Consider the following 115,343-nt stretch of genomic DNA (forward strand, 5'->3'; position numbering starts at 1 on the left):
TTTCACAGCCCACGGTGTATCCCCTGAAGTAAGGGAACTTGCTCGTAAAAAAGGACTGACTACTGTCGATGCAACATGCCCTGACGTCACACGAACCCATGACCTGATTAGAGAAAAGAAAGAAGAAGGATACCAGGTTGTGTATGTCGGTAAAAAAGGACATCCTGAGCCTGAAGGTGCCATTGGTGTTGCTCCTGATATTGTCCACTTAGTCGAATCGGTGGAGGATGTAGAAAATCTGAACCTTGATTCTGAAAAAATTATCGTGACTAACCAAACCACAATGAGTCAATGGGACGTTTCTGATATTATGAATAAAACACTTGATAAGTATCCCCACGCTGAGATACACAATGAAATTTGCATGGCTACTCAGGTAAGGCAAGAAGCAGTAGCTGAGCAAGCGAAAGAAGCAGACTTGCTTCTTGTAATTGGGGATCCGAAGAGCAATAACTCCAACCGTCTGGCACAGGTTTCTAAGAAGATTGCGGGCACGGAAGCATACCGCATTGCAGATGTTTCTGAAATTAACCTGGATTGGTTTGAAGGTGTAGAAACTGTGGGTGTTACCTCAGGAGCTTCAACTCCTACACCAATTACAAAAGAAGTCATCAGGTTTCTCGAACAATACGACAAAAATGACCCATCAACATGGGTAACTGAAAAGAAAGTACAGGGAACCAAAATTCTTCCGAAAGTAAAGGCTAAAAAGTAAAGGAATAAGAGGGCTGCCCCATTCTGGGCAGCCTCCTTTTTTCCTATTACCCTTTTTATATAAAGGTAAATGGATCTGTATTTACCTCAGAAGCCAACACTTCAACTTCATAACCCTTCTTTTGCATTTGTTCTTTCAACCGCTTTTGAACCCCGACCTTCATCACTTTTTCAACATTATGGCCTGGATCAATCATTTTCAAACCGCTCATCATGGCATCATGGGCTACATGGTAATATAAATCTCCTGTTACGTAGACATCAGCTCCCATTCTTTTTGCATGACTCCAATATTTGTTCCCATCTCCTCCTAAAATAGCCACCTTTTTCACCTTGCTGTCTTTCTCCCCGACTGCTCTTACTGTATTTACATCAAAAGCATCCTTAACATGAGAAGCAAAATCTCCAAGGGTCATTTCATTCTCCAATGAACCTATGCGTCCAAGACCAAGAACTTCCCCCTCCATGTCTGAAGGATAAAGATCATATGCCGGTTCTTCATATGGGTGTGCTTTAATTAAAGCATTTACAACCTTTTTGACTTGTGATTCGGCTAGAATGGTTTCAATTCGTTTTTCTGAAACAAATTCCATTTTCCCCTGCTCTCCAATATATGGATCCGCCTCATCTCCTGGCATAAAAGCGCCTGTTCCCTCTGAGGTGAAGCTGCAATGGCTATACTCGCCAATATGGCCGGCGCCCGCGTCCCCTAAAGCGTGTCTCACTGTTTCAAGATGATCCTCCGGAACAAAGGCGACCAGTTTTTTCAGTTTGTCTTCCATAGTAGGCACAAGCACTTTCGTATCTATAAGGCCAAGAGCTTCGGCCATCATATCGTTTACTCCGCCTTTAGCAACATCAAGGTTAGTATGAGCAGCATAAACAGCAATATCATGCTTAATACATTTTTCAATGATCGGGCCTTGTCCTGTTTTTGTATTAATGTGCTTTAAGGGTTTAAAGATCAGCGGATGATGAGCTATGATAAGATCAACTTCCTTTTCCACAGCTTCATCTATAACTTCTTCTAAGACATCTAAAGCGATCATTACCTTTTTTACCGGCTTATCCAGTGTTCCTATCATAAGGCCTATTTTATCTCCCTCGACAGCTAAGGACTTAGGTGACCAGCTCTCAAAGCTTTGTATGACAGTTTGACCATTGATCGTTTTTTTCATGATAATACCTCCTCTGTAAGCTTAATTTTTCTTTCAACTTCTTCCTTTCTGGCTGTGATTCTGTTTTCATCCGAAGCTTTCTCCAGTTCCCGAAGAACTCTTCTCCAATTATTTAATTCCCTGCTCCATTTTTTAATAAAAGCATCATTTCTTTCTTTTAATAAAAAAGGTCCCAGGAGCAAAGCTGCCTCTTTGTTTATGTCTTGGTAAGGCTTTTCCCATTCACCACATTCTGCAACGATGATTTCATAAATTCTATTATCTTCTTCTAAAATATGTTCATTTTTAATTTCCCAGCCTTCTTTAAGAAGCCACTCTCTGACATATAGAGCGTGGATGTTCGGCTGAAGAATAAGCCTTTTTACTCCAGGTAACTTTTCTTTTCCTTCCTCAAGGATTGCAGAGATAAGAGAGCCGCCCATTCCGGCAATCACAATGGTATCTATGTTGTCTTCTTTTTTTATAACAGAAAGCCCGCTCCCAAGGCGTGGAATGACAAAACCCCCGCAATGCGAGGTTTCTATTTGATTTTTTGCTGCTTCTAAAGGTCCCTCGTTCACATCTCCGGCAATCGCTTTTTTAATTTTACCCTGACTGCACAAATAAACAGGTAAGTATCCGTGATCTGTGCCTATATCCGCCAGAACTGCTCCCTCCTGCACTTCATCGGCAATAAATTGCAGGCGCTTTGACAACACGTCCTTATTCATGTTCAGGTCGTCCTTTCTTTGCATAATAAAAAGGAGGGGCTCCCCCTCCTTTTTTATTGGTTACTCTGAAATAGAAAGCAAGTATTCGCCAATGGCTTCAGCATCTTCACCTTCAGCCCAGCCACCAGGCATGGATCCAATTCCATTTTCAGCAATATCAGCAATTTCTTCTACAGTAAAGTCTCCTTCGAGATTATCAATGGCAGGCCCCTGACCGCCTTCAAGATTGTCACCATGACAAGAAATACAGTTTGAATTTACGAGCTCTTCACCATGAGCAATTGGATCTTCAATCTCTGTTTCTTCTTCGCCATTTTCACCATTCTCCTCATCTTCGATGGAAGCTTGCTGGTCAAGTCCAACTAGAGATAGAGATAACATTAAAAGGATTCCAACTACAGCTGTTATAAAAAACGGAATAAGCGGACTTCTCTTCATCTTTATTTCCCCCTTTCCCTTCAACTTTGTACATGTCGTGGACTATGTAACCGTATCCCTTGTATATTTTACTGTAAAAACCCTTTTTAGAAAAGGCAAAATAGAATCTTTTGCTTATTTTGTCACCTGCTGTTCAATATTTCCTCTTGGCGGCAATCAATTCCCGCCTGTTCTTTTTTATTACATTTTCTACTATTGCTTTATTCCTTACGTAATATGCGTCTGTCCTACATCTTTAACGGAAAATGAAATTTGCAATAGTAGAAGAAACTGAGTAAAATAAATATCAATTACAGCTTCCAAAAATTTGAACTTAAACAAGAACATGAAAAACGGCTACCCCTTATATAAGGGTAACCGCAATAGAAAGGTCTTACTCAAGAAAATCCTTCAGACGCTTGCTTCGGCTTGGGTGTCGAAGCTTACGAAGTGCTTTGGCTTCGATCTGACGGATTCGTTCTCGCGTAACGCCAAATACTTTTCCTACTTCCTCCAGCGTTCTGGTTCTGCCATCATCAAGGCCAAACCGAAGCCGGAGAACATTTTCTTCCCGATCCGTTAAAGTGTCAAGGACATCTTCCAATTGCTCTTTAAGCAGCTCATATGCTGCAGCGTCGGAAGGAGCAAGTGCTTCCTGGTCTTCAATGAAGTCCCCTAAATGGGAGTCGTCTTCTTCACCAATCGGAGTTTCTAAAGAAACAGGTTCTTGAGCTATTTTCAAAATCTCTCGAACCTTATCAGGAGTCAGGTCCATTTCCTTTGAGACCTCCTCCGGTGTTGGCTCTCGGCCTAAATCCTGAAGAAGCTGACGTTGTACACGAATGAGCTTGTTAATCGTTTCAACCATATGGACAGGGATCCGAATGGTACGGGCCTGGTCGGCTATGGCACGAGTTATAGCCTGACGTATCCACCAGGTAGCATACGTACTGAATTTATAACCTTTATTGTAATCAAATTTTTCCACAGCTTTTATAAGACCCATATTTCCTTCTTGAATTAGATCAAGAAACAGCATTCCGCGTCCTACATAACGTTTCGCAATGGATACAACGAGCCTGAGGTTAGCCTCAGCCAAACGGCGTTTAGCTTCCTCATCCCCATCCTCAATTCGCTTGGCAAGCTCTATTTCCTCCTTTGCAGACAAAAGAGGAACGCGGCCAATTTCCTTTAGATACATCCGTACAGGGTCATTAATTTTAATTCCAGGAGGCACGCTTAAATCGTTTAGATCAAGCTCTTCTTCTTTTTCTACTTGATCCATGCTTGGCACTTCTTCTCCTTCGTTGAGAATATCAACACCCTGCTCTCCCAGATATTCAAAAAACTCATCCATTTGGTCAGAGTCTTGATCATAAGGGGCAAGCTTCTCAGTAATTTCAGCGTACGTAAGCACTCCCCTTTTTTTCCCGGCTTCTAATAATTGTTCTTTTACTTGATCGATGGACATTTCACCTTCCGCCAACGGGCGTATTGGTTTCTCAGCCATTCGATCCCCTCCTTCCATTCTGCACAACACTACTTGTCAGTTACCTTCCATTTATCTCTACAAAAATAATCAAAGAAGAATACTCTTCTTTATCGTGCATAAAAAAATAAATTGTTACTATAAGAAATAAGAACTGGCTTCTTTCTACAAACATCGACACTCTTACTTGCTTTTTAATGCTTTTTTCATTTCGACCAGTTCATTTGCCAATTGCAAGGCATGTTGCAGATCATGCCTGCGCTCCGCCTCTTTCATTTCTTTTTCTTTTTCTTCTATTTCTACCCACTTTGGATAGTTCTTAATCTGTTTTATATAATCAGCCAACTCATTTTCTGTCAAGTTTCGATTAATGTCAAGCATTGAGAGCTCTGCCGCCAGTTTCATTAAGCTTTCATCCGTAAGGCTGTGGATAAAATCGGAGCTGTCCCCATCCCTGCCTGCCCCGTAAAAGGCATATAAATGTGCCGCCAGAGCGATGTGATTCTCTACATTAAACTCTCCTCCTACTTCATCTGCTACCTGATCTGTAATTTCCTTACTGGAAAGCATATGAGCAAGAAGGATTCTTTCCGCATTGAAAAAGGCAGGACGGAGTCTTTGTTCCGTCATGTACTGACTGGCTCTCCGTTTTGAAGAGTCACTTGAATAACTTGTACCTGCATTTTTATTTTTTTGTTTATTCGCTCTGAATAGCCTGTGTTGTTCTTGCTTAAGAGCTTCTAAGGAAAGATCAAATTCATCGGCAACCTGCCTCAAATAATGATCTCTTTCAACTGCTTTAGATATTTTGCTTATTTCACCTACTATTTCTTCTATATACTGAAGTCTATCTCCTTCATGTTGCAGGTTTTTCTCTTTTTTAAGCTTTTGCATTTTAAAGCTCATCAATGTAAAGGGGGCTTTAATAATTTCATTAACAAATTTATCTTTGCCATGGATCTTAATGAAATCATCTGGATCGCTGCCCTCAGGAAGTAAAGCAACCTGTACCTGGCAGCCTTCCTGTTCAAGAAGCTCCGCGCTTCTCAAGGCAGCTTCCTGTCCTGCTTTGTCTCCGTCATAACATATAATTGCCTGTTCGGCGTTACGTCGGATAATCTTAGCCTGACGGGCAGACAGCGCAGTACCCAGTGTAGCCACACCATTATTTACACCTGCATTCCAGGCTGAGATAACATCTGCGTAGCCTTCAAAAAGTATCGCTTTGTTTTCTTTTCGAATCGCTGGGCGTGCCTTATGAAGAGCATACAAGGTTTCATTTTTATGGAAGATAGGAGTTTCCGGACTATTTAAATATTTCGGCTGTCCTTCTTGAAGAGCTCTGCCCCCAAATGCAATGACTCTACCCTGATTGTTCATGATGGGAAACATCACACGGTTTCTAAAGCGGTCCATGTATTCCCAGCTGCTTTCCTTGCGTAAAAGCAGACCAGCTTCTTCCATTTCACTTTCCTGAAATCCTCTCTTTTCCAGGAGAGCTTTCAGTGCCGCGGGATTATCAGGAGCGTAGCCTATCTGAAAAGCACTGATCATATCCTGGGTAAAGCCTCTATCAAGTAAGTAATCATAGGCAGCCTTGCCTTGCTCTGTCGTTGTTAATAAATGATGATAAAATTTGGCAGCAAGCTCGTGACCTAGTATTTTACTTTCATGCTTTTTTCCACTTTCATTCCCTGAAACACCTTTCACGTGTTTAGGAAGAGCCATATCAATACGTTCAGCCAGTTTCTCAACGGCCTGGATAAAATCTGCACCTTCCATTTCCATCACAAACGTAATGACATTTCCGCCTGCTCCACAACCAAAGCAGTGATACAGCTGCCTTTCGGGCGAGACAGAAAACGAAGGTGTGTTTTCACCGTGAAATGGGCATAAACCTAAATAATGGCGTCCTTGCTTTTTAAGCTGAACATGGTCGCTGATGACATCCACGATGTCATTTTTATTCCGGACTTCCTCGATCAATTCTTCAGGTATTCGTTGCTTCACTAATTTCCTCACCTGATCTTCTTAAGATTCACTCTTTAAGTATTCTGCTTAATGTCTCAGTAAAATTGTTCCGGTCCGATTGACTAAAAGGCGGAGGTCCTTTCAATCTCATCTTCTTTTGTTTTTTTGCCTGAATTCCCTGAAGCCTTCCAAGCAAAAGAGCATCTGTATCTTCATTCTTCCACTCTTTGCCTCGAAATGAAATCACCTTGGTTCCATTGTGTAATAGCATAGCAGCCAGACCATTATCATGAGTGATCACTACATCGTTTTTCTTTGCATGGTTAACGATATATAAATCAGCAGCCTCAGGTTCAGCGTCTACCGTGATAAGTTTTCCTTTATACTTATCAGACGAAAAATGGGAATAACTGGCCACAAAAACGGCTTCCGCTCCATGCTCCACCGCCAGCTTATCAATTTCTTTTTTTACAGGACAAGCATCAGCATCAACATAAATGGTTATCGATTTTTGTCGCATTTCAGAGTATTCTACAATTGTAATGGAAATCCTCCTTGTTATTGGAAAATTACTTTTTTGATTTACTTACTTTACTTACTTATTATCTCATTACACACAACATTTCATTATAATTTAAAAAGTGAAAAAATACCACTAGAAATTATACTATGTGTATAAATTTCTTAATTTTTTTGAAGTGAAAAGAGTGCAGAACGTATCTTCTGCACTCTTACTTTTCTTAGGATTTTTGAAACATGTTTGAAATTAAGTTAGCAGTTTCTTCTACTGCCTTATTGGATACATCGATAACCGTACAACCAATCTTATCCATGATTTTAGAAGAATATTCCAATTCATCTTTAATTCTCTCGATATTTGCATAATTAGCTTCGGCTTTTAAACCAAGTGATTTCAACCGTTCTGAACGAATCCCATTTAATTTTTCCGCACTGATTTTTAAACCTATACATTTTTTTGGAGAGACGTTAAAAAGCTCTTCTGGTGGTTCAACTTCAGGAACAAGCGGAACATTCGCCACTTTTAACCGCTTGTGGGCTAAATATTGGGACAAGGGAGTTTTGGAGGTTCGCGACACACCAATCAAAACAATATCTGCTCGTATAATCCCTTTTGGGTCACGGCCGTCATCATACTTCACAGCAAATTCTATCGCCTCTACTTTTCTAAAATAATCTTCATCAAGGCGATAGACCAGACCCGGTTCATATTTGGGCTCACTATTTGTAATTTTGCTCATTTTCTTAAGCACAGGGCCCATAATATCCACGGTTTCTACTCCCTCTTCATTAGCTCTTCTCTGGAGATATATGTTTTTCTCAGGGATGACCAATGTAAAGGCAATAAGAGCCTGGGCTTCTTTTGCCAGTAAAATAACCTCTTCAATGGTGCCTTCATCTTCCACATATGGAATTCGGCGAACCTCCATCCCTTTATCACCAAATTGGCTTGCAGCGGCTTTTACTACCAATTCAGCTGTTTCGCCCACTGAATCTGAAACCACATAGACAATGGGGCGTTGATTAATCTCCTCCATTGAAATCCTCCTCATTTTTCACTATCCATCATTCATTCCTTCTATATAAGCTCATCATATGCTAGATCAACGAGCACTTTCGTAATGTTTGTTTTTGTTAATCTCCCAATAACTTCAACCTTCGTTCCTCTGTCCACTTCCTTGACCACTGGCAAAGCATCTATTTGCTTATCTATCAGCTTTTGTGCCACATCAATAATAAGATCATCTTTTTGGCACACTGTAATATTTGGCATACGTGTCATGATAATACTCACAGGCACGGCTTCCAAATCCTGTTTCCCCAGGCTGGTGCGAAGCAAATCTTTTCTTGAAAGCACTCCTATTAGTGTGGAATATTCATCCACAACAAACAACGTGCCAACATCCTCTAAAAACATCGTACAGATCGCATCATATACCGACGAGGACTGATTAACCACGACTGGAATTGATTGATATTCCTGCACGGTAATCTGCTTTACCTTTTCTGTTAAAAGCTGCGAACCAGTTTTGCCTGTATAGAAATAACCGACGCGCGGCCTTGCGTCCAAAAATCCAGACATAGTTAAAATGGCTAAATCTGGACGCAGTGTGGCTCGCGTCAGAGACAGTTTCTCTGCAATCTGCTCCCCGGTAATAGGGCCGCTGTTTTTCACAATATCAATAATCTGTTCTTGTCTCCCTGTCAGTTCGATTTTCATCACCGCCTTCATAGCACAATGTGTTATGCTATTTCTTCATATATTATATCTTATTGAGCAGGGAGTGGAAAACTTTTCGCTTATTTTATTTTAGAAGGACATTTGTTTTTAGTTTATGGAAAGACAATATGTTGAAAGGAAGCAAACTTTTTGATTTCTTCAGACAGATGCTTCATCTGGGCCAGCCTGTTTTCTTTCACCGCTTCATTTTCAGTCATAACCATTACATTATCAAAATAGTTATTAATGGTCTCTTCCAACGAAGACAGCTGCTCATAAGCTTCCTCAATACGCCCTTCCTTCAAAAGGCCTGGCAGCGTAACCTTTAGCTTTTGATAAGCGGTGTATAAGGTTTTCTCTTCCTCACTTTCAAATAGGTCCTCTTCAATTGAGTTCTCAAGTTGTTGAGCTTTTTTAGCGATATTGGTGATTCGGCTTAAAGCTTCAACCGTTTGTTTGAACTCGTCTTCATCTGCTTTTTTATTTAGAAACTCTGCTTTGCTGAGAAGAACATCAAGCTTTCCGTATTGCCCGGGAAGTACGGCATCAACAATATCATAACGAACTCCACGTTCAGTAAGCAGATTTTTGATACGCAGGCCAAAGAATTCAAGTACTTCTTTTGCTGTGACTTTACGATCCATTTTCAAAAGTCCGGCCTGCTCTGTTGTAGTAAGAGAGAGCTGGATAATTTCCTCTAAATTAAGATCCAGGCGGTATTCTACAGCTGTCTGGACAACGCCTGCCGCCTGTCGTCTCAAACCATAAGGGTCCTGGGAACCGGTAGGAATTAACCCTATACCGAAACATCCAACGATTGTATCAATCTTATCAGCAATCCCTACCAGTGCTCCCTGAATACTTTCTGGTACGCTGTCACCGGCAAAGCGAGGACTATAATGCTCGTTTACAGCAGCTGCGACTTCCTTTTCTTCTCCTGCCAAGAGAGCATACTTCTCGCCCATAAATCCCTGAAGTTCAGGAAACTCATCTACCATATGAGTTACCAGGTCAAACTTGGCCAGGTGAGCCGCTCGTACCGCTTGGCTGACTACAGTGTCACTGAGATTAATGCCCTTTCCAAGGGCAGCTGTAAGCTTTTCGATCCGGCGGACTTTATCACCGATTGAGCCTAAGTCTTCATGGTAGACGATGTTGTCTAATTGCTCTACACATTGGTCAGGCTTCTTTTTCTGGTCTTCTTTATAGAAGAAAGCAGAATCTGAAAGTCTGGCCCGGAGTACTTTTTCATTTCCTTTTTGTACATTCTCGAGGTGTTCATCATTCCCATTTCTCACTGTAACAAAATGGGGAAGGAGCTTTCCTTCTTTGTTTTCCACTGAAAAATATCGCTGGTGCTCTCGCATTGAGGTAATCAGGACTTCATCCGGTATTGCCAGAAAATCTTCATCAAAACTTCCGTATAGTGCCGTAGGATATTCAATTAAATTGTTGACTTCTTCAAGCAACTCTTCTTTAACAGGAATTTTCCAGCCTTTTTCTTCTTGGATCATTTTTATTTGCTTTCTGACAGCTTCTTTTCTTTCTTGTGGATCAGCGATGACAAATTCGCTTAATAAGGCTTCTTTATATTGTCCGGGCTCTTCTATAACTTTTTCATTCCCCAAAAAACGATGTCCTCTAGTCATGTTTCCTGTTTGTACGTCTGTAATAGAGAAAGGAATCACTTCAGAGCCATATAAAGCAATAATCCAATGGATCGGCCTTACATAACGTAGGTTTTGTGTTCCCCACTTCATATTCTTTGGAAAACTCATACCTGTAATTAAGCTTTCCATTTGAGAAAGGAGCTCTTTTGTTTCTTTGCCTGCAATTTCTTTTTTCGCAAATAAGTACTCCGTGCCTTTTACTTCTTTTACAAATAATTGATCAGGGTCTATCCCTTGACCTCTGGCAAATCCTTGTGCTGCTTTCGTCCAGCTTCCGTCCTCAGCGACAGCTATTTTCTTTGCCGGCCCTCTTGCTTCTTCAACTACATCCCCCTGCCTGCCTGCAAGGCCGGTTACCACAACAGCAAGACGCCGAGGAGTAGAGAAAGCCTGGACCTCGGAAAATTCCAGCCGTTGTTCATTCAGCCAGTCAGAAACTTTTTCTTTTAATTGATACATTGCTCCGGTTACAAAACGGGCCGGCATTTCCTCTAGCCCGATTTCTAATAAAAAATCCTGATTACTCATAAGTTGTCCCCTCCTTATCGTTTAACAAAGGAAACCCTAAACGTTCTCTTGCCTCTAAGTGAGTTTTTGCGCATTTCCTGGCAAGATTTCTTACTCTCCCTATATAACCGGTTCTTTCCGTCACAGAAATGGCTCCACCTGCGTCTAGAAGGTTAAACACATGGGAGCATTTTAAAACGTAATCATAGGCCGGGTAAACCAGACCTTCCTGTAATGCTCTTTCGGCCTCTTTTTCGTATGTGGTAAATTCATTAAAAAGCATTTCATGATCGGCAATTTCAAAGGTATATTTAGAATGCTCATATTCAGGCTGCAAAAAGATATCCCCGTAGGTGAATCCGTCCACCCACACCAAATCAAAAACGTTTTCTTTATCCTGGATATACGACGCGAGCCGCTCAATACCATACGTTATTTCCACAGCGACAGGGTCAGCATCAATGCCGCCTACCTGTTGAAAATATGTAAATTGAGTGATTTCCATTCCATCCAGCCATACTTCCCATCCTAGCCCCCAGGCACTCAAAGCAGGGTGTTCCCAGTTATCCTCAACAAAGCGAATGTCATGTTCTCTTGGATTGATACCCAGCTGTTGAAGGCTTTGCAAGTACAATTCCTGGATATTGGATGGAGAAGGTTTCATAATTACTTGGAATTGATGATGCTGGTAAAGCCTGTTAGGATTTTCTCCATACCTTCCATCCGCAGGACGTCTAGATGGCTCTACATAAGCCACATTCCATGGTTCCGGCCCTATGCTCCGCAAAAAAGTCATTGGATTTAGCGTGCCAGCGCCTTTTTCTACATCATATGCCTGCATTACGAGGCAATTTTGTTTAGACCAAAAGTTCTGCAATGTTAAGATCATATCTTGTACATTCATCGCTATCCCTCCTTAAGGGGTATATTTGTACTCGTGCGATGGAGTGGCTGTTACTTGGCAATCTCCTGCAATAGAGTCCTGTCATCACAAAAAACCCGTCCCCATGCCATCATTTGGCATAGGGACGGGTTTCGTCTCGACCCGCGGTTCCACCCTACTTGCTGTTTCATCAGAAAACAGCCGCTTCTCATCGTCTGTGCTCAAGAACGCCTTCACTACCATTTACCGCGCGGCTTCCACCATCCCACGCTCGCTTTTAGGTAAAGAGGGTACTTACTACTCTCTGTCTTCGCACCATATGAATTTATTTGAATCATACTTGAAAGGTTCATAGGCTGTCAAGTTTTCTTATAAGTCCTTACAGCTTCCATTTTTCAAGTTGGCTAAGAAACCTTTTGCTCTTTAAGTGAAGCCCGGAGTATTCGTCATAATATGTCTCAAGTACAGTCTTTAGCTGATCCTTTGTTTCCTGCTTTAACGAAACCGTGCCAAGCCTTGCGATATCCATATAAAAGAAAAGACGCAGCAGCCTGACGGTCTGCTGGCTGATAGGGATTATCTTTTCATCAATATGAGCACACTGCCTGCAAAGAAATCCTGCTTCCTTAACGGAAAATGAAAACTCCCCTTCTTTGTTCTGGCAGCTTGCACAATGGTCTAATTCAGGTTTTATTCCCGCAACTGCTGTCATTTTTGTTTCAAAGATGCGCATCAGCACTTCTTCATCCATTTCTTCATTTAAGTATTGAAGCAGCTGCAGAAGCAACTCGAACAAATAAGGATTTCTTTCCTTCTCTTCGGTGAGTTTATCGACCATTTCTACAAAGTAAGAGGCATAGGCAGTTTTATTAATATCTGCCCTGAGCAGCTTAAAGGAATTCACAGGATCACCTTGGCTTAACGTACTCATTCCAGATCCTTTGTAATATAAAAACATTCCATACATAAAAGGCTGAGTAATGGAGGCAAGCCTGCTTTTTGGCTTCTTTGCTCCCTTAGCCATCACGGCTAATTTACCTGCTTCCCTCGTGAACAACGTGACTATGACATTTGATTCCCCATAGGAAATGGTGCGAAGCACTATTCCTTCCGCTTTATCAAGCATAAATTACTTCTCCTCATTCTTCGTAAGTGACGGCAAACGAGGGCTAATTCGGTGTACTATCAAGTGGTGTGTTTTCCTCACTAAGAGGCAGGGCCTCCTCAGTTCCCATGTCCTGTTCAATCTCCTTAATCAAGAGGTACGTATCTACATTCCCAGTTATGGAAAATACCTTCCAAGAGAAATCCAACATGTTCTTAACACTCCTTTTTTGAAGCAGTTAAAAGTAAGCCTGCACTCTTAGGATGACCTCGTTTACCTGTAACAATGTTATGGAAAAATTGACAACTTTACTTGCACATAAAATACAGAAAAAAGAATAACATATAATGTTTGATAAGTTGATGGTTTCTTATTACCCTATTTGTATAGTTTTACACCGAAAATACAAAAAATTTCGAAAACAAAAAAGTATTCCTAACAATGTTTATTTATCATTATCATAATAACTTTTTTATAAAAAGACAATGGCATCCAAATATTGCCATTGTCTTTTTTCTCTTAATATTCGTCTTCACGATAGCCATGCTCACTTAAATGGAACTTTTTATTACGCCAATCTTTTTGTACTTTTACCCATAAACCTAAAAATACTTTCGACCCAAGTAGAGCTTCAATATCCTCCCGTGCCCTCTGGCCTATTTCTTTAAGCATTTTCCCCTGCTTTCCTATAATGATTCCTTTTTGAGAGCTTCTTTCCACAATAATGGTGGCAGCAGCATAAATTGTGCCTTCCTCCCGCTCTTTCATTTCTTCGATTCCAACTGCTATGGAATGTGGGATTTCATCTCTTGTTAAATGAAGAACTTTTTCTCTGATTAACTCACTGACCACAAACCGCTCTGGATGGTCCGTGATTTGATCAGCCGGATAAAATTGAGGCCCCTCCTCAAGGTAGGCTTTTATTTGATCAATGAGAGTAGGAACATTGTTTCCTTGCAGAGCAGAGACAGGAATGACCTCTGCAAACGGGAAACGATCCTTATAGGCTGCTATTTTTTCAAATAGTTCATCAGGGTGGATTAAATCAATCTTATTAATAACTAAAAACACCGGGGTTGAACTACTTTCCAATCTGGACAAGATAAATTGCTCCCCCGATCCAAACGGTTCTGTAGCATCGACTAGAAACATAACCAGATCCACTTCTTTGATTGTCGTGGTAGCTGCTTTTACCATGAAATCGCCAAGTCGATGTTTAGGTTTATGAATTCCTGGAGTATCTATAAAAATAATTTGAGCATCGTCTGAAGTATACACTCCCTGGATTTTATTTCTGGTTGTTTGCGGTTTATCGCTCATAATGGCAATCTTTTGTCCAATGACATAATTGAGAAGCGTTGATTTACCAACATTAGGACGGCCAATCAATGCTACAAATCCAGATTTAAATGGCTGGTTACTCATAAAAATCCTCCGCTCCAAAAGCTCCTGGCAGCAGCTCATTGATCGTGGTCGTTTCTGTGTCTCCCTTTAAATTGGTTAATATAACCTTACCGTTTGGAGGGAGAAATTCAGATAGCACCTGGCGACATGCTCCGCAAGGCGAAACAGGACCATCAGTATCTGCGACAACGGCTACTGCTGTAATATTGCTGCTTCCCTCAGATACCGCTTTAAAGACTGCCGTACGTTCTGCACAATTTGTTAAACCAAACGAAGCATTTTCAATATTACAGCCAATATAGACTTCTTTATTTTCAGTCAGCACAGCAGCACCTACAGGGAAATGTGAATAAGGGACGTATGCATTATTTCTTGCTTCGATTGCTTTTTGGATAAGTTCTTTATCATTCATCGCGATTTCTCCTTTCTTTCTTGCCCTTCACGTTAATGACTAACCTTTTGTTTTTTAAATCTTCTTCAACGTAAGTATCTCTTTGTGGCGTCTCTGGGTCAGGAGGAACTACCACACCTCCTGAAATAATAAATTTTAACCCTTGTTCCACTGTCATTTCAAGAATTTTCACATCTTCTTTTGGAACAAGGACTAGCCAGCCCGATGTTGGATTTGGTGTAGTAGGGAGAAAAACATTAATGCACTCTTTATTTGTCAGCCTCTGAACCTCTCCCTTTGATTCCCCGGTTAAAAATCCAAGGGTATATAAGCCTTTTCTGGGGTACTCCAATAGAACAACCCGCTGAAACGAAGAGCGTTCCTGGGCAAACGCATGGACGACCTGCTCCACCGACGTGTAAATGGAGCTTGCAATCGGTATCTTTCTAAACGTACGGTCAATGGAAGTAAATACAGGAGCTCCCTGGCCTTTAATACGCATTGAACCGATCCACGTAATTAAAATGATTGTCAACACAAAGCCTATACCGAGAAGACGTTCTGTGAAGGGAGTGTAAATTCCCAGAAAATGAATGCTTCCATCTTCTACTGTTATGACGTTCAACGTCCGAAGGACATCAGTGATAAATGAACCGAGAAAAGCATCAATTAAAGAAAAAAGAAATTGCAGGACGTATATTGTAGCAATCGCAGGCAGTAGAAATATCAAGCCGGCAAGAATATTTTTTTGAAAGCTTTTCCACATGAATGTTTTCTCGACTCCTCTCCCTTTATCGTAACAGCAGCTGATCTTATACTTTTATAGCTCTGTAAACGCTTGTACGCTTCACATTTGCTGCATTCTGTCTCTTTTTACGGACAGGGAGGGATAACAGCAGGACTGCACAAGAACAAAACAAATACCTTTCACAGAGCTTACTTTATAAATAAATTTCTAAGCGGCTCCAGGAAGATCACAATACCAACAATGACAGCTATCAAGCTAAAAACAAATACTCCGGCTGCTGCGATGTCTTTGGCGGCTTTTGCCAAAGGATGATACTCATCAGTAACCAGATCTACCGTTCGTTCTATGGCCGTGTTTAATATCTCTAAAGACCAGACTCCTCCTATGGTGAGGAGTAACAGTAACCAGTGAACTTTTGGGATTCCTAACAAAAAACCTGCGAGCAAAACTAAGATACCAGCTGCCAGGTGAATCCTCATGTTTTGTTCGTGTATGATTACATGCTTTATCCCGTAGGAAGCAAATCTAAAAGAGTGAAATAGACGCCGCCACCTTATGTTGCCTTTACCTTTCAAGCCCATAAGCTTTCAGTATTTCTTCCTGACGGGAAATCATTTGCTTTTCCTGTTCTTCGGTCTCATGGATGTAGCCTAAGAGATGGAGCACACCATGAACGGCCAGGAAGCCAAGCTCTCTTTCGAAGGAGTGCCCATAGGCGGCAGCTTGTTCCTCTGCTTTTGGAACACTGATGATTATATCTCCTAAAAGGTTGGGAACGGATGGATCAACAGGACCTTCTTCTCCTTCGTCTAAAGCAAAAGAAATAACATCTGTTGCGTAATCCTTTCCTCTGTACTCACGATTAATGTCTTGGATCGCCTGATTATCTACAAATGTTACCGAAACCTCTGTTTCAGCTGGAACATTTTCCTGTAGACAGGCAGATTCAACTATTCTTCTCACCAGTTCCTGTTTCTCCTGAGTCAGGCTCTCCGTTTCATCTAATAGGTCTATGATGTAGGTCATTCTTTTCCTCCTTTGTTCTTGCCTTTATTCTTCCCTTCCTCTGGGTACTCAATGCGTGAATGAAAGGTTCCCTGAAGTGTTTCACAGATAGATTTGGCTATGAGGTCCAATTCTTTTAACGTCAGATCGCATTCATCAAACTGGCCATCTTCAAGCCGTTCTCTAATAATTTTTTTAACGAGCTGTTCGATTTTATCAGGCGTTGGTTTTGTCATCGACCGGACAGCTGCCTCTATGCAATCTGCGATCCCTACAATAGCAGACTCTTTAAATTGTGCTTTAGGTCCAGGGTATCTAAATTGAGACTCTGGGACTTTCTGCTGACTTTGTTCATTTGCTTTGAAATAGAAGTACTTAAGCAGACTTGTGCCGTGATGCTGTTCTGCAATGTCTATTATTTCTTTTGGCATTTTGTACTCCTTAAGCATTTTCGAACCATCATATGGATGAGAAATGATAATCGTTTTACTTAATTGCGGTGAAATTTTGTTATGAGGATTGTCAATCTTCATCTGATTTTCAATAAAAAAGTGCGGGCGTCTCGTTTTACCTATATCATGGTAATACGCACCTACCCTGGCCAGGAGTCCGTGTGCTCCAATAGCTTCACACGCAGAATCCGCAAGATTTGCAACCATCACACTGTGGTGGTAAGTTCCTGGTGCTTCAAGCAGGATCTTACGCAGCAGGGGATGGTTAGGGCTGGAAAGTTCAATGAGCTTTGTTCTGGAAAGAATGCCAAACCCGGTTTCAAAAAATGGCATGAGCCCCAGGGTAAGCACTGCAGCAAAAAAACCTGAAATAAAGGCAAAGGAAATGGCCGTTCCGTAATCAAACCAGCTGCCAAACCCTCCTTTCATCATGTGGAGGGCTGTAATAGTAATGATATTGATTAAGGATACAAACAATCCTGCTTGTAGGATTCTTACGATGCGATTATCTTTTCCAAGAAAAAAAGCCCCGGCAAAACAGCTGAATAAGATATAAACCCCTGTAGTAAAATTTAACGTCCCTACAGCACCATGATTAAAAATTACACTGGCAACCAAAGCAAACATCATGCTGGTCATGAGGCCTACCCTAAAGTGGATAAGACTGGTGATTAACATACTGCCTACTGCTGCCGGAACAATTAGTTCCAGGGAGGCAATATCAAGATTTTCAAGGAGGCTTATTGATTTCATTACCACTACAGTCACTAAAAAAATAAGAACATACATTAATAAATGGCTGTTGTTATTCTGTAAAGTGGTATTAGCTTCTTTAAAATAATAAGCAAGGGTTCCAACAATCAGGAGAACAAATAAAGCCAGGCCGATGTATGGGAAAGGATTAAAGGTATCATCAAGAAGACCTGCAAGCCTCAGCTGTTCATAAACAGCATGATTAATAATTTCCCCTTCTTTAACAATCAGCTGGCCCTCGCTTATCATTACCGGTTCAATAGATTGAACCATCTCCTGTCTCAGTTCCTCCGTTGCTTCATCATCGTATAAATAATTTGCTGTAATGGATATCCTGGCTGTTTCAAGCATAGCTTCATATAGCCGTTGATTTACGCTCGTGAGCGCTAGTTTTTCAGCAACTTCGTCTCTTGCAGAGGAGATATCATCTAAAGCGATAACTCTGCTCATGGACTCATAGACAGCGTTCTTGACTGTTTCTCTGGCAATCTGCAGCTGACTGTCTGTAGCGTCTAAATATGTTTCCACAGATTCTTCAGAAAGCCCCCGGTTAGACCCGGATGAAAGTATTTCTTGGATATAAGAGAGCTGGTCTTCTATTTGCGGATCTGTGACTGTTTCTCCATCAATAGTCAGCACTTCCTCAGTTCTAACTTGTTCAACGAGCTCAAACACATCATTTACCTTTTCTACTTGATTTTGAGCATAGTCACTCTTGTGGACGTACACAGGATCCACACTATTTAATGCTTCTTGATATTTAGACTCTGTCTCAGCTTTATTTTCCACAGTGACCGGAGAACGGATATCTTCTTCCGCAACACTCGACAGGCTCACTTCATAGGTGTCAGGGATCACGTTGCCGAGCATGGATACATACAAAACAACAGCCAATAAGACGTATAGCAAAATTCGTATATAGCGCTGATTTTTGACTTTTTTCCACCATCCAACATGTTCTATGGATGTTCTCTTTTTCAACCTTTTTCACCTCTTACCAAAAGCCTCTCCAAATAAACAGGCCAGTAGACAACAAACCATGCATCCCCGTCAATATGTAAGACGAGGCCGGCCCCAAAATGGAACCGGCCTTGTGAAAGATCATAGATGTTACTTTTCTTTTTTGGATTGGTCCGTAGTTTCATAAGCATCCAATATACGCTGGACTAACGTATGTCGCACGACATCAGCCTGCTTAAGATAAATAAACCCAATGTCTTCAATATTCTTTAAAATACCAATGGCTACCTTCAATCCTGATTGTTGACCTCTTGGAAGGTCAATTTGCGTTAAATCTCCGTTTACTATCATTTTTGAACCAAATCCAAGTCTCGTTAAAAACATCTTAATTTGTTCTTTTGTAGTGTTTTGAGCTTCGTCTAAAATAACAAAGGCATCTTCCAGCGTTCTTCCTCGCATATAGGCAAGAGGTGCAACTTCTATGGTTCCTCTTTCCATTAAACGAGCGGTATGCTCAACACCAAATATATCATGAAGAGCATCATAAAGCGGACGAAGATATGGGTCAACCTTTTCTTTTAAATCTCCTGGAAGAAAACCAAGGCTTTCCCCTGCTTCTACAGCAGGACGTGTCAGAACAATACGTTTAACATGTCCTTCTTTCAAAGCGTTCACTGCCATGACCACTGCAAGATAGGTTTTTCCGGTACCGGCAGGCCCAATACCAAAAACCATATCACGCTGTCGAATCGCTTGAATATACTCTTTCTGTCCAAGGGTCTTAACCACAATGGGTTTTCCCTTGGAGTTAACTGCTATCTTCTCCTGATAGAGATCAAGCAGCTGATCTAACTGCCCGGCCTGCTCAAGTTGAATAGCATAAACCACGTCTCTCTCAGAGACATTTACTCCCTTGCGTATCAATTCCACTAATGCTTCAAGTACATTTGAAACCAGACCGGCTTCCTCTTTCGTGCCGGCAACCATTAACGACTCTCCTCTGGTAATGAGCGTGACGTCTAGCTTTTCTTCTATACGCTTTAAATGTACATCACCAGGTCCAAATAACGCTTGAGCTTCATTACTATCTTTTACATCAAGCTGGATGACTTGTTTTTCCGTCAATATTCTCAATCCCCTTGAATGATCGGTGCTTCCGATGTAATATCTTCAATTACCTGATAGTGAATTACTAATTTCACTTTACCATTCTCTTCAATTTCGTGCAAAACTTTTTCCCCAATTATTTCCGCATCCTCTGGAAGCCTCGAATGTAATTCATGCCTGCCCATGATCTCGGCAACTTTTGATGCTTCTTCCTTGCTGTTTTCCTTTATAATCTGCTCTGTCTCCCTATATTTTATTTTTTGCCATGAGAAGGGAAGATTAAAACCTTTTATTGTTATTGTTGATTCATTTTTTTCTTCTTTCGCACTTTCAAATGCCTCTTTGCTTGTAAAGCCCCACAAAGGGATGTCCACATCGAATACCTTAATAAGGTACTTTCGTTTTTCCTCTCCTGTCAGCCCTTCCATGACAACTTTTTTTGGAACCTCCACCTCGGCCTTGTACCATATTTCTCCGAGAATCTGCCCTTTCGCTGCTACCAGGCTTGTGTATTCTCCCTTTCCAACAAATCCAGATACAAGCATATCCCCTTTGTTTACAAAGTCGTTTGGCTTTACCTGAGCCTGTCCGTGTTCAACGAATATATCGTGAACGACTGCTTTCTTTTTAGCAACCAAATGTCTTGGATTCACATATTGTGCTTCTTCAGGCAGAGTTTGCTCGACAACGTGAAAATGGTAGGTTGTGCCTTTGACTTCGACTCCTATCCATGTTGCTTCTTCAATGCCATTGGTGACTTGCAGCTGCAGTTCTTCAGGAGAGGGAAGTGTAAATTGAAACGCTCCCCTGGTGACTCCTATCTCTTCTGTCAACTTTCTTAGCTCATGCTCTACTTGAGGGGAAGCCCCGTCAATTTGAACGTCCCATACCATATTTGATAATAAATACAGCAAAACTACAAATAAGCATGCTCCTGCAGTAAATCCCAGCCTTCTTCTGAACCATTGAAGCAAAAAAGGCAGGCCTTCTCTTTTTTGAAACTGGAAGCGGCACTCTGTTTCTTTTGCTATTTGTCTTAAATGCTTAATGTCCTTTACATTAACTTGACACGTTATCATCTCATTGCCTGCTTTAGTAACAGACCAGACAGGAATACTGCGGTGCAGACAGCTGTTGATAAACCTCTCAGGGTGAAGACCCTCTACCTTAATCACAACCGTGCCGTTCCATTTCCTCTCTATCCATTGATTTTTCATTAGCGCTCCCCACCGTTTTGTTCAGTAATATATGTTACCTTATCTATTACTCCCTCTAACAACAGTTCTTCTGGAAGGATAGACTTAATCACAAATTCTTTCCCTTCTACCAAAAGCTCTCCCTGTGTTAAGCGGAGGCGGATTTGTGTCTTGGTAAAGTGGAGCACCCCGCGATGATTTTCTATATATAAATGCAGCTGGCCAATCATAGTTATACGCGGAACGTCCATTAACACATCGGCAGGAAGGTCCATCTCTCTTGTAAGCCACTGTTTGAATGTCTGCTTCCATCGTTTCATGGTCCCCTCGCCCTCCTCTTCCACCATACTTATGTAAAAAAAGCAGAACCTAGCACAATTATTAAGCTGAGAGGGGATTTTCCTGCCCGGTTGTTGTCATCCCGCTTTTTTTGTATATCGAAAGCAGAGAATAAAAAAGAAGCTAAGTCACTCGACTTAGCTTCTTCTCTGGCGTCTATAAAGAGATGCACTTCGATGGGGCTGATTTGCCCTTGGTTTCCCTAATACCTCAGACCAAATCACGCCTTGCATAGCTTCTTTTTTGGAAATACGGCTGAATTGAAGATCCACCTTCGATTTTTGAGAAGAAGGGGAAGAAAGTTCATTTCCGAAAATAGGAGAATCCGAAATCTCACCTATTTTTTCTTCTGCTTGTTTCTTTCTACGCTGTATTTCTTCCAATCGCTGTTCATACTCACTTTTAGCATTTCGGGTCTCTTCCTCAACGCCTGCAGGATCTGAAGCAGCCGTTCGGCTGCCCTGCTGAGGACCTGAAGAACCGCCCGGGGGGGTAGGACGGGGAGAAGGCTGTCCTCGGCCCGGGTCATTTTCTTCCTGCTTGAAAATTTCTTTCCAATCTATTTCCCCCTGCTTGCGCTGCTCTCCCTGCCCTTGTCCTCTTTGTTGGTTCCCTCCGCCCTGCCTGGAGATCATGCTGATGATTCCCCCGACAATTAAGAGAATAATAAAGAGGTTTGCAAAAATAAACTCTATGATCGCTTCCATATCCTCACCTCATTTCCCTTTCAGGGAAGGTGCTGCCCAACTTAGTAACGGCGGTTTCCGCTATTAGAATCGCCGGAAGATGAGTTATTATCATCTTCTCCAGTTGCTTTACCGATATTTTCTCTCATGTCAGTATCGGCCATGACATTTTGGATATTCATATAATCCATTACGCCAAGGTTACCGGATCGAAGCGCTTCCGCCATTGCAAGAGGTACCTCTGCTTCAGCTTCCACAACTTTTGCACGCATTTCTTCAACGCGGGCTTTCATTTCCTGCTCATGAGCTACCGCCATTGCACGACGCTCTTCGGCCTTCGCTTGAGCAATTTTCTTATCTGCTTCTGCTTGGTCAGTCTGCAATTCAGCTCCGATATTTTTGCCGATATCAATGTCTGCGATATCAATGGAGAGAATTTCAAAAGCTGTCCCAGAATCCAACCCTTTAGACAATACTGTTTGTGAGATCCGATCTGGGTTTTCTAATACATCTTTATGTGCCTCTGAGGAACCAATCGTGGAAACGATCCCTTCCCCGACCCTTGCAATAATTGTTTCTTCACCAGCACCACCGACAAGACGGTCTATGTTCGCACGCACAGTGATACGCGCCTTAGCTTTCACTTCAATTCCATCCATTGCCACACCGGCAATAAAAGGTGTTTCAATTACTTTAGGGTTAACACTCATTTGAACGGCTTCAAGAACATCTCTTCCAGCAAGATCGATGGCTGCACAACGCTCAAAAGTCAGTTCAATGTTTGCTCTTTGTGCAGCAATTAACGCATTGACCACCCGATCCACGTTACCCCCAGCCAGGTAATGACCTTCTAATTTGTTCAGGGTAATCTTCAGCCCTGCTTTTTCTGCCTTGATCAGCGGGTTAACCACTCGCGCAGGGATGACCCGGCGGAGCCTCATTCCTACTAATTGAAAAATACCGATTTTTACGCCGGCTGCAAGTGCCGAGATCCAAAGCATTACTGGCACGAACGTAAATAGAACGGCTAATGCAATGATGACAAGAGCCACTACGATTAATAATGATAACTCTACTGGCATTTTCTTTCCTCCCAACTAAAATACAATTTATTCCTCGTCTTTCAACTCTCTTACCACAACACGTGAACCCGAAGTGGCGACTACCTTAACTTTCCTGCCCTGTTCAATATATCCTCCTTCCGAGACAACGTCAAGGCGTTCATTGTTCATTACTACAGAACCTGACGGCCTTAATGGAGTTAACGTTCTTCCTGTCTGATTGATCAGCTCTTCTCTTGTAACACTTGAAATATAGCCTTCTTCCGTAGTCGTAGAATCATGTAAAACCATTTTTTTCATTGGCCCTCTTTGACCAAAAAACTTAAAGAGCACTATAGCTGCTATAGCTGCCACTGCTACTGCAATCAAGATAGAAACAAGTATGTTGAATGTGGAGAACGAAGCAAGGATCATTCCACCAATCATTGAAGCAATACCAAGGATTCCAAATATCCCAAATCCGGGCACAAATATTTCAATGAGCATCAAAATGATTCCCGCCCCAAAAAGAATAAAGGTTTCCATTCCGGCAAACCCTGCAAACATATGGCCGAAAAAGAACAAGAGAAGCGCGGATATACCCATAATTCCAGGTATTCCAAAGCCGGGGGAGTATAGCTCCAGTATGAGCCCTAAGCTTCCCATGGATAGTAAAATAGGGATAACAACTGGATGGGTTACAAACCGGGCCAGCTGTTCAGAAAAAGATACGTCCATTTCTTTTGCCACAACGTCTTCGATGCCCATCCATTCAACTACCTCTTCACGATTGGAAGCTACAGCTTCAGCATACCCTACCTCCAATGCTTCCGAAGCAGTGAGACTCAGTAAATCCCCTTCCGGTGCCCTGTAATCAGGAAGATCTACACGGGGATCGGCCATCGCTTGTGCATAAAGAGGATCTCTGTCGTTCAACTCAGCTGCACTAATCATGTTGGCTACCCAGGCAGACTGAGCCTTATCATCAGCAGCGTTGCCGGTTCCGTCTATAACCTGGGCAGCGCCCATTCTGGAACCTGGACTCATGACTATATGATCAGCATTCAACGAAATATAAGCTCCGGCTGACATTGCTTCGCCTGTAACAAAAGCAATGAGGGGAGTATCTGTCCCTTGAAGGAGATTAGCAATATTTCCTGCGGCATCAACGGCCCCGCCAGGAGTGTCGATTTCAAGTACGATGAATTCTGCCCCTTCTTCTTCTGCATCTGCAATGGACCGTTGTAAGAAAGCTTCTAATCCTCGTTCAACAGTCTGCTCTACTGGAATAAAATAAACAATTGGCCCTTCCTCATTTTGCTCCTCGTCTTCTGCCCATAAGCTTGCCGCCGGGTAAAAGAGTGCAGTCGCAATAAGAAGGAGATATATAAACAAACGAAGCATTTTAAACATATTTTCCCCTCGCTTTATCGCCATCACAAAGTTGTGTTATGACTCTTATTAACCTTACTATAATTTAATCATGAACGTAGCCTGTTCACAAGAAACTAGTAAGGCATTTTAGTGTCTCTACGGCTGACAGCAGATATCGTTTCACTTTATTATCGATTTGGGTATGAACAAAGGAAGTATGTGACTTTAGATGAAAATAAATTCATAAAACAGAAAACGAGGATGTGAAGGCATCGGAATCCTATCTTTTCAATTTAGCAAATGATACTTCATCTTTAAAAAAAGGCACCTCCATGGTGGAGATGCCTTTTTATTTTATTTTAAGATAACTGCTTCTGCACGAGTTGATTTACTTTGCCGCCATCTGCTTTGCCTTTTACTTTCGGCATGATGGCTCCCATGACCTTTCCCATATCGGCTTTGGTGCTGGCACCTACTTCATCAATTGTTTCCTTGATGACCGTTTCCAGCTCCTCATCAGAGAGCTGTTCAGGTAAATAGTCAGACAGAATTTCAATCTCGAGTTTCGCTTCATCTGCTAAATCATTTCTTCCTGCTTTTTCAAACTCATGGAGGGAATCTTTCCGTTGTTTCACTTCACGGTTCAAAACTGAAAGAGCATCCTCTTCACTAAGTTCTTTGCCTAACTTGATTTTTTCATTTTGCAAAGAAGATTTGACTCCGCGAATTACAGAAAGCCGTTTCTTTTCCTTAGCCTTCATGGCAGATTTCATATCTTCATTCAAGCGTTCCATGAGTTCCAATGATTAGCACCTCTCTTAAAACTTACGCTTTCTAGCCGCTTCAGATTTTTTCTTACGCTTAACACTAGGCTTTTCATAATGCTTGCGTTTACGAACTTCACCCATTGTGCCTTCTTTAGAAACCGTCTTTTTAAAGCGACGAAGAGCGGCGTCAATGGACTCATTCTTGCGAACACGGGTCTCAGCCATTTGATTCCCTCCCTCCGGACAACCAATACCACCAATAAACTCTAAAGAGTTTTTTTAGCAGAAATACCACTAAAATGTGATTGGATAGTTTATCAAAGTATAAAACAAAATGATATAAAATGCAATCATGTGTCTACTATTTATTTCAGAAGCAGACTGTATTATTTTATACTGATTCACCAAGCATGACAAGCCTTTTCCTATCATAAAAATGAAAAGGAAGGGAGGATCTCATGTTTGATTGGGTGACGACACTATTTGTTTATATAGGAATTTTCCTATTTGGTATTGCTCTTTTGCGTACAGGATTAAATAATGCAGCAAAAAACAAAATAGAAAAACTGCTGCAAAAAGGGGTCTCCTCTCCTTTATCAGGCCTTATTTTAGGAACTGCTGTCACTGGGATCCTGCAAAGCAGTTCCGCAGTGATTGTCATGACTGTTGGTCTTGTTTCAGCGAAAATTCTAACTTTTCGTCAGTCTATCGGCATTATTCTTGGTTCAAATATCGGTACATGCCTCACCCTGGAGATGCTCGCCTTTTCAGTTGAGGAGATGGGCTGGATGCTTTTGCTGGCTGCAGCTGTTTTGCTCATAATGCCTTCAGACAAAACCTTTCATCTTGGTACTGTATTGTTTGGTTTAGGCTGCGTTTTTGTTGCCATGCACAGCTTAAAAAATATAGGGCCTATTGTTTCCACTATGCCCTATTTTACGGATCTTCTCTCTCAGGCAAATGACCATTTGCTATGGGCTCTGGCAGCAGGAAGCAGTTTGTCTGCCATTATTCAATCAAGTACAGCTTCTACAGCGCTCATGATGACAGCCCTTGGTTCTGAATGGCTAACGCTGGACACGCGTATTACGGTTATGCTCGGCGCTAACATTGGCACATGCATGACCGCTCTTTTAGCAGCCATACTTTCGTCAAAGGAAGCGAAATTAACAGCTCTTGCACATCTTTGGATTAACATAGCTGGTGTATTGGTTTTTATTCCGATTCTTCAGCCCTTTACCACTATTGTAACCTATTTAAGCCCAGATCCTTCTGTACAGCTCGCTCATGCTGCTACACTGTTTAACGTACTGACTTCTATGCTGTTTCTCCCTTTTGCCTACAGAATTGCCCAGCTTATAGAATTCTTTCATAAAGGAGTGTTTAAACACCTTTAACTTACCGGGCTCACAGTTTGTTTGAGTACTCGCACCTGCGAGTACTCAAACATATAGGAGGTATCGTTAATAGTCTTTGCTGTCCCCATTCGTATTGGTCACGATAGCCACTCCAGAACTTGTCCCGATTCTGTCAGCACCTGCTTCTGCCATTTCAAGAGCTGACTCGTAATTTTTCACTCCTCCGCTTGCTTTTACTTTTGCTTTGTTTCCTACTGCTTCTTTCATTACCTTGACATCGGCTACGGTAGCACCGCCCCCGGCAAATCCTGTAGAGGTCTTAACAAAATCAGCTCCTGCTTCAACAGCAAGTCTGCAGGCTCTTGTCTTCTCCTCATTCGTTAACAGCACTGTTTCAATGATGACCTTGGTAAGAGCTTTTCCTTTGGCGGCCTCTACAACTGCAAGTATGTCTTTTTTTACCGTTTCATCTTCCTCTGCTTTTAAAGCTCCTATGTTGATTACCATATCTACTTCCTCAGCACCTCTTTTAATGGCATCCTCCGTTTCAAATGCTTTCGTTTCTGGGGTCGAAGCGCCTAAAGGAAACCCTATCACCGTACAAACTTTCACCTCTGTTCCTTTTAATATCTCATAAGCTGTTTCTACCATGGCAGGGTTCACACATACAGAAGCAAACTTGTGCTCCTTTGCCTCTATTGCAAGGTCAATCACTTGTTCTTTAGTGGTTTCTGGTTTTAATAATGTATGGTCTATCATGGCTGCTACGTTTATAGCCATATTTTTCACCCTTTCTGAATCTGAATTGTAACTTGTTATGTACTTCATTACCCTATCATATTTTCCATGAAAGAAAAAACGTCGTACCAAGGCTTACAGACTGTCTGATTGTTTTCAAAGATTTGTTTTGATGAGTACATACATATCCTTTGTGAAAGACAAACACCCCAAATGTTAGGTCAATTACATCTAACACTTGGGGTGCAGCACCGTCTTATATTATTATAATAGATCTTTCCTTCTATAAGTGATAGATGTTGTCTCTACCTGTTGGATGACGCTCTTTCATACAAAAGTGTGCTTTAGCCGGAAATCGTTTCAGGAGAAACTTCACTCAATACCCTGACAAATTCACCTTCATTATATGGGTAGCCTGCTTTGACAATTTTCACCTTGACGAGCTTCCCGATCATATCTTCAGTGCCTGCAAACTTCACCTTCATATAATTATCGCTGTACCCTGTCAAAAGGCCGCTTTCTGGATGTTCTTTGTCCCTTTCTTCCGGGATGACCTCCAGCACTTCCCCTTCAAAACCTGAAGCGTACTCTTTCGCGAGTTGATTAGACAGCTCAATCAAGCGATGGACACGGGTGTTTTTGATATCCTCATCAACTTGATCGTCCATTCTTGCTGCTGGTGTTCCTGTCCGCTTTGAATATGGAAACACATGGAGTTCTGAAAACTTATGGGTTGAAATAAAATCGTATGTCTCCTGAAATTCTTCTTCTGTTTCTCCTGGAAAGCCGACAATAACATCACTCGTTACTGCAAGGTCCGGAAGCACTTCTTTCAGTCGGTTTAACCTTTCCCCGAAAAATTCCATCGTGTACTTACGACGCATTCTTTTCAGTACAGTGTTAGACCCTGACTGAAGAGGTATATGAAGGTGGTTTACAATCTTATTGGACTGATCAATTACCTCGATTACTTCGTCAGTAATCTGGCTTGCTTCAATGGAAGAAATACGAATCCTTTTTAGCCCTTCCACTTTTTCAAGTTCCCGAAGTAAATCAGCAAAATTGTATTCTTTTAAATCTTCACCGTACCCGCCAGTATGGATACCTGTTAAGACGATTTCCTTATAGCCGGCCTCCACAAGCTGTTTTGCCTGTGTTAGCACATCTTCGGGGTTTCTTGAACGAAGCAGTCCTCTGGCCCATGGGATAATGCAGAATGTACAGAAGTTATTACAGCCTTCTTGAATCTTTAATGAAGCCCTGGTACGGTCTGTGAAAGAAGGAACTTCAAGTTCTTCGTAAACGCGGGCTTTCATTATGTTTCCTACTCCATTGATCGGCTCACGCTCTTTCTTGAATTCCTCTATATAAGAAAGCATTTTTTTCCGATCCTGAGTTCCAACTACAATGTCCACACCAGGAATATCCATTACTTCTGCCGGTGATGTCTGCGCATAGCAGCCTGTCACACAAATAATAGCTTCAGGATTTCTGCGTATGGCGCGTCGGATCACCTGACGGCTTTTTTTATCTCCTGTATTTGTAACCGTACAGGTGTTGATAACGTAGACATCGGACCGCTTTTCAAATTCAGATTTCTCATAACCTTCTTCTTTAAACAACTGCCAAATTGCCTCAGTTTCATAGTGATTTACTTTACATCCTAATGTATGAAAAGCCACAGTTGGCATCTTCTTCACCTCGATATTTCAAAATGATACGAAATGGCTGATAAAATATATAATGGAGCCGTTTCACTTCTTACGATTCTCGGTCCCAGGCTGACAGATAAAAACCCGTTTTTTTCAGCTTCCTCAGCTTCCCGGGGAGAAATTCCTCCTTCAGGACCGATAATAACAAATAAAGCCTCCCCTGGTTTAACTTCTTGAAGGGCGCGAAACAGCACAGGATGCTTTCCTTCTTTTGCAGTCTCTTCATAAACAAGAAGCTTGTGGGCAAACTGCTTCCCTGTTTCTATAATCTCCTTGAATGTATGGTGGCCTTTTACTACAGGCATATAGTCTCGATGAGATTGTTCTGCTGCCTCTTTTGCTATCTTTTCAAGGCGTTCCAGCTTTTTTGGTTCTTTTTTATCATCCCATTTTACCACAGAACGCTGAGCAGCAAAGGGGTAAAAACAGGAAGCACCCAGCTCCGTCCCTTTTTGGACGACCGCCTCTACCTTATCTCCCTTGGATAATCCATAAGCGATATGCACGTTGACTGGAAGTTCATGATTTTCATTCAGCTGCTCTAAGACCTTTGCTGTCACTTTTTCTTTGGACAGCTCATCAAGCTCACACCTTGCTGAAAAACCGTCATTATCATTGCAGATAATCTGATCGCCAGGCTCCATGCGCATAACCTTTGAAATATGCTTAACATCCTCACCGGTTATAGTGACAACACCATCTGAAACAGCTTCTTTATTCACGAAGTATCTTTGCATGCCATCCTCCACATATTGACGATTATTGCCGAATTTATTTTACGATGTTTTAGCTATAAAAGCTACCCAATCTTCAAGCTCAAGCGTTTCTTTAATTTCAAAACCGCTGCTCTCAAGTTTGTTTTTTACTTCATCCTTCTTTGCAGCTATGATGCCTGACGTAATAAAGGTCCCTCCCGGCTTAATAACCTTTCGGGCATCCTCAACCATGCGAATGATAATCTCTGCCAAGATATTTGCTACGACCACATCGTACTGTTCATCAATTGTTTTAAGAAGATTATTCTGTCTGGCAGATACAATGCTGTCTACTTTATTCACCTGAGCATTTTCCTGTGCAATGTTTACTGCCATATCGTCCACGTCAAGGGCTGTGACAGACGAAGCACCAAGCTTGGCTGCTGCTATGCTAAGGACTCCGGAGCCGGTTCCCACATCAACTACCGTATTGTTTTTCTTCACTTCTTTTTCCAATGCCTGCAAACAGAGAACTGTAGTGGCGTGCGTACCTGTGCCAAAGGCCATGCCAGGGTCCAGCTCAATAATATGTCCGTTTGCATCAGGCGTGTAATTCTCCCATGTAGGAACAATAGTGATCGTCTCTGTAACTTTGACTGGCTTATAGTATTTTTTCCATTCATTGGCCCAATCTTCCTCATCAACTTCGGACAATTCAATTTTGCTGCTTCCGGCATCTATCCCGTACTCCTGGAGCCCATTAATTTTCAATTTGATCTCTTCTATTGTCTCTTCCAGGTTGTCATGTAAAGGAAAATATGCTTTCAGAACTGCACCTTCTGCGGGGTAGTTGGAAGGAGAAAGAGCAAAAATTTCATCTTCTGCCCCCTCCCATTTTTTTGTTAAGTCGGCAGTATCCTCTATCACAACACCACTTGCTCCACTATCATTTAAAATACTTGATACTGGCTCGATTGCTTGTGGAGTCGTGTGCACACTGCATTCTATCCATTTCATTATTATCAACTCCATATTTTCCCAGGATCCAAAAGCAAAGTGTCCCGGGGATTTCAGCACAGCTTTATAATAAAGAAAAATGCGGGCTCTCCCTTAAAACGCATGACGTTAAAGAAAGAGTGTTCCGCTTTTTCTTTGCTTTCCATTTTCTTTTTTAAAGGCTTTGTTTACGTCTTGTTGTTGATTTTTGTTAAAATAAGCTCCCTTCCACTAAAGGTTATGCCTCCAGCATTCTAAGGGAAAAAGCACCTCGGGATCTTCGGCTAATGCTCTTCTCGAAGGAATAACTTATAAAAACTCAACCTTCCCCTATCACAAAGCCTTTACTCTCCCCGAAAAGCTCTTTTTACTTTTGCGAAGAAATTATCATTTTGCTCATCGGCATGTGCATCACCGCTTATCTCAGAAAACTCTCTAAGCAGTTCCTTCTGCTTTTCTGTAAGCTTCTTTGGAGTAACAACCTGTACCTTCACAAATTGATCCCCGTAACCGCGGCCGTGAACGTTTGGCACTCCTTTTCCCCGGAGCCTAAACTGCACGCCGGACTGCGTGCCAGCAGGGATTTTCTGCTTGACTCTTCCATGAAGTGTCGGCACTTCAATTTCATCCCCCAAAGCTACCTGGGTGAAGGTGAGAGGCATGTCACAGTATATATCGTCGCCGTCACGCTTAAAGAATTCATGGGGACGGACATTAAAAACTACATAAAGATCCCCGGAAGGACCGCCATTTTTCCCGCCTTCTCCTTGACCTGCTACCCGGATTTGCTGGCCGTGATCCACGCCTGCCGGAACCTGGATATTGATCTTCTTGCGTCTGCGGACCTTACCTGCTCCTCCGCATGTGTTACATTTGTCCTTGATTGTTTTGCCCGTGCCTTCACATTGGTCACATACTCTTCGGTTAACGACTCGGCCAAACGGTGTATTCTGTTCAATGTTAAGCTGGCCGGCACCGCCACATTTTGTACAGGTTTCTGGCTTGGTTCCCGGCTTTGCTCCAGAGCCGGAACATGTATTACATGCTTCTTCCCTTGGAATTTCTATCTCGGTCTCTTTTCCAAATACAGCTTCTTTAAATTCAATCGTCATCGTATACTGCAAATCGGCTCCTTGGCGTGGTGCATTAGGATCTCGTCTTCCTCCGCCACCGCCAAAGAACATATCGAAAATATCCCCAAAGCCGCCAAAGTCTCCAGCTCCGCCAGCTCCTCCAAACCCCTGGTTAGGATCTGCATGGCCGAAACGGTCATAATTGGATTTCTTTTGTGGATCGCTTAACGTATCATAAGCTTCCTTAACCTCTTTGAACTTTTCTTCCGCATCTGGTTCTTTGTTTACATCCGGGTGATATTTACGGGCGAGCTTTCGATATGCTTTTTTCACCTCATCAGTAGATGCCTCCTTACTGACACCTAGAACTTCGTAGTAATCTCGTTTACTCATTCCTCAACACTCCCGTATTCTATTCCATAACGCTAATCATATCATCCAAACAAAAAGCCAATCAACCTGCTTTATGGATTCAACCTTCCAGGCAGTCAGGTTCTCCTTTTGTGTTCGAGTCAGCTAAGCGTCATGATACCTGAAAAAAGTCAAAGTCAAGAGACCCTGACTTTGACTTTTTTACTTTTTCTATTTCCAGGATATTATTTATTGTTTTTATCGTCTTCGTTTACCTCTTCGTAATCTGCGTCTACTACGTTGTCGTCTTGCTGAGCTCCGTCTGCTCCCGGCTCTCCTTGAGCTTGCTGTGCTTGCTGAGCAGCTTGCTCATATAGCTTGGTAGACAGCTCCTGCACTACTTCTTGCAGTTCATCTTTAGCAGATTTAATTGCTTCAACGTCTTCTCCTTCAAGAGCAGTCTTAACTTTTTCCTTTGCGGCTTCCGCTTTATCAATTTCAGCCTGTTCTACATTGTCGCCAAGATCCTTCAATGTTTTTTCAGTAGTGAAGACAAGCTGGTCCGCTTCATTTCTTACTTCCACTGCTTCTTTACGCTTTTTATCTTCTTCAGCGTTTTCTTCGGCTTCCTTGACCATGTTTTCGATTTCTTCATCAGAAAGGCCAGAAGAAGAAGTGATCGTGATAGACTGTTCTTTATTTGTTCCTAAATCTTTGGCACGGACATTAACAATACCGTTGGCGTCAATATCAAATGTTACTTCAATTTGCGGCACACCCCTCGGAGCCGGAGGAATGTCCGTCAATTGAAAACGTCCTAACGTTTTGTTATCCGCTGCCATTTCACGCTCACCTTGAAGAACGTGGATATCTACGGAAGGCTGGTTATCAGCAGCTGTTGAGAATACTTGAGATTTACTTGTTGGAATCGTTGTGTTTCTTTCAATCAATTTTGTATTTACTCCACCCATTGTTTCAATTCCTAAAGATAAAGGAGTTACGTCCAGAAGAACCACGTCTTTTACATCGCCGGAAAGCACCCCTGCCTGCACAGCAGCACCAAGAGCAACGACTTCATCAGGGTTTACGCCTTTGTGTGCATCTTTTCCTGTCAGCTTTTTAATTTCTTCTTGTACAGCCGGAATACGAGTGGAACCACCGACTAAAATGACTTTGTCGATCTCAGATGCGCTTAAGCCTGCATCTTGCATCGCACGGCGGGTAGGTCCCATTGTTCTTTCAACAAGGTGGGAAGAAAGCTCTTCAAACTTCGCACGAGTCAATGAAAGCTCTAAATGTTTTGGACCGCTTGAATCAGCAGTAATAAACGGCAATGAAATTTGTGTCTGTGACACTCCGGAAAGGTCTTTTTTCGCTTTTTCTGCTGCGTCTTTTAAGCGCTGCATAGCCATTTTATCCTGTGAAAGATCAATGCCGTTTTCTTTTTTGAATTCAGCCACTAGATGATCAATGATGACTTGGTCAAAGTCATCTCCGCCCAGCTTGTTATCACCAGATGTAGATTTAACTTCGAAAAATCCATCGCCAAGCTCTAGAACTGATACGTCAAATGTTCCGCCGCCAAGATCATAAACTAAAATGGTCTGATCTTCTTCTTTATCAAGACCGTATGCCAAGGAAGCAGCTGTCGGTTCATTAACAATTCTTTCTACTTCAAGTCCGGCAATTTTCCCTGCATCCTTTGTTGCCTGGCGCTGAGAATCATTGAAATATGCCGGTACAGTAATAACTGCTTTTGTTACTTCTTCGCCAAGGTAGCTCTCCGCGTCGTTTTTAAGCTTCTGAAGGATAATTGCAGAAATCTCCTGAGGAGTATATTCCTTGCCTTCTGCTTCTACTTTGTAGCCTGTGCCCATGTGACGCTTTATGGATTGGATTGTATTTGGGTTTGTAATGGCCTGGCGTTTTGCTACTTCTCCTACTTGACGCTCCCCATCCTTGAAAGCCACTACAGAAGGAGTTGTTCGATTACCTTCCGGGTTCGGGATAACTGTCGCTTCTCCTCCCTCCATAACTGCTACACATGAGTTTGTTGTTCCTAAGTCAATTCCAATTACTTTACTCATTTTTATTCCTCCTGTCCATTTTCATCTATGTAATTATGCATTCACTTTAACCATTGAAGGCCGGATAATACGGTCCTTGAGCTTATAACCCTTTTGTAATTCTTCCACGATCTCATTTGTTTCAAACCCTGCTTCTTCTACTTGCATTACAGCTTGGTGAAGGTTAGGGTCAAACTGTTGGCCCTCTGTTTGGATAACTTCTACTCCTTCATTCTCAAGAGCTTCTTTGAGCTGGCTGTACACCATGTTCATCCCTTGAAGCAGAGATTTCGCTTCTTCTCCATCAGGTTCAATTTGAAGAGCTCTTTCAAAATTATCAAGAGCAGGGAGTAGAGATTCCACTAAACTTTGAGCCTTATATTTGGCTGCTGTTTCTCTTTCTTCCTTAGCTCTTCTGCGGAAGTTCTCAAGGTCTGCCTGGACACGCAATGTCTTGTTCTTCCATTCATTTACTTCATTTTCAAGCTGGATGAGGCGGTTGTCTTCCTGTTCTTCAGTTTCTTCACCAGCATCATCTACTTTAAAGCCATCTTCAGCAGTCTCCGCTTCTTCTAATGGCTGCTCTTCCTCTTTTTCTTCATTGACATTTTGTTGTTCTTCTTTGGCCACTAGGTTCACCTCCTGTTGTGCTTACCTCTATCATTTCTCTGAATAAACAAGCGTCTTTCATAAAGGAATGGGAGAGAGAACTCTCCCATAACCAATTGATAATATTACCATTAAGGACCTTTATGATACAAGTCAGTAAGAACTTTGGTTAAGTCTCTTGACAAATGGTCCAATAATCCAATAACACGCGGGTATTCCATTCTTGTAGGCCCGAGAATACCAACTGTTCCCACTGGCTTTCCCCCTATGGAATAAGTGGCCGTAATGATGCTGCAGTCTTCAAATGCAGCAATATCATTTTCCTGGCCTATCTTCACTGTAATTCCATTATGCGAGGCGCGAAGCAAGCGATTTACAGACTCGTCTTGTTCCAGGAACTCAAGGAGAAGACGTGCTTTTTCTACATCCTTAAATTCAGGCTGTCCCAATAAGTTGGTTTTACCGCCATAAAAAACTTTCTCAGGCTTTCCTGTCTGCAGGGAGCCTTCTAAAAAGGAAAGGACACTCTTATAGTTGTCTACATTATTCTTCAGAACATCTGCAACCTCGTGCATCAGCTTTTGTTTCATCTGAAACAACGGAACTCCTTGAAGCCGTTCGTTCAAAATGTTAACTACCTTTTCAAGGTCTGAATTATTCAGACTCTCTGGAAGTGTCACTGAATGCTTTTCCACATGCCCCGTATCTGTGACTAAAATGGCGATCGCAGTTTCATCACTTAATGGAATAATCTGCAAATGCTTTAACTTCGTATCAAATACTTCCGGGCCAAGGACGATTGAAATGTAGCTTGTTAATTCTGAAAGAATTTGTGCAGACTGCTGAATAACGTGCTCTGTTTCGAAAATCTTTTCAGCAAAAAGTGCTTTAATATCCGTTAATTCCTCAGTAGACAAATGATGCGGCATGAGGAGGTGGTCCACATAATACCTGTATCCCTGATGGGAAGGAATCCTTCCTGAAGAGCTATGTGGCTTTTCTAAAAAACCAAGCTCTTCAAGGTCTGCCATTTCATTTCTAACGGTAGCCGGACTGTACCCAACGTCCTCCCTTTTTGAAATGCTCCGGGAACCAACGGGTTCTGCAGATCGTATATAGTCATTTATAATTGCCTGTAAAATAAAGAGTTGTCGTTTCGTCAACATCCCCTTCATCACCTCTGTTAGCACTCAATCATTACGAGTGCTAAATCTAATGTTAAATTATCAAATGCCTCACTTTTTGTCAACGATGACCCTTCACTATTTTATCAAATAAGGAGAAACCTTTCGAACACTTCGTTCCCTAACAGCTTACCTCTTTGTGTTAACCTTATCGTTTCCATCTCATTTATAATTAAATCTTCTTCTTCCAAGGAAGAAATCTGACGAGAAAAAACTTCCTCTATTGATTTCTGATATTTTCTCAAAAAGCGCTGCTTATCCACGCCCTTATCCATTCTCAGCCCCATAAACATTTCCTCTTCCATTTTCTCTTGGAGAGTAACGTTATGACTTTCTTTAATTGGAAGGTTATTCTCTTGTACAGCCGATAGGTAATGTGGCAAAGGGCCGATGTTTGCATAGCGGACTCCTGCTAAGTAGCCATGGGCCCCTGCTCCAAATCCGTAGTATTCTTCATTTGCCCAATACGTTTGATTATGGAGGCTTTCATAGCCTTCTTTAGCAAAATTGCTGATTTCATAGGGATGAAGAAGTGAGCGACTCATTTGTTGCAACAGTATCTCATACATTTCTGCTTCATCATCCTGAGGAACGAGTGACAGTTTTCCTTTTCTCATCATGTTATGAAAGATTGTCTTCTCTTCAATCTTTAGAGAGTAGGCAGATACATGTGGAAGGTTGAGAGCCACTGTTTTCATAATACTTTCTCTCCACTGCTCTATCGTCTGATTTGGGAGCCCAAACATTAAATCAATGGAAATATTACTAAAGCCGTTTTTCTTAGCTTCTTCTATTGTAAAATAAACATCTTTTTCACGGTGAGTGCGGCCGATTGCTTTTAGTAGGTCATCATCAAAGCTCTGAACTCCCAGGCTTAAACGATTTATACTGTACTGGCTCATTACCTTCAGCTTCTCAGCATCCGCCCCTCCTGGATTTACCTCTACCGTATATTCCTTTACAGGGTGACCAGAAAGCATTTCATCTACCGCTCTTAATAGTTTATCCAACTGGGCCGAGGACAATGCTGTAGGTGTGCCCCCTCCGATATAAACGGTTTCAATCTGATCAGGAGGCTGTGCTGAAAACACCATTTCCATTTCTGTAATCAGCGCGTCAATGTATGCATCAACTGGCTGATTTTCAACATATACCTTGTTAAAGTCACAATAAAAACAAATATGCTCACAAAAAGGAATATGAATATATATTGATTTTGCCATACCTCTTAAACGCTTCCTTTGCTCATTAATAGTTTCTGATTTGGAAAAGCCGCAGGGTATCCCTGCGGCAAGTGGCCTTACTTCTTATTGCTGTCGTCCATTTTCAGAACGGACATAAATGCTTCTTGAGGAACGTCAACCTTCCCGACGCTTTTCATTCGCTGTTTTCCTTCTTTTTGCTTTTCCAAGAGCTTCCGTTTTCGAGAAATGTCGCCCCCGTAACATTTTGCAAGCACGTTTTTCCTCATGGCCTTGATTGTATTTCGGGCGATGATCTTATTTCCAATACTCGCTTGAACTGGGACTTCAAACTGCTGCCTTGGTATCAATTCTTTAAGTTTATCCACGATCGCTTTTCCTCTTTCATAAGCGAAATCCCGGTGGACAATAACCGATAAAGCGTCAACTGTTTCCCCGTTTAATAAAATGTCCATTTTTACAAGTTTGGAGGTCTTATAGCCAATCAGCTCATAATCAAAAGAAGCATAGCCTTTCGTACTTGATTTCAGCTGGTCAAAGAAATCATACACAATTTCAGTAAGAGGTATTTCATATACAATATTAACACGGTTCTCATCCATATACTGCATATCAATAAAGTCGCCTCGTTTCCCTTGGCAAAGCTCCATGACAGCACCTACATAATCATTAGGGACCATAACCGTTGAACGGACATATGGCTCCTCCACACTGTCAATCTTTTGCTGGTCAGGCATTTTGGATGGATTATCAATTTCAAGTACTTCTCCATCTGTTAAGTACACGTGATAATTAACAGATGGTGCTGTTGTAATTAGATCAATACCATATTCTCTTTCAATTCTTTCCTGGATAATTTCCATATGAAGGAGTCCAAGAAAGCCGCAGCGAAAACCGAACCCAAGTGCCTGTGAGGTCTCTGCCTCAAATTGCAGAGAACTGTCGTTTAGCTCAAGACGTTCCAGGGCATCTCGAAGTGGGTTGTAATTGTTGGCATCAATCGGGTAAAGACCGCAGAAAACCATAGGGTTCATCCGCTTATACCCAGGGAGCGGCTCGGCAGCAGGTGCGTGTACATGGGTAATCGTATCCCCCACCCTGGAATCGCCAACGTTTTTAATGGCAGCCGTAATAAACCCAACGTCTCCGACCGTTAATTCATTACAGGAAACAGGTTTGGGTGTAAAAACCCCCACTTCCGAAACTTCAAACTCCTTACCGGTTGCCATCATTCTAATTTTCTGTCCGGGCTTTACCGTGCCTTCTACAATCCGGACATAAGCAATGACTCCCCGGTATGTATCATATAAGGAGTCAAAAATCATGGCCTGAAGGGGCGCCGCTGGATCTCCTTCAGGAGGCGGTACCTTTTCAACAATCTGGTCAAGAATATCATCAATTCCAATGCCGCTCTTCGCAGATGCCAAAACCGCATCAGAAGCATCAAGACCAATAACATCTTCAATTTCCTGCTTTACTCTTTCTGGCTCTGCACTTGGAAGATCAATCTTATTGATAACAGGAATAATCTCCAAATCGTTATCCAGTGCAAGATAAACGTTGGCAAGAGTCTGGGCTTCGATCCCTTGAGCAGCATCAACAATTAAAAGAGCTCCTTCACAAGCTGCCAGGCTTCGGGAAACTTCGTATGAAAAATCGACATGGCCCGGTGTATCAATCAAATGAAAAATATATTCTTCTCCGTCCTTATGCTTGTGCTTAAGCTGGACTGAATTCAACTTAATCGTAATGCCTCGCTCTCTTTCAAGATCCATCGCATCCAGCATCTGGTCTTTCATTTCCCGCTGGCTTAACGCACTGGTTGATTCTAAAATACGATCGGCAAGAGTGGACTTGCCGTGATCAATATGAGCGATAATGGAAAAATTCCGTATTCTTTGCTGTCTTTCTAACTTTTCTTCCTTCTTCACTATAAATCACTCCCATGGTGGAATGAGCTCTTTGTCTCTATGTACTAAAGCACGTTCAACCCGCTCTTTTCGGAAAGACTATCCTTTATTATAACAACCGCCCGTATTATATTCAATTGCTTGCCATGAAACTTTCTGTCCTGTCCCCTAATAGGAAGTTGTTTTCCTTTTTGTATAAAAAAAGAACTCTCATTGTCCTGTGACATTGAGAGTTTTTCCTAATTTAGAGAAAAAGTTAACAGATCCTCTTTCCGCTACTTCTTCCTGCTTTTGTGTCAGGTCATCTGTAATTGCTTGTCTTTCTATGCTTTTTTTCTCTTCCTTCTTTTCTCTTTCCTTCTTGGCTTGTTCGATCACAACCAATTCTCTTTCGTACTCGGCTATCTCTTTAAACTGTTCGTGCGCGTGATAATGTCCCACGAGCATTCCACTGATGAATAAGAGAGTGATAATTAACAGCCCGGCAATAATTTTCAAATTAATCATCTCCTTGTGAATCTACTTCCTCTCCATCCCAGTAAAATTCACTAATTACCTCGGCCATAATATCCGTTGAACGATAGACCTCTTCCAGGGTATTCTCAATTCCTCCCATTTCAATTAAAATCGATCGTTCCGAAAGGTCCTGATTATACCTCCCGTTGGAGCCCCCGCCGCCTTTCACAAGGACCCCCCGGCTTAATCCCGGGTAAGATTTCTCTAAACGGTTATGGAGGTCTTTAGCCATCGCTAAATTCTTCTCATAATTGGCATGATTTTCACCAATGACAAAAAAGGTTCGTGCATACACTTCTCCATTGATCGTGATTGTCGTAACGTCCCGGGGTTGTGAATCTCGATGAATTTCAAAAAACATGTCCAGTTTTTCATTTTCGGCGATCGCTTCTTTTACCAGGTCTCTTGAAACGTCATAGGATTGAGGAAAATCGAGTCCCTGTTCCTGAAGCATAGCTTCGATATCGCTTGTATCTACATCGGTTTTTATCCCCCGCTCTTCTAATGCTTCTCCCAGCTTTTCGCCGACTTTGGTGATGTTAACATCTGGATGAAATGCAATCTGTGTCCCTTCCTCAAGCTCAGGCAGAAATGATTCACGGCTGTGGGAGTGAATGATATGGGCGACCGCTTCTTCTCCAGGCTCTCGTACCGCTTCAGGAGTCTCTTTAGTTTTTTCTGTTTCATTCATCGCGACTTCAGAAGCTGCCCGCTCTTCCATTAATACTTCCATTGGGGGAGCTGATTCAATTGGCATGGTTGTAAAATCAGTTCCTTCCCCTGCTACTACAATCCGGCCATCAAATAAAGCAAAACCAGGAAGCTCTCTCCCTAAAAATGTTCTAGGATCCTCAAAATTTACACTTGTCATCATCTCAAACGCCATAGCCGAAAAGGAAGGTGATGAGTACCCCTCCGGGAGTGCTTGTCCAAAGTAAACATTTTCCATAGAAAGAAATTCAACAAGGACCTCATTATGGACCTTATTTGTCCACCCATGAACAGCTGTTGATGAAAAATGCTTATTATGCTCAAAAGAGGTTAACATTGCAACCAAAATAAAAGTCATCATTAGGCCAAACACAACAAAAAGGATAAAACTTTTAATGCTTGTCCGTTCCACAGCAAAAATAGGATGGATACGCTGCTTTTTGAAATTTTTCATAACATCCCTCCCATAGCTTTATTTTATGTACTCATTCCTTAGCTGTAGAACAGATTTCTATTAAATTTTGATAGGTTTATCTCTGCTATGTTGATAAGGCTTACAATGAGTTGTTTTAAGTCAGACTCTAATTAAGGGGGGATGTTGATCTTATGAGTCAATTGTATTGTAGATAAACGGATAAATAACACGATTCGAAGGTCCAGCAGGAGGGTTCCTGAGAAAGCACAGGCTAGATCTGTATCGGGAACACGAATGGGGGATTGGTTACCCACGGGTCTGCGGAAATGTCCGGCGGCTTAAGAAAACAGTGGCGCAAGGAGAAATCAAACTTTATGGACAATAGGGAAGGAAAAGCCGTCACGTAAAAAAGCACCTATAAACAAAAAAACCTACTCTTCATTAATGAGAGTAGGTTCCAGTATTATCCTGATCAATTGATTTATGCAAAGCAGCATTCAGACCTTCAGCAATAACATTGGCCATATCTTCCATAAAAACGTCCACTTCCTTTGGAGTAACCATCAGGTTATGGCCAAGAGGAGCAAGAACCTCCTGAATCAACTGCCTCTTTTCATTTTCCTCAAGGCTGCCAATCATCCCAAGAATAGATTCTCTTTTTTCTTTCTCCGGCATATCCTCGTCTGTGAATTCTTTCTTTTCACCAAAGGTCATCCCTGCTGGAGCTAACGCCCTTGAAGGTCGATTCCCTTCTTTCATTTCTCTTCCCAGGTGCTTTAGCAAAAAGTCGATCGTATCGCTTGTAATGGAAACTGCATCCACAACGGTTGGAATGCCTACAGCTATAACTGGAATTCCCAGTGTTTCTTTACTAAGCTCTTTACGTTTGTTTCCCACCCCTGAACCCGGATGGATTCCTGCATCAGAAACCTGGATTGTCGTATTCACTCTCTCAATGGAACGAGAAGCTAAGGCGTCAATAGCTATCACAAAATCCGGCTTCGTTTTTTCTATAATTCCCATGATAATATCACTCGTTTCAATTCCTGTGAGCCCCATCACACCAGGCCTGATCGCACTAATGGAGCGAAACCCTTCCTCCACCTGTTCAGGAGCCTCTTTAAACAAGTGCTTTGTTACAACAAGCTTTTCAACAACCATTGGCCCTAAGGCGTCAGGTGTCACATTCCAGTTTCCAAGTCCTACTATTAGACAGCTGGCCGAATCCTCTACCCCTATATTATTTAAAAATGCGTTGAACTCCCTTGCAAAAATTCTCTCTAAATTTTTCTGGAGTTCAGTGTCTTTCTTTCTAATCCCCTGTGCTTCAAAAGTTAAATATTCTCCTGCCTTTTTTCCTATTCTCTCTGAGCCCTTACTGTCGATGGTTACATTTACCATTTTCACTCCATCTTCAGTTTTCTCTTTTACTATCACACCATTGATTTCCTTTGCGGGCTCTTTTGTACTCTGTTCTCTTTCCTTTACCATCTGTTCTGCTTCCATTGCCAGGTCCGTTCTTACCGAAAAGCGAGATAAATCTAGATCTTCACCCACTTCTATCCCCCCTTGTAAAATGATAGCCAAAAATATTTTGTTTATATTTTTCCTATCGTGTCCTGTTTTAGCCGTTTTATTCTTGTATTGCATAGGCTGCGCTTTTTTGGTAGAATCCATTATGTTGTATTGATTTAAAAAGAACCAATGGATCCCCATCAAGGAGGTGAAGTAAATGGCAAATATTAAATCTGCCATCAAACGCGTTGAGCTTAACGAACAACAGCGTGTGAAGAATCAAGCGTTCAAATCTGCTATGCGTTCTGCAGTTAAGGAATTCTACAAAAAAGCAGATAACAACGATGTTGAGGGAGCAAAAGAATTGTTCTTCCTTGCTACGAAAAAATTGGACAAAGCTGCAGGTCAGAATTTGATTCATACAAATGCTGCATCTAGAGAAAAATCTCGTCTGCAAAAGCGCTTAAACGAGATTGCTCAATAAATTTTTGAGTAACCATGCGAAAAAACGACTCACTGGAGTCGTTTTTGTTCGTATGTAGAGAATCTTTACTTATACAAAAAAGCAAGGCTCTTAGCGGGGCCTTGCTTTTTTTGGCTCTTTTTTTAACTGGGTAATAAATAATTCCAAAATCAGCTTCTTGTCCATTTTACCCATTTTCATTTGATAATCCATTTCTGCCAGTTCCTTCAAAATAGTGGCCAGCTCTTTCTCGGAAAAACCCTTTGCCTGCTGTTCAGCCATTTTAACAGCATAAGGGTGAAGCTTTAAATGGCCTGCTATTTTTTGCCGGGAATACCCACGTCTGCTTAACTCTTTAATATGAAGAATAATTCGGAACTGACGGGCAAACAAGTTAAGGATCTTTACAGGCTCTTCATTCTGTTTTAAAAGGTCATAATAAATACGTAGTGCCTTCTCTGTCCGCCCATATACCACATTTTCCACCAAAGCGAATATATTTTCCTCCAACGTGCGTGCAATAAGCATTTCAACTGCTTCTACAGTAATGGACTTGCTTTCTCCGGCATAAAGAGCCAGCTTTTGAAACTCAGAAGCAAGCTGCATCAAATCTCTGCCCGCCAGCTGAAGAAGCTTTTCCTTAGCCTCTGAAGGGAGGGACAGGTTCATTTCTTCTGCTTTATCCTGAAGCCATTTTGCTTTTAATTGATCGTCAAATGAATCCGCTTGGAGCACTTCTCCCCCGCTTTTTAATTTCTTCACTAACTTTTTCCGTTCGTCAAGCTTGGCATATGGAGCGATGATAATAAACAAGGTTTCACCAGGCGGGTTTTCTATGTATTCTTCGAGCACTTTCAGGTTATGTTCTATCTTATCTTTACCTTTTGCTCCTGTTAAAAACGAAGCATTTTTTATAATCACCACACGCCGGTCACCAAAAAAAGGAAGAGTCTGCCCTTCTTCTACAGCTGAATCGACAGGCTGCTCCTGCATATCATATACCGAGAGGTTAAAATCCCTTTCTTCATCGGTCAATGCCTTACTAAGAAGCTGCTGTGTAATTTCATCTATTAAGTATTGTTCAGTGCCATAAAGCAAATACAAAGGAGCTAACTGTCCTTTTTTTATCTTTTCTTTCAGTTTTATATATGACATACAGCTTCAGCCTCTTTAGTTGATTTTTCTTATCACTCATACCTGTATAAAACAAGGCAGGACAAGAATATTTATTTTTATACTATCTTTTCTACTCTTATTTATCAATCATAACTTAAAGGACTCCACCTTTCTCAGGAGGAGTCCCATTCAGTAAGTAAAAGGAAAGTACCAGCACGGAAAGGCGGCACTTTCCATTTATGATAAACGTTAAGAAAAAGACCTAGGAACCCTCTTTCTTAACGGTTGAGCGTTCTTTCTTTCTCTCTTATGGTATCCTATGCGGCAGCAAACTATAGGTGACAACTCTTTACAATCAGGGGAATACACTCCTTCCTGTGTTATATTCTTCAATCAGACTTGTCTGGAGTTTTCAATGAGGGAAATTCTGTTTGTGAATTTAGTGAACGTTATGGATTTTTAAAATAGCTTCGCTTATACTAAAATGTGTACGAGGAGGGATTAAATATGAATCATTTTGAAAAAGATGTTCAAAGTAAGCGGAATGACGCTATTGATTCAGCTGTTGGATTTATTGTTTCATTTGTATTTTTTACCCTTATCTTTGTTGTGGCCACGGTCGTTGAAGTGGTTGGCAACCTGTAAGGCATAAAAGGACTGTCACCGGGACAGTCCTTTTGTATGTTATGAACAGCTCACTTCCCCTTCTTCTGACCTCATTACCTCCCATCCTTTCACGCCCATTTCCGTAAATGTAAATCTTACCGAGCCATGAACATCGGTGCGAAAAACCATGACATCCTCTTGTTCCAATGATTCAAGGACAGAGGAATGGGGATGCCCAAATCGGTTGCATCTCCCCGCTGGAATCAGAGCTGCTTTCGGCTGAATTTGTTTTATAAATTCTGGCGAAGTCGACGTTTGACTGCCGTGATGTGCAACTTTTAAGATATCAGCCCTTACGTCTGCATGCTCTTCTATAAAACGCTTTTCACTTTCTCCTTCCATATCACCCGTGAACAGCCAATTCTCTCCTTTTGTTTTCATCCATAAAACAATGGATCGGTTATTTACACTGCTTTCATTTCCTTTTGGCGATAAAACAAGAAAATCAACTCCCGATGCACTCCACCTGTCACCTTCTGATACAGCGTATACAGGTATTTTCCGTTCGCTCATTGCGGTAAACAACTCTCTTTCTCCCTCTCCTTCAAGAGGAACATTTCCATATAACACGCTTTTTACTTTTGTTTCTTTCATCACAGCAAACATTCCGCCGTAATGATCCCAATGTCCGTGAGAGACGATCATTTTGTCAATTTGCTTAATTCCTCTTTGCTGCAAATAGGGAACCACCACCCTGGCACCTGGATCATAAACTGACGACCGCACCTGCCACTCTTCTCTTTCAAAAGCTATGTGACCGCCCGCATCAATTAAATACACACCTTCTCTGAATGGAAGCTCAATTAGAATACTGTCTCCCTGTCCCACATCAAGCAGCGTTACATATCCATTTTTATCAAGGTAGGGAACAGCCAGCTGAATACCTGCAGCCATTACCCAGAGTGAAGAAGCAGCAACAATTGCTCTTTTTTTCTTTTCAAAAGATAGAAACAGGATATAAGTGGTTATTATAAATAACCCTATTATGACCGAGGAGGGCTTGCCAAACACAGCTTGGGCCTCTGGAATACTTGCTGCCTTATGCAGCACCTCGTGTGATAACGTAACAATGGAAGTAAAAGGAATAATAAAGAGGTTGTATGCTGGAGGAAACCAAAGAGAAAGGAAAAATAAAATAAAGGAACCTGGAAGAACGAAAAGAGAGATAAACGGTATAAAAAACAAATTAAGCGGATAGCTGAGGAAAGAAACCGAGTAAAAATGGAGAACCAGTAAAGGAAAAGAGGAGAGCTGGGCGATAAGGCTGGCAAAGCAAAGTTGAAAAGCCGCTCCCTTTAGGTTTGAAAAAATTTTATGACTTGAGACAAGCAGGGAAAAGCTCACTAGAAAAGACAGCTGAAAGCCAATATGAAAGAGATAATAAGGGGTGTGCCACAATAAAAAAATAAATACCCAGGCTATTGCATCTATAGGTGAAATGGGAAGCTTCAATTTTAAACATATCAACACAAGTAAAGTCATCATGGAAGCTCTTATCACTGAAGGAGCACCGCCTGCTAAAATAATGTAGGCCGGGTGAAACGCAATTAGAAGACTGTACGTCCGTTCCCGTGTGATTCCCAGACGAATGAATATGTAGAACAAAGTTCCAGTAATAATACCAACATGAAGGCCTGATACTGCGAGCAGGTGTACAAGTCCCAATTTTTGATAAGATGAAAGAAGGTCAGGTTCCAATAGGGTTCGTTCTCCAAAAATGAGTGCTGCTATTAGTCCTTGTACGTCCTCAGGAAAGACGTTTTCAATCCAGTGAATGCCCTCGTGCCTCCATACTTTCAGTCTGTCCTTCATATCAGTACTCTTTGAAAGACAGTGGGATGCTGTTAAATGCTCCGGTGTAAACACCCAATGTGCAGATTGCCTGTACAGATATTGCTGATAATCAAAGGCTCCGAAATTGGAAGGTTTTGAAGGAGGAGATAGTGAACCAGGCAGCCGGCAGTGAAGTCCCGGCGCAAGAGTTTGCAGTTCTTCTTTTTCTTCTGGGGAAGAAATAATATAGCTTACAGGAAGGATTTCTTTATGAGGAAGAGAGAGGGTCATCGTCAACAGGTTACCATCTATATCAGGACCTGCCATAATCTTTCCTTCAACAAAGGAGGTTTCAGGAGAAAGAGAAGTTACGTTATTGCTGTCTGCAGCAATCCCTCTAAAGAGGGATATAAGAAATATACAAACAATAAAAAGATAAACGCTATGTTTTTCTCTTTTAAGAAAGCAAAGGACAAGAAGAAGGAACAGTGCTCCTCCTCCCGCCTTTGCCGAAGCTTCCATCGCTGCAGCTGTGCCAAGGCATGCTGCCAGCGCCAGCAAGTAAACCTTGCCTTTCACCCATTCATCACCTGCTTTTCTCAAGAGGATGTGAATAACTGGTTTGCTCTTTCATGCAAATCCTTCATTTCAACGGAATCTACACCGGCTTTTTCTAATTTCTTGAGCAGGTCTGCGGTAAAGGAAAGTTTTTCACTTTTATTATAGTCCAGAACTGTATCTTCAAGTTCTTCCTGCATGACACTCACACCGGCTTTTTGAAGGATATCCTGTGCATACGGGTGATTTTTGTAGTCCGTAGCATAAATGACTTTTTTTATTCCGCTTTGGATAATTGCTTTGGCACAATGAACGCACGGAAAATGAGTGACATAAAGTTCCGCTCCCTCTGTAGCCACCCCAAACTTGGCGCATTGTAAAAGAGCATTCATCTCAGCGTGGATCGTACGAATACAGTGGCCATCCACGACATAACAGCCTTCATCCAGACAGTGATCTCCGCCGGAAATTGACCCATTATAGCCCCCTGCAATAATCCTTTTATCTCTGACAATCGTGGCCCCTACCATCAATCTCGTACACGTACTCCGTAAAGCCAGTAAATGACTTTGCGCCATATAATATTGATCCCAGGAGATTCTCTCCATGCTTTTCACTCCTACACAATCTATTTCAGATAATAGTGTAGAGCAGGAACGACCAGCCGTCAAAGCTTTCTTTACTCCTGGCTTCTTTTTATGGCTTGATCAAGGTCAGCGATAATGTCGCTGCTGTGCTCAATGCCCACTGATAGACGGATAAGATCAGGGGTAACACCTGCAGCTTTTTGCGCCTCCTCGGTTAATTGCTGGTGAGTGGTGCTTGCAGGATGAATCACAAGCGATTTAGCATCACCCACATTTGCAACGTGCGAATGAAGCATTAAAGAATCAATCAGTTTCTTGCCTTCTCTTAACCCCCCTCGTATTCCAAAGGTCAAAATAGACCCCTGCCCTTTAGGTAAATACTTCCTGCCAAGCTCATATGTTCTATGAGATTCAAGGCCTGGATAATTCACCCAGTCCACTAGTTCATGGCCTTCTAAATATTGTGCTACCTTAACGGCATTCTCACAATGGCGCTCCATGCGAAGGTGGAGAGTTTCAAGCCCTTGAAGTAATAAAAAGGAATTCATTGGTGCAATAGCCGGACCCAGGTCTCTGAGCAATTGGACTCTTGCTTTTATAATATATGCCAGGTCACCGACTGCTTCTGTATAGACTACTCCATGATAACTTGGATCCGGTTCGGTCAGCCCGGGAAACTTTCCATTCTTCCAATTAAACTTGCCGCTGTCTACAATGACTCCTCCAATAGAAGTTCCATGACCCCCAATAAACTTGGTTGCAGAGTGGACAACGATATCTGCTCCATGCTCAAAGGGCCGGCATAAATATGGCGTAACCAGCGTAGCATCAATTATTAAAGGAATGCCGTGACTATGTGCCACCTCGGCTATTTGTTCAATATCAAAAATATCACCATTAGGGTTGCCTATCATTTCGCCAAAAACAAGTTTTGTTCTTTCATTGATCTTTTCCTCATAGGCTCCTGGGTTGTTTCCTTCGACAAGGTGAACCGTAATCCCTAGCTTAGGTAAAGTGTGCATAAACAAATTATAAGTACCGCCATAAAGCCCGCTGGAAGCTACAATTTCATCCCCGCTTTCACATATATTTAAAATAGCAAGGTGAATGGCTGAGCTTCCGCTTGCCGTTGCCAAAGCTCCCACACCGCCTTCCATTTCAGCTACTCTTTTTTCAAACACATCCTGGGTAGGGTTCATTATTCGGGTGTATATGTTCCCAAATTCAGATAAGGAAAAGAGATCAGCCGCATGGTCAGTGTCTTTAAAACCATATGACGTTGTCTGATAAATGGGCACTGCCCTTGCCTGAGTAGCAGGGTCAACTTCCTGACCGCTATGCACGGCCATTGTCTCTAATTTCCATTCATTCTTACGTTCCACCACTTCTCCTCCTCATGCAGCAAGCTGCAATTCTATTAATCTACAGAAATATACTCCTTCATTTGTTCTATTGACTTTGGTCCAATTCCTCCTACTTTTTCTAAATCATTAATTTCGCTAAACCGTCCATGATCCTCTCTATAGGTAATAATCGCTTGAGCTTTAGCCGGACCAATCCCGGGAATGGCTTCGAGTTCCATAGCATCAGCGTAATTCACCCGGATTTTAGTTGGACCGCTGTTGTCAGTCCCGAAATGATATTCTCCTTCACCATGCTCCCCTTCCCTCGGTACATAGATCACCATTTCATCCCGTAATGTTTCTGCTAAATTCACGTGTCTCTCATCTGCTTCATCTGTTAACCCCCCTGCTTTTTCAATCGCATCAATAACTCTCTTTCCTTCCTCCATTTCATACACCCCTGATGCTTTTACTTCTCCTTTTATGTCTATTTTAATCCATAGTGGGTCAGCCTGTATGTGTTCCTCTTTATTGACCTCTTCATCTGAGTAAATATCTTCTTCCTGGCTCCAATGTGAAAATTGCAGCTCTTCCGTATTGTCATTAGGAAGAAACCAAAGTACACTAAGTGTGGTTAAAATACACCCGCCGGCTATATAGCTTATCCATTTAACCTTTTCCAGCAAAACAAAACACCTGCCTTTATTGAAAATAGGAGGAATATAACATGAGTGTTCATCAAGCGATATCAGGACAAATAGAGAAACGGTTACTAAAGGAAAAAGAATTTTTGGCACTTGATCTGCGTAGAGAAGAGGCAATTGAAGAAACACTGACACAGGCCAAAAAAGACCCTGGAGAAATTTCAGTACAGCGTATTAACCAAATTACAAAGGAAATGAATCAAATTGCGGCACATTACCGGTTTCCTCAGCGAAAAAACGTGACAAAAGAAATGATTCAGTCATACATTAATCGAAAGTCATAAAAAAAGTCACTTTCTCATATCGATGAGATAGTAAAGAATAAGGGAAAAGTATGGGGTCATACTGAGCCTTTAAAGGAGGCATATAGTATGCAGGTGGGTGTCATTGGGACTGGAAACATGGGAAGGATATTAGTGGAAACTATTGTTGAAAGCGGAGCTGCTCAAAAGGAAGAAATGATTATTACCAATCGTACGCTGGATAAAGCCAAAAAGCTGGCAGATGCTTATCCCGGCATAAAGCTGAAAAAGAAGATATCTGATGTAGTAAAGCAAAGCAACTTACTATTTGTTTGTGTAAGACCTTTACAATTTCCAGATGTTCTTCAGGAGATCGCTCCCTACGTAACAAGAGATCACATTGTTTCATCAATCACAAGTCCGGTAGAAATCGGTCAGCTGGAACAATCGCTTCCCTGTAAGGTTATGAGATCTATACCAAGCATAACAAATCGTGCTGGTAAAGGCGTCTTGTTGTTGACCTACGGTTCGAACTGGGAAACTCACGAAAAAGAAAAGATCGCAAATTGGTTTTCGGAATTCAGCCACCCTTACGAGATTGAAGAAAAAGTAACTCGTGTAGCAAGCGACATAGTAAGCTGCGGGCCTGCTTTCTTTAGCTATCTGCTTCAGTCTTTTATAGATGCTGCGGTGAGTGAAACGGAAATTGAGAGAAAGGATGCAGAGTACCTGACTGCAGAAATGATCCAAGGGTTATCCTCTCTTTTTGAAAAGGGATTTTATACACTTCCTTCCTTGCAGAAAAAGGTCCACGTTCCAGGGGGAATTACTGGTGAGGGACTTAAAGTTCTCCATAGACAATCAGAGGGAATGTTCGAAGATTTGTTTAAGGCCACACATGAAAAGTATTACGAGGATAAAGAACTGCTCGCTGAGAAATTTACGAAGAGACAGGACTCTTAAAGAGCCTGTCTCTATCTTACTGAAAAGTCTTATTATTGTAAATCTTTTTTAATTGCAGTAAAAAATATCCTGTCACTGCCTTGACCAGGAGGTTGGTCCGTAAAATCAGCAGTAACTCTTACATTTTTAAATCCCTGAGCCCTGAGCATATCTTCATACTCCTGCTGAGAAAAGGTTCGCTGATAGTGAAATTCGTCAAATCTTCTATATCTGCCGTCTTCTTCTTTAATAAAAAATGTCAGTTCATGCTCCACTGAGTATGGGTCCTCGCCATTATAACAATTCCATATACAGCTTCGATTTTCTAACGATTCAGCAAACTGAAATCCTGCCAGTACATCTTCCATGTACGAAAGAGAATGAACGTCAAATAATAACAGTCCTCCTGTTTTTAAATGAGAATAAAAGGAAGCAAAAGCTTTTTCCACATCCTTTTTTGTTAAAAGGTAATTTAAGGAATCGCACGTTACTATAACAGTATCAAAAACTCCCAGCCCTTCGAGTTCTCTCATATCCTGGCAAAAAAGTCGTGATCCCTGATCTTTTGGCATTTTCTCGTTAGCGACTGCAAGCATTTCCTCTGAAGCATCAACACCATCTATTCGGTATCCTTTTTTTATCAAATCAGCCATGATCGTACCTGTACCGCAGCCCACATCTAACAAATGAGGAGCTGTCACTTCATTTGCAGTTAATGTTTTTTCTATCCATAATACCCATTCTTTATAAGGAGCCTCCTCCATTAATTCATCATAATAATAAGCAAAGCCCTGATAGGCGTTCATTTTGGTCTCCTCCTTACTTTAATAAAATATTACTTATACACAATTATCCTTGTCTGTAAAGGCAGGAACCCCAGTCGTCAAAAAAACGCCGACCCCGCTTCAGGATCGGCGTTTTGTATATTAATTTAACACCTTTTCAAGCTCTACATATTGGGCATCTCCCCAGAGTTTTTCAAGGTTGTAGTAATGGCGGTCATCTTTGTGGAAGATATGCACTACTACGTCACCAAGATCAACTAATACCCATTTCGCTTGTTCATACCCTTCAAGGCGTTTTACCTCATATCCTTCTTCCTGGGCTGCTTTCTTAATTTCGTGAGCAATAGCCTGGACCTGCTTATGGGAATTACCATGACAGATAACAAAATAATCTGCGATTAGGGAAATTCCTTTCATATCTAGCGCTACAATGTCCTCAGCTTTTTTATCATCTGCTCCCTGCACAGCCATTTGAAGAATAGTATTATCTTGCATTTAAACACCTGACCTTTCGATTTTTATTTTTTTTCTAACACCAGTTCGTTATATGCAGCCAGTGTTTCCGGAAAAACAGGCTGGCCTTTTTGCAGTAAAAATTGAATGGTATTACGAAGAGACATAATAATTGCACTGTCCAGATTGTGGTATGCTTCTTTTCTGACCTCTTCCACGCCTGGAAAAGAACGGTTAGGCTCGATATAGTCGGCAATAAAAATAATCTTCTCCAGCAATGTCATTCTCGCTTGTCCGGTAGTATGCCAGTATATAGCAGAAAGTATTTCCTTATCCTTAATTCCTGCTTCCTTTTCAACTAAAAACGCTCCAGCAGGTGCATGAAGAAGAGCATCTCCATACCTTGGGAATTCTTTGCTGACTTTCTGCTCCTCAATGATATCAAGCATTTCACTTTTTGAACGAAACTTCGCATAATCATGGAAAATAGCAGCTGTCTCAGCTTTTTGTACGTCTGCTCCGTATAATTTCGCCAACTCCACGGCAGTTTCTGTAACTCCTAATGTATGCGTGTAACGTTCGCCTGTCAACTGTTCCTTTACAATTTCAAGAGCAGTGGCTCTATTCATATAATCCCCTCTCTTTAATATATTCTCTCACTGAATCAGGGACTAAATATTGAATATTTTTTCCCATTTTAACCCTCAAACGAATATCAGTGGAAGAAACATCAAGCTGCGGGGCTTCCATTATTAAGATTCCTTCCTGAAAAGGTGGTGATGATTTATATGGCGGACGGGCGGCTACCGTAAAAGTGACCAATTTCTTAAGAGCATTAATTTCATGCCACGTATCCAGCTGCTCTGCCATATCGCCCCCTATAATAAAATAATATTCATGAGACGGGTTTTCTTTCTTAAGTTGTTTAATTGTATCTATTGTATAGGAAGGACCATTACGTTCAAGTTCTATAGTAGACAGTTTAAAGAAGGGATTATCATTAATAGCAAGTTGAATCATTTCTTTTCTTTGACGATTACTCGTCGTCGAAGATCTCTGTTTATGAGGAGGTACATTTACTGGTATAAACCAAACCTCGTCGAGCCCGCATTCCGTTAAAGCTTCCTGAGCTATCATCAAGTGAGCATGATGAGGTGGATCAAACGTTCCTCCGAGTATTCCAACTTTTATTGCCACTTAGGTTCACTCCTTAGAATTTAAGGAAGCTCTATAGATTTATTTTCCTTTGATTCCTTATATAAAACAATGGTATTGCCGATCACCTGGACAATTTCTGCTTTTGCTCCTTTACCTACTGCTTCTGCTACCTCATGTTTATCATCCATGCAATTTTGCAGTACGCTTATTTTAATTAATTCCCGTGCTTCCAAGGCATCAATCACCTGTTTTATTAAATTCTCATTTACTCCTCCTTTTCCAACTTGGAAAATAGGCTTTTGGTGATGAGCCTGGCTCCGGAGAAATCTCTTTTGCTTACCAGTTAACTTAGTCATTTTTGCCTCCTAATTGTTGTAACACGGTCTTCGTCATGATTTCCAGGTCAGCTTCCTGTCCCGTCCACTTTTTAAACGCCAGAGCGCCCTGCCTCACGAACATTCCTATTCCGCTGTGGGTCACGGCACCTCGTTTCTCCGCTTCAGCCAGCCACCTTGTTTGTAAAGGATTGTATATTAGGTCGCTTGCAATTGTCTTTGGTTTCATCCCTTCCACACTCATCGGCATCTCGTCAGTGTTTGGACTCATACCAATTGAAGTGGTGTTAATAATAACATCAAATTCTGAGAGCATTCCTTCTGCTTTTTCCTTGCTGATTACCTGACCTCCGCAGTCCTTGGATAAGGCTTCAGCCCTTTCCTGGGTTCTGTTTGTAATCATTAGATCGTTTACCCCGTAACGGCATAAAACGGTAACTACCGCTCTTGCCGCTCCCCCGGCACCTATTACAAGGATCTTATAATCAGAAATATCAGGGCCAGTCACTTCAAGAAGTGATTCAAGATATCCCTGTCCATCTGTGTTATATCCAGTTAATACACCATTTTCATTTACAATGGTATTGACTGCTCCAATGATCCTGGCTTCTTCATCAATATGATCCAGATGTTTCATGATTTCAACCTTGTGGGGAACCGTGACATTAGCTCCAGCAATGGAAAGGGCCTTGATTGCCTCCACTGCTTCTTTTATTTTTCCTGGCTCCACGTCAATAGCGTGATAATGATGAGGTATATTCAGCAATGAAAATTGTTCATTGTGCACAATCGGCGACATAGAATGACCAACCGGGTGGCCAAACAACACATACAAGTTTCCCATTTCTTTTTTCCTCCCCCGAACCTCTCTTTTTAAGAATTGGCTTATTTCATTTTATTTACGAATACGGTTCGCTCGTTTATCTATAAAAAATCAACACTCTTCTTAATAGAACCAGCGGATTAAATAATACCCTCACGTATGGTGACATGAGACCCCTCTGGTACATATACAGCAATTTTTGCTCCCGCTTCACTTACGTTAATCCAGCCCAAACCGGAAATCACCACGTCTGTTTTCTCCTCTTTAACGGTGATCTCCTGGCGTTTTAAAGGCGGAAATTCTTTGGCTGTTTCCTTACCAGGAGGAGAAAGCATATCTCCTAAGTGATTTTCATAAAGCTCGTCAGCTTTTTCTGTCTTTGTCCTGTGAATCGAAAGATCGTTTGCAAAATAACAAACAAAGGAGTTTCTTTCTCCTTGAAGGAAATCCAACCGTGCCATGCCGCCAGCATAAAGAGTTTGTCCTTCATTAAGCTGAAAAATCTTTGGCTTGATCTCTTTCCTGGGAGTGATTTCCTTTAATTCCTTTTGGCTGACAAAATGAGCCATTTGATGGTGATTAATAATACCAGGGGTATCGAATAGGCTTTTTCCATCTTCTAACGGTATATCAATCATATCAAGAGTCGTTCCTGGAAAGTGAGAGGTCGTGATCAGCTCCTCCTCTTCCCCTCCGAATTGCTTAATAAGGGAATTTATGAAAGTGGATTTTCCTACATTTGTACAACCTACAATATAAACATCACGATTCTTCCTGTATTGTTCAATTGCTTCCGCTACTTTGTCGATGTCGTATTTCTTTTCAGCGCTCATGAGCATGACATCAGCCGGCTTCAGTCCCAGTTCCTTCGCAGACTTTTTCATCCATTGGATTACTTTGTTTTGCTTTACAGATTTAGGGAGTAAGTCAGCTTTATTTCCGACGAGAAGGACTTGATTGTCTCCTACGAAACGATGAAGGCCCGGGAGCCAGCTTCCGTTAAAATCAAAGATATCTACAATTTTTACTATAAGAGCATCTGTCTGCCCTAACTGATTTAAAATCGCAAGAAAATCATCATCTGTTAAAGGCACATCCTGCACCTCATTATAATGTTTTAAACGAAAACATCTTTGACACGTAATGGTATCTCGCTCTAATGCTGATGGCGGGGTATAACCCATTCCCTGCTTATCTTCTGTTTGAATAGTTACCCCACACCCTGTACATACAATTTCCTGTTCACTCACGATTGGAATCCTCCCATTGGATAAGCCCTCTTTTTTTCAAACGTTTAAGCACTCTGCGCTCAACCCTTCTGTTAATCTTCGTAAAAAAACCATCAGTGGAAGCTACCGGAACCACTAATATTGTCTTAAATCTGGCTCTGTTGCCTCCAAATACATCCGTCAGTACCTGGTCACCCAGGACAACAACCTCTTCTCGCTGCAGCCCCATCTCTTTACAAGCTTTTACAAAAGCTTTTCTGCTTGGTTTCTTGGCGGAATGTATAAAACCTATCCCTGTTGGCTCAGAAAACAAACGGACACGTCTTTCGTTATTATTAGAAACAATAGTGATCTTGAACCCACTGTCCCTTACTTTTTTAAACCATTCAAGAAGTTCAGGCGTAGCCTCAGGCCTGTCCCATTCCACTAACGTATTATCAAGGTCCGTAATGATCCCTTTAATGCCCTCTTCTTTCAGTTTAACCACATCAAGTTCATACACACTCTCAATAAATTCATCCGGCATAAATTGTCGCAGCACTCAATTCACCCTCATTCTTAGCTTTCTCCATCGTTATGTTTTCCTTAGCCGTACCATTATGTAACTAAACTGAAAGTATAACGATAATAGGCTCTTTTTTCAAATATGCTAACTTTTTTCCAAAACTTTTCGACAAAAACCAAGCTCGTTTCATGGTTGTGGATAATTATATCCCCAAATTAACAACCGACAGTACACTGAAAAATGAATTTATATACAGATTGTACACAATTTATCCACGGGAAATTGTGGATAAATCGAACGATTGTTCTCTTACCCATTACATGATAACATTTGATTTAACAAATTGAATCTGATTCCCACCTACATACATGAATAAGTCATAAAAGTGAATAAATGAAGGAGGTGACCATCCGCTTATCAAGCGGATTTACCTATGGAACAATTGCCAGATGATTTGCTAGTGGAAGCATATCTGAAAGCCGTATCCCTTCGTCTTAATGAAGACTTTATTCAATTAATTGAATCTGAACTTGAGCGCCGTTCACTTCATGTCCGTCTTCCTTTGACAAACAGAATGTCATCTTGAATTCATTGGAAAAAGCAGCCGTTTTTTGTTAAACGGCTGCTTTTTTATGAACTCTGCTCATTTTCAATTCCCTGATAAATTCGAATGTATTCCCTTGGGAGAAAGGGTTCAGGCCTGGCATCAGTCATTGGAGTCTCCGCTTGAAAAATCTCATACTCATTTTCATTGCTCTCCGGGGGCATACTAGGAAATGGCCGGGAGGTGTACGAATTTAATGCAAAGGCAAGACTGAAAAGAGAAACAAAGATTGCAATTGAAACACCAGCTTTTCTTTTCATATTGAAAAATTCCTTCCACCAAAACTATTTTAGCGTTAGGTTCGCCTTTTTCGACACTTTTTATACGTCTTGAGAATAGGGAGGATAAGGAAGAAATAAGACAATCAGTTTCCATACTTTACTTTCACAAAACCTTCAATTTAAAAAAATTTAAGCTTGGAACAGCGTATTTCTTCCTATATATAAATCCTGTAAACCCGAAAGGAGTCGCAATGCACCAAGGGTGCAACAACAAAAATTTTAGGTTATAATTTGACATAGCTTTGCAATTGTTCGGTCTATTGGAGCAAAGAACACCTAGTTCATTTCACCCGAGGAATTGAAGTTCTCTTATGCAGGAAGCTGATTTTCTACAGTTAGCGCATTGTTTCGCCTGCATAATTTTACATTTTTTTGCATTTTTCATTAAAAAATAAAGGAGGTTTTTTTGTTCATGACTCTGCTTCACTGGGCTGTCTTATCACCATTCTTGCTAGCTATACTCATTCCATTCTTATATAGATATGCAAGAGCTGTTCATACCGGCTGGTTTGTTATGATTCTTCCAGCTGTATTATTTATCTACTTTTTAACCTTTCTTCCTGTTACCTCTGGAGGAAGTGTAGTAGAACAAACTGTTCCGTGGGTTCCTTCCCTTGGAATCAATTTTACGGTTTATGTTGATGGATTGAGCTTACTATTTGCTCTCCTGATTTCGGGTATTGGTGCTTTGGTTGTTCTTTATTCCATTTTCTATTTATCAAAGAAAACCGAACGATTAAATAATTTTTATGTGTACCTTCTTATGTTTATGGGGGCAATGTTTGGAGTAGTCCTCTCAGACAATTTAATTGTGCTTTATGTATTCTGGGAGTTGACAAGTCTTGCTTCTGCTCTGTTAATCAGCTACTGGTACCATAGAGAAAAGTCTACATACGGTGCCCAAAAGTCTATGCTGATTACAGTATTTGGCGGATTTGCAATGCTTGGGGGCTTTATCCTGCTTTATGTTATGACTGGAACCTTCAGCATACGCGGGATTATTGAACAAGTGGATGTAGTGGCAGCAAGTCCTCTATTTCTGCCGGCTATGCTGCTGGTACTTCTTGGTGCGTTCACCAAATCAGCTCAGTTCCCGTTTCACATCTGGCTTCCAGATGCTATGGAAGCTCCAACACCGGTCAGTGCGTATCTGCATTCAGCCACGATGGTTAAAGCAGGTATATATTTAGTTGCCCGCTTAACACCTGTGTTTGGCGGATCGGCTGAGTGGTTCTGGATACTGTCCGGCTTTGGTATTGTGACCTTGGTGTGGGGATCTATTTCTGCGGTCCGGCAAAAGGATTTAAAAGGAATTTTAGCCTTTTCCACGGTCAGTCAGCTTGGATTGATTATGACACTTCTTGGTCTGGGTTCTGCTTCTCTTGCTTTTGGTTTCGGAGAAGATACTATGCTTTACAGTGCTGCTACACTCGCTGCCATCTTTCATTTAATTAACCATGCAACCTTTAAAGGAAGTTTGTTTATGGCTGCGGGGATTGTGGACCACGAAACAGGTACAAGGGATATAAGAAAGCTGGGCGGTCTGATGTCTATTATGCCGATTACTTTCACTGTTTCCTTAATCGGTACGGCTGCAATGGCTGGTCTGCCTCCATTTAATGGATTCCTCAGTAAAGAGATGTTCTTTACCGGAGTTTTAAATGCGATGTCTTTTGAAGGCTTCAATATGCAGACCTTGGGACTCTTGTTCCCTGTCTTTGCCTGGATCGCCAGTGTATTTACCTTCTTGTACTGTTTGATTATGTTCTTTAAGACCTTTACAGGTGACTTTAAGCCTGAAAACTATGACAAGCATGTACATGAAGCTCCTGCCGGTATGCTGATCAGTCCGGTGGTCCTTGCGTCCCTTGTCATTATTTTCGGTCTGTTTCCAAATCTACTAGCGTACTCAGTTATCGAACCGGCGATGGCTTCAATTTTGCCAAACCTTCTGGCTGAGGGAGAAACGTTTTATGTAAATATCTATCATTGGCATGGATTTAATACTGAGTTATTTATGACGCTAGGTGTTGTGGCGTTTGGCTCCCTTCTTTACGTGAACATGAACAAATGGTCCGCCATGAAAGTCTATATGAAAGAAAGAGACCCTCTTAACGGTTTATATGATAATTCATTGGACTGGTTAATTGTCGGTTCTCAAGGTGTGACTCGTGTTCAAATGACTGGGCTGCTGAGAGACTACTTTGCCTATATGCTAGCGTTTATGATGCTTTTGTTTATTTACAGCTTCATGAGATATGATGCTTTTGCTATTGACCTGGAAAACGTAGCACCGATTTCATGGTATATGTGGATCCTTACAGGAATTTTTATTGCGACAACCGTCGTGATTCCATTTATAAACAAACGAATCACAGCCATTATTGTCGTAGGCGTTATCGGATTTTTACTGGCTCTATTCTTTGTTATATTCCGGGCACCGGACTTAGCACTCACACAGCTTCTTGTGGAAACTGTGATGGTTGTTCTGTTCCTTCTCGTCTTTTATCACCTGCCTGAACTTAGAAAAGAATCGTTCAAGCCGGCGTTCAAGGTTACTAATGCGATCATCGCCGTAACAGTTGGTACTGTCGTCACACTTATTGCCTTCAGTGCCCATGCGATGCGCCATCAAAATGGTTTTGAAGCGATCTCCCAATTCTTCATTGATAACTCCTATGAGCTCGCAGGCGGTCTGAATATGGTTAACGTTATACTTGTTGACTTCCGTGGTCTCGATACGTTACTGGAAGTACTCGTTCTCGCCGTTGCTGCACTAGGTGTTATCACAATGATTAAACTTAAAATGACGGGGAGGGAAGATGTGTGAAGACAAATAACGTAATGCTTCATACTGTTACGAAAATTGCTGCCTTTATCATTCTTACCTTCTCTGTGTTTCTCTTTTTTGCAGGACACAATAATCCAGGAGGCGGTTTTATTGGAGGCTTAATGACTGCCTCTGCCCTCCTGCTTTTATACGTAAGCTATGATATTAAAAGTATCCGGAAAGCTATTCCGTTTAACTATGTTCATATTATTGCAGCCGGCCTGCTGATTGCCATCGTAACCGGTATTGTCGGTATGTTTATAGGAGATCCTTTTCTCACCCAGTACTTTGATTATTTTGACCTTCCAATACTGGGGGAGACAGAATTAACTACCGCCCTTCCATTTGATTTAGGTATCTATATGGTCGTTGTCGGTATTGCACTTGTCATTATTTTAACGATTGGAGAGGATACTTAATGGAAATTTTAATGTCCATCACTGTGGGTGTCCTCTTCATGGTTGGCACTTACATGATTTTAACGAAGAGTATATTACGTGTTGTACTCGGTATTGTCCTGATGTCCCATGGAGCCCACCTTCTGCTTCTTACAATGTCTGGTTTAAAAGAAGGGGCTCCGCCATTATTAGGAGAAGAAGCTACCTACTATTCTGACCCGCTTCCTCAAGCTTTAATTCTGACTGCCATTGTAATCAGCTTTGGTGTTACGGCTTTCTTACTGGTTTTGGCATACAGGACATACAAAGCTCACAAAACGGATGATCTTGATAAATTGAGGGGTACTGCCGATGAATAGTTTAGTCTTATTACCAGTTCTGCTCCCTTTTCTAATGGGGACCATTCTCATATTCTTTGTCAAAAAGCATAAGGTTCAACGAGTCATCAGCGGATTAACTGCCATTGCCCTTCTGGCCATTACCATTGCTCTTGCGATTGTCGTTTATCAAGATGGCATCATGACGATGGAGATGGGTAACTGGCAGCCTCCGTTTGGTATCGTTCTTGTAGCTGATATGTTTGCTACTATGATGCTGATTTTATCAAGTATCGTTGGTATTACGTGTCTGTTCTTTGCCTTTAGAACCATAGCTACTGAACGAGAAAAATATTATTTTTACCCGTTTTACTTCTTCCTTTTAACAGGGGTAAACGGCTCCTTCTTAACGGGTGACCTGTTTAACTTGTTTGTATTCTTTGAGGTTATGCTCATTTCTTCCTTCATTCTGATTGTTATAGGGGGAACAAACTACCAGCTCAGGGAATCCTTTAAGTACGTCGCTATAAATATCTTTGCTTCCATCTTCTTTGTAGTCGGAGTGGCATATATCTATGCGGTAACAGGAACTCTGAACTTTGCTCACCTTGCTGAAAGAGTAGGTGAAGTTGAACAGCAAGGGATTATTAATACCATTGCTATTCTCTTTTTGGTTGTGTTTGCTATGAAGGGTGCTCTATTTCCCCTTTATTTCTGGCTCCCACGCTCATACTACGGGCCTCCTGCAGCTATTGCAGCCTTATTTGGCGGTTTACTTACAAAGGTTGGTATTTATGCGATAATTAGAGTGTTCACCTTAATTTTCACTCATGATCCAACCTTTACACACAACATTATTCTTGCATTAGCAGGGTTGACCATGTTCTTTGGAGTCCTTGGAGCCGTATCCCAATTTGACTTTAAACGGATTCTTTCCTATCACATTATCAGTCAGGTTGGATACATGGTTATGGGGTTAGGAATTTACACACCATTAGCGATTGCAGGGGCAATCTATTATATTGCCCACCATATTATCGTTAAAGCTGCTCTGTTCTTATTTGCAGGTGCTGCCGAGAAAATAACTGGGACAACCAATTTAAAGAAAATGGGAGGGCTCCTCGGAACTCACCCGTGGCTTGCATGGCTGTTTTTTATCTCAGCTATCTCACTAGCCGGTATTCCACCTTTAAGCGGGTTTTTCAGTAAATTTGCTTTGATGGTCGCCGGTTTTGAAGAACAGCGTTATATTATAGTGGCTGTTGCCTTAATTGTTGGGCTCCTGACACTATTTTCAATGATGAAAATCTTTATTTATGCGTTCTGGGGAGAACAAAAACATTCAGAGGAACAAGCTAAAATCAAAATTACGGATGTCTTGCTCCCTATCGCTCCATTAGTCGCTCTAACTATCATTTTAGGATTTGCCGCTGAGCCTATCTTTAGCTATTCACTAGAAATTGCTGAGGAACTATTGGACCCATCGGTTTATATTAATTCAGTTCTAGGGGAGGAGTAGAAGGTATGGCATTTCAAGTTTTATTAAACGTCATTCTTGCCATCATATGGGTTCTGCTGCAAAACAGCTTTACTCTTATCGATTTTTTCCTTGGCTATATTGTCGGGATTTTCATTCTCTTGCTGCTGCGCGGTGTAGTCCCCTTTGACTTCTATATCCGGCGGGTTTACGCAGCCTTTAAGCTTATATTGTTGTTTAGTAAAGAATTAATTTTAGCCAACATTGATATGATCAAAATTGTGCTTAGCCCGAAGATGAATATCGAACCAGGTATTGTTGCTGTTCCTACTGAACTTGAGTCAGAGTGGGAAGTTACACTGCTCGCTTCTCTCATTTCTTTAACACCTGGTACATTATCAATGGATTTTTCAGAAGATAGTAAGATCCTTTACATTCATAGTGTTCATGTACCTGACAGAGAAGAAGCGATCAAACAAATTCACGATACCTTCGAAAGAGCAATTAAGGAGGTAACCCACTAATGTTAGATATCATCTTGCTCGTTTCACTTGTGATTATGGCTATTTCCCTAGGGGTATGTTTCCTGCGTGCGGTAATGGGTCCGACAATGTCAGACCGTGTCGTTGCATTAGACACATTTGGTCTAATGTTAATCGGCTTTATTGGGGTCTTAATGATGATGCAGGGTACGTCTGCATATGCTGAGGTGGTGCTGGTCATTGGGATCCTTGCCTTCATTGGGTCAGTAGCCCTGGCTAAGTTCCTGGAAGGAGGTGTCGTCATTGACAGAGGTACTGATTAGTATATTCGTCCTCATTGGAGCTTTTTTCAGCCTCCTTGCGGCCATAGGGATTATACGGATGCCTGATGTTTATGGACGGCTCCACGCGGCAACGAAAAGCGCTACACTAGGGGTTATCTCTCTTATGACAGGCACCTTTTTATACTTTCTGCTTGTTGAAGGCCTATTTGTAGCCAAATTCCTATTAGTTATTTTGTTCGTCTTCCTGACTGCTCCGTTAGCGGCCCAAATGATTTCCCGCTCTGCACATCGTATTGGGGTTTCCTTATGGGAAAAGAGCTCAATGGATGAACTTGAAGACAGCTATCCTGAAGAAGTAAAGAAAAAAAGAAAACAGCAGACTTCCTGAAAACCAGCTGGGATTGGCTCAAGCCTATCCCAGTTTTTTTCTTTCCTCTACTCATCAGTAGAATGATTTACACTCCTTGGTTAGCAGTCCCCTCTTTTACTTTTCCCAGTTAAAACATAGATGTATGTATCCTTCGAGCATCCTTCTTGTTTCATATTTTGCCTATGCCCTCTTGTTATTTCAGACCGTAACGTTCAGAAAAAAAACAGGCTACATTACAGAAAACAAAATAACGAATGGAATAGCCCATTTTAGATGCTAGAGCTTTCTGCTTTCACCACACTGGTTCGGCGGAACCCTTACTTTCACTGCATTTTTTTATAAAAATAAAAATTCGACATAATTCTGTTACTAAAACCTCCAATATTTGGTTATAATAGATTCCAAATACCATCAATTTTCTCGTTTTTCCCTGCAAACACTTGACATGACAGGGTTTTTAAGAGTAAATTTGTAATGTACAAGCTCTATATAATTAGGAATGAAAGGGAGTTTTTTCATGAACAAAACAGATTTGATTAATGCGGTAGCTGAACAAGCAGACCTTTCTAAAAAGGATGCTTCTAAAGCAGTAGATGCAGTATTCGACAGCATTACTGATACTTTGAAACAAGGCGACAAAGTTCAGCTTGTTGGCTTCGGAAGCTTTGAAGTACGTGAGCGCGCTTCCCGTAAAGGCCGCAACCCGCAAACTGGAGAAGAAATTGAAATCCCGGCTACGAAAAACCCTGCATTCCGCCCAGGAAAGCAGCTTAAAGACAGCGTAAACTAAGATAATAATTGAACTTGAAAAGACCCTCTCAGGATTTTCCTTTGGAGGGTCTTTTTCATCATTCCCCTGCAGCCTCTCGACAAAATAAAAAGAGGAGAGCCTTTGCACTCTTCCTCCTTTACAACTAATGATTAAGATTTACCTGAATTTTTCTGGTGTCTGTAAAACTCCTGAAACAACTTAAACAGCGCCCGTTTTTCAATACGAGAAACATAGCTTCTTGAAATGCCAAGCTCCTTGGCAATCTCTCTTTGTGTTCTTTCTTTTTGCATATCCAAACCAAATCGTCCTATAACCACTTCTCTTTCTCTTTTATCAAGGGTATCCAAATATGCAAGGACTTGTTTTTTTTCCATTTTTAATTGGATAGCATCTGCGATATCGGGCCCCTCTTCCTGTAAAACGTCGATGAGAGAAATCTCATTTCCTTCTTTGTCGCTTCCAATCGGATCGTGAAGAGATACATCTTTTTTTACCTTTTTTAATGCACGTAAATGCATGAGGATTTCGTTTTCTACACACCTGGCTGCATAGGTTGCTAATTTTGTCCCTTTATCAGGGGAATAGCTTTCTATGCCTTTTATCAGGCCGATAGTACCTATGGAAATTAGATCTTCTGTATCTTCCCTGGTATTTTCAAATTTCTTTACAATATGAGCAACTAGGCGCAAGTTATGTTCAATTAGGATATTCCGAGCATGCTGGTCGCCTTCCTGCATCCTTTGAAGGTATTCTTTTTCTTCTTTTTTTGAAAGAGGCTGAGGGAAAGCATTATTTTTTACATAAGAAACAAAAAGAAGAATCTCTTTCATTGCATAAGCGAGAGCTGCAAGTACACCGGACAAACGCCGCACCTCCTCTTGCATGCATTTAATACAATGTATGCAAACATAAGCGTGGCTTTGTCTGTCCCAGTCCTTTTCCTTCAGAAAATACAACAGCTACTCTTTGTCAGGCTCTTCCGCCTCCCCTGCCAGTTGCGATTCGCTCATTTCTTTAATTACCTTTTTTTCCTCTTCTGTCAGCGGTCTTCCTAATCGCTCTTCAAATTCTTTCTTTATGGTGTAATACAACAACGATAAACTAGACAAATGATCACCTTATCAATACATTATTCAACTACCTAATCCTAAACTCCCTTAATATTACCAAAAAAGGAAATGAGATAGTATGAAATTGTGTATTTTTTAAAAGTTTTTGATATAAAACTAATCCACCATTGCTTTTCTTTGATGTTTAAGATCAAGTTTCGCTATAATGATGGAATAGACTTTATGACAACATTCAGGAGTGAACAAAATGGAGATAACAATCAGCCAGCCGGCACTCAAATGGTTTGAAGAAGAAATGGAGCTTAAACAAGGAGATTCGATCAGGTTTTTTGTCAGGTACGGAGGACATGCTCATATACACACAGGATTTTCTCTTGGGGTGGGAAAAGAAGCTCCCTTTGAGCCTGCAGCATCTCTAGAGAAAAATCATTACCTGTTTTATGTTGAAGAAAAAGATATGTGGTTTTTTAAAGATCATAACCTTCAAGTAAAATACAGCCGTAAGGCGGGCGAAATTGAATTTGAATTTCCTCCTCGATCCTGACGACAGTGCAAAGATGGCACTGTCTTTTTTATCAAATTATCACGAGCCTATTATTTTATTATCTTCCCAGCCACTTCCTGCTATCTTCATTACTGATCAAACAATTACACCTGACCTAAGAAAACAGTAAACCTAAATTCGAAAAAAAACTGCTTGCCATACAGTTGGCAAGCAGCATCAAGGGGAGAGAGTAGTGTTCGGAGAGTGTTCATGAACCCAATGGCCACATTCAACTCTATTCATATACCCGCTTGGGTGGGAACGGGTCTACTATATGAGCAGGAGAGCATCACGTACGTAGAATGAAAACGATAAGTTGAATGGCCTTGAATCACCCTGTATTAGTAGTGTAATTGAAGAAGCTGAATTGTACATTGTTTATGGAAGATCTTCTTACAGGAAAATTAAAATCTCCTTAGAAAGCTTCAGGGTTTGTATCTTGTATAGGATCACTTGAGTTTGGAAAGCTATAGTACAAATACTGAATTGCTTTTTCTTCGTGTACACATACATGCTTTATTGGAAGGTATTATTTGGATGGTAATTTAAACTATTCTTACTGTTTGAGTTTTTTTAAAACATTTACTATACTTGATAGCACAAAGGCCAAATTAACATGTAATGATAGATTGCTAAACAGTACACTAATGTCCTCGTTTTGCAGTCATGCCCAGAAGAACATATTCCAGGTAATACATACGGTTTTTGCTTATCTCAGCGGAGCCAATAGAAAAGGGGGAAAATATATGGGACTAAATAAAAGACCTATTACAGCTGACGATTTAAAAAGAATTTCAGTAGTTGGAGACCCGCAGATTTCTCCAGACGGTGAAAGGTATGCTTATGTCCAAACTCACATTGATGAAAATGAGGAATACCGCTCTCATTTGTACATTCATACCTTAGGAGATGACATTCCTGTTCAATGGACATTCGGCAAAGTGAAGGATCAGTCACCAAGATGGTCTCCGGATGGCTCAGAAATGGTGTTCTCGTCTAATCGAAGCGGCACTTCCCAGCTATGGATCATGTCAACAAGCGGCGGAGAAGCCAGACAGCTCACCACTTTAAAAAATGGAGCTCATTCCCCTGTCTGGTCACCTAATGGCCGTTATATTCTCTTTTCCACTCTCATGGATCCAGACGGCGTTCCTGAAGAAGAAACAAAAGAAGACGGCAGCAAAAAGCAAAAGCCTAAACCGCTTGTTGTCGAAAGATTAAAGTATAAATCCGACATGCGTGGATTCCATGACGAAAAGCGAAATCACCTTGCCTTGTATGATCTGAAGGCCCAGAAAGTTATTCAGTTGACCTCAGGACAGTTTGACCATACTCCTGGCAGCTGGTCACCTGACAGCAAGCACGTAGTGTTTACGGCAAACAGGGAAACAGATGAGGACAGGACCTTACATCAAGATCTGTTTACGATAGATATTGAAAGCAGAGAAGTAACAAAGCTAACTGATACAACTGGTGCATTTTCTCTCCCAAACTGGTCTCCTGATGGCCAAAAAATTGCTTGTTTTGGTCATCAATATGAATTCAAAGGAGCTACACTAAACCAAGTCTGGATTATTGACGTAGATACAAAAGAAAAAACTTGCATGACGCTGAAATGGGACGTTCAAATTGGCGATGCGATGATTGGCGACATTCGTTCCAACAGCCCCAATCCAGGGCCGGTTTGGTCTCTTGAACAAGAATATATTTACTTTACTGCCAGTGACCACGGCAATACAGGATTGTATCAAATGGACATGGAAGGCGAAATAACAACTATTCATGAAGAAGAAAATCATGTTTTTGGATTTACTTATCACAGAAACACAGACAGATTTATCGCTGGCATCAGTGACCCTTCCAACCCAGGAGACTTCTTTAAGATCCGGAGAAACGAAAGAGGAAAAATCCGCCTTACTGACGTCAACGAGAAATTTTTAAGAGAGGTCCATCTTTCCATACCAGAACCCGTTACCACAAAAGCTGAGGACGGCTGGGAAATCCATGGCTGGATCATGAAGCCTGCTGATTTTGAGGATGGCAAAAAGTACCCTCTTGTGTTAGAAATACATGGTGGTCCTCATGCCATGTACGGAAATACGTTTTTCCATGAGCTCCAGTTGTTGGCTGCTCAGGGATACGTTGTACTTTATACAAACCCACGAGGAAGTCACGGATATGGGCAAACGTTTGTAAATGCCTGCCGGGGAGACTATGGAGGCAGAGATTATACTGATCTAATGAGTGCCGTGGATCACGTGCTAGAAAATTTCGACTGTATTGATCAAGAACGACTAGGTGTCACTGGCGGAAGTTATGGAGGGTTTATGACGAATTGGATCGTCAGCCACACTGATCGTTTTAAAGCTGCCGTTACCCAGCGCTCTATTTCAAATTGGCTTAGCTTCTATGGAGTAAGTGATATTGGTTATTTCTTCACAGAATGGGAAATTGGATATCATTTGTTTGATGATCCTGAAAAGCTGTGGCACCATTCTCCTCTCCGTTATGTAAAAAACGTCAACACACCTCTTTTAATTTTGCATGGAGAGCAGGATTACCGTTGTCCAATTGAACAAGGTGAACAGCTATTTATCGCTTTGAAGCATTTAGAAAAAGAAGTGAAATTCGTCCGCTTTCCAGAAGCAAATCATGAGTTAAGCCGCAGCGGTCCTCCAACATTGCGGCTGGAGCGCTTAAATCACATTTGCAAGTGGTTTAAACAATATATCTAAAAATGAGAAAAAGAGGGGGGGTTCCCCTCTTTTTCTCATTCTATCCTTAATACGGTCTATACTTTTTTTCCGTTGCAGATGTGTCTTTTGTTTTATCCTTTTTGCGATGGTCTTCCTCTTCAATTTTTTGTTCTTCAAGAGGAAGTTCATCTACAGGCATTGTTGACTGGTCACGTTCCATCTGCTTGTCCTTATCTTCTCGAAAAACCTTAGCATCACTCTCAGAAGCAGCTTTTTTATTTTGTTCTGCCACTGAAATCACCTCACTATTTTTATAGGATCACTTTTTACACTCATACCACTTACGTCGTTTTTCAAACATCCTGGTAAATAATATCTGCTTGTATTGCAAGATAAATTTTTAATAGAAAGAATATGATAAGGGGGAGGAGCCTCATTTGAATAAAAACATGGAAACTATAAAAAAGAATCTTTTAGGAAGAAAGCAAGGTGTAATTGGGGAAAAAACATCCTCAAAATTCAGTGTAGTTATTCCTCTTATTCAAAAAGATGGAGAACTCCACATTCTTTTTGAAGTAAGATCTCCCTATTTAAATAGCCAGCCAGGAGAAATATGTTTTCCCGGAGGAAGAGTAGACCCCGAAGACCCATCGGAACAATACGCTGCGGTTAGAGAGCTTTGTGAAGAAGTCGGGCTAGAGGAAAAGGATGTAGAGATCATCGCCCCGCTCGATCGTTTTGTACCGCCGTTTAACCGAATCATCTATCCATATGTTGGCTTAATTGGAGAAAGTGCTAATCTTTCAGCCAATGAAGCAGAAGTAGCAGAACTGTTTACTGTCCCACTTCATTTTTTTCAAAAAAACGAACCAGAAAAACATGAAGTATTTCTCCAAGTTAAGCCTGGGGATAGTTTTCCTTATCACTTAATACCAGGCGGTGAAAATTATTCTTGGCGTGTCGGCAGTATCCCAGAGTATTTTTATATATATGAAAGCTACGTCATCTGGGGACTGACAGCAAGAATTCTGATGCATTTTCTTGAGGAGGCATCTCTTTTAGTGGATTGATATTTTTCAATCACCTTTACCTCTGTTCCTTTTAAGGAGTTGCAGCCTATTAACCGCAGTAACCGTAGGCACTTTCCTTCTTCTTAACAAAAAACAAGCAAGATCCTTATTCAGGGACCTTGCTTGTTTGTTTATAAATTCGAATCTTTTTCTTCCCAGCATTTCATGCTTATTCTATGAAGAACCATTGCAGCGCCACATAACGTAAATACTGTTAGGATCGTAATTTGCGGATACTCAGTGAATCCCGTGTTAGTATCTGGAAGAAAAAAACCTATTGTAATAAAAGCAGCAAGAGACAGCAATATGAAACTAAACCTCTTGTAATCCCCGGCTTTTGCCTCTATCTGCTCTTGAGAGTTTTCGGCTGATTTTCTGTCTATCTTTCTGTTGTCCATTATCCATGCACCCTCTTCTTTAATATGCATTCCTACATATTTTAACATGGACAAGTAGTCAGTGAGTGAATAATTTTTGCCAAATTCGTAAATAATTCCCTTAATCTTTTTGTACTAAACCTTTTTATTGTATTTCTTTTACGATTTTCATTACTAGATTAGCTGAATGCACGGATGCTTTCTCAAGAAATTGATCATATGACATCTTTGCATCCTTGCCTGCGACATCACTTAAAGAGCGGATAATCACAAATGGAACCTCAAATTGGTGGCATACATGGGCTATTGCTCCTGCCTCCATTTCAGCGCATTGGGGTTCCTTGAATGTTTCTTTTAACAAAGCTACTCTTTCTTCTTCACTCATAAATGAATCACCTGAGACAATTAAACCAGTAACCGATGGAATGCCGATTCCCTGGGCACATCGCTGAGCCGCTTGAACCAGGCGGGTGTCTGGAGAAAACTCGGCAGGCATTCTAGGAACCTGGCCAAACTCATAGCCAAAAACTGTCGCATCAACATCGTTATAGCGAACTTCACTTGAAATAACAAGGTCTCCAGTCTGCAGAGCGGGATCGAGCCCTCCGGCTGACCCTGTATTAATGACAGCCTCCGGTTTGTAAAGCTGCAGGAGAAGAGTAGTTCCTATAGCAGCATTTACTTTTCCGATACCGGACTTAAGAAGTACCACATCCTGGCCCTCGAGTCTTCCATGATAGAAGAGCGCTCCTCCCACTGATGTCTCTTCTACGTCATCCATCTTACTACGTAATAGTTCTACCTCTTCTTCCATAGCACCTATAACAGCAATTCTCATTATGTAACCTCACAATCGAAATTATTATATTTTCTTCACAAGTTATGAATACTATTTTATAATACAAAAGCAGCTGCGAAAAGAGCAAGTAAAGGAGGAGTAACTGTTGAACCTGAACCTACAACCTATACACGACAAGGTAGAATTTTTTGAAGCCGAAAGCTTAAAAAAACTGGAGGAAAAAATCTCTTCACAAATTGAGACCAATGACGCCATCATGCTGGAGGTTCATCATGTTGGACACCATGTCTCTATTCATCCGAAAACATCTCAGCCATATTATACAGCAGTCGTTCATTTTAAGGCTAAAACAAGCAAATAAAAAGGTAATTGAAAAGAGAATCTTTCTCTCATTTTTTTTTAAGCAGGCTTCTTATTCTGTTCCCTAAGTTTTACCTCAGGGCTCAAGTGAGATGGTCCTTTGTGGTGAATAAAGGCCTGCATGGACATCTAAATTATAGGCTTTGTTACATCTGTTGTTGTAAAACGCTTCCTAACACAGGAAAGTACAAGTGCGACATCCATTCATGCCTCGCTTCATTTCCATTCACGGGGTGTCTTCTAGGCCTGGGAGATGGCCTCAGCTTCCTTGAGACAACCACTTTGCTGGATCTTTGCCTCTGCTATTTCCGATTATTTATAAACAGAGCCGCATATTAAAAACAGGCTGTTGAGAGATTGCGCTCAACAGCCTGTTTTTCCCCTTTACAGGGTTTATTTAATTAATTGGTGTAAGGGTTGCCGTCTAGTACTTCTACGTTTACCGGCTTCCACCCTTCCCCTTCAATGAATTCGATCGTTACACGGTAAGGCTGATGCCTTTCCTCATAGAGTCCGACAGTACCCACAGCCGTAGTAGCATTTCCGCCGTTTTCTAGTCGCCAAATTGTCATGTCGTCACGACTGATTCCTGTTGCATATTCCATAGCCATTTCCATTTCATTCCAATTTTGACTTCCACTGCTGAAATTATGGGTAAATGATCCAGACTGCTCTGTTCCGATGGGCTCCCAGTCACCTTCATTTTCTGGAATCTGAGGTCCATCGTTTTCACTTCCTTCTTCATCAGAATCTTCCCGTGCTTCCTCTTCTTCTCTTTCATCAGCTGCGTCATCTCCGTCAGAATCCGCTTCTTCTTCCTCTTCTTCTCTCGCTTCCTCGTTTTCTTCTATAGCCTCATCATTTTCCTCTTCTTCGTATGCTACTGTGTCTGCTTCTTCTGGAACAGCATGCTCTTCAACTTCATTCTCTTCCATTGTATCCTCGTTCAAGTTCTCATCTGCTTCCTCTTCGGTTGCTACGTCATCTGCAGGGTCTGGAGAATCCTGCTCAGCCACCTGTTCATTTCCCCCAAAGAATAGAGTACCCCCAAAGAAAAGGACTAGAGCTGCCACAATTCCGATAGCCGTGTTAAGAATTCTGTTCATTTTCCTTCTTTTCCGCAATTCAAAACGTGTGTCCTCGCCAAATCCTCTATTATTATTATTCATTTCACTTATCACCTGCACTATTTCTATTTGATATCTTGATAAGCCGTGAATTTGCCTGACTCTTAATACCCTGTATATATCATAAAAGATTTTGTTAGAAGAATCGAGTGGTTTTCGACCTTTTTTTCATTCTTTGACACATTTTGATAAAGAAAAAGAGAGCGACTCAAAAGTCAGACTTTTTGAGCCGCTCTCTTTCATTCATTAACTTACTTCAATAATTTCAACCTCTAGTTCACCGCCAGGTGTGTTAACCATGACTTTGTCACCGACTTTGCGTCCTAACAGGCTTTGTGCCATTGGAGAGGAATTGGAAATTTTACCTTCTAAAGGATCAGACTCAGCACTTCCGACAATTGTATATACTTCCTCATCTCCGTCAGGGAGTTCTTTGAATTTAACTGACTTCCCAAGCGCCACTTCTGAATTGTTGGAAGCATCTTCTTCAATTATTTCAGCATTTTTCAGCATCTTTTCAATTTGTGCAATTCTTCCTTCCACGAAGGCTTGCTCATCTTTTGCTGAATCATACTCTGAGTTCTCGGAAAGGTCGCCAAAGCTTCTAGCTACTTTAATCCGTTCAACCACTTCTTGGCGGCGCTCTGTTTTAAGAAACTCTAATTCCTCTTCCAGCTTTTTTCTTCCCTCTTCCGTCATATAATGCTTTTGATCTTCAACCATATCTTTCACTCCTCTTTAGCGCTTTACATCTTATCTAGGTAGTTATAAGAAATAACATATTTGGGATTAATTATCAGCGCCTTGCCCTTCCACAAGGAAAACACAATCCACTTGAAATCTCCGCCTATACAATAAGATAAGAAGAAAAGCAAGGTTACCCTCGCTTCTCTGAAAACCCTTTAAAATATTATTTCTGCCATATATCATACGCAGAAACAAGCATAATTACAATTATTTTTTTAATTAATTCTCTGATTAACCAATTTTTTCTTTTTTGGACTATGCCTGACTTTTATCCTTCCTCATCATATTGTAGGGATTCACAGGCTTATCCACTTTAAAAGAGACCGTTTGAAGAGGATGGCGGGCTGCATCAATGCTTTCTCCATCTTCATCATAAAGTTCTGTAACCACTTGGGAAAATGGCTCAATATCCGGTCCGAAGAATTCAACAATATCTCCCGGCTTAAAATAGTTTCGCTGCTGGAGAGTCACCATTTGATCCTCTTCATTATATGAAAGAACTAAACCAGCAAAATCAAAGGTAGTTTTCTTAGAATTTCCTCCCCACAATTGTTCTTTGTAAGATGGGGTATTTTCAAAGAAAGCAGGAGCTGTATCTCTATTTGCACACTTATCAAGCTCCCTCAGCCACTCTTTGTTAATCCTAAAGTTATCGGGATCAGCACAGTATGCATCGATTACTTTTCGATACACGGAAGCCACAGTAGCCACGTAATGTATAGATTTCATTCGTCCTTCCACTTTCAAACTGTCAATTCCCGCTTCAATCACTTTCGGGATGGATTGGATGAGATTTAAATCTTTCGGGCTCATTGTAAAGTTTGCGTCATCTTCTGCAAACAAAGGATTCTCAATTCGTCCTTCCCCATCTGCTCCTTCTTCATACAAATCGTAATTCCAACGACAGGACTGACAGCATCCTCCACGGTTGGAATCACGAGCCGTCATATGATTGCTCAATACACACCGTCCTGAATAAGAAATACACATGGCTCCATGAACGAAGGCTTCCACTTCAATGTCTACATGTTTCTTTATTTCAAGCATTTCTTCCATGCCTACTTCTCTTGCCAGAACCACTCGTTCAAGCCCTTGCTCTTTCCAAAACTTCACAGCAAGCCAGTTAGCTAATGACTGCTGGGTTGACAAATGAACCTCAAGTTTTGGAGCTGCCCGGCGGCATGTCTCAATAATTAAGGGATCAGCTACAATAATGCCCGTAACCTCAACCTCTTCCAGGTCTTTCAAATATTCCTCCAGCCCATCCATATTTTCATTGTGAGCGTAAATATTTGTGGTCACATAAACCTTAGCCCCGTACTTTTTAGCAAATTGTACACCCTCGCGCATCTCTTCTTTCGAAAAGTTATCCGCGTTTGAGCGCAGGCCGAATTCCTGTCCGCCAATATATACAGCATCTGCTCCGTAATGAACCGCTATCTTTAATTTTTCGAGATTTCCGGCCGGAAGCAAAAGTTCAGGCTTTTTTGTAATAACCCGTTTTCCTGCTTTGCGTTCTGCAATAGCTTCCATCATTTTTCCTCCTTTAATATACCGTTTCTTTAAAGAAGAAGCCGGTATCTAAACTGCGGTGCTCAGGCTGCAACGCCTCTGCCGCTTTAAGAAAATCTTCTCGTTTCTCATTATATTCATCCGGAGAATTTCTATAGAGATCAATGGCTTCTCTGTACAAGGCTGTAACGTTTCTAATGTACTCAGCATCTTTAAGAATTCCATCTATTTTAAAACTGTCAACTCCAGCATCAAGCATTTCATCGAGCTCATCAATGATACACATATCGTTTGGACTCATGATATGGGTCCCATTACTGTCTTCAAAAATAGGATATTTCGCATCTCGTTCAGGGTCATACAAGAACATACCCCGGTCCTTGCTCCTGCGCTCTACTTTTAAGCTTTTCCCCTGGTATTCCATATAATTGCCGACTAACCGTCGTTTTGACTGGAACATGGCAGTCATTCCATGGACCTGGACTTCTATTTCCACGTTTGCATTTTCTTTTGTTTCGACGACGGCATCCAAATTAATCTCTCTAGCAAGGACTGCACGCTTTGCTCCTTTTTCTCCCCAGTAGTTGGCTGTAAACCAGTTGGTTGCTGTCGTTTCAGTGTTCCAATGAAGAGGAAGATCTGGAGCCGCTTCTCTGGCTGCCATCAGGACTGCCGGGTCTCCAAATACGACAGCATCTCCTTTGATCTCTTTCACATAACGTAAATAATCAAACAGGTCGTTAACCTGGTCATTATGAAAAATGGCATTCATAGCTACATAAGCTTTGATTCCTGCTGTATGAGCTGCTTCCACTGCCTTCTTTAATTCACCTCTGTCAAATTCTCCTGCTAAACGCAGACCATATGCCTCCTCGCCAATCAGGACTGCGTCCGCACCAGCCTCAGCAAGGGGGGCAATATCCTCAACTGACAATGGAGTCACAAGTAATTCAGGTCCTTTATCCATTATCATCACCAGCTTTCCTTTCTTGTGGTTACTGCAATTCCATCACCAACGGGAAGAATTGCTGTAGTATATTCAGGATGATTTAATAACCATTCGTTGTATTCTTTTACTTTACGTACCATCGTCTTCATTCTTTTCGGGCTCTGCTCAGGATCAGTCACGTACCCTTTAAAAAGAACATTGTCTGTAATAATTATCCCGTGATTATTTAGAAGCGGGGTATACATAGTAAAAAAGTTCTTATACTGGCCTTTGGCAGCATCAATAAATAATACATCATATGGAGCCATTTCTTCAAGCTTTTTACGTTCTTCTAATGCATCACCATACACAAGGGTAATCCTATCCTCTGCTCCGCTGCGAGCGATAAATTCAACTGCCTGGTTATATCTTTTCTCATCACGCTCGATGGTTGTTACAGTTAATCCCTTGACCCCTTTTGCCATACGCAAAGCAGAATATCCAATAGCCGTTCCAATCTCCAAAACTTTACTTGCATTATGCACTCTCAAAATCTGCAGTACTGCTTCAAGGGAGATGGTGTCAATTATAGGGACATTCTCCTGTCTCGCTGTCATTTCCATCTCCTTTAAGAGATCTTTCTGCTCAGGGTACAATGAGAGTAAATATGCTTCTATGGTTTCACCGTTCATTACTGTCTCCTTTACACTTTCTTATCTTGCGTCATTTTACCATAGAATATCTTTAATTTCTAAGCGCCGCACCATTTTCCTTGCAGAGAAGAGATGAAAGGGTGACAGCATAAAAAAGGCTGCCCTGTCTGGACAGCCTGCAGAAATTACTCTGCTTCTTCTTCCTGATCTCCTCCGCCTTCTACCCATTCATGACGATACTCCTGATGCACCCGATTATGCTCTTCATAGGTCTCATTATAAATAACTTCTCCATTATACCGGGCATAGAAATATAAATAGCTGCTATCTTCAGGATTTAGCACAGCTTCTATAGAGTCCCGGCCAGGACTTGCAATCGGGCTTGGAGGCAGTCCTCCGTACATGTACGTATTATATGGTGAATCCTCGGCGGTGTGGTCAAAGGTTGTCATATATTGGTGCTCTCCAAGGGCATAAGATACCGTAGGGTCTACCTGCAATCGCATGTCTTCATCTAATCTATTAAACAAGACGCCAGCAATTAATGGCCGGTCTTCATCCTGCTGTGCTTCTCTTTCCACTATGGAAGAAAGAGTGAGCAATTCATGAATGGTCAAATTAGTATCTGCCATTTGCTCTTCATAATCACCAAGGACATCCTCAGTTCTATCCAACATTAATTCAACAACTTCTTCGATTGAAGGGTCTTCTTCATAGAAATCATACCTTGATGGAAAGAAGTATCCCTCAAAGGCATAACGAATTTCCTCATCCAAAATATCATCAGTTAAAATATCATAACGGTCAATCAATCCTTCTACGTACTCTTGATCCTGTATCACATCCATAATGTCCTCTACCTCATGGGGAGTATACTCAGCAACCGTCTCTACAATGGACTCAAGCCAATATCCCTCTGGTATAGTAAAAATGATTTCTGGTTCTTCATCTATACGGCCTTCTTTAAGCTCTTCAATAATCTCGTCAAGATCCATAGCTCTTGAAAGCTCATATTCACCAGCCTGAAAGCCTCCTTCGTTTTGATAGCGGACATAGTAGCGGAAAAAGGTTCCATTTTGAATGATATTTTCTTCTTCTAATATTTCTCCAATCTGTGCTGTCGAAGAACCGATAGGTATTTCGACAATTTGTCCTTCCGCTTCTTCCTCCTGGGGGCCAATAGCAGATTGTACATACATGTACCCCCCTGCGAGTATTCCTGCTATAGCAATTACAATAACAAGCAGGGAAATCATTACAATTTTCCGTATAATTCTGGCTTGTTTCGCTCTTTTCGTCATTGATTTTTCTACTTCTTCTTTGTCAATATCCCGCACTCTCTTCCCCTCCCCGTACTATTATATAATATTAGTCAAATTTCGCTAAAGTCGGAGCCTTTGTTATGTATGAATAAAAAAGCCTTTCTGCTTTATGCAGAAAGGCTGAAATTCACTTAAATCTGATCTTCCGCGCTTAAAGTTTCAATCATCTCTTCAACCATATCCCACTCTTCATCTGATTCAATTGGATAAAGGGCCTGCTCAGCATCTTCTCCATCCTTTTCCTCGTAACGAAAAGCGTAAACTTCAATTTCTTCTTCCTCTTCTTCTTCTTCTTCATCCTGCTGCTCACCAGCTGAAGTTAAAACCATATATGAATGGCCTGTCTGCTCCAGGTCAAAAGTAAACAGGATATCTAAAAGATGCTCATTACCTTCATCATCAGTTACTGCGATTGTTTTGTTTTCTTCTGCCATATCATACACCTCCTACTGTTTGTGTACCCTGATTCATTTTAGTTTACCCATGTTGATCCAAATATCCCTGTAAAATCATAACTGCTGCCATTTTATCAACTACTTGTTTTCTTTTCTTACGGCTTACATCGGCGGAAATAAGGGTTCTTTCCACAGCCTGTGTGGTCAGTCTTTCATCATACATTACCACTGGCAGTGAAATCTCTTTTTCCAGAGACTGGGCATATTCCTGGCATTGTTCCCCTCTTGGACCGATGGTTCCATTCATGTTTTTAGGGAGCCCGACAACAATTTTTGTTATTTCATACTCCTTGATAAGCTCTTTGATGCGAGGAAACGACGTCTCAACATCTTCATCTTTAAGATGAATGGTCTCTACCCCTTGAGCAGTCCACCCCATTGCATCACTAACAGCGATGCCAATCCGCCGTGTCCCTAAATCTATGCCTAATACTTTCATTTTGATTCCTTTCTCGTGTGGTTCAAATAAGAACGTACTAATTCCTCAATCAACTCATCACGTTCCAGTTTCCTAATAAGAGAACGCGCTTCTTTGTACCGGGGAATGTATGCTGGATCTCCAGACAACAGATACCCTACAATCTGATTAATGGGATTATAGCCTTTCTCTTCTAAAGCTTCATAAACTGTTAAAAGTACCTCTTTTGCCTCTGCATCAAAAGAATCGTCGGGAACGTTAAATTTCATTGTGTTGTCATTAGAACCCACTGCACACACCTCTTTCTTCTTAGGTTAACGGTGAAGGCAACCAAGGAACAAACCGTACCTTTATATCATGAAAGTCCTGCTTTGAGACTGATATGGCATTAAAAGAGAATTTCCCATACATACAGTAACCTGTCCAAAGTGAAAGCTGCAACGTTAACCTATCCTCTTTTTTCCATTGTACATCAAATAATTCGGTTTAGGAAATGGCGCTGATTATACCCGGAACAGCGGCAAGGGCTTCTTGTAATTTTTCTGGCTTCTTTCCGCCTGCTTGAGCCATATCTGGGCGGCCCCCGCCGCCTCCGCCGCAAATGGAAGCTGTTTCTTTCACAATTACGCCTGCTTTGTAGCCATTTTGAATTAAATCTTTTGTCACGCCTGCGACTAAATTGACTTTCCCGTTATTTTCAGCTCCTAATACCACAATACCAGATCCTAGCTTGTTTTTCAGTTCATCAACTGTATTTCTCAAAGCATCCATGTCGGTTGCAGTTACTTGTTTTGCAATGACCTTAACTCCATTTACTTCCTCGGCCTCATCAATCAGGCTTCCTGCTTCCATGTTACCCAGCTTAGCCGAAAGAGATTCATTTTCTCTTTGAAGATCACGAATTTGCTGACGAAGGGCTTCTACACGCAGAGGAACATCTTCTGGTTTTTTCGCTTTTACTATATTCTCTGTTTCCCTCAGTATTTGTATTTGATCATTCATGACTTCATAAGCTTTTTTTCCTGTCACAGCTTCTATTCTTCTGACCCCAGCGCCAATACCTGCTTCAGAAACGATCTTAAACAACCCTATTTCAGCAGTGTTTCTTACATGACAGCCCCCGCAAAGTTCAACGCTGTAGTCTCCAACTTGTACCACTCTGACTCTGGAGCCGTACTTTTCACCAAATAAAGCCATAGCTCCCATCGCTTTAGCTTCTTCAATATCTTTTTGCTCTATGACTACAGGAATTGCTTTCCAGACATGTTCATTTACAATGGCTTCAATTTTTTCAAGCTCTTCTTCTTTTACTTGTCCAAAATGAGAAAAATCAAAGCGGAGACGCTCTTGGCTCACAAGGGAACCAGCCTGATTAACATGCTCTCCAAGTACATCTTTTAAAGCTTGATGGAGCAAATGAGTGGAAGTGTGGTTCTTAACAATATCAATTCTTTCCGTTTCTTCCACTGTAGCCTGTACTGTCATTCCCTTTTTTAAGGTTCCTTCTTTCACTTCAATCGTATGAAGGTGCTGCCCGTTCGGAGCTTTTTGTACATCCTTTACTAAAGCGTATATCCCGTCGCCTGTTAAAGACCCCTGGTCAGCGACCTGTCCTCCGCTTTCAGCATAAAACGGTGTCTTGTTTAAAATGACTTTCGCTTCACGACCGGCTGAAAGTGCATCTACTGTTTCCTTTTGATACACAATAACCTCCACTGCCGATTCAGCAGATAATTGTTCATAACCGGTAAATTCACTGTCAATTTTCACATCAGAGAGCACAGATTCCTGCGTCTGCATAGAGCCGCTGTCTTTTCGAGCCGCTCTTGCCCTCTCTCTCTGTTCAGCCATTTCCTTTTCAAATCCGGATTCATCAATGGTAAAGCCTTTTTCTGTGACGTATTCTTCTGTTAAGTCTGCCGGAAATCCATACGTATCATATAACCTGAAGACCTCTTTTCCAGAAATAACCGTTTCTCCATTTCTCTTCGCTTCTTCCATCACATTCGACAGGATGGAGAGCCCTTCACTTAACGTTTCATGGAAACGCTCTTCTTCATTTTTTATTACTTTTTGAATAAAGGTTGATTTATCCTCTACTTCCGGATAGTAATCTTTCATAATTTCTCCTACTACCGGAACAAGTTCATACATAAAAGGACGATTGATATCTATTAATTTTGCATAGCGGACGGCCCGGCGAAGCAGCCTGCGCAGGACGTACCCTCGTCCTTCATTTGATGGGAGAGCTCCATCACCGACAGAAAAGCTAACAGTACGTACATGGTCGGCAATCACTTTAAAGGACTCATCTATTTGTTTGTTCTTCCCGTATTTTTTCCCCGAGATTTCTTCTGTTGCACGAATAATAGGCAGGAACAAATCAGTATCAAAATTCGTCTCAGCATCTTGAATGACAGAGACTATTCGTTCAAGGCCCATCCCTGTGTCAATGTTTTTCTTCGGAAGCGGTGTATAGGTATGGTCTGGATTGTGGTTAAATTGAGAAAATACAAGATTCCAAATTTCAAGGTACCTCTCATTTTCTCCTCCAGGATATAATTCAGGGTCATTTGAATCATCTCCGTACTCTGGTCCACGGTCATAGAATATCTCTGTGTTCGGACCGCTCGGACCCTCGCCAATGTCCCAGAAATTTTCTTCTAAACGTATAATTCTTTCTTCAGGAAGGCCTATTTTGTTTTTCCAATATTCAAATGCTTCATCGTCTTCAGGGTGAACGGTAACTGACAGTCGTTCAGGATCAAACCCAATCCACTTTTTGTCGGTTAAAAATTCCCACGCCCACTCAATAGCTTCATTCTTAAAATAATCTCCAATGGAGAAATTGCCCAGCATTTCAAAGAAAGTATGGTGTCTGGCAGTTTTTCCTACGTTTTCAATATCATTGGTACGGATTGATTTCTGGGCATTTACGATTCTAGGGTTCTCAGGAATCACTCTTCCATCAAAATATTTCTTTAACGTAGCTACCCCGCTGTTGATCCAAAGCAAGGATGGATCCTCATGGGGAATTAAAGATGCACTTGGTTCTACGGAATGGCCTTTTTCTTTAAAAAAATCTAAAAATTGCTGTCTAACTTCTGCAGCTGTAAGTCTTTTCATATATATCCTTCCTTTCATTTTTCAATTACGTGTCTCGCTTCTGGGACCAATAAGAAATCAGGCCATATTGCGGATGTTCGCTGTTCCAGGAAAGCTCCAGTAAACCTGCCAAGCTGTTTCAAGCACAAAAAAATCCCGTCCCTCCTTCAGGGACGAGAATATATCACGCGGTACCACCCTGGTTACGGATACAAATTATCCGTCAACTCAGTCGGCCGTAACGTGGCCAGCGGCAGGGTTTTCCCGCACTCTGGAGTAGCTATTATGCCAATCTTCGCCTAGATTCCTTTCAGCCTCGGGAATCTCTCTCTGTTAGACGGGCTTTGGCTTTTCATTCCGTCATCGTATTATTATTTCTTTACATTTATCCTCTCTTATATATTAAACAATATTTATCCCCTATATTTCAAGTTTCCATTAGTTTTTTACCGAATTGAATTCATCAATAATCTCTTGCACTGGCTTTCGGTCCATGAGACTGACTGCAATAATCATTAATCCTCCAAATACAAAGCCTGGAACGATTTCGTAAAGGTCAAACAGACCTCCGCTTAGATTGCTCCAAATAATAACCGTTACTCCCCCGGTTACCATCCCAGCTAATGCTCCCCATTTGGTCATCCTTCTCCAAAAAAGAGACAGTAAAATAACCGGACCGAATGCAGCTCCAAACCCTGCCCACGCATATCCAACCAGATCTAATATAGTGCTGTCTGGGTTGTAAGCGAGAAGTGTTGCGATTAGGGCAATTCCCACGACTCCAATTCTCCCTATCCAGACAAGCTCTTTTTCCGTGGCAGCCGGCCTTAGAAGCCCTTTATAAAAGTCTTCTGCCAGCGCACTTGAAGAAACCAGGAGCTGTGAGTCAATTGTGCTCATGATCGCCGCTAAAATGGCAGCCAGTAAAAAGCCAGCTACCCATGGGTTAAACAAAACCTGGGTAAAAAGTATAAAAACGGTTTCTTCCGCACCCTCTGCAATAGGTGTACCAGGTCCGCCCCCTGCAAAGTAGGCAATTCCTGCAAATCCAGTAAATATGGCACCAAATAAGGCTAAAACCATCCAGCTCATTCCAATAAAGCGGGCTTTCCCCACTTCCTGGACAGATTTAATAGCCATAAACCTCGTAATAATATGAGGCTGGCCAAAATAGCCCAGTCCCCAAGCAAGAAGAGAGATAATCCCAATGGCTGTGGTTCCTGCAAACACGTCTAAATATGCAGTGTCCACTTCTCCTACAGCCTGAACACTTTCTCCCCAGCCGCCCATTTCATAAATGGCGACAACAGGAACAATAAGCAAGGCTAAAAACATAAGAATACCTTGAAAGAAATCGGTCCAGCTGACCGCTAAAAATCCTCCAAGAAAAGTATAGGAAATGATAACCGCCACTCCGATCCAAAGGGCGGACTCATAGTTCAGACCAAAGGAAGCTTCAAATAACCGAGCGCCTCCGACAAGGCCTGCAGAGGTATAAAAAGCAAAGAAAAGAAGAATAAACAGGGCAGAAATAATTCTCAGGATCTTCGTACGATCATGGAACCTGTTTTCCAGAAAATCAGGAATCGTTATGGAATCCTTTGCTACCTCCGTATATTGTCTAAGCCTTTTTGCTACAAACTGCCAATTTAAGTAAGCTCCAATAGCCAGGCCGACAGCAATCCATATTTCACTCATGCCTCCGACATACAACGCTCCAGGAAGACCTAACAAAAGCCAGCTGCTCATATCTGACGCCCCTGCACTTAAAGCGGCGACTCCTCCACCAAGAGACCTTCCTCCCAGGACATAATCCGACAAATTATGAGTGAGACGATAAAAAATAAGGCCGATAACAAGCATCCCTACTAGATATACAATAAAAGTAATTAATGTTGTTGTTTCCATTTCTAGTCCCCCTTTCCTCGTGAAGGATCAAACTTCCAAGTAATAAAAGATAAAATGATGAGCAGCGGCATTGGCACTAACAACCAAAACCATGTTGCTGCAGTTAGCGTGTACTCCACAAAACTCCCCCCTTTTGATCACGTCTACTATCATTGCAAGAACAATGCCAAGTTTCAACTATATCCTTTCCTTCTTATATATGCCAGAGCCTCGTCTGTTATTTCCCCTTGTCATGTGAATGAGTAAATTATAAAATAAAGCAAAATGTTTTGCGTTTACTGAAAATTTTGCACTTTTGTTCTGCATCAGCAGTCTCCTGTCATACAACTATACCTGCGAGGTGAGGAAATGGAAGAAAAAATAAAGAGCGAGTTAATCGAGCCCCTTATACATCAAACAATCCTGGATAATATTGACCTAGGAATCAGAGTTGTAGATTCCGAGGCAAAGCCTATTATTTATAATAAAAAGATGCGTTCCATTGAATCCATGACCATGGAGGATTTTTCGAAAAAGAAAATTACTGATGTATTTCGATTTAAAAATAAACTGGACAGCAGGCTTCATCAAGCATTACACCATGGAAGATCCTTTCACAATGAAAAACAAAACTATTTTAACAATAAAGGTGAAGAGATTACCACTATTAATAATATATTTCCGATAAAAAAAAGAGGAAAAACCATTGCAGCTGTTGAAATCGCTAAAGACATCACCCAGGTGGAGAAGCTGATTAGAGAAAATATAAAACGTAAGAGTAACACTACCTACACATTTGACAATCTAATCGGTGATTCACCACCGTTTAAAGAAGTAATTGAAAATGCTAAGAGAGCTACAAGGACCTCTTCTTCTGTTTTAATTGTTGGGGAAACTGGAACTGGCAAAGAATTATTTGCTCAAAGCATCCATAGTGGCAGTGAGAGAGCAGCTGGGCCGTTTATTACTCAAAACTGTGCCGCCTTACCAGAATCTTTAATTGAAGGCATACTTTTTGGCACAGTAAAGGGAGCCTTTACTGGTGCAATTGAACGCCCTGGGCTGTTTGAAGAAGCTGAAGGAGGGACTTTACTTCTTGATGAAATTAACTCTCTCCCCACTTCTCTTCAAGCTAAGCTCCTGCGAGCCATTCAAGAAAGAAAGGTAACAAGGATAGGAGAAACAAAAGAACGTCCCATAAATACACGTATACTAGCGACTATTAATGAAGACCCCATCGATGCAATTGCAGAAGGACGTTTACGAAAGGATCTTTATTATCGTTTAAGTGTCGTTACTCTTTTTATTCCGCCTCTTAGGGACCGAAAAGATGACACTTTCCCATTGGTGGAAGCTTTCTTAAGAAAATATAACTACCTTTTTCAAATGAACGTCAGCGGGATAACCGATGGCGTACGTGAGACCTTCCACTCCTATCATTGGCCTGGAAACGTCAGAGAACTTGAGCACGTGATAGAAGGGGCTATGAACTTAATTATTGAAGAAGAAAAAATTTCACATTCTCATCTTCCACCACACTTTCAGAATAAAATGAGGTTTGCTCACCACAGCCTGAAAGATGAAAATACCCTTCCCTTTTCATTAAAAAACGGAAACACTATGCCTCAAATGCTTGAAGAAATGGAAAAGTCCATGATCAAACATGCACTGCAAAATAATGAATATAATATAAAAAGATCAGCCAAAAAGCTAGGAATAAGCAGACAAAGCCTTCAATATAAGCTTGAAAAATTCAAAATTAATAAACAGGATTAGGAATGTTGTCTGCCTTTACCTCGTTTACACATTCGATTACCCGGCCTTCTTGGAATTTTACTAGGAAGGTTTTTCTATAACTTACATTTTCTTTACCTCTATGCAAAAAAATTTGCACTTAAATGCAATATATTTTTGCACTTTTCAGTCTCTTCTTGTTTTTCCTCACTGTTTTATAAGCTTTTTATTTTGGCACGCTTTTTGCATTATTAAGTGGTGAAATCATTTATTAACGTAAAGGAGCTGATTTGTCATGGTATGGGCATATAGACACGAGCCATTCACTGATTTTACTAATCCCGCTAATAAAAAAGAGTTTGGTGAAGCCCTAACATTGGTTAAGCAGGAGCTTGGAAAAGAATACCCCCTTATTATAGGCGGAGAACGAGTAATGACGGAGGATAAAATAGTTTCTGAAAATCCATCTGACAAAAAAGAAATTGTCGGTTATGTATCAAAAGCGACAAAAGATCATGCAGAGAAAGCACATCAAAGTGCTCAGAAAGCCTTTGAATCTTGGAAAAAGTGGAAGCCAGAAGCACGGGCTAATGTTCTTTTTAGAACAGCAGCGATTGTTAGAAGAAGAAAGCATGAATTTTCTTCTTACCTCGTATATGAAGCAGGAAAGCCGTGGAAAGAAGCAGACGCCGATACAGCCGAGGCCATTGACTTTCTGGAGTACTACGGACGTCAAATTCTTACATTGAAAAATGGTGTTCCTATTCATAGCAGGGAGGAACTTGAGTTTAACCAGTTTACTTACATCCCCCTCGGTGTGGGTGTAACGATTTCCCCATGGAACTTTGCTTTTGCCATCATGGCCGGTACGACTGTCGGCCCCATGGTCTGCGGAAATACTATCTTGCTCAAACCAGCAAGCACAACACCTGTTATAGCATACAAATTTATGGAAGCTTTAGAGGAAGGCGGAATGCCTAAAGGGGTTGTCAATTACATCCCTGGAAGCGGCTCGGAAATTGGTGACTTTTTAGTTGATCATCCAAAGACAGCCTTTATTAATTTTACCGGTTCAAAGGATGTAGGAGTGCGTCTTTATGAGCGGGCAGCTAAAGTACAGCCAGGGCAAAAATGGTTCAAGCGGGCCAGCATAGAAATGGGCGGAAAAGACACGATCATTGTAGATAGTGAATGTGATATTGATACTGCCGTTGAATCTATCGTATACTCTGCCTTTGGATTCTCCGGGCAAAAGTGCTCCGCCTGCTCTCGTGCCGTTGTACATCAGGATGTATATGAGGAAGTGCTTAACAGAGTGACTGAACGAACGAAAGAATTAACTGTTGGAAACCCTGAAGAACCTGATAACTTCATGGGGCCGGTGAACGACCAGGCTGCCTATGATAAGATCATGGACTATATTGAAATTGGAAAAAGAGAAGGCACCTTAAAAGCAGGTGGCTTTGGTGACGACTCAAAAGGGTATTTTATCAAGCCTACTGTCTTTTCTGATGTGGAGCCTGAAGCGAGAATTATGCAGGAAGAAATATTTGGTCCTGTTGTGGCTTTCTCTAAAGCCAAGGATTTTCAGGAGCTCTTAGACATTGCCAATAATACGGATTACGGTCTTACTGGTGCTGTGATTTCAAATAATAGGGAACACCTCGAGAAAGCCCGTGAGGAATTCATGGTTGGAAACCTTTATTTTAACCGCGGATGCACAGGAGCTATTGTAGGATACCAGCCATTTGGAGGATTTAATATGTCCGGTACAGACTCTAAAGCCGGAGGTCCTGATTACCTTCTCTTATTTATGCAGCCAAAAACTGTGACTGACCAATTCTAGAACATATAAAGGGGGTGTCCTATTAGGCAAACAGGGTATCGTTTTAACTAACCTAGGCTGAAATACAGGTAGACTCCAGACCCGCAGGCATAGAGGATATCGTGGAGGCACATGAAGTGAGCGTAAAAATGTTGATTTACTTGTGCCTTTATGAAAAGTGAAGTGTATATCTGCTGAAAAGAGCCTTTTGAGGACACCCTAGTTGTTCACTCATACCATGGTTACTTAAATTCATCGGTGCGTGGAGGGGTTGTAATTGAAAAATGTATCCAGAAGTTTTTTCCTTTATCTTTCACAAAGTAAAACGTTAAATAAAAGTGCCAAAAGATGGGGGCTTCGATTAGGGGCCTCCAAGGTTGTGGCGGGTACGACAATTGAGAGTGCCATGTCCACAGTCAAATCCTTAAATGCACAAGGCATTTTGTGCACGGTTGATCACTTAGGTGAGTATGTAACTGATGCAAAAGATGCTGCGGAAGCTCGAGAGTACTGTATCAAAATACTACAAGCAATAGCTTTAGAAAAAACTGACTGCCACCTATCTTTAAAACTGACTAAGCTTGGCTTGGACATTGACCGGTCTCTTTGCTTAGACAACATGAAGAGCATAGTAAGTAAAGCTAAAGAATATGGTTTGTTTGTAAACATTGACATGGAAGACTACGGCCGTTATCAAACAACATTAGAAATTCTGGCAGAGCTCCGAAAAGAATTTGATAATGTCGGCACAGTAATTCAAGCCTATTTATACCGTGCAGAAAGTGACCTCGATGCATTAAAAGGCATACCGCTGAGGTTAGTAAAAGGAGCCTACAAAGAGCCTCCCACCGTTGCCATGCAATCAAAAAAAGATATAGACGCCAACTTTTTAAAGCTAATAAAAAAACATCTTTTAAATGCCAGCTATACAGCCATTGCAACCCATGATCATGTAATTATCGAAGAAGTAAAGAAATTTGTGGATGATCACAATATTCCAAGAGATCTATTTGAATTTCAAATGCTGTATGGCTTCCGCAATGAGCTTCAACTTCAATTGGTTGGGGAAGGATATCGTTTTTGTTCCTATGTTCCTTTCGGTAATGATTGGTATGGCTACTTTATGCGCAGGCTTGCCGAACGGCCTCAAAATGTAAGCTTTGCAGTTAAGGGGCTGTTTTCCAGGTAGTTTTCTGTTCATTAAAGGCCCTTATCACTTTACTTATAATAACAAATACAGGTACAGCCAGAATCAGTCCAAGAACACCTGCTACTTCAAATCCTAACAGTAAAGCAAATATAATAAGCAGGGGGTGTAAGTGCACGCTCTTACCTACTATTAGAGGTGAAAGAAGATTCCCTTCGATTTGCTGAATAATCAGGAGGGTAATACTTGTAATGATCAGCACCCTGAATGAGACTGTAGCTGCAACAAGGAGGGCGGGGATTGCTCCCAGGAATGCTCCGAAATAAGGTATAAGTTCCATTAAGGCAGCAAAAATCCCTAATAAAACAGGGAAAGGAACTCCGATAAGCCACAAGGCTGACGTTGTAATCAGTCCTATTGCCAAAGCAACAAGTACCTGTCCTTTTATGTACCCACCCAGTGCTTCATCTACTGCTCTTACTAATAAAAGACCCTCATCTCTCCACTTCTTTGGTGTAATTTGAACAACTGTTTTTTCAAAAGCCTCTAAATCTTTTAATAAATAAAAGACAAGAAATGGAAGCAAAAAGATCACAATCATTCCATCAAACATTAGCTGCCAGCTTTCAAGCAAAGAACCAAGTCCTCTTTGAATACTTTGTTCTACTCGATCAATTCCTTCTTCCATTGCATCATGAAGAGCCGGGGGGAATTGGTCCGCTCTATGGTGAATCCATGTCATAGTCTGACTGAACTCCTGACTCCACTCTGGAATCTGCGTGATTAAACTTTCCACTTGATCAAATAAATAGGGCCCTCCCTTAATCACTCCCCACACGGTTCCGCCGATAAATAAACCATAAATCAGGAGAATGGAAAGAAATCTTGGGACTTTCCATTGTTCTATCTTATCTACTAATGGATGCAGAAGGTAAGTAATCAATCCGGCAAGAAGAAAAGGAAGAAGAATCTTTCCTGCTTTCTTTACTCCTTCCACCCACCAGGGGGAGAGAAGCATTAACAAATAAAAGCCTATCAGGATCAAAACAATGATTAAAATTCTAAGAACCCAGATTGTTTCTTTCTTCCTTTCCACCTTTCACCACCTCTATTTCCTAGCATGACTTTTTTTTACAAAAGTATGTACTCCCTCTAAATTAACTTGATATATGCCAGCAAATAGACAACATCCTGAAGCCGCTTTAACGCTCCTGTCTTTCTTCATCGGAAACAAACTCCCAAAGGTCAAAAAAAACACCCTTTCCTGCAGGAAAGAGTGCATATATTTGTTAAATAGCCTTATTTACTCTTCGTCTGATACGCTGCATTGCTGAGCTTCGAGCCGGCATCCATTCTTCGACATCGAAATTCATCATTGGCTCCATCATACGCTGCCACATGTTCTTTCTTCTTCGCCCTTTCGTCATGGCGTATGCCGCAGAGGTTACCCCTAAGGCAAGCATTGAAGTCCACATTGTTGTGCGCATGCTGTTTTGCCTCCTTTACCCTTCAGCTTCTATTTTCATCTCTTCTTCTTCAAATAGATCATCCAAAGAACTTAAAGAGCCGTCTTCTTCCACTTGGTATAAAGAGCAAACACCATCAATGACAGTTAATTCAACAAAACAATTCCAGCAATAATATTGGTTTGCGCTTAATTTCCCCAGGTCTTTGCGCTTACAATTGGGACATTTCATTACAGTCACCTCTACCTAGAGGCTCTCTACAGCCTCTTTTTGGTAACCATCATGTCCTCTTTGCTGGAATTATATACTTATTTATCCAGTGAATCTCCTTTTCTCCATACTCCAACTACTCGGAGTATGTTTAGAATGTGACAAAAAGTGATTACTCATGCTGGTGAGTATCTTCCAGCAGGGCTTCCTGGAGCTTTTCCTTCAAACGAGTCAAACGGCTGTCCTTATTATGCTGGCTGATGCCAAATTCCAGTGCCCTGCTTTCCCCGCAAAGGATCAAGTAATCCTTTGCCCTTGTGACTGCTGTATAAATAAGATTTCTTCTAAGCATTCGACGGTAGGACATCACCATTGGCAAAACAACGATGGGAAACTCACTCCCCTGGGCTTTATGAATTGAGGAACAATAAGCAAGCGTAATCTGTTTAAGATCTTGTTTTGTGTATGTTACCTCTATTCCATCAAAAGAAATCACGATTTGAATTTGCCTATCGACTGTTTCTTTTGCCGTAAATATCGCTACAATTTCTCCACGATCCCCATTAAAGACCTGTTCTTCAGGGTTGTTTACAAGCTGAAGAACAACATCCCCAGTGCGGTATATCTTTTCACCAAACTGCACTTCACGCTTCCCTTCTTTTGCCGGGTTAAACAGTTCTTGGAGGCCTTCGTTTAGCATATCCACTCCCGCAGGCCCCCTGTACATAGGAGCAAGCACCTGTATTTCTTTTGGTTTGTAGCCCCGTCGCACTGCCCCCTCGCAGACCTGTTCAATCACTTGTGCTACCTGGTGTTTTCCGCAAGGAAAAAACCTCCGGTCACTTTTAGGCTGTTCCAGCTTCTCAGGAAATTCACCATTTTTTATGATATGAGCCAAATCAATAATGGAAGACCCTTCTGCCTGCCGGTAAACTACTGACAAGGAGACAACAGGGACGCATTCGGAATGAATCAAATCCCCCAACACCTGTCCGGGACCCACAGAGGGAAGTTGATCTTCATCACCCACTAAGATCACCTGCATGTCATCTGGAACTGCTTTAAACAATTGATTGGCAAGCCACATATCGACCATGGACACTTCATCAATAATAAGAAGTTTTCCTTCTAATGGCTGCTCTTCACTTTTTTCAAAGCCTTCCTCTTCCGCTTCTCCTTTATAGCCCAGCAATTTGTGAATAGTGGTGGCAGGTAGTCCTGTCGATTCTTTCATTCGTTTTGCAGCCCGTCCAGTCGGTGCTGCCAAAAGGACTGGAAAGGGTTCATCATTTTTGTAATCGTTTTGATCTAAAGAGTACCCATGCAGACTAGCAAATATTTCCACAATGGCACGTATAACAGTAGTTTTGCCTGTCCCGGGGCCGCCTGTTAGGACCATAAGGGGGGAATGTATGGCTTTTTGTATAGCCTCACGCTGTTGATTTTCATATTCAATGGTAAACCGTTCCTCTGCTTCACCTAATGCTTTTAAAAATTCCGCTTCTGGGAATGGATCTTCTTCGTCCTTTGTTAATAATCTCCGGACATTCGTGACAAATCCCTTTTCAGCAAAATATAAAGAGGTAATATAAGCTCTTTCATCCTCAACAGCAACTTTTCCGTCTTCAGCAAGTTCCAGAAGACCGTTCCACACTTCATCTTTTGATATAGCTTCTGATTCCTCACTAAGAAGTTCAACAGACTTCTCTTCAAGAAGATGCTGTGGCATATACACGTGACCGTCCTGCATAGTATGCTCGTACAGGGCGTACAGCACACCTGCCTTAATTCGTTCCATGTTATTATCCTTAATTCCCATCTTTCTTCCCAGTTTGTCTGCTTTATGAAAGCCAATTCCTTCTACATCCCAGACAAGTTGATAAGGATTATTCTGAACAGTTTCCAAGGTCTGGTCTTTATACGTATTATAAACCTTGACTGCAAGATCAAGGCCAAAGCCATAACGGGTCAGTAAGAGCATCGCCCTCTCCATCCCCTGATTTTCCATCAATTGATCAAATAAGAGAGTACGCTTTTTTTCGTTTAATCCTTGTACTTCCCTTAAAACGTCTGGATTATCAAGGATTTTATTTATGGCATCATTACCCAGGCTTTGTACAATCGACGCAGCTGTTTTCTTCCCAATCCCCGTAAAACGGTCACTGGATAAATAAGAGATAACAGCTTCTTCTTCTGTAGGAATATCCTTTCGATATGATTCTGCCTGGAGCTGTTTCCCAAACCGTGGATGCTCTTTGAAAGATCCTTCAAATTCATACGTTTCTTCTGGTTCAATGACTGGAAAAAACCCGACCACGGTAACCGTGTCACCTTCCACAGAAGGCTGGGCCTTTTTCACCTTCACTTTTGCTACTGTGTAGCCATTATCGTCGTTTCGAAAGATAAGATGAAGGACACTGCCCCGAATATAGGGACGGTCTTCTTCCTCTGTATTAAATTGAGAAGAATGATCCACCATTACTTTTTCCTCCACTTAATTTCCCAGCAGCTCTTCTACTCTTTTTTTCCCGTTGGCAGCAAGCATGTGATCTGGCTGGATCTCCAAAGCTTTCTCAAAATGGTTCAGCGCTTCTTCTGCTTTCTCTTGGTAAATCATTGCCACACCAAGGTTGAAATGGGCATCTGCATGCTCTTCATTTTCATTGATCACTCGCTCAAATTCCAAAATGGATTCTTCTATCTGCTCCGACTGGGCCAGACATAAACCATAGTAAAAGCGCGCTTCTGTATCCCCTTCATTCTGCTCCAGAGCCCTTTTCAGTGAAGCCAGGGCCCTTGGAATCCTTCCAGACTGATAATACACAAGCCCCATCATATAATGTAAATTCGGATCATCCAAACCTGCTTTTAATGCCTGCTGGTACATGGTAAGAGCCTCTGCCATTTTATCTTGATTATATAATACATTGCCTGAGCCGTAATAGGCAGTAGCAGCATTTTCATCCAGCTCTAGTGCTTTTTGATAAAACTGCAGAGCCCTGTCTTCCTCTCCCACGCCGGCTAAGAGGTTACCAAAATTAATAAAGTTAACCGGATCGTTTGGATCTTCCTCAATAGCTTTATGTAATGCTTTTGCCGCTTCCTCCATATTTCCTTCCTGCAGGGCTTGTCTCGCTTTTTCATTTTCATGCATGGTACTTCTCCTTTCTTCATCAAAGAACTTTTCAATTTATCCTTTTACATCTGTACGATGAAAGAGGAAAAGGGAAAACGCTTAAGAGTGCACGCTTTCCCTTTTAATGGCTCGTTCAATTGTACCTCCGCCCAGGCACACATCACCGTCATAAAATACTACGGCCTGGCCTGGAGTAATCGCACGCTGAGCTTCCTCAAATATCACTTTTACCTCTCCGTTTTCCAGAGGGTGGACGGTAACTTTTTCATCAGTTTGGCGGTATCTGAATTTCGCTGTACACGAAAACGGCTCATTGAATTCCTTCCCAGTGATCCAATTCAGCTCTGAAGCATACAAGCCTTCAGAGTATAACGCTTCGTGGTGATAGCCCTGGCCTACCAATAGAATATTATTTTCCAGATCCTTGTCGAGAACAAACCATGGCTCTCCTGCTCCGCCAATACCAAGCCCCTGCCTTTGTCCAAGGGTATAATACATTAATCCCTCATGAGTTCCTTTTACTTCGCCGTTGAGTGTCTGCATTTCTCCAGGCTGGGCTGGCAGGAAGGATTGTAAAAACTCCTTAAAATTTCTTTCTCCAATAAAACAGATGCCCGTACTGTCTTTTTTCTTTGCTGTAGCGAGCCCTCGGTCTTCCGCTATTTCCCGGACTTCCTTTTTGGGCAGATGGCCAAGTGGAAACATCACCTTGCTTAGCTGCTCCTGGTTTAATTGATTTAAGAAATAAGTCTGATCCTTGTTGTCGTCAACTCCGCGGAGCATTTCTACTTTCCCGCTTTTGCTTCTGCGGACTTGAGCATAATGACCGGTGGCGAGATAATCCGCTCCCAGAGACATCGCGTGATCTAGAAATGCTTTAAACTTAATTTCTTTATTACACATGACGTCAGGGTTAGGTGTCCGGCCTGCTTTGTATTCATCAAGGAAGTAGGTGAATACTTTATCCCAATACTGCTTTTCAAAGTTCACAGCGTAATATGGAATGCCTATCTGGTTACACACCTGGATAACATCCTCATAGTCTTCTGTAGCCGTACACACACCATTTTCATCGGTGTCATCCCAGTTTTTCATAAAAATACCGATGACTTCATATCCTTGTTCCTTCAAAAGAGTGGCTGCCACAGAAGAATCTACACCTCCGGACATCCCAACGACCACACGGGTATTTTCCGGTGACTTTTCTTTTGTTGAATTCATGTTCTTTCACCCCGTTTTCATTCAGCCTGAGCGCTCAAACGCTCAGTAACCTTTTTCAACTCCTCAGTAACGTGCTCAATCTCTTCCACGGAATTGCCGTACCCAAGGCTAAACCGAATTGAAGAATAAAGTTTTTCTCCTTCTCCGTACATTGCAGCCAGTACATGAGATGGTTCAATAGATCCCGCCGTACAGGCTGAACCACTAGAAGCAGCAATCCCGGCTAAATCCAGGTTTACAAGCATGGACTCTACATTTATCTTAGGAAAGCTGAGATTTAGAATATGAGGGAGTGACTTTTTTCTATTTCCATTAATATATCTTCTTACTTTCTTCTCTTCAAGGCGGTCCAGAAAAAGATCAGTTAACTGTCTGTATTTGTTCCATCGCTCTTCTTGTTCCTTAACGGCCAGCTCAGCAGCCTTGGCAAAGCCTACAATCGACGGAACATTTTCTGTTCCAGCCCGTCGTTTCCGTTCTTGTTCGCCCCCCGTCACAGTCGGGGAGATATTTATCCCGTTACGGACATATAAAAAGCCTGTCCCCTTGGGTCCGTTAATTTTGTGCGAGGACACAGACAGCATATCCACAGGCAAAGTCTTCATAGTAAGAGGAAGAAGACCGTATACCTGAACTGCATCAGTATGAAAGGCTACCTCTTTTTCCCTTAATAAGGCCCCTATTTCTTCAATAGGCTGGAGAGTACCCACTTCGTTATTACCATACATAATCGAAACTAGAATTGTATCCTCCCGGAGAGATGATTCTATTTCCTGTACAGAGACAAGTCCCTCTTCAGAAACAGGGAGATACGTAACATCATACCCCATATTTTCAAGTCTTTCACAAGTATGAAGGATAGCATGATGCTCAATTTGAGTGGTAATAATATGCTTCCCTTTTCCTTGATTGGCTTCCGCATAACCTATTAAAGCAAGGTTGTCCGCTTCTGTTCCGCCGCTTGTAAAGATGATTTCTTCTGGAGAGGATTCAATAGATTGTGCAATCGTCCTTCTTGATTCATCTAATGCTTGACGTGATCGTCTTCCAAATTGATGAATGCTGGACGGGTTTCCAAAGTGCTCTTTCATGAAGGGCAGCATTGCGTCAATTACCTCTTCCCGGACCGGGCTGGTGGCAGCATGGTCCATATATATCGGCTTCATAATTTTTACATACCCTCCTTCATCACCATGAACTGCCTGTTTTCTTGCAAGTATTGACTAAAGACTGTTCATGTAAAGCAGTCTATTTCATTTTTTCTATTATTATCTAAATATAAAACATAAAGTATTCCTGATCGCCTTTATCTTCATATGTGGCTAAATCATGAAGCGTGGTATTATCAAGGACCTCTTTCACCGCATCTCGAATTTGAATCCAGAGATTTCGTTTCGCTGGCTCTTCATTTTCCATAACTTCCACAGGACTAATGGGGCCTTCAAGCACCCTAATAATATCACCTGCTGTAATTTCCTCTGCGCTTTTTGCAAGCATATAGCCACCATAGGCGCCTCTAACGCTTTTTACAAGCATAGCATTGCGAAGCGGAGCAATAAGCTGCTCAAGGTAATGCTCTGATAAATTATGCTCTTTTGCAATAGACTTTAAAGAAACAGGCCCTTCACCGTACTTCTTTGCCAACGCCATCATAATGGTCAGCCCGTATCGTCCCTTTGTTGAAATTTTCATCCATACCACCTCTTTTAATCAATCGATCAACAAACTGCTGGCATTGTGGCAGTGTAATGCCCACTACTGCTCCAATTCCAAAACAAAATAATATTGTCCCCAGAAAAACTGGTCCTCCCAGGAGCCAGCCGACTGTTAAAACAACGATTTCCATAATGCCCCGAACTCGTGATACCTTCCAGCCTGTCTTTTGAGTCAGGGCAAGCATCAAACTATCCCTCGGGCCAGCACCACAATTTGGAGCAATATACAAACCTATTCCATAAGCAATGACAATGATACCGCCAAGCAGCATTAGAAGCTGCCATAAAAAAGTTCCTCCTGCCGGGAGTACAAAGAGAAAGACATCTATAAAAACCCCGACAAGCACCATGTTAACGACTCCGCCAAGCTGAGGACGTTCTTTTGTCAGCAAAGACGTGAATCCAATGATAAATATCCCCATAATGATGCTCCATGTTCCCACTGTTAACCCAAATTGAAGAGTAAGTCCTATATGGAGGACATCCCAAGGGGCGCTTCCTAATTCGGCCCGGATCATCAAGGCAATACCAAAAGACATAATAATTAAGCCAATCATAAAGATCAGCCACCTTAAAGTTAAAAGCTGGGCTTTCCCCATTATCCCTTCCATGGTAAACCTTCTCTCTATTGTCTCAAATTGCACATAACACTTTTCGTCCCTATGAATTCCCTGCTATTATAGCATGGATAAATACCAAATTGCATGATTCTGTTTCCGATATTCTTTATATGTTTACAAAGATATTAAAAGGAATTAGAATAGAACTAATGTTCGATGTACAGAACGGAGGCAAGAAGATGAGGAAAAACCAGCCCCTCGCTTACCGTATGCGCCCTCAAAGCATTGAGGAGATTCTAGGGCAGGAACACATTACAGGAAAAGGCAGGCTATTGCGGAGAATGGTTGACGCTCGCAAGCTCTCATCCATGATTTTGTATGGTCCTCCCGGCACAGGGAAAACATCTATTGCACGGGCAATTGCCGGCAGTACAGACACCTCTTTTAAAATGCTTAACGCTGTGGTCAATAACAAAAAAGATATGGAGATTGCAGTAGAAGAAGCAAAGATAAGCGGCCAGCTGATCGTTATCATGGATGAAGTCCATCGGTTAGACAAAACCAAACAAGATTTTCTTCTTCCTCATTTGGAAAAAGGCTTGATTATTTTAATAGGAGCCACTACAGCTAATCCTTATCATGCAATAAATCCAGCTATTCGAAGCAGATCTCAGATTTTTGAGCTCCGGCCTTTATCCGAAGAGAACGTTAAAACAGCATTAAAAAGAGCCGTCGAAAATAAAGAAAACGGGTTAGGAAAAATGCCGGTAGCAGTCGATGAGGAAGCTCTAAACCACCTTGCCACAGCCAGCGGAGGTGATTTGAGGGCTGCATTGAACGCCCTGGAACTTGCTTCTCTTTCCACGCCTCAAAATGAAAATGGGGAAATCCCCATTACATTAGAAGCGGCTGAGGAATGTATACAAAAGAAAAGCTTCACTCATGACAAAGATGGAGACGGTCATTATGATGTTTTATCTGCCTTCCAGAAATCAATTCGCGGAAGCGATGTCGATGCAGCTCTTCATTATCTTGCCCGTCTTGTTGAAGCAGGTGATCTTGTGAGCATCGGGAGAAGACTAATCGTAACAGCTTATGAAGATATTGGACTGGCCAATCCCCAAGCAGGGCCCAGAGCCCTGGCTGCAGTTGAGGCAGCTGAACGTTTAGGTTTCCCGGAAGCACGTATTCCTCTTTCCAATATTATTATTGAACTCTGTCTATCACCGAAATCTAATTCAGCCTATAAAGCTCTGGATGCGGCAAGACAAGATCTCCTTGACTCAGCCACCCCTGAGATTCCCCTTCATCTGAAAGATGCCCACTATAAGGGAGCGAGCAAGCTTGGAAGAGGGGTTACCTATAAATATCCCCATGATTATACAAATGGGTGGGTTTCTCAGCAGTACCTTCCAGATAAGTTAAAATATAAACAATACTATCATCCTAAAGACAATAGTAAATTCGAACAGACATTACAAGAGATCTATGTAAAGCTCAAGCCTAAACATAAATAAAAAAGACGTGATCTGGCAATCTGCCAGGTCACGTTTTTTTATGAAACATCATAATAGTAGAAGCTAAAATACCCGAGCATACCCAGTCTTCCTCTTCAAGTTTTCCTTATATAAGGGGAATACCTGTCTAAAAAGGTATAAAAAAAGAAATGTTTGTCTACATTAAGAGACTAATAAGGTGTTTCCTGACTGCTATATTCATTTTTGTATCTCTTATTTTACATCAAATTTATATATTAAATCCTGAAAGCATATAAGGAGTGATCATTGTGAAAATCAGGCAAGATGCATGGTCCCATGAAGACGATCTATTATTAGCTGAAACAGTTCTCAAGCATATTAAAAACGGAAGCACTCAGCTCCGTGCGTTTGATGAAGTCGGAGACGAATTAAACAGAACTTCTGCTGCATGTGGTTTCAGATGGAATGCAGTGGTAAGAAACCAATACGATAATGCGATCCAACAGGCTAAACGGGAAAGAAAGCAGAGACAGCGACAGGTTGCTATTCAAGCAGTAGCCCCGCAGAGCTTTTCTTCTCCCCAGACCAGTTTTTCTCCTCCCATGGAAGAAGAGATGAGTTTGCATAAGGTTATTACCTATTTATCTTCTCTTTCCTCCCAGTCAAATGATAGATACGCTGTTAACCAGGAAAACAGTCAATTAAAAGAGGAAATTACTGCCTTAAAAAAACAAATTACTTCCTATCAAAATGAACTAAAGCAACTAAAAGAAAAATATACTTCAGTAGAAGAAGATTATAAATCACTTATTGAAATTATGAACCGTGCTCGCCGGATGGCTTTTTTAGGTGACGAAGACAGAAACATGACCTCCAGTTTCCGGATGGATAAAAACGGTAACCTTGAAAAAATCGCCAAAGCGGAATAGGCAGCGAAACCATAGTGAAGAGTGAAAAGGGTAACCCGTTTGTCCGGGTTACCCTTTTTCCTTATCATATCTCTGAATTTCAATGGGCTCCAAAAGGCGGCTCATGACATGGCCCGTAGCGATTAATCCAGCTACCGAAGGAACAAAAGCATTGGAAGAAGGAGGGATCTTTGCTTTTCGTATTTCTGCCTTTTCAGGAGCAATTTCTTTTCTTACTTCCTCTTTGATCTGAATAGGAGACTCTTCTGAAAAGACTACATCTATTCCCCCGTAAATTCCCTCTTTTCTAAGCTTTCTTCTTATCACTCGTGCCATCGGATCATAAGATGTTTCGGAAATATCTACAACTTTCAGCTGCGTCGGATCCATTTTGTTTGCAGCACCCATGCTTGAAATAATAGGAATATCCCTTGTTAAGCACTCTTTCATTAAATGTACCTTATAGGAAATGGTATCGGAAGCATCAATAACGAAATCAAGCCCATGTTCAAAAAAAGCTTCATAGGTCTCTTCTGTGTAGAACATTTTTAAGGCAACAATGTCACACTCAGGATTAATATCTAAGAGTCGTTCCTTCATCACGTCTACTTTCGGTTGTCCGACAGTGGAAAGTAAAGCGTGAAGCTGGCGGTTTACATTTGTAATATCTATATTATCCTTGTCTACCAACACTACTCGTCCTACGCCTGAGCGAACCAGTGCTTCAGCTGCAAAAGAACCTACTCCCCCGATTCCAAGCACAGCTACAGTTTTATTTTTTAATAGCTCCAGCCCTTCTTGTCCGATAGCTAACTCATTTCGCGAAAATTGGTGTAACATGCTTTTCTCCTCTCCCTTTATCTTCATGCGGTGACAAAATAAAAAACCCGGGGATTCCCCCTCGGGTTTGTTCGTTATGTAGGTCAAAAAGTCCCGCGGTGCCGTAAAATTGACCTTGTTTTGAAGCCTGCTCCTGGCAGGTGGGTGCCTTGTTCAGATCTTCATACTTCCACAAAAAGAGGCGTGTACTCCGAAAAGAAACGACAGGCTCCCGATGTTGAAGTGTTGGCTCAAAACGTATAGTACCCTACGTACACCTCAGGACTCTCTTATTGCTTAAATATATGATAGCATGAGAACCATAGGCGGTCAATATAATTTGCTCTTTTACGAAGAACACTAAATAGGTCCTAATTTCTCAAAAAAGGAGGAATTTTGGTTTATTTTTTTCAACCTTTGGGTATAAATGTCACTTGCTGATTGAAAGGGAGGTGAATGAAAAAAGAGTTCTTCTCTTTTCAGAACCTATGACCATGGAACCGTTAGCTATTCAAGAAGTGCTGTATATTGAACAAAAAATTGAATGGACTGAAAAATTTACCGTAGAACACATTGAATCCATGAAGCTTTTTGATGACAGGATAATAGTATTTGACCAGGAATATTATCTCACCCATATATTTGATATTTCTTACCGTCAGGAAAGCTGTAAAATGGGTTTTTTATACCTTCATACGAGCAAGGGCGTACGAACCTATTATATTCGAAAGGATCCTTCCTCATTTATTCAGGCATTTAAACAGCAGCAATCTTAAAAAGGGGATTGAGCAAAACACTCCCCTTAAGGATAAAAATGTTTCGATCATCTTAATCCGAAAAAGAAGCTAAACCTTTTCCTTGTTTCACCTTTGGGGAAAGCTGAGTTTGCAGTCGTTGTCCACTTTCCTGAAACGAAACAAGTGACCCGCCTGTTTCAGGAAACAAAGCAGATTGCAAAGAAAAATCCAGGATATGCCCTATACTGGATTTTTCTCTGCCTTTAATAATCAGATTATTTAGATATTTATAGTATAATATATAGTAAGAAATCGCTTCAGACGGACGCTTTCCGCGGGCAGGGCCTCAGCCTCCTCGGGAAAATCACCCTGCGGGGTCTTCAGCTCCTGCTCTTCCCGCCGGAGTCGCCGTCTTTCGCTACTCAAAAAAGGAGGATAACACATGTTACGTCCAATCCGAGAGAAGCAAATTGAATTGGAAATGGGATCGATTGATCAACTGGTTCCTGAAGACCACTTACTCCGGAAAATTGAAGCCACCATTGATTCCTTTATATATGACAAAGTCAAGCCCTACTACAGTGAAGACAACGGTCGTCCGCCCATTGATCCTGTTATGCTTTTTAAAATGATGTTTGTCGGATACCTTTACAGTATCCGTTCTGAAAGGCAGCTTGAAAAAAGATTCAGACGAACATTGCTTACCAGTGTTTCCTTGGGTTGAGCTTAACGGACTCTGTGCTTATCACTCCACGATTAGTTTTAACCGTCACAAACGTTTTAAAGACACGGATATCTTCCAGGACATCTTCGATGAAATTGTCCTTCTGGCTATGGAACACCGTATGGTTGGAGGGCGGGCTCTGTTCACAGATTCCACGCACCTGAAAGCGAATGCCAATAAACATAAATTTGTTAAAGAAACGGTTCAAGTTGAAACACAGGAATACATAGAAGAACTTAATAAGGCCGTAAAAAATGACCGAAAAGTTCATGGAAAAAAGCCCTTACCGAAAAAGGAAGAGGTGGTAGAAGAGAAGGAAATTAAAGTGAGTACAACCGATAAAGAAAGCGGCTATATGTTTCGAGATGTAAAACCCGAGAAGACGACATTTCTCCAAAACATTAGGAACCCACGCTTTAGAAAAGCGTGGGTTCCTCGACAGTCTGAAAAATCCAGGATATGCCCTATCCTGGATTTTTCTCTACCTGCATGTGCTTTTGAGCAGCCTCATTCTTTTTCTCGGTTGTCTTCCGTCTCTTTCTTTATTCTTTCTTTCCTTTGGATACTATTTTTAAGTTAAGCTCCTTTAACTGCTTCTCGCTTACTTCTGATGGAGCTTTTGTCAAGAGGTCGCTGGCACTTGCCGTTTTAGGAAAAGCAATGGTATCCCGAAGGTTGGTGCGGCCTGATAAAATCATAACCAGTCTGTCGAGGCCAAGGGCAATCCCGCCATGTGGCGGCGTACCATACTCAAAAGCTTCTAACAAAAAGCCAAATTGGTCTCTGGCTTCTTCTTGAGAAAAGCCAAGAGCTGTAAACATTTTTTCCTGGAGTTCCCGTTCATAAATACGCTGAGAACCTCCTCCAAGTTCGTAGCCGTTAAGGACAAGATCATATGCTTCTGCTCTCACCTGAGCCGGATCCTCATCCAGTACATTAATGTCTTCTTTTACCGGACGTGTAAACGGGTGGTGCATAGCAACATGGCGATTTTCATCCTCATCGTATTCCATAAGAGGAAATTCAGTAACCCATAGGAAATTAAATACAGACTTATCAATTAAGTTAAGTTCTTTTCCAAACTTCAAGCGCAAAGCACCCATAGCATCGAATACTACTTGCGGCTTATCTGCTCCAAAGAATAGAAGGTCCCCCGGCTCCGCATCTAAAGCCTCGCGAATTGCTGCTGTTTCCTCATCACTGAAGAACTTCGCTATTGGTCCTTTTAATGCGTTCTCCTCAACCTTCAGCCAAGCTAGACCTTTTGCTCCATAAATGGCTACAAAGTCGGCAAGATCGTCTATTTCCTTACGAGACATAGTATCAGCCACACCTTTTACATTCAGGCCTTTTACAATGCCGCCATTTTTTACTGCCTGGGCAAAGACTTTAAAATCACTGCCTTTGACGATCTCTGAAAGCTCTACAAGTTCCATGCCAAAACGTGTATCCGGCTTGTCCGATCCATAACGATGCATCGCTTCTTCATATGTCAAACGAGGGAAAGGCGTTTCAATTTCTACACCATGTATATCCTTAAGCAAGGTAGCCATTAACTCTTCCATCATGGCCAGAAGATCTTCTTTATCCATGAAGGAGGTTTCAATATCGACTTGCGTAAATTCAGGCTGGCGATCGGCTCGTAAATCTTCATCTCTGAAGCAGCGAACGATTTGGTAGTACCGCTCAAGTCCAGATACCATTAACAACTGCTTGAATAGCTGCGGTGATTGAGGAAGAGCATAAAACTCACCATGATGCACCCGGCTTGGCACTAAATAATCTCTCGCTCCTTCAGGAGTGCTTTTTGTAAGCATTGGTGTTTCCACATCAAGAAATTCATGGTTGTCGAGGAAGTCACGAATGATCTTGGTAGTTTTATGACGAAGCTTGATTGTCTCTGTCATTTCTGGCCTTCTTAAATCTAGATAGCGGTATTTCAGGCGAACATCCTCCGTAATATCCCCGTCGCTGTCGACAGCAAAGGGCAGAGCTTTTGAAGGGTTAAGAATTTCAATTTCATTTACCTGAACTTCAACCGTCCCGGTCGGAATTTTGTCATTATAGGTTTCTTCTTCTCTTTTAATTACAGTCCCTTTTACATCTAACACATATTCACTTCTCACCCTGTCTGCAGTCTGAAGGGCCTCCTCAGAAATCTCCGGATTGAAAACAATTTGTACAATACCGGATCGGTCACGTAAATCAATAAAAATAACCTGTCCTAAGTCCCGTCTGGTTTGAGCCCAGCCTTTCAACTGTACTTTTTCTCCAATTAATGCTTCTGATATTTCCCCGCACTGATGTGTTCTTCCAATCATATTGATTCCTCCATATTCTCTTTCATGTAAGTAATAAAATCACTAAGTGCTATTTCTTTTTGTTCACCTGTTTCCATATGCTTTACATTGATCTTTTCCGCTTCCAATTCATTTTCACCAAGAATGGCAGTGTATCTGGCCTTTAAACGATCTGCTGATTTAAACTGCCCCTTAGGTTTTCGGTCAATGTAATCCTTATCAGCTGTCAGGCCCTCTTTTCTTAATTCGTATAAAAGAACTGCTGCTTTATCTTTAGCTTTTTCTCCCATAGCAACTAAATAACAATCTATGGATTCTTTTATTTCAAGATTAATTTCCTGAGCTTCAAGAGCCATAAGGAGTCTCTCTAAGCTTAACGCGAACCCTATACCAGGTGACTCGGGTCCCCCAAGCTCTTCCACAAGGCCGTTATAGCGGCCTCCGCCGCTTAATGTCGTGATTGCCCCAAATCCTTTTCCTTCAATCATAATCTCAAAGGCTGTATTGTTGTAATAATCTAATCCACGGACCAACGCAGGATCAACCTCATAAGAGACTCCCATCTGGTCAAGGAGGAATTTAACCTTTTCGAAATAAGCCGTTGATTCTTCATTTAAATAATCCAAAATAGATGGAGCTGTTTTCATTAGCTCATGGTCCGCATCCTTCTTACAATCCAAAATGCGAAGAGGATTTTTTTCTAATCGCTCCTGGCAGTCACTGCAAAATTCATTGATTCTTGGTTGAAAATGATCAATTAGTGCTTGTCGGTGAGCTTCCCGGCTCTCTTTATCTCCTAAGCTGTTAATCACCAATTTTAATCCTTTTAAACCAAGTTCGCTGTAGTAATCCATAGCAAGTGCAATTACTTCAGCATCTACGGCAGGATCGGCACTTCCAATTGCTTCAACACCAAACTGTACAAACTGTCTCATCCTTCCGGACTGAGGTCTTTCGTAACGAAACATTGGCCCGATGTAAAACAGCTTTGTCGGCTGCTGTGCTTCCCCGTGCATTTTATTTTCAACATAGGACCGTGCAACAGACGCGGTGCCTTCAGGGCGAAGTGTCAAGCTTCTCCCGCCTCTGTCTTCAAAGGTGTACATTTCTTTTTGTACAATATCAGTTGTGTCACCAACCCCTCTTTGAAAAAGCTCAGTTTGCTCAAAAACAGGAGTTCGTATTTCTTTGTAATTATACCTTCTGCAAAGGTCGCGGGCTTTTTCTTCAATATATTGCCACTGTTCGACTTTTCCAGGAAGAATATCTTGTGTTCCTCTAGGGATGCGTATATTCATGGTCAGTTCTCCTCTCCGATTTATACTTTCTTGATATCATTTCTTCGTTTCCGTCGGAATACACCTTAATTTTCCTATGTAAATAAACAAAAAAGTCCCGTCCCCTCGCTAAAACGAGGGACGAGACTTTCCCGTGGTGCCACCCTTTTTGAAACATATAGTTTCCACTTTTACAGTTAACGCCTGCTTACGGTGCTTTTTACTAAGATATCTTTTCAAAAGCACACCTAAGGAGTGTTCTTTCATCAAGTTGTTCGCAGAAGGGCTTTCAGCCTCGGGCACCTTCCTCTCTGACCGACTTGCACTTGACTACTTTTCTCCCTCATTGGTTCATTTCGTCTAAACTATTTGCTGTTTTCTATCATACGAATGAAGAGAAAACTTGTCAACAACTTCTCTTTTGCAGAGCTACCGAAGTCTGGACTTCTTCTTGCAAGCTGTCCTCTCTAGAGGAGCAGTAACCCCCCAAGGAGAAAGACTACTTTCTTCTAATTCCATCTTTTCATATGGAAAAGGGTCAGCCTTTATGCTCCCTTGAAACGATTCATTAGAGACAGCTGTAGACATTGGAACCTTCACTACTCTCACCCTTTTAAAGTATTTAAAAAGTAGTATGGCCCCTTTGATTTTTTTTAATCAAGGATTTTCAATAATCAATGTTACTGGGCCATCATTGTTTAATTCAACATCCATCATTGCTCCAAATTCCCCAGTTTCTACCTTGATGCCTTTTTCTCTTAATGAATCATTGAAATGCTCGTAAATAGTAACAGCATGATCTGGTTTAGCTGCACTCATAAAATTAGGACGCCGGCCTTTTTTGCAGTCGCCATAAAGAGTAAATTGAGAAACCGATAAAACCTCTCCATTCTGATCTAAGAGAGAACGGTTCATTTTACCCCCTTCATCTTCAAAAATGCGAAGGTTGGCTATCTTTTCTGCTGTCCAATCTGCATCTTGTTCTGTATCCTCATGAGTGATGCCCACCAAAGCAACGATCCCTTTTCCTATCGAACCGATCACCTCGTTCTCAACTGTTACTTTTCCGTAACTCACACGCTGAATAACTACTCTCATGTTATTTAAACCCCTGTCCTGCTATTCAATAAATTTAATTCATTACACGGCGAACTGAATATATATCTGACAGCCTCTTAATTCTTTCCACCACTTGATGAAGGTGATCTACGTTGTGAATGGCAATACTCATATCAATCACTGCCAGTTTATTTTTGTCAGACCGGCCAGATACAGCATTAATATTTGTTCTTGTTTCAGTGACTGACTGTAGAACTTCATTGAGAAGGCCCCGGCGATCATACCCGGTTATTTCTATATCTACATTGTAGTTTTTCCGCTTTTCATCTGCCTCCCACTCAACTGGCAGAAGCCTTGTTTTTGCTTCTTCGGTATTAACGTTAGGACAGTCCTCACGGTGTATGGTGACCCCTCTCCCCTTTGTGATAAAGCCTACTATGTCATCTCCCGGGACGGGATTACAGCATTTAGAAAGACGGATTAACAGGTTGTCTACCCCTTTTACTCTCACACCGATACTTGTTTTTCTTCCAGAAGATTGGGGAGTCAGCTCTTTTACTGCCTCTGCAAGTGATTTCTCTTCCTGCTCTTCCTCTTTCTTTTGGCGGTATTTTTCAGTTAAGCGGGTCACCAGCTGCTTAGGACTGATTCCATTATAGCCAACTGCGGCAAACATGTCCTCTTCACCTGTAAAGCTGAACTTATTGGCAACTTCAGCAAGATTTTGTTCCGTCATAATTTCCTTTGGGTCAAAATCCTGTGTCTTAAGTTCCTTTTCAACCATTTCTCGTCCTTTATTGATGTTCTCTTCACGACGTTCTTTTTTGAAAAATTGCTTGATTTTATTCTTGGCATGAGAGCTCTGTGTCAGCTTCAGCCAATCCTGACTCGGACCGTATGAATGCTTAGACGTGAGCATTTCCACAATATCCCCGGTTTTGAGTTCATGGTCCAGGGGCACCATTTTGCCATTTACTTTAGCGCCGATCGTCCTGTTTCCAATTTCGGTGTGAATCCGGTAGGCAAAGTCAATAGGAACGGACCCCCGTGGGAGCTCGATAACGTCCCCTTTTGGCGTGAAGACAAACACCATATCAGAAAACAAGTCGATTTTTAACGACTCCATAAATTCCTGGGCATCAGAAGCCTCGTTTTGCCACTCTATTATTTCCCTGAACCATGTCAGCTGGTCGCCTAAGGATTTTGACTCAGTTCCCCCTTCTTTATATGCCCAGTGAGCAGCAACCCCGTACTCTGCCACTCTGTGCATATCTTCGGAGCGAATTTGAACTTCCAATGGTTCTCCTTTAGGCCCCAGTACAGTAGTGTGAAGGGATTGATACATGTTTGCTTTTGGCATGGCAATGTAATCTTTGAAGCGTCCTGGCATCGGCTTCCAACAGGTATGAATGATGCCCAGAACCGCATAGCAGTCTTTAATGCTTTTTACAATTATTCTCACGGCAAGTAGATCGTAAATTTCATTAAACTGTTTCTTTTGCTTGACCATCTTATGGTAAATACTGTATATATGCTTTGGGCGTCCTTGTATATCTGCTGAGATATGAATGTCCTGCAGACTATTATTAATATTATCTATAACTTCTTCGATATATTGCTCTCGCTCTGCTCTCTTTTGCTTCATCAGGTTTACAATCCGATAATACTGTTGAGGGTCGAGATAACGAAGGGCTGTATCTTCAAGCTCCCATTTTATTGTTGATATCCCTAAACGATGAGCTAACGGAGCAAAAATTTCTAACGTTTCATTAGAAATGCGACGTTGTTTTTCCGGGGGAAGATGCTTTAACGTTCTCATGTTGTGAAGCCTGTCTGCCAGCTTGATTAAAATCACTCTTATATCTTTGGCCATCGCAACTACCATTTTGCGATGATTTTCTGCCTGCTGCTCTTCTTTTGATTTATATTTGATCTTTTTCAGTTTGGTGACTCCATCAACCAGCATGGCCACTTCACTGTTAAATGCTTCTTTCAACTGTTCAACCGTTACATCAGTGTCCTCAACAACGTCATGCAAAAAAGCACCAGCAATTGTGTCCGGGTCCATCTCTAGATCCACCAATATCCCTGCCACCTGGATAGGATGGAGGATATAGGGTTCTCCGGACTTGCGATATTGATCCTTATGGGCTTCTTCTGCATACTTATAGGCTCTGTCTAAAAAAGAAACATCCTCTGCCGATAGGTACACTTTTGCCTTTTCCAACACTTCATCGATGGTCATGGAATCACCCTGCAAGCCTTTCATATTTCTTTATATTATCTTTAAGTTTATCATTCCTGTAAAGTACCATGCTTCTTAATATAAAACAAAGAGCGCTCCTAAGAGAGCACCCTCTGACGGCAGTCTATCCTTAAAAATCAACCAGTGAAAATAGTTCGTATTGATCCAACCCGCTCCGTCCTTCAAGATAGGTGAGTTCGATCATAAAGGCCAGCCCTGCAACGATTCCCCCAAGCTCTTCTACAAGCTTGACAGTGGCCTTGACTGTTCCACCGGTGGCAAGAAGATCATCTGTAATAATAACTCTTTGTCCCGGTTTAATAGCATCCTTATGAATGGAAAGAGAATCGCTGCCATATTCCAATCCGTAATCCGCATCAATGGTTTCTCGAGGAAGCTTTCCTTTTTTTCTTACTGGGACAAACCCTTTTTCCAATTCATAAGCAATCGGACAGCCGACCACAAATCCTCTTGCTTCAGGCCCTACTATAACATCTGCGTTTTGTTTTCGGGCGAACTCAGCCATCTCATTTATAGCTTGCTTATATACCTTTCCCTCTTGCATTAACGTTGTAATGTCTTTAAAACGAATGCCAGGTTTCGGATAATCTTCGACTACTGTAATATGTTCTTTAAAATCCATGTTCTACCTTCTCCTTATTATCTTGTTCTCCTATATATAAAGAAACCTGGTTTTTTAATTCTTTATAGGAAGCGTATAAAAGCTCCTGTTCAACACGCGTACGCTCTTCATAACTGCGATACGTGGGGGAATCTTTGAGGTCTCTTTTAGCCGGAGCATCTTGCACTGTTATTAATCCGTTATTTATTGTAACAAAATCCAGCTCAGAAAACACCTTTGCCATTAATGAAACAGTGGAAGAAGACCATCCTTTCTTCTTGGCAAGAAGCTCTCCATGCTTTTTCAAATCGAAGGTGCCCTGCTTCTTTAAGAAACCGTAAAACCATTTAAAGTGATCCCTTGTAAGCCTGGTTTCAAAAAAGAAGCCGCCATGGTCTTTGAAGAGCAGATAGACCCTTTCAATCTGTTTAAGGTGCTTTAAAGCTTTGGAGAACTCTTCCATAGTCTTAGGCAAATCGACCATCACGATATACGTTTCCTTTTCTTTTTGAGGTAAAACATCTATTTCACTAACATGTATGATATCCAGATCTAAGACTTCTCTTCCAAATACCTCTACTGTTTCTCTTTCAAATGCTACACCTATCGTCTTATCAGAAGGAAGAGTTTTCAATAATTCAGTTGGCTTTTTCTCCCGACGACGGTCAAAAAGCTGCCATTCTCTCACAGCAAGATCTTCTAAAAAGAACTGTGGCTTTCGGTAACCATTCCATTCATTTATAGAAAGCTCCCCTACCGCAGAAACTTTCGTACCCGATTCAACTTCCTCACATAAATATCCAAGATGAAAGCCTACCCCTTCTAATTGATAATTTTCTTTTCCAAATAGCATTTTAAGATGGTTTTGGTTAGACCCGATCTTCTTTGCCGATTTAAGATCAACATCTTCAAGCATAATCTTCGGCTTAGGATTAGCTATTCCATAGGGCTCAAGCTGCTTCATTTCTTCGATCACAGCAAGCGTTGCTTGTTCAAGAGGCACAATCATGTCCACAGAAGTGACAGGAATAAAATCCTCCTCGCTCATTTCTTCATTTGCCTGTGAAATCAAGCGTGCTCTCAAGTCCTCAATATCTTCAACTTTCATCGTAAGACCGGCAGCCATCGGGTGGCCTCCAAAGTGTGGAAGGATGTCTCTGTTCTTGGACAGGTTTTTAAACATATCAAATCCCTTAATACTTCGGGCTGAACCTTTGGCTTCGCCTTTTTCCGGGTCAATCGCCATAACAATTACCGGCCGATAAAACCTCTCTGTAAGACGGGATGCCACAATCCCAATTACACCGGGATTCCAGCCTTCCTTTGCTATAATAAGTACAGAGTTGCTTTCCGGAGGATATGCCCTCTCTACTTCCTCTACTGCTTCTTTCGTCATCTCACTGACAATTTCTTGTCTTTCCTTATTTAAATCATCGATCACTTCAGCCCACTCTTCGGCTTCTTCCGCGTTTGAAGTGGTAAGAAGGTGAACTGCAGGATCAGCAGAGTCCAGGCGGCCGGCAGCGTTTAAACGGGGGCCAAAAGCAAAGCCTACGTTGTCTGCTTCCATGACCTGTCCATCTACCCCGCAAAGTTTCTTTAAGGCCTGAATCCCTGGCTTGGAAGAGGATGTTAACTGTCTCAATCCGTAGGTTGCGAGCACACGATTTTCGTCTATAAGAGGAACTAAATCACTTATCGTACCAATCGCTACAATATCCAGCCATTCCTCAGGAAGCCGTCCTAACAAAGCATGAGCAAGCTTGAAGGCAACCCCGACCCCAGCCAATTCTTTAAAGGGATACGGACATCCAGGCTTCTTGGGGTTGATAATACAATATGCCTCAGGTAATTCAGGAGGGGGTTCATGGTGATCGGTTACAATGACGTCAATTCCCAGCTCTTTGGCTGCAGCAATTTCCTTTACGGCAGCAATACCGGTATCGACAGTAATGACAAGGGAAACCCCTTCTTCTTTCGCTTTTTCGAAAGCTGGAATGTTTGGCCCGTACCCTTCCGTGAAGCGATTGGGAATATACCAGCCAAACTCAGCTTTTAATTCCTTAAGCAGGAAAATCATAATAGAGGTGCTTGATACCCCATCAGCATCGTAGTCCCCGAAAACCAATACTTTTTCATTATTACTGACCGCTTCTTTTATTCTGTTAACCGCAGTCTCCATCCCATCCATAAGAAATGGATCGTGCAGCTGTGATATTTCTGTATGTAAAAACTTCAAAGCTTCTTCGGCACTTGTAATCCCGCGGTTCCATAATAACCGTGCGGTAACCTCTGAAATTTGCAGTTCTTTACTAAGTCGTTCAATATTTTCATTGGTCTCTTGTTCAACAATCCATTTTCGTTTCGATTGCAGCATAATAAAACACCCCTTGACCCACCTATTATACTAAAGGGGACAAGGGGAAACAATTGTTATCTTCTTTCATTTTCGTTATTTTCTTGAGCTTCTGCCTGCATTTGCTGTACCATCGGCTCCTCCAGTCCTTCTGCTGTTCTCCCGGGCATTCTTCTCATTTTTTGAATGACTGCCTGTACCAGAAGCCTGTTTTAATTGCTTATTTTCTTGCTGGAGACGGTAGACTTTTACCATTCCTACAAAACCCACAAGAAGTCCTCCCATTAAAACAGATCCTAAAATAATCAGCACTAAAGGCCAGTCAGCTGTGCCAAATAAATAGTTCACTTCTACCGGATCGACATTTATTACCGCAAATACTGCAATTAGCAAAGCGATGATAAGGCCGATAATTAACCCGTATTGCCCCTTCATAGCACTCGCTCCTCCCAAATCAGCGGTTCTCTTTTTCTTCGGCTTCTTCGTATGGATTCACATGGACTAATACGTTATGCACGTAATTTTCTTTCATTAAAATTCGTTTTACTTCTTTTCCGATTGCATGACCTTCCTCTACTGTAATTTTCGGATCAACCGCTATTTTTATATCAATAATGACATAGTGGCCATGTTCTCGGGCAAAGAATTCATCAATCTGAAGGACACCAGGCACCCCTTGTGCTTCTTTTTCCATTTTCTCAGTATCTTCTGGATGAAGAACATGATCAAGAGCATTGTGAATCGATTCTTTTCCAAGCTTCCAGGCCATTTTCATAATCAGGCCTGCAACAAAGATCCCGGCAGCCAAATCTGCATAGGCAAGCCAATCGATTCCATAAGCTCCTCCAGCAATGGAAGCGCCGATTCCTATTAAAGCAGCTAACGAGGAAAAGACATCAGATCTGTGGTGCCAGGCATCTGTCATCAATGCCTCGCTTTTATACTTTTTACCCAATTTATATTTATAGCGAAACATTAATTCCTTTACAACGATAGAAACGATAACTGCGTATAAAGCCAGGGTCTGAGGGACAGTTACAGGTTCAGTCATGTCCTGAATGGAGGAAAGGGCAATTTCGAAACCAACCACAAACAACAAGACGGCTACAATAATTGCTGCAACGGATTCAGCTTTCCCGTGTCCATAAGGATGATCTCGATCTGGAGGCAGCTTTGCAGCCCGGACTCCGATTAGAACGGCAACCGAACCTACCACATCAGAGGCGGAATGGACGGCGTCAGCTACTAAGGCACGGCTGTCAGCGATTACGCCAATCACTCCTTTTAAAATAGCCAATACAATGTTTCCAATGATTCCTACCCAGGCACCGAATTTCACTTTACTATAACGTTCTTCTTCAAATGTGGACATCGCAGCCTCCCTTCATCTCTTTTCACCTTTCTTTATTTTATCTAATATCGCTGAACTTACGCAGAAATTTTCAACCTCTCCAAACCCAATATCATTTGGTTTAATCTTCCATTTTATGAAGGCAGATAAAAAGCCATGGCTGCCGTACCATGGCTTTTTTATTCTTTTTGATTTACGCTTCCCTCTCTGCTGTTTCTGCAGGCTCAGGGCTCTTAAATTTCCGTCTTTCAATTTGCTTCCACTTCCAAATGAGCCATACCTGCGAGGCGAGAAACAGAGACGAATACGTTCCTGCTACAAGCCCTACAAGCAATGCAAAGGAAAAGGATCGAATAGCTTCTCCTCCAAAAAGGAAAATAGCTCCTGCGGCAAACACGACAGTCAGGACTGTATTAATCGAGCGGGCTAAGGTCTGTACGAGACTTTTGTTTACCACCGCAGACAGGTCTTCAAAGGTTTTGATTTTCTTTGCAAACTTCATATTTTCCCTGATTCTGTCAAAGGTAACAATTGTATCATTAATTGAATAGCCGACAATAGTGAGCACTGCTGCTATAAATGGTACATTCACTTCAAACTGAGTGATGCTGAACACCGCAATAATAAAGAAGGCATCGTGGACCAGGGCAAGGATAGCCGCTAATCCATACAAGAATTCAAATCGTATCGTCACATAAATGATAATACCCACAGAGGCAATAAGGATAGAAATCAAAGCGTTCATTGCCAGCTCCTGGCCAACCTGGGGTGAGACGGTACTTACATTCGGCTCTACTCCATATTCCTCGATAAAATAAACTTGAATTTCTGCAATCTCTTCTTGCTCGAGCATACCGATGAACCGGGCATGAGCCAATTCATTGTTGTCACCAGCTAAGGTTACATCGTCAGGTTCATATCCCTCACCAATTTGAGCGAATTCCTCATACACCATTTCTTCCGTAAAAGGCTCATCGCCTTGTACTTCGACCCGAGAGCCGCTTTCAAAATCAATCCCTAAATTTAATCCAAGAGTGGACAGAAGGATGACACCAATTAACATAAACGCGAGTGAAATACCAAAAAACTTTTTTCGGTGCTTAACAAAATCAATGTTCCGATTCTCAAAGTTATAGTTCACTGATTTCACTCTCCTTTACACCAAAAACCCTGGGCTTTTTATTAAATACCCGGCTTTTCACCCATAGACCTAAAAGGAGACGTGAGCCATACACTGAAGTTAAGAAGCTCGTTAAAATGCTGACAATCAGCATGACTGCAAAGCCTTGCACTGAACTGGTCCCGTAATAGAACAGAACACCTGCAGCCAGAATCGTCGTAATGTTTGCATCAAGTATGGTTGATAACGAACGGCGGCTTCCAGCTTTAAATGCCGACATCACAGATTTCCCTGATTTCAGTTCTTCTTTTATCCTCTCATAGGTAATAATGTTCGCGTCAACAGCCATACCGACACCAAGGATTAATGCTGCTATTCCAGGAAGAGTCAGCACGCCTTGAATCAGATTGAACATTAACATCACGATATAAATATAAGCAGAGAGGGTGATCGCGGCAATAATTCCCATAAACCTGTAATAGATGAGCATGTAGGCCAGGATTAACGCAATCCCGATAAAACCTGCATAAATTGTCATTTCCATTGCCTGTTCACCTAAAGAGGCACCAACGGCGTTTGAATATACTTCATTTAATTCAACGGGCAGGGCACCGGCATTCAATACTTCTGCTAAAAACCTGGCTTCCTCGATGGTGAAGTCACCTTGAATGACTATATTTTCTGTATACAGAGGCTGGTGTACCGTTGGTGCTGACAAGTACTTAGGATCAGCCTGCTGGGCTTCTTCATAAAATGAATCACCCTCTTCATAATCAAGCCAGATAACAAGGCGGCTTTCATACTGATCATAACGTTCCATAATGTCTTCTGTAATTTCACCAAAAGCATTTCCATCTCTTAATGTTACCCCGACTTCCGGCTGATTGGCTTCATTAAAGGTGACACTTGCCCCATTTTCCGCAAGCTCGTCCCCAGAAAGCATTAAATTATCGTCCACATCCCGGAACGTGAGGTTGGCTTCTGTAGCCAAAAGCTCTCGTGCCTGCTGCTGATCCTCAACCCCAGCTAACTGGACACGAATTCTATCCTCTCCTTCAATCGAAATGTACGGTTCGGATACACCCAGGACGTTCACTCGTTGATTTAAAGCACTTACGGTTGCGTTCAAAGCGTCTTCCGTAATCTCTGTATCCTCCGTAGGCTCTACTTGATACAAAATCTCAAAGCCGCCTTGCAGGTCGAGTCCTAAGTTTGTATCAGCTGCAAGATCGTCTGCAGTCTGGTAAATGACGCCTCCAAGCAAAAGGACAATCACAAAAAACACAGCAATTCTCCACATTCTTCCCATGTACCTTTCATCCTCCTTCGGCTCTATGAGCCTTTTCCCTGCTTTCAAACACAGGGAGAACCCCGGACAGATTAGCTCTCCGGGGTCAATGCTTAAGCTATGATCTATGTACGGTTTACAATAGTGTGCGCTGCAATATTTAGATTATACTGATAGACTCTTACACCTGTCAATCTGCTCTGGTATCTTCCGGCTTTTCCACTTCCCCCAACAAAGCCCCAAGTTCATCTTCATAGGAACTGCTAAGCAGGTCTGGGCCTTTATACGCTTCAATTGTAAGCTGATTCATATAATCGCTTACCCTTAATGTGAAAATTTCGTTAACAAGAGCATGAAACCTGATAAACTCTTTTTTCTTCTTTAATTTGTGCATGACACACTGCCATACTTCCTCATTTGTGGCCTTATCATAACCCATTAATTGAAATTCCTCTGTTTTGCTTGATAAGACTGGTTCAAGGTCATTCTTCCATACGTCGAATTGCTGTTCATTCTTCACAACAAAACCTCCTTGAAAGTTAAATGAAAAGAGGGTATGAAGCAATCCCTATAATGGTGGTGGCAATCACTACTCCAAAGCTTATCGCAAAAAACGCGGCACGAAAAGGGATAAAAAATAACACTGCCGCCAGGCAGGCCGAATAGGCCCCGGTCGTCGGCAACGGAACGGCCGTAAATAATATTAAGCCTGCAGCCCCCCATTTTTGAACTTGGGCCCCCTTTTTCATCGTACGTTCAAAAACCCAATCATAAAACTTCTTGTAATACTGAAACCTGAGCAGCCACCTGCTGACAGGACGAAATAATAAAAGCACAGGTGCAATGGGCAAGAGATTGCCTAACAGGGCAAATAACAAAGCGGATTCAAACGATACCCCTAACAAGGCAGCTGCAGGAATACCTCCTCTTACCTCAATGACTGGAAATGCCGACAAAAGCAGCACAAGCAGTTCAGAAGGAAAAAAACCAAAAGACTCCATTATCAACTCTGAAAAGGCCTCTTTCATGAATGACTCCCTTTCTGTCTGATTTCTTTCATTCTATGAAAACTTGTCATGCTTGACCCTCTTCTTAGCATATTAATTATTGCGCGGAAATACCATCCTTTTTTGAAGGAGGAGGGAGATGTCAAAACAAACCTTCCTGCAGGGAACATTGATTTTAATTATGGCAGGACTGATCACACGCTTTTTAGGCTTTATTAATAAAATTGTTGTAGCAAGGATAATGGGGGCTGAAGGGGTAGGATTATATATGATGGCTGTTCCTACCCTGTTATTAATTATCACTTTAACTCAGCT

General features: G+C 41.6%; 118 protein-coding genes, 1 other RNA gene, 1 pseudogene and 1 other annotated feature (2 of these 121 only partly in view). Of the genes and pseudogenes, 28 read left to right on the forward strand and 92 right to left on the reverse strand.

What is annotated here, in order from left to right; genetic code table 11:
• Positions 1-715, forward strand: partial view of a 4-hydroxy-3-methylbut-2-enyl diphosphate reductase gene (locus ACFPU1_RS11390; protein WP_385941203.1) — the 3' portion only. Its footprint begins 230 nt before the window's first position; 715 of the gene's 945 nt are visible here — the last part of the coding sequence; the start codon falls outside the window, past its left edge; its stop codon occupies positions 713-715.
• A gap of 55 nt (positions 716-770) precedes the next feature.
• Here ACFPU1_RS11390 and ACFPU1_RS11395 read toward each other — a convergent pair whose 3' ends face one another.
• The 26 genes from ACFPU1_RS11395 to rpsU form a co-directional block, all read right to left on the reverse strand.
• Entirely contained in the window at positions 771-1,892 is a 1,122-nt protein-coding gene (locus ACFPU1_RS11395) for a Nif3-like dinuclear metal center hexameric protein (RefSeq protein WP_385941206.1), read from the reverse strand.
• A complete protein-coding gene (locus ACFPU1_RS11400; RefSeq protein ID WP_385941209.1) occupies positions 1,889-2,602 on the reverse strand; it encodes a tRNA (adenine(22)-N(1))-methyltransferase in 714 nt (237 codons plus the stop codon). The genes ACFPU1_RS11395 and ACFPU1_RS11400 overlap by 4 nt, the downstream gene beginning before the upstream one ends.
• A 60-nt stretch (positions 2,603-2,662) precedes the next feature.
• Positions 2,663-3,040, reverse strand: a complete 378-nt coding sequence (gene cccA, locus ACFPU1_RS11405; RefSeq protein ID WP_054635469.1) for a cytochrome c550 — start codon at positions 3,038-3,040, stop codon at positions 2,663-2,665.
• Between the two features lie 373 nt (positions 3,041-3,413).
• Positions 3,414-4,529 (reverse strand): RNA polymerase sigma factor RpoD, encoded by a 1,116-nt coding sequence (gene rpoD, locus ACFPU1_RS11410; RefSeq protein ID WP_054635470.1) that lies wholly within the window; start codon positions 4,527-4,529, stop codon positions 3,414-3,416.
• Between the two features lie 162 nt (positions 4,530-4,691).
• On the reverse strand, positions 4,692-6,518 hold the full coding sequence (gene dnaG / locus ACFPU1_RS11415) for a DNA primase (RefSeq protein ID WP_385941213.1): 1,827 nt from the start codon (positions 6,516-6,518) through the stop codon (positions 4,692-4,694).
• Between the two features lie 28 nt (positions 6,519-6,546).
• On the reverse strand, positions 6,547-6,999 hold the full coding sequence (locus ACFPU1_RS11420; RefSeq protein WP_385941216.1) for a YaiI/YqxD family protein: 453 nt from the start codon (positions 6,997-6,999) through the stop codon (positions 6,547-6,549).
• 220 nt (positions 7,000-7,219) lie between these two features.
• Positions 7,220-8,035, reverse strand: a complete 816-nt coding sequence (locus tag ACFPU1_RS11425; RefSeq protein WP_385941219.1) for a pyruvate, water dikinase regulatory protein — start codon at positions 8,033-8,035, stop codon at positions 7,220-7,222.
• A 41-nt stretch (positions 8,036-8,076) separates the two neighbouring features.
• Positions 8,077-8,718 (reverse strand): helix-turn-helix transcriptional regulator, encoded by a 642-nt coding sequence (locus tag ACFPU1_RS11430; RefSeq protein WP_385941222.1) that lies wholly within the window; start codon positions 8,716-8,718, stop codon positions 8,077-8,079.
• Between the two features lie 113 nt (positions 8,719-8,831).
• Entirely contained in the window at positions 8,832-10,916 is a 2,085-nt protein-coding gene (gene glyS, locus ACFPU1_RS11435) for a glycine--tRNA ligase subunit beta (RefSeq protein WP_385941225.1), read from the reverse strand.
• Complete coding sequence (gene glyQ / locus ACFPU1_RS11440; RefSeq protein WP_385941228.1) at positions 10,909-11,799, reverse strand: glycine--tRNA ligase subunit alpha; 891 nt, start codon at positions 11,797-11,799, stop codon at positions 10,909-10,911. Before glyQ ends, glyS begins: the two co-directional genes overlap by 8 nt.
• A gap of 358 nt (positions 11,800-12,157) precedes the next feature.
• The gene (recO, locus tag ACFPU1_RS11445; protein ID WP_385941230.1) at positions 12,158-12,904 is read right to left on the reverse strand and encodes a DNA repair protein RecO; all 747 of its coding nucleotides are present in this window, start codon (positions 12,902-12,904) and stop codon (positions 12,158-12,160) included.
• Between the two features lie 43 nt (positions 12,905-12,947).
• Positions 12,948-13,094, reverse strand: coding sequence for a YqzL family protein (locus ACFPU1_RS11450; RefSeq protein WP_083465269.1), 147 nt, complete (start codon positions 13,092-13,094; stop codon positions 12,948-12,950).
• Between the two features lie 308 nt (positions 13,095-13,402).
• Positions 13,403-14,308 (reverse strand): GTPase Era, encoded by a 906-nt coding sequence (gene era, locus ACFPU1_RS11455; RefSeq protein ID WP_385941234.1) that lies wholly within the window; start codon positions 14,306-14,308, stop codon positions 13,403-13,405.
• Positions 14,301-14,699, reverse strand: coding sequence for a cytidine deaminase (locus tag ACFPU1_RS11460; RefSeq protein ID WP_385941237.1), 399 nt, complete (start codon positions 14,697-14,699; stop codon positions 14,301-14,303). Before ACFPU1_RS11460 ends, era begins: the two co-directional genes overlap by 8 nt.
• Complete coding sequence (locus ACFPU1_RS11465; RefSeq protein ID WP_100398305.1) at positions 14,692-15,444, reverse strand: DUF502 domain-containing protein; 753 nt, start codon at positions 15,442-15,444, stop codon at positions 14,692-14,694. The genes ACFPU1_RS11460 and ACFPU1_RS11465 overlap by 8 nt, the downstream gene beginning before the upstream one ends.
• 170 nt (positions 15,445-15,614) lie before the next feature.
• On the reverse strand, positions 15,615-16,007 hold the full coding sequence (locus tag ACFPU1_RS11470) for a diacylglycerol kinase family protein (RefSeq protein ID WP_054635478.1): 393 nt from the start codon (positions 16,005-16,007) through the stop codon (positions 15,615-15,617).
• The gene (gene ybeY / locus ACFPU1_RS11475; protein WP_385941240.1) at positions 15,991-16,452 is read right to left on the reverse strand and encodes an rRNA maturation RNase YbeY; all 462 of its coding nucleotides are present in this window, start codon (positions 16,450-16,452) and stop codon (positions 15,991-15,993) included. The genes ACFPU1_RS11470 and ybeY overlap by 17 nt, the downstream gene beginning before the upstream one ends.
• Positions 16,449-18,617, reverse strand: coding sequence for an HD family phosphohydrolase (locus ACFPU1_RS11480; RefSeq protein WP_385941244.1), 2,169 nt, complete (start codon positions 18,615-18,617; stop codon positions 16,449-16,451). The genes ybeY and ACFPU1_RS11480 overlap by 4 nt, the downstream gene beginning before the upstream one ends.
• A gap of 129 nt (positions 18,618-18,746) precedes the next feature.
• Entirely contained in the window at positions 18,747-19,724 is a 978-nt protein-coding gene (locus ACFPU1_RS11485; RefSeq protein WP_385941939.1) for a PhoH family protein, read from the reverse strand.
• A gap of 2 nt (positions 19,725-19,726) precedes the next feature.
• Entirely contained in the window at positions 19,727-20,920 is a 1,194-nt protein-coding gene (gene yqfD, locus ACFPU1_RS11490; RefSeq protein ID WP_385941247.1) for a sporulation protein YqfD, read from the reverse strand.
• Positions 20,920-21,219: a sporulation protein YqfC gene (gene yqfC / locus ACFPU1_RS11495; protein ID WP_054635481.1), complete on the reverse strand. Its 300-nt coding sequence runs from the start codon at positions 21,217-21,219 to the stop codon at positions 20,920-20,922. The genes yqfD and yqfC overlap by 1 nt, the downstream gene beginning before the upstream one ends.
• Before the next feature lie 156 nt (positions 21,220-21,375).
• Entirely contained in the window at positions 21,376-21,945 is a 570-nt protein-coding gene (locus ACFPU1_RS11500) for a hypothetical protein (RefSeq protein WP_100398300.1), read from the reverse strand.
• A 41-nt stretch (positions 21,946-21,986) separates the two neighbouring features.
• Positions 21,987-23,006, reverse strand: coding sequence for a flotillin-like protein FloA (floA, locus tag ACFPU1_RS11505; RefSeq protein WP_054635483.1), 1,020 nt, complete (start codon positions 23,004-23,006; stop codon positions 21,987-21,989).
• A 27-nt stretch (positions 23,007-23,033) separates the two neighbouring features.
• Positions 23,034-24,377 (reverse strand): NfeD family protein, encoded by a 1,344-nt coding sequence (locus ACFPU1_RS11510; protein WP_385941252.1) that lies wholly within the window; start codon positions 24,375-24,377, stop codon positions 23,034-23,036.
• 320 nt (positions 24,378-24,697) lie between these two features.
• The gene (locus tag ACFPU1_RS11515; protein WP_054635484.1) at positions 24,698-25,141 is read right to left on the reverse strand and encodes a GatB/YqeY domain-containing protein; all 444 of its coding nucleotides are present in this window, start codon (positions 25,139-25,141) and stop codon (positions 24,698-24,700) included.
• Between the two features lie 15 nt (positions 25,142-25,156).
• Positions 25,157-25,330: a 30S ribosomal protein S21 gene (gene rpsU, locus ACFPU1_RS11520; RefSeq protein ID WP_054635485.1), complete on the reverse strand. Its 174-nt coding sequence runs from the start codon at positions 25,328-25,330 to the stop codon at positions 25,157-25,159.
• Positions 25,331-25,563: 233 nt separating this feature from the next.
• Between rpsU and ACFPU1_RS11525 the strand changes: the two genes are divergently transcribed.
• On the forward strand, positions 25,564-26,502 hold the full coding sequence (locus ACFPU1_RS11525; RefSeq protein WP_385941257.1) for a Na/Pi symporter: 939 nt from the start codon (positions 25,564-25,566) through the stop codon (positions 26,500-26,502).
• Between the two features lie 66 nt (positions 26,503-26,568).
• Here ACFPU1_RS11525 and deoC read toward each other — a convergent pair whose 3' ends face one another.
• The 13 genes from deoC to gpr form a co-directional block, all read right to left on the reverse strand.
• Entirely contained in the window at positions 26,569-27,243 is a 675-nt protein-coding gene (gene deoC, locus ACFPU1_RS11530) for a deoxyribose-phosphate aldolase (protein WP_385941260.1), read from the reverse strand.
• A 302-nt stretch (positions 27,244-27,545) separates the two neighbouring features.
• Positions 27,546-28,892, reverse strand: coding sequence for a tRNA (N(6)-L-threonylcarbamoyladenosine(37)-C(2))-methylthiotransferase MtaB (gene mtaB / locus ACFPU1_RS11535; RefSeq protein WP_385941263.1), 1,347 nt, complete (start codon positions 28,890-28,892; stop codon positions 27,546-27,548).
• A 5-nt stretch (positions 28,893-28,897) separates the two neighbouring features.
• On the reverse strand, positions 28,898-29,650 hold the full coding sequence (locus ACFPU1_RS11540) for a 16S rRNA (uracil(1498)-N(3))-methyltransferase (RefSeq protein WP_385941266.1): 753 nt from the start codon (positions 29,648-29,650) through the stop codon (positions 28,898-28,900).
• 39 nt (positions 29,651-29,689) lie between these two features.
• Positions 29,690-30,625 (reverse strand): 50S ribosomal protein L11 methyltransferase, encoded by a 936-nt coding sequence (prmA, locus tag ACFPU1_RS11545; protein ID WP_385941269.1) that lies wholly within the window; start codon positions 30,623-30,625, stop codon positions 29,690-29,692.
• A 323-nt stretch (positions 30,626-30,948) separates the two neighbouring features.
• Entirely contained in the window at positions 30,949-32,070 is a 1,122-nt protein-coding gene (dnaJ, locus tag ACFPU1_RS11550; protein ID WP_054635491.1) for a molecular chaperone DnaJ, read from the reverse strand.
• Between the two features lie 203 nt (positions 32,071-32,273).
• Positions 32,274-34,115, reverse strand: a complete 1,842-nt coding sequence (dnaK, locus tag ACFPU1_RS11555; RefSeq protein WP_054635492.1) for a molecular chaperone DnaK — start codon at positions 34,113-34,115, stop codon at positions 32,274-32,276.
• A 33-nt stretch (positions 34,116-34,148) separates the two neighbouring features.
• Positions 34,149-34,724 carry a nucleotide exchange factor GrpE gene (gene grpE / locus ACFPU1_RS11560; RefSeq protein WP_054635493.1) on the reverse strand — a complete coding sequence of 192 codons (576 nt, stop codon included), beginning with the start codon at positions 34,722-34,724 and terminating at the stop codon, positions 34,149-34,151.
• A 110-nt stretch (positions 34,725-34,834) separates the two neighbouring features.
• The gene (gene hrcA, locus ACFPU1_RS11565; RefSeq protein ID WP_385941275.1) at positions 34,835-35,869 is read right to left on the reverse strand and encodes a heat-inducible transcriptional repressor HrcA; all 1,035 of its coding nucleotides are present in this window, start codon (positions 35,867-35,869) and stop codon (positions 34,835-34,837) included.
• A gap of 104 nt (positions 35,870-35,973) precedes the next feature.
• Positions 35,974-37,110, reverse strand: a complete 1,137-nt coding sequence (gene hemW / locus ACFPU1_RS11570) for a radical SAM family heme chaperone HemW (RefSeq protein ID WP_385941278.1) — start codon at positions 37,108-37,110, stop codon at positions 35,974-35,976.
• A 77-nt stretch (positions 37,111-37,187) separates the two neighbouring features.
• The gene (gene lepA / locus ACFPU1_RS11575; protein ID WP_385941280.1) at positions 37,188-39,020 is read right to left on the reverse strand and encodes a translation elongation factor 4; all 1,833 of its coding nucleotides are present in this window, start codon (positions 39,018-39,020) and stop codon (positions 37,188-37,190) included.
• Between the two features lie 189 nt (positions 39,021-39,209).
• A complete protein-coding gene (locus ACFPU1_RS11580; protein WP_054635494.1) occupies positions 39,210-39,497 on the reverse strand; it encodes a DUF3679 domain-containing protein in 288 nt (95 codons plus the stop codon).
• Position 39,498: 1 nt separating this feature from the next.
• Complete coding sequence (gene spoIIP, locus ACFPU1_RS11585; protein ID WP_385941283.1) at positions 39,499-40,680, reverse strand: stage II sporulation protein P; 1,182 nt, start codon at positions 40,678-40,680, stop codon at positions 39,499-39,501.
• Positions 40,681-41,082: 402 nt separating this feature from the next.
• Complete coding sequence (gene gpr / locus ACFPU1_RS11590) at positions 41,083-42,198, reverse strand: GPR endopeptidase (protein WP_054635630.1); 1,116 nt, start codon at positions 42,196-42,198, stop codon at positions 41,083-41,085.
• Between the two features lie 175 nt (positions 42,199-42,373).
• On the opposite strand from gpr, the gene rpsT reads away from it, so the two are divergent.
• Positions 42,374-42,640: a 30S ribosomal protein S20 gene (gene rpsT / locus ACFPU1_RS11595; RefSeq protein ID WP_054635495.1), complete on the forward strand. Its 267-nt coding sequence runs from the start codon at positions 42,374-42,376 to the stop codon at positions 42,638-42,640.
• A 90-nt stretch (positions 42,641-42,730) separates the two neighbouring features.
• On the opposite strand, the gene holA is transcribed toward rpsT, so the two are convergent.
• A complete protein-coding gene (gene holA, locus ACFPU1_RS11600; RefSeq protein ID WP_385941290.1) occupies positions 42,731-43,774 on the reverse strand; it encodes a DNA polymerase III subunit delta in 1,044 nt (347 codons plus the stop codon).
• 468 nt (positions 43,775-44,242) lie between these two features.
• Between holA and ACFPU1_RS11605 the strand changes: the two genes are divergently transcribed.
• Positions 44,243-44,380 carry a YqzM family protein gene (locus tag ACFPU1_RS11605; RefSeq protein WP_083465272.1) on the forward strand — a complete coding sequence of 46 codons (138 nt, stop codon included), beginning with the start codon at positions 44,243-44,245 and terminating at the stop codon, positions 44,378-44,380.
• 39 nt (positions 44,381-44,419) lie between these two features.
• Here the strand turns inward: ACFPU1_RS11605 and ACFPU1_RS11610 are convergent, their stop codons facing one another.
• From ACFPU1_RS11610 to ACFPU1_RS11625, 4 genes are all read right to left on the reverse strand, one after another.
• On the reverse strand, positions 44,420-46,753 hold the full coding sequence (locus ACFPU1_RS11610; RefSeq protein ID WP_385941293.1) for a DNA internalization-related competence protein ComEC/Rec2: 2,334 nt from the start codon (positions 46,751-46,753) through the stop codon (positions 44,420-44,422).
• 20 nt (positions 46,754-46,773) lie between these two features.
• Positions 46,774-47,340 carry a ComE operon protein 2 gene (locus ACFPU1_RS11615; RefSeq protein ID WP_385941296.1) on the reverse strand — a complete coding sequence of 189 codons (567 nt, stop codon included), beginning with the start codon at positions 47,338-47,340 and terminating at the stop codon, positions 46,774-46,776.
• A gap of 71 nt (positions 47,341-47,411) precedes the next feature.
• Positions 47,412-48,668: a homocysteine synthase gene (locus ACFPU1_RS11620; RefSeq protein WP_385941942.1), complete on the reverse strand. Its 1,257-nt coding sequence runs from the start codon at positions 48,666-48,668 to the stop codon at positions 47,412-47,414.
• Between the two features lie 68 nt (positions 48,669-48,736).
• On the reverse strand, positions 48,737-49,348 hold the full coding sequence (locus ACFPU1_RS11625) for a helix-hairpin-helix domain-containing protein (protein WP_385941299.1): 612 nt from the start codon (positions 49,346-49,348) through the stop codon (positions 48,737-48,739).
• Between the two features lie 41 nt (positions 49,349-49,389).
• Between ACFPU1_RS11625 and ACFPU1_RS11630 the strand changes: the two genes are divergently transcribed.
• Together ACFPU1_RS11630 and comER are read left to right on the forward strand one after the other, a co-directional pair.
• Positions 49,390-49,650 (forward strand): DUF2533 family protein, encoded by a 261-nt coding sequence (locus tag ACFPU1_RS11630; protein WP_054635502.1) that lies wholly within the window; start codon positions 49,390-49,392, stop codon positions 49,648-49,650.
• Between the two features lie 87 nt (positions 49,651-49,737).
• A complete protein-coding gene (gene comER, locus ACFPU1_RS11635) occupies positions 49,738-50,571 on the forward strand; it encodes a late competence protein ComER (protein WP_385941303.1) in 834 nt (277 codons plus the stop codon).
• 32 nt (positions 50,572-50,603) lie between these two features.
• On the opposite strand, the gene ACFPU1_RS11640 is transcribed toward comER, so the two are convergent.
• The 8 genes from ACFPU1_RS11640 to ACFPU1_RS11675 form a co-directional block, all read right to left on the reverse strand.
• On the reverse strand, positions 50,604-51,356 hold the full coding sequence (locus tag ACFPU1_RS11640; RefSeq protein WP_385941305.1) for a class I SAM-dependent DNA methyltransferase: 753 nt from the start codon (positions 51,354-51,356) through the stop codon (positions 50,604-50,606).
• A gap of 120 nt (positions 51,357-51,476) precedes the next feature.
• Positions 51,477-51,830, reverse strand: coding sequence for a ribosome silencing factor (rsfS, locus tag ACFPU1_RS11645; protein WP_054635505.1), 354 nt, complete (start codon positions 51,828-51,830; stop codon positions 51,477-51,479).
• 23 nt (positions 51,831-51,853) lie between these two features.
• A complete protein-coding gene (gene yqeK, locus ACFPU1_RS11650) occupies positions 51,854-52,417 on the reverse strand; it encodes a bis(5'-nucleosyl)-tetraphosphatase (symmetrical) YqeK (protein WP_385941309.1) in 564 nt (187 codons plus the stop codon).
• Entirely contained in the window at positions 52,410-52,985 is a 576-nt protein-coding gene (locus ACFPU1_RS11655; RefSeq protein ID WP_385941312.1) for a nicotinate-nucleotide adenylyltransferase, read from the reverse strand. Before ACFPU1_RS11655 ends, yqeK begins: the two co-directional genes overlap by 8 nt.
• Before the next feature lie 20 nt (positions 52,986-53,005).
• Positions 53,006-53,302 carry a ribosome assembly RNA-binding protein YhbY gene (gene yhbY, locus ACFPU1_RS11660; RefSeq protein ID WP_054635506.1) on the reverse strand — a complete coding sequence of 99 codons (297 nt, stop codon included), beginning with the start codon at positions 53,300-53,302 and terminating at the stop codon, positions 53,006-53,008.
• Positions 53,295-54,125: a shikimate dehydrogenase gene (gene aroE, locus ACFPU1_RS11665; RefSeq protein WP_054635507.1), complete on the reverse strand. Its 831-nt coding sequence runs from the start codon at positions 54,123-54,125 to the stop codon at positions 53,295-53,297. The genes yhbY and aroE overlap by 8 nt, the downstream gene beginning before the upstream one ends.
• 119 nt (positions 54,126-54,244) lie before the next feature.
• Positions 54,245-55,354, reverse strand: a complete 1,110-nt coding sequence (yqeH, locus tag ACFPU1_RS11670) for a ribosome biogenesis GTPase YqeH (protein WP_054635508.1) — start codon at positions 55,352-55,354, stop codon at positions 54,245-54,247.
• Complete coding sequence (locus ACFPU1_RS11675; protein WP_385941317.1) at positions 55,347-55,874, reverse strand: YqeG family HAD IIIA-type phosphatase; 528 nt, start codon at positions 55,872-55,874, stop codon at positions 55,347-55,349. The genes yqeH and ACFPU1_RS11675 overlap by 8 nt, the downstream gene beginning before the upstream one ends.
• 397 nt (positions 55,875-56,271) lie before the next feature.
• Between ACFPU1_RS11675 and sda the strand changes: the two genes are divergently transcribed.
• On the forward strand, positions 56,272-56,424 hold the full coding sequence (sda, locus tag ACFPU1_RS11680) for a sporulation histidine kinase inhibitor Sda (RefSeq protein ID WP_083465275.1): 153 nt from the start codon (positions 56,272-56,274) through the stop codon (positions 56,422-56,424).
• Between the two features lie 44 nt (positions 56,425-56,468).
• On the opposite strand, the gene ACFPU1_RS11685 is transcribed toward sda, so the two are convergent.
• A complete protein-coding gene (locus ACFPU1_RS11685) occupies positions 56,469-56,702 on the reverse strand; it encodes a hypothetical protein (protein WP_385941320.1) in 234 nt (77 codons plus the stop codon).
• Between the two features lie 433 nt (positions 56,703-57,135).
• On the opposite strand from ACFPU1_RS11685, the gene ACFPU1_RS11690 reads away from it, so the two are divergent.
• The 8 genes from ACFPU1_RS11690 (at position 57,136) to ACFPU1_RS11725 (ending at position 63,671) form a co-directional block, all read left to right on the forward strand.
• Positions 57,136-59,553 (forward strand): Na+/H+ antiporter subunit A, encoded by a 2,418-nt coding sequence (locus ACFPU1_RS11690; RefSeq protein WP_385941323.1) that lies wholly within the window; start codon positions 57,136-57,138, stop codon positions 59,551-59,553.
• Positions 59,550-59,972 carry a Na(+)/H(+) antiporter subunit B gene (locus ACFPU1_RS11695; protein WP_385941326.1) on the forward strand — a complete coding sequence of 141 codons (423 nt, stop codon included), beginning with the start codon at positions 59,550-59,552 and terminating at the stop codon, positions 59,970-59,972. Before ACFPU1_RS11690 ends, ACFPU1_RS11695 begins: the two co-directional genes overlap by 4 nt.
• Positions 59,972-60,310: a Na(+)/H(+) antiporter subunit C gene (locus tag ACFPU1_RS11700; RefSeq protein WP_054635510.1), complete on the forward strand. Its 339-nt coding sequence runs from the start codon at positions 59,972-59,974 to the stop codon at positions 60,308-60,310. Before ACFPU1_RS11695 ends, ACFPU1_RS11700 begins: the two co-directional genes overlap by 1 nt.
• Positions 60,303-61,787, forward strand: a complete 1,485-nt coding sequence (locus ACFPU1_RS11705) for a Na+/H+ antiporter subunit D (protein WP_054635511.1) — start codon at positions 60,303-60,305, stop codon at positions 61,785-61,787. The genes ACFPU1_RS11700 and ACFPU1_RS11705 overlap by 8 nt, the downstream gene beginning before the upstream one ends.
• A gap of 5 nt (positions 61,788-61,792) precedes the next feature.
• A complete protein-coding gene (locus ACFPU1_RS11710; protein ID WP_385941330.1) occupies positions 61,793-62,269 on the forward strand; it encodes a Na+/H+ antiporter subunit E in 477 nt (158 codons plus the stop codon).
• On the forward strand, positions 62,269-62,550 hold the full coding sequence (locus ACFPU1_RS11715) for a Na(+)/H(+) antiporter subunit F1 (protein ID WP_054635512.1): 282 nt from the start codon (positions 62,269-62,271) through the stop codon (positions 62,548-62,550). Before ACFPU1_RS11710 ends, ACFPU1_RS11715 begins: the two co-directional genes overlap by 1 nt.
• Positions 62,531-62,899 carry a monovalent cation/H(+) antiporter subunit G gene (gene mnhG / locus ACFPU1_RS11720; protein ID WP_054635513.1) on the forward strand — a complete coding sequence of 123 codons (369 nt, stop codon included), beginning with the start codon at positions 62,531-62,533 and terminating at the stop codon, positions 62,897-62,899. Before ACFPU1_RS11715 ends, mnhG begins: the two co-directional genes overlap by 20 nt.
• A gap of 499 nt (positions 62,900-63,398) precedes the next feature.
• Positions 63,399-63,671: an HU family DNA-binding protein gene (locus ACFPU1_RS11725; protein ID WP_054635514.1), complete on the forward strand. Its 273-nt coding sequence runs from the start codon at positions 63,399-63,401 to the stop codon at positions 63,669-63,671.
• A gap of 131 nt (positions 63,672-63,802) precedes the next feature.
• Here the strand turns inward: ACFPU1_RS11725 and sigK are convergent, their stop codons facing one another.
• Positions 63,803-64,516 carry an RNA polymerase sporulation sigma factor SigK gene (sigK, locus tag ACFPU1_RS11730; protein ID WP_100398268.1) on the reverse strand — a complete coding sequence of 238 codons (714 nt, stop codon included), beginning with the start codon at positions 64,514-64,516 and terminating at the stop codon, positions 63,803-63,805.
• Between the two features lie 96 nt (positions 64,517-64,612).
• Positions 64,613-64,762: a hypothetical protein gene (locus ACFPU1_RS11735; protein WP_385941336.1), complete on the reverse strand. Its 150-nt coding sequence runs from the start codon at positions 64,760-64,762 to the stop codon at positions 64,613-64,615.
• A 208-nt stretch (positions 64,763-64,970) separates the two neighbouring features.
• Between ACFPU1_RS11735 and ACFPU1_RS11740 the strand changes: the two genes are divergently transcribed.
• The 3 genes from ACFPU1_RS11740 to ACFPU1_RS11750 all read left to right on the forward strand — a co-directional run bounded on the left by ACFPU1_RS11740 (position 64,971) and on the right by ACFPU1_RS11750 (position 68,002).
• Complete coding sequence (locus ACFPU1_RS11740) at positions 64,971-65,267, forward strand: HesB/YadR/YfhF family protein (RefSeq protein WP_054635515.1); 297 nt, start codon at positions 64,971-64,973, stop codon at positions 65,265-65,267.
• Positions 65,239-65,397, forward strand: coding sequence for a hypothetical protein (locus tag ACFPU1_RS11745; RefSeq protein WP_385941339.1), 159 nt, complete (start codon positions 65,239-65,241; stop codon positions 65,395-65,397). The genes ACFPU1_RS11740 and ACFPU1_RS11745 overlap by 29 nt, the downstream gene beginning before the upstream one ends.
• Positions 65,398-66,013: 616 nt before the next feature.
• Positions 66,014-68,002, forward strand: a complete 1,989-nt coding sequence (locus ACFPU1_RS11750; RefSeq protein ID WP_385941342.1) for a S9 family peptidase — start codon at positions 66,014-66,016, stop codon at positions 68,000-68,002.
• Between the two features lie 46 nt (positions 68,003-68,048).
• Here ACFPU1_RS11750 and ACFPU1_RS11755 read toward each other — a convergent pair whose 3' ends face one another.
• Positions 68,049-68,255: a hypothetical protein gene (locus ACFPU1_RS11755; RefSeq protein WP_232725404.1), complete on the reverse strand. Its 207-nt coding sequence runs from the start codon at positions 68,253-68,255 to the stop codon at positions 68,049-68,051.
• 145 nt (positions 68,256-68,400) lie between these two features.
• Here ACFPU1_RS11755 and ACFPU1_RS11760 point away from each other — a divergent pair, with 145 nt between their 5' ends.
• Complete coding sequence (locus ACFPU1_RS11760; protein ID WP_385941345.1) at positions 68,401-69,033, forward strand: NUDIX hydrolase; 633 nt, start codon at positions 68,401-68,403, stop codon at positions 69,031-69,033.
• Between the two features lie 131 nt (positions 69,034-69,164).
• On the opposite strand, the gene ACFPU1_RS11765 is transcribed toward ACFPU1_RS11760, so the two are convergent.
• The gene (locus tag ACFPU1_RS11765; RefSeq protein ID WP_385941348.1) at positions 69,165-69,431 is read right to left on the reverse strand and encodes a YrhC family protein; all 267 of its coding nucleotides are present in this window, start codon (positions 69,429-69,431) and stop codon (positions 69,165-69,167) included.
• 124 nt (positions 69,432-69,555) lie between these two features.
• On the reverse strand, positions 69,556-70,248 hold the full coding sequence (gene mtnN, locus ACFPU1_RS11770) for a 5'-methylthioadenosine/S-adenosylhomocysteine nucleosidase (RefSeq protein ID WP_385941351.1): 693 nt from the start codon (positions 70,246-70,248) through the stop codon (positions 69,556-69,558).
• Positions 70,249-70,354: 106 nt separating this feature from the next.
• Here mtnN and ACFPU1_RS11775 point away from each other — a divergent pair, with 106 nt between their 5' ends.
• Positions 70,355-70,570 carry a DUF2536 family protein gene (locus ACFPU1_RS11775; protein ID WP_054635519.1) on the forward strand — a complete coding sequence of 72 codons (216 nt, stop codon included), beginning with the start codon at positions 70,355-70,357 and terminating at the stop codon, positions 70,568-70,570.
• Between the two features lie 400 nt (positions 70,571-70,970).
• Here ACFPU1_RS11775 and ACFPU1_RS11780 read toward each other — a convergent pair whose 3' ends face one another.
• The 11 genes from ACFPU1_RS11780 to putP all read right to left on the reverse strand — a co-directional run bounded on the left by ACFPU1_RS11780 (position 70,971) and on the right by putP (position 82,744).
• Positions 70,971-71,738, reverse strand: a complete 768-nt coding sequence (locus tag ACFPU1_RS11780) for a YrrS family protein (RefSeq protein ID WP_385941355.1) — start codon at positions 71,736-71,738, stop codon at positions 70,971-70,973.
• 204 nt (positions 71,739-71,942) lie between these two features.
• On the reverse strand, positions 71,943-72,419 hold the full coding sequence (greA, locus tag ACFPU1_RS11785; RefSeq protein WP_054635521.1) for a transcription elongation factor GreA: 477 nt from the start codon (positions 72,417-72,419) through the stop codon (positions 71,943-71,945).
• Positions 72,420-72,698: 279 nt separating this feature from the next.
• Positions 72,699-73,976, reverse strand: a complete 1,278-nt coding sequence (locus tag ACFPU1_RS11790) for a peptidase U32 family protein (protein WP_054635522.1) — start codon at positions 73,974-73,976, stop codon at positions 72,699-72,701.
• A gap of 13 nt (positions 73,977-73,989) precedes the next feature.
• Positions 73,990-74,928: a peptidase U32 family protein gene (locus ACFPU1_RS11795; protein WP_385941359.1), complete on the reverse strand. Its 939-nt coding sequence runs from the start codon at positions 74,926-74,928 to the stop codon at positions 73,990-73,992.
• A complete protein-coding gene (locus ACFPU1_RS11800; RefSeq protein WP_385941362.1) occupies positions 74,928-75,575 on the reverse strand; it encodes an O-methyltransferase in 648 nt (215 codons plus the stop codon). The genes ACFPU1_RS11795 and ACFPU1_RS11800 overlap by 1 nt, the downstream gene beginning before the upstream one ends.
• Positions 75,576-75,721: 146 nt before the next feature.
• Positions 75,722-76,873 (reverse strand): endolytic transglycosylase MltG, encoded by a 1,152-nt coding sequence (mltG, locus tag ACFPU1_RS11805; protein ID WP_385941365.1) that lies wholly within the window; start codon positions 76,871-76,873, stop codon positions 75,722-75,724.
• A 116-nt stretch (positions 76,874-76,989) separates the two neighbouring features.
• Positions 76,990-77,292, reverse strand: coding sequence for a DUF1292 domain-containing protein (locus tag ACFPU1_RS11810; RefSeq protein ID WP_100398259.1), 303 nt, complete (start codon positions 77,290-77,292; stop codon positions 76,990-76,992).
• A 43-nt stretch (positions 77,293-77,335) separates the two neighbouring features.
• Positions 77,336-77,752, reverse strand: coding sequence for a Holliday junction resolvase RuvX (ruvX, locus tag ACFPU1_RS11815; protein ID WP_385941368.1), 417 nt, complete (start codon positions 77,750-77,752; stop codon positions 77,336-77,338).
• Positions 77,749-78,021 (reverse strand): IreB family regulatory phosphoprotein, encoded by a 273-nt coding sequence (locus tag ACFPU1_RS11820; RefSeq protein ID WP_054635526.1) that lies wholly within the window; start codon positions 78,019-78,021, stop codon positions 77,749-77,751. Before ACFPU1_RS11820 ends, ruvX begins: the two co-directional genes overlap by 4 nt.
• A gap of 196 nt (positions 78,022-78,217) precedes the next feature.
• On the reverse strand, positions 78,218-80,857 hold the full coding sequence (gene alaS, locus ACFPU1_RS11825) for an alanine--tRNA ligase (protein ID WP_385941372.1): 2,640 nt from the start codon (positions 80,855-80,857) through the stop codon (positions 78,218-78,220).
• Positions 80,858-81,274: 417 nt separating this feature from the next.
• The gene (gene putP / locus ACFPU1_RS11830) at positions 81,275-82,744 is read right to left on the reverse strand and encodes a sodium/proline symporter PutP (RefSeq protein WP_385941375.1); all 1,470 of its coding nucleotides are present in this window, start codon (positions 82,742-82,744) and stop codon (positions 81,275-81,277) included.
• A 348-nt stretch (positions 82,745-83,092) separates the two neighbouring features.
• On the opposite strand from putP, the gene ACFPU1_RS11835 reads away from it, so the two are divergent.
• From ACFPU1_RS11835 to ACFPU1_RS11845, 3 genes are all read left to right on the forward strand, one after another.
• Positions 83,093-84,499, forward strand: a complete 1,407-nt coding sequence (locus ACFPU1_RS11835; protein WP_385941378.1) for a sigma-54 interaction domain-containing protein — start codon at positions 83,093-83,095, stop codon at positions 84,497-84,499.
• Positions 84,500-84,752: 253 nt separating this feature from the next.
• Positions 84,753-86,303 carry an L-glutamate gamma-semialdehyde dehydrogenase gene (gene pruA / locus ACFPU1_RS11840; RefSeq protein ID WP_385941381.1) on the forward strand — a complete coding sequence of 517 codons (1,551 nt, stop codon included), beginning with the start codon at positions 84,753-84,755 and terminating at the stop codon, positions 86,301-86,303.
• Between the two features lie 256 nt (positions 86,304-86,559).
• Positions 86,560-87,471 (forward strand): proline dehydrogenase family protein, encoded by a 912-nt coding sequence (locus tag ACFPU1_RS11845; RefSeq protein WP_385941384.1) that lies wholly within the window; start codon positions 86,560-86,562, stop codon positions 87,469-87,471.
• Here ACFPU1_RS11845 and ACFPU1_RS11850 read toward each other — a convergent pair.
• The 9 genes from ACFPU1_RS11850 to ACFPU1_RS11890 form a co-directional block, all read right to left on the reverse strand.
• Positions 87,449-88,525, reverse strand: a complete 1,077-nt coding sequence (locus ACFPU1_RS11850; protein ID WP_385941387.1) for an AI-2E family transporter — start codon at positions 88,523-88,525, stop codon at positions 87,449-87,451. The genes ACFPU1_RS11845 and ACFPU1_RS11850 overlap by 23 nt on opposite strands.
• 193 nt (positions 88,526-88,718) lie before the next feature.
• Positions 88,719-88,916, reverse strand: a complete 198-nt coding sequence (locus tag ACFPU1_RS11855; RefSeq protein WP_054635533.1) for a hypothetical protein — start codon at positions 88,914-88,916, stop codon at positions 88,719-88,721.
• Positions 88,917-88,931: 15 nt separating this feature from the next.
• Positions 88,932-89,126: a hypothetical protein gene (locus ACFPU1_RS11860; protein ID WP_054635534.1), complete on the reverse strand. Its 195-nt coding sequence runs from the start codon at positions 89,124-89,126 to the stop codon at positions 88,932-88,934.
• Between the two features lie 151 nt (positions 89,127-89,277).
• The gene (gene recD2 / locus ACFPU1_RS11865; RefSeq protein WP_385941392.1) at positions 89,278-91,584 is read right to left on the reverse strand and encodes an SF1B family DNA helicase RecD2; all 2,307 of its coding nucleotides are present in this window, start codon (positions 91,582-91,584) and stop codon (positions 89,278-89,280) included.
• A 15-nt stretch (positions 91,585-91,599) separates the two neighbouring features.
• On the reverse strand, positions 91,600-92,259 hold the full coding sequence (locus ACFPU1_RS11870; RefSeq protein ID WP_054635535.1) for a tetratricopeptide repeat protein: 660 nt from the start codon (positions 92,257-92,259) through the stop codon (positions 91,600-91,602).
• Between the two features lie 81 nt (positions 92,260-92,340).
• The gene (gene mnmA, locus ACFPU1_RS11875; protein WP_385941395.1) at positions 92,341-93,462 is read right to left on the reverse strand and encodes a tRNA 2-thiouridine(34) synthase MnmA; all 1,122 of its coding nucleotides are present in this window, start codon (positions 93,460-93,462) and stop codon (positions 92,341-92,343) included.
• Between the two features lie 17 nt (positions 93,463-93,479).
• Complete coding sequence (locus ACFPU1_RS11880; protein ID WP_385941398.1) at positions 93,480-94,628, reverse strand: cysteine desulfurase family protein; 1,149 nt, start codon at positions 94,626-94,628, stop codon at positions 93,480-93,482.
• 106 nt (positions 94,629-94,734) lie between these two features.
• Positions 94,735-95,154 (reverse strand): cysteine metabolism transcriptional regulator CymR, encoded by a 420-nt coding sequence (gene cymR, locus ACFPU1_RS11885; RefSeq protein ID WP_054635536.1) that lies wholly within the window; start codon positions 95,152-95,154, stop codon positions 94,735-94,737.
• The gene (locus ACFPU1_RS11890; RefSeq protein ID WP_385941401.1) at positions 95,087-95,788 is read right to left on the reverse strand and encodes a YczE/YyaS/YitT family protein; all 702 of its coding nucleotides are present in this window, start codon (positions 95,786-95,788) and stop codon (positions 95,087-95,089) included. Before ACFPU1_RS11890 ends, cymR begins: the two co-directional genes overlap by 68 nt.
• A gap of 188 nt (positions 95,789-95,976) precedes the next feature.
• Here ACFPU1_RS11890 and ACFPU1_RS11895 point away from each other — a divergent pair, with 188 nt between their 5' ends.
• Positions 95,977-97,254 carry a replication-associated recombination protein A gene (locus ACFPU1_RS11895; protein WP_385941404.1) on the forward strand — a complete coding sequence of 426 codons (1,278 nt, stop codon included), beginning with the start codon at positions 95,977-95,979 and terminating at the stop codon, positions 97,252-97,254.
• 269 nt (positions 97,255-97,523) lie between these two features.
• Positions 97,524-98,144, forward strand: a complete 621-nt coding sequence (locus tag ACFPU1_RS11900) for an RsfA family transcriptional regulator (RefSeq protein ID WP_100398244.1) — start codon at positions 97,524-97,526, stop codon at positions 98,142-98,144.
• 48 nt (positions 98,145-98,192) lie between these two features.
• Here the strand turns inward: ACFPU1_RS11900 and ACFPU1_RS11905 are convergent, their stop codons facing one another.
• Positions 98,193-98,963, reverse strand: coding sequence for a tRNA threonylcarbamoyladenosine dehydratase (locus tag ACFPU1_RS11905; RefSeq protein WP_385941408.1), 771 nt, complete (start codon positions 98,961-98,963; stop codon positions 98,193-98,195).
• 86 nt (positions 98,964-99,049) lie between these two features.
• A non-coding RNA gene (gene ssrS, locus ACFPU1_RS11910) (6S RNA) lies at positions 99,050-99,231 on the reverse strand.
• Positions 99,232-99,394: 163 nt separating this feature from the next.
• On the opposite strand from ssrS, the gene ACFPU1_RS11915 reads away from it, so the two are divergent.
• Together ACFPU1_RS11915 and ACFPU1_RS11920 are read left to right on the forward strand one after the other, a co-directional pair.
• Complete coding sequence (locus ACFPU1_RS11915; protein WP_269757975.1) at positions 99,395-99,718, forward strand: hypothetical protein; 324 nt, start codon at positions 99,395-99,397, stop codon at positions 99,716-99,718.
• A gap of 403 nt (positions 99,719-100,121) precedes the next feature.
• A pseudogene (locus tag ACFPU1_RS11920) lies at positions 100,122-100,803 on the forward strand (transposase); the annotation flags it as partial.
• A gap of 142 nt (positions 100,804-100,945) precedes the next feature.
• Here the strand turns inward: ACFPU1_RS11920 and aspS are convergent.
• The 12 genes from aspS to ACFPU1_RS11980 form a co-directional block, all read right to left on the reverse strand.
• Complete coding sequence (gene aspS / locus ACFPU1_RS11925) at positions 100,946-102,724, reverse strand: aspartate--tRNA ligase (RefSeq protein WP_385941411.1); 1,779 nt, start codon at positions 102,722-102,724, stop codon at positions 100,946-100,948.
• The gene (gene hisS, locus ACFPU1_RS11930) at positions 102,721-104,001 is read right to left on the reverse strand and encodes a histidine--tRNA ligase (protein WP_385941414.1); all 1,281 of its coding nucleotides are present in this window, start codon (positions 103,999-104,001) and stop codon (positions 102,721-102,723) included. Before hisS ends, aspS begins: the two co-directional genes overlap by 4 nt.
• 113 nt (positions 104,002-104,114) lie before the next feature.
• Positions 104,115-104,336 (reverse strand) — a binding site (T-box leader).
• Between the two features lie 301 nt (positions 104,337-104,637).
• Positions 104,638-105,078, reverse strand: coding sequence for a D-aminoacyl-tRNA deacylase (gene dtd, locus ACFPU1_RS11935; RefSeq protein ID WP_054635538.1), 441 nt, complete (start codon positions 105,076-105,078; stop codon positions 104,638-104,640).
• 34 nt (positions 105,079-105,112) lie between these two features.
• On the reverse strand, positions 105,113-107,284 hold the full coding sequence (locus ACFPU1_RS11940; RefSeq protein ID WP_385941417.1) for a RelA/SpoT family protein: 2,172 nt from the start codon (positions 107,282-107,284) through the stop codon (positions 105,113-105,115).
• A 130-nt stretch (positions 107,285-107,414) separates the two neighbouring features.
• Entirely contained in the window at positions 107,415-107,927 is a 513-nt protein-coding gene (locus tag ACFPU1_RS11945; protein WP_054635539.1) for an adenine phosphoribosyltransferase, read from the reverse strand.
• On the reverse strand, positions 107,917-110,283 hold the full coding sequence (gene recJ / locus ACFPU1_RS11950) for a single-stranded-DNA-specific exonuclease RecJ (RefSeq protein WP_385941420.1): 2,367 nt from the start codon (positions 110,281-110,283) through the stop codon (positions 107,917-107,919). The genes ACFPU1_RS11945 and recJ overlap by 11 nt, the downstream gene beginning before the upstream one ends.
• Positions 110,284-110,358: 75 nt before the next feature.
• Positions 110,359-110,697 carry a LapA family protein gene (locus ACFPU1_RS11955; protein WP_385941423.1) on the reverse strand — a complete coding sequence of 113 codons (339 nt, stop codon included), beginning with the start codon at positions 110,695-110,697 and terminating at the stop codon, positions 110,359-110,361.
• A gap of 19 nt (positions 110,698-110,716) precedes the next feature.
• Positions 110,717-111,634 carry a cation diffusion facilitator family transporter gene (locus tag ACFPU1_RS11960; RefSeq protein WP_054635541.1) on the reverse strand — a complete coding sequence of 306 codons (918 nt, stop codon included), beginning with the start codon at positions 111,632-111,634 and terminating at the stop codon, positions 110,717-110,719.
• 172 nt (positions 111,635-111,806) lie between these two features.
• Positions 111,807-112,754 carry a protein translocase subunit SecF gene (secF, locus tag ACFPU1_RS11965; RefSeq protein ID WP_385941426.1) on the reverse strand — a complete coding sequence of 316 codons (948 nt, stop codon included), beginning with the start codon at positions 112,752-112,754 and terminating at the stop codon, positions 111,807-111,809.
• On the reverse strand, positions 112,744-114,042 hold the full coding sequence (gene secD, locus ACFPU1_RS11970) for a protein translocase subunit SecD (protein ID WP_385941429.1): 1,299 nt from the start codon (positions 114,040-114,042) through the stop codon (positions 112,744-112,746). The genes secF and secD overlap by 11 nt, the downstream gene beginning before the upstream one ends.
• Before the next feature lie 169 nt (positions 114,043-114,211).
• Positions 114,212-114,541: a post-transcriptional regulator gene (locus ACFPU1_RS11975; protein WP_385941432.1), complete on the reverse strand. Its 330-nt coding sequence runs from the start codon at positions 114,539-114,541 to the stop codon at positions 114,212-114,214.
• Between the two features lie 19 nt (positions 114,542-114,560).
• Entirely contained in the window at positions 114,561-115,049 is a 489-nt protein-coding gene (locus ACFPU1_RS11980; RefSeq protein ID WP_385941435.1) for a COG2426 family protein, read from the reverse strand.
• A 118-nt stretch (positions 115,050-115,167) separates the two neighbouring features.
• On the opposite strand from ACFPU1_RS11980, the gene spoVB reads away from it, so the two are divergent.
• Positions 115,168-115,343, forward strand: the beginning of a protein-coding gene (gene spoVB, locus ACFPU1_RS11985; RefSeq protein ID WP_385941438.1) for a stage V sporulation protein B. 1,381 nt of this gene lie beyond the right edge of the window; the window shows 176 of its 1,557 coding nt (coding positions 1-176); it begins with the start codon at positions 115,168-115,170; its stop codon lies off the right edge, out of view.

It is taken from the genome of Thalassorhabdus alkalitolerans, from assembly GCF_042656525.1.
Classification (GTDB): domain Bacteria; phylum Bacillota; class Bacilli; order Bacillales; family Marinococcaceae; genus Thalassorhabdus; species Thalassorhabdus alkalitolerans.

Coding starts and splice junctions, on each gene's coding strand:
- ACFPU1_RS11395 (WP_385941206.1), bottom strand. CDS start 1,892: ATGAAAAAAACGATCAATGGTCAAACTGTCATACAAAGCTTTGAGAGC.
- ACFPU1_RS11400 (WP_385941209.1), bottom strand. CDS start 2,602: ATGAATAAGGACGTGTTGTCAAAGCGCCTGCAATTTATTGCCGATGAA.
- cccA (WP_054635469.1), bottom strand. CDS start 3,040: ATGAAGAGAAGTCCGCTTATTCCGTTTTTTATAACAGCTGTAGTTGGA.
- rpoD (WP_054635470.1), bottom strand. CDS start 4,529: ATGGCTGAGAAACCAATACGCCCGTTGGCGGAAGGTGAAATGTCCATC.
- ACFPU1_RS11420 (WP_385941216.1), bottom strand. CDS start 6,999: ATGCGACAAAAATCGATAACCATTTATGTTGATGCTGATGCTTGTCCT.
- ACFPU1_RS11425 (WP_385941219.1), bottom strand. CDS start 8,035: ATGGAGGAGATTAATCAACGCCCCATTGTCTATGTGGTTTCAGATTCA.
- ACFPU1_RS11430 (WP_385941222.1), bottom strand. CDS start 8,718: ATGAAAATCGAACTGACAGGGAGACAAGAACAGATTATTGATATTGTG.
- glyS (WP_385941225.1), bottom strand. CDS start 10,916: ATGAGTAATCAGGATTTTTTATTAGAAATCGGGCTAGAGGAAATGCCG.
- glyQ (WP_385941228.1), bottom strand. CDS start 11,799: ATGAATGTACAAGATATGATCTTAACATTGCAGAACTTTTGGTCTAAA.
- recO (WP_385941230.1), bottom strand. CDS start 12,904: ATGCTTGATAAAGCGGAAGGAATAGTGCTTCGCACCATTTCCTATGGG.
- ACFPU1_RS11450 (WP_083465269.1), bottom strand. CDS start 13,094: ATGTTGGATTTCTCTTGGAAGGTATTTTCCATAACTGGGAATGTAGAT.
- era (WP_385941234.1), bottom strand. CDS start 14,308: ATGAGTAACCAGCCATTTAAATCTGGATTTGTAGCATTGATTGGCCGT.
- ACFPU1_RS11460 (WP_385941237.1), bottom strand. CDS start 14,699: ATGAATGATAAAGAACTTATCCAAAAAGCAATCGAAGCAAGAAATAAT.
- ACFPU1_RS11465 (WP_100398305.1), bottom strand. CDS start 15,444: ATGTGGAAAAGCTTTCAAAAAAATATTCTTGCCGGCTTGATATTTCTA.
- ACFPU1_RS11470 (WP_054635478.1), bottom strand. CDS start 16,007: ATGGGCTTGAAAGGTAAAGGCAACATAAGGTGGCGGCGTCTATTTCAC.
- ybeY (WP_385941240.1), bottom strand. CDS start 16,452: ATGACCTACATCATAGACCTATTAGATGAAACGGAGAGCCTGACTCAG.
- yqfD (WP_385941247.1), bottom strand. CDS start 20,920: ATGAAAAATCAATGGATAGAGAGGAAATGGAACGGCACGGTTGTGATT.
- yqfC (WP_054635481.1), bottom strand. CDS start 21,219: ATGAAACGATGGAAGCAGACATTCAAACAGTGGCTTACAAGAGAGATG.
- ACFPU1_RS11500 (WP_100398300.1), bottom strand. CDS start 21,945: ATGGAAGCGATCATAGAGTTTATTTTTGCAAACCTCTTTATTATTCTC.
- floA (WP_054635483.1), bottom strand. CDS start 23,006: ATGCCAGTAGAGTTATCATTATTAATCGTAGTGGCTCTTGTCATCATT.
- ACFPU1_RS11510 (WP_385941252.1), bottom strand. CDS start 24,377: ATGTTTAAAATGCTTCGTTTGTTTATATATCTCCTTCTTATTGCGACT.
- rpsU (WP_054635485.1), bottom strand. CDS start 25,330: ATGGCTGAGACCCGTGTTCGCAAGAATGAGTCCATTGACGCCGCTCTT.
- ACFPU1_RS11525 (WP_385941257.1), top strand. CDS start 25,564: ATGTTTGATTGGGTGACGACACTATTTGTTTATATAGGAATTTTCCTA.
- deoC (WP_385941260.1), bottom strand. CDS start 27,243: ATGGCTATAAACGTAGCAGCCATGATAGACCATACATTATTAAAACCA.
- mtaB (WP_385941263.1), bottom strand. CDS start 28,892: ATGCCAACTGTGGCTTTTCATACATTAGGATGTAAAGTAAATCACTAT.
- ACFPU1_RS11540 (WP_385941266.1), bottom strand. CDS start 29,650: ATGCAAAGATACTTCGTGAATAAAGAAGCTGTTTCAGATGGTGTTGTC.
- prmA (WP_385941269.1), bottom strand. CDS start 30,625: ATGAAATGGATAGAATGCAGTGTGCACACGACTCCACAAGCAATCGAG.
- dnaJ (WP_054635491.1), bottom strand. CDS start 32,070: ATGAGTAAACGAGATTACTACGAAGTTCTAGGTGTCAGTAAGGAGGCA.
- dnaK (WP_054635492.1), bottom strand. CDS start 34,115: ATGAGTAAAGTAATTGGAATTGACTTAGGAACAACAAACTCATGTGTA.
- hrcA (WP_385941275.1), bottom strand. CDS start 35,869: ATGTTGACGAAACGACAACTCTTTATTTTACAGGCAATTATAAATGAC.
- hemW (WP_385941278.1), bottom strand. CDS start 37,110: ATGGCAAAATCAATATATATTCATATTCCTTTTTGTGAGCATATTTGT.
- spoIIP (WP_385941283.1), bottom strand. CDS start 40,680: ATGAAAAATTTCAAAAAGCAGCGTATCCATCCTATTTTTGCTGTGGAA.
- rpsT (WP_054635495.1), top strand. CDS start 42,374: ATGGCAAATATTAAATCTGCCATCAAACGCGTTGAGCTTAACGAACAA.
- holA (WP_385941290.1), bottom strand. CDS start 43,774: ATGTCATATATAAAACTGAAAGAAAAGATAAAAAAAGGACAGTTAGCT.
- ACFPU1_RS11605 (WP_083465272.1), top strand. CDS start 44,243: ATGAATCATTTTGAAAAAGATGTTCAAAGTAAGCGGAATGACGCTATT.
- ACFPU1_RS11615 (WP_385941296.1), bottom strand. CDS start 47,340: ATGGAGAGAATCTCCTGGGATCAATATTATATGGCGCAAAGTCATTTA.
- ACFPU1_RS11620 (WP_385941942.1), bottom strand. CDS start 48,668: ATGGCCGTGCATAGCGGTCAGGAAGTTGACCCTGCTACTCAGGCAAGG.
- ACFPU1_RS11630 (WP_054635502.1), top strand. CDS start 49,390: ATGAGTGTTCATCAAGCGATATCAGGACAAATAGAGAAACGGTTACTA.
- comER (WP_385941303.1), top strand. CDS start 49,738: ATGCAGGTGGGTGTCATTGGGACTGGAAACATGGGAAGGATATTAGTG.
- ACFPU1_RS11640 (WP_385941305.1), bottom strand. CDS start 51,356: ATGAACGCCTATCAGGGCTTTGCTTATTATTATGATGAATTAATGGAG.
- rsfS (WP_054635505.1), bottom strand. CDS start 51,830: ATGCAAGATAATACTATTCTTCAAATGGCTGTGCAGGGAGCAGATGAT.
- yqeK (WP_385941309.1), bottom strand. CDS start 52,417: ATGAATAGAGCCACTGCTCTTGAAATTGTAAAGGAACAGTTGACAGGC.
- yhbY (WP_054635506.1), bottom strand. CDS start 53,302: ATGACTAAGTTAACTGGTAAGCAAAAGAGATTTCTCCGGAGCCAGGCT.
- aroE (WP_054635507.1), bottom strand. CDS start 54,125: ATGGGAAACTTGTATGTGTTGTTTGGCCACCCGGTTGGTCATTCTATG.
- sda (WP_083465275.1), top strand. CDS start 56,272: ATGGAACAATTGCCAGATGATTTGCTAGTGGAAGCATATCTGAAAGCC.
- ACFPU1_RS11685 (WP_385941320.1), bottom strand. CDS start 56,702: ATGAAAAGAAAAGCTGGTGTTTCAATTGCAATCTTTGTTTCTCTTTTC.
- ACFPU1_RS11690 (WP_385941323.1), top strand. CDS start 57,136: ATGACTCTGCTTCACTGGGCTGTCTTATCACCATTCTTGCTAGCTATA.
- ACFPU1_RS11700 (WP_054635510.1), top strand. CDS start 59,972: ATGGAAATTTTAATGTCCATCACTGTGGGTGTCCTCTTCATGGTTGGC.
- ACFPU1_RS11705 (WP_054635511.1), top strand. CDS start 60,303: ATGAATAGTTTAGTCTTATTACCAGTTCTGCTCCCTTTTCTAATGGGG.
- ACFPU1_RS11710 (WP_385941330.1), top strand. CDS start 61,793: ATGGCATTTCAAGTTTTATTAAACGTCATTCTTGCCATCATATGGGTT.
- ACFPU1_RS11715 (WP_054635512.1), top strand. CDS start 62,269: ATGTTAGATATCATCTTGCTCGTTTCACTTGTGATTATGGCTATTTCC.
- ACFPU1_RS11725 (WP_054635514.1), top strand. CDS start 63,399: ATGAACAAAACAGATTTGATTAATGCGGTAGCTGAACAAGCAGACCTT.
- ACFPU1_RS11740 (WP_054635515.1), top strand. CDS start 64,971: ATGGAGATAACAATCAGCCAGCCGGCACTCAAATGGTTTGAAGAAGAA.
- ACFPU1_RS11750 (WP_385941342.1), top strand. CDS start 66,014: ATGGGACTAAATAAAAGACCTATTACAGCTGACGATTTAAAAAGAATT.
- ACFPU1_RS11765 (WP_385941348.1), bottom strand. CDS start 69,431: ATGGACAACAGAAAGATAGACAGAAAATCAGCCGAAAACTCTCAAGAG.
- mtnN (WP_385941351.1), bottom strand. CDS start 70,248: ATGAGAATTGCTGTTATAGGTGCTATGGAAGAAGAGGTAGAACTATTA.
- ACFPU1_RS11780 (WP_385941355.1), bottom strand. CDS start 71,738: ATGAATAATAATAATAGAGGATTTGGCGAGGACACACGTTTTGAATTG.
- greA (WP_054635521.1), bottom strand. CDS start 72,419: ATGGTTGAAGATCAAAAGCATTATATGACGGAAGAGGGAAGAAAAAAG.
- ACFPU1_RS11790 (WP_054635522.1), bottom strand. CDS start 73,976: ATGGAAGCTATTGCAGAACGCAAAGCAGGAAAACGGGTTATTACAAAA.
- ACFPU1_RS11795 (WP_385941359.1), bottom strand. CDS start 74,928: ATGATAATGGATAAAGGACCTGAATTACTTGTGACTCCATTGTCAGTT.
- ACFPU1_RS11800 (WP_385941362.1), bottom strand. CDS start 75,575: ATGAACGGTGAAACCATAGAAGCATATTTACTCTCATTGTACCCTGAG.
- ACFPU1_RS11810 (WP_100398259.1), bottom strand. CDS start 77,292: ATGGCAGAAGAAAACAAAACAATCGCAGTAACTGATGATGAAGGTAAT.
- ruvX (WP_385941368.1), bottom strand. CDS start 77,752: ATGAAAGTATTAGGCATAGATTTAGGGACACGGCGGATTGGCATCGCT.
- alaS (WP_385941372.1), bottom strand. CDS start 80,857: ATGAAAAGACTTACAGCTGCAGAAGTTAGACAGCAATTTTTAGATTTT.
- putP (WP_385941375.1), bottom strand. CDS start 82,744: ATGGAAACAACAACATTAATTACTTTTATTGTATATCTAGTAGGGATG.
- ACFPU1_RS11835 (WP_385941378.1), top strand. CDS start 83,093: ATGGAAGAAAAAATAAAGAGCGAGTTAATCGAGCCCCTTATACATCAA.
- pruA (WP_385941381.1), top strand. CDS start 84,753: ATGGTATGGGCATATAGACACGAGCCATTCACTGATTTTACTAATCCC.
- ACFPU1_RS11855 (WP_054635533.1), bottom strand. CDS start 88,916: ATGCGCACAACAATGTGGACTTCAATGCTTGCCTTAGGGGTAACCTCT.
- ACFPU1_RS11860 (WP_054635534.1), bottom strand. CDS start 89,126: ATGAAATGTCCCAATTGTAAGCGCAAAGACCTGGGGAAATTAAGCGCA.
- recD2 (WP_385941392.1), bottom strand. CDS start 91,584: ATGGTGGATCATTCTTCTCAATTTAATACAGAGGAAGAAGACCGTCCC.
- ACFPU1_RS11870 (WP_054635535.1), bottom strand. CDS start 92,259: ATGCATGAAAATGAAAAAGCGAGACAAGCCCTGCAGGAAGGAAATATG.
- mnmA (WP_385941395.1), bottom strand. CDS start 93,462: ATGAATTCAACAAAAGAAAAGTCACCGGAAAATACCCGTGTGGTCGTT.
- ACFPU1_RS11880 (WP_385941398.1), bottom strand. CDS start 94,628: ATGAAGCCGATATATATGGACCATGCTGCCACCAGCCCGGTCCGGGAA.
- cymR (WP_054635536.1), bottom strand. CDS start 95,154: ATGAAAATTTCAACAAAGGGACGATACGGGCTGACCATTATGATGGCG.
- ACFPU1_RS11890 (WP_385941401.1), bottom strand. CDS start 95,788: ATGGAAGGGATAATGGGGAAAGCCCAGCTTTTAACTTTAAGGTGGCTG.
- ACFPU1_RS11895 (WP_385941404.1), top strand. CDS start 95,977: ATGAGGAAAAACCAGCCCCTCGCTTACCGTATGCGCCCTCAAAGCATT.
- ACFPU1_RS11905 (WP_385941408.1), bottom strand. CDS start 98,963: ATGTTACACCAATTTTCGCGAAATGAGTTAGCTATCGGACAAGAAGGG.
- aspS (WP_385941411.1), bottom strand. CDS start 102,724: ATGATTGGAAGAACACATCAGTGCGGGGAAATATCAGAAGCATTAATT.
- hisS (WP_385941414.1), bottom strand. CDS start 104,001: ATGAATATACGCATCCCTAGAGGAACACAAGATATTCTTCCTGGAAAA.
- dtd (WP_054635538.1), bottom strand. CDS start 105,078: ATGAGAGTAGTTATTCAGCGTGTGAGTTACGGAAAAGTAACAGTTGAG.
- ACFPU1_RS11940 (WP_385941417.1), bottom strand. CDS start 107,284: ATGACCATCGATGAAGTGTTGGAAAAGGCAAAAGTGTACCTATCGGCA.
- ACFPU1_RS11945 (WP_054635539.1), bottom strand. CDS start 107,927: ATGGATTTTAAAGAACATATTACAGTAGTCGAAGATTATCCGAAACCT.
- recJ (WP_385941420.1), bottom strand. CDS start 110,283: ATGCTGCAATCGAAACGAAAATGGATTGTTGAACAAGAGACCAATGAA.
- ACFPU1_RS11955 (WP_385941423.1), bottom strand. CDS start 110,697: ATGAAGGGGCAATACGGGTTAATTATCGGCCTTATCATCGCTTTGCTA.
- ACFPU1_RS11960 (WP_054635541.1), bottom strand. CDS start 111,634: ATGTCCACATTTGAAGAAGAACGTTATAGTAAAGTGAAATTCGGTGCC.
- secD (WP_385941429.1), bottom strand. CDS start 114,042: ATGGGAAGAATGTGGAGAATTGCTGTGTTTTTTGTGATTGTCCTTTTG.
- ACFPU1_RS11980 (WP_385941435.1), bottom strand. CDS start 115,049: ATGAAAGAGGCCTTTTCAGAGTTGATAATGGAGTCTTTTGGTTTTTTT.